This is a genomic window from Loktanella sp. R86503 (assembly GCF_042466455.1).
Classification (GTDB): domain Bacteria; phylum Pseudomonadota; class Alphaproteobacteria; order Rhodobacterales; family Rhodobacteraceae; genus Loktanella.
Map to the genome: position 1 here is coordinate 292,508 of NZ_JAXHCI010000002.1, position 114,175 is coordinate 406,682.

The 114,175-nt window shown below is 58.3% G+C and carries 110 protein-coding genes and 1 tRNA gene (1 of these 111 only partly in view); 57 read left to right on the forward strand and 54 right to left on the reverse strand.

Annotation, left to right across the window (positions count from 1 at the left end):
• The 6 genes from gltB to SJY10_RS02450 all read left to right on the forward strand — a co-directional run.
• On the forward strand, positions 1–3,473 hold the 3' portion of the coding sequence (gene gltB, locus SJY10_RS02425; RefSeq protein ID WP_386679453.1) for a glutamate synthase large subunit. It extends 1,060 nt beyond the left edge of the window; only the last 3,473 of its 4,533 coding nucleotides appear in the window; its start codon lies beyond the left edge, outside the window; it ends in the stop codon at positions 3,471–3,473.
• 105 nt (positions 3,474–3,578) lie between these two features.
• The gene (mtgA, locus tag SJY10_RS02430) at positions 3,579–4,304 is read left to right on the forward strand and encodes a monofunctional biosynthetic peptidoglycan transglycosylase (protein ID WP_386679454.1); all 726 of its coding nucleotides are present in this window, start codon (positions 3,579–3,581) and stop codon (positions 4,302–4,304) included.
• A 52-nt stretch (positions 4,305–4,356) separates the two neighbouring features.
• Positions 4,357–5,022, forward strand: coding sequence for a glutathione S-transferase family protein (locus tag SJY10_RS02435; RefSeq protein ID WP_386679455.1), 666 nt, complete (start codon positions 4,357–4,359; stop codon positions 5,020–5,022).
• 99 nt (positions 5,023–5,121) lie between these two features.
• Positions 5,122–6,198, forward strand: a complete 1,077-nt coding sequence (gene queG / locus SJY10_RS02440) for a tRNA epoxyqueuosine(34) reductase QueG (RefSeq protein ID WP_386679456.1) — start codon at positions 5,122–5,124, stop codon at positions 6,196–6,198.
• On the forward strand, positions 6,159–7,316 hold the full coding sequence (locus SJY10_RS02445; RefSeq protein WP_386679457.1) for a PQQ-dependent sugar dehydrogenase: 1,158 nt from the start codon (positions 6,159–6,161) through the stop codon (positions 7,314–7,316). The genes queG and SJY10_RS02445 overlap by 40 nt, the downstream gene beginning before the upstream one ends.
• A 101-nt stretch (positions 7,317–7,417) precedes the next feature.
• Positions 7,418–8,341 carry a DMT family transporter gene (locus SJY10_RS02450; RefSeq protein WP_386679458.1) on the forward strand — a complete coding sequence of 308 codons (924 nt, stop codon included), beginning with the start codon at positions 7,418–7,420 and terminating at the stop codon, positions 8,339–8,341.
• Here the strand turns inward: SJY10_RS02450 and SJY10_RS02455 are convergent.
• Entirely contained in the window at positions 8,338–9,255 is a 918-nt protein-coding gene (locus SJY10_RS02455) for a formate/nitrite transporter family protein (RefSeq protein ID WP_386679459.1), read from the reverse strand. The two genes, SJY10_RS02450 and SJY10_RS02455, sit on opposite strands and share 4 nt — an antisense overlap.
• A gap of 111 nt (positions 9,256–9,366) precedes the next feature.
• Between SJY10_RS02455 and SJY10_RS02460 the strand changes: the two genes are divergently transcribed.
• Positions 9,367–9,558, forward strand: a complete 192-nt coding sequence (locus SJY10_RS02460) for a hypothetical protein (RefSeq protein ID WP_386679460.1) — start codon at positions 9,367–9,369, stop codon at positions 9,556–9,558.
• Here SJY10_RS02460 and SJY10_RS02465 read toward each other — a convergent pair.
• Positions 9,555–10,424, reverse strand: a complete 870-nt coding sequence (locus SJY10_RS02465; RefSeq protein WP_386679461.1) for a branched-chain amino acid aminotransferase — start codon at positions 10,422–10,424, stop codon at positions 9,555–9,557. The genes SJY10_RS02460 and SJY10_RS02465 overlap by 4 nt on opposite strands.
• Before the next feature lie 152 nt (positions 10,425–10,576).
• On the opposite strand from SJY10_RS02465, the gene SJY10_RS02470 reads away from it, so the two are divergent.
• From SJY10_RS02470 to dxs, 6 genes are all read left to right on the forward strand, one after another.
• Positions 10,577–11,089, forward strand: coding sequence for a MarR family winged helix-turn-helix transcriptional regulator (locus SJY10_RS02470; RefSeq protein WP_386679462.1), 513 nt, complete (start codon positions 10,577–10,579; stop codon positions 11,087–11,089).
• Positions 11,079–11,786, forward strand: a complete 708-nt coding sequence (locus SJY10_RS02475; protein ID WP_386679463.1) for a response regulator — start codon at positions 11,079–11,081, stop codon at positions 11,784–11,786. Before SJY10_RS02470 ends, SJY10_RS02475 begins: the two co-directional genes overlap by 11 nt.
• A 123-nt stretch (positions 11,787–11,909) precedes the next feature.
• On the forward strand, positions 11,910–12,851 hold the full coding sequence (locus SJY10_RS02480) for a histone deacetylase family protein (RefSeq protein WP_386679464.1): 942 nt from the start codon (positions 11,910–11,912) through the stop codon (positions 12,849–12,851).
• Positions 12,832–13,071: an exodeoxyribonuclease VII small subunit gene (locus SJY10_RS02485; protein ID WP_386679465.1), complete on the forward strand. Its 240-nt coding sequence runs from the start codon at positions 12,832–12,834 to the stop codon at positions 13,069–13,071. Before SJY10_RS02480 ends, SJY10_RS02485 begins: the two co-directional genes overlap by 20 nt.
• Positions 13,071–13,934 carry a polyprenyl synthetase family protein gene (locus SJY10_RS02490; RefSeq protein ID WP_386679466.1) on the forward strand — a complete coding sequence of 288 codons (864 nt, stop codon included), beginning with the start codon at positions 13,071–13,073 and terminating at the stop codon, positions 13,932–13,934. Before SJY10_RS02485 ends, SJY10_RS02490 begins: the two co-directional genes overlap by 1 nt.
• A gap of 10 nt (positions 13,935–13,944) precedes the next feature.
• Complete coding sequence (gene dxs, locus SJY10_RS02495) at positions 13,945–15,858, forward strand: 1-deoxy-D-xylulose-5-phosphate synthase (RefSeq protein ID WP_386679467.1); 1,914 nt, start codon at positions 13,945–13,947, stop codon at positions 15,856–15,858.
• A gap of 302 nt (positions 15,859–16,160) precedes the next feature.
• On the opposite strand, the gene SJY10_RS02500 is transcribed toward dxs, so the two are convergent.
• The 3 genes from SJY10_RS02500 to SJY10_RS02510 all read right to left on the reverse strand — a co-directional run bounded on the left by SJY10_RS02500 (position 16,161) and on the right by SJY10_RS02510 (position 18,404).
• Complete coding sequence (locus SJY10_RS02500; RefSeq protein WP_386679468.1) at positions 16,161–16,940, reverse strand: ion transporter; 780 nt, start codon at positions 16,938–16,940, stop codon at positions 16,161–16,163.
• A gap of 114 nt (positions 16,941–17,054) precedes the next feature.
• Positions 17,055–17,912: an SDR family oxidoreductase gene (locus tag SJY10_RS02505; RefSeq protein WP_386679469.1), complete on the reverse strand. Its 858-nt coding sequence runs from the start codon at positions 17,910–17,912 to the stop codon at positions 17,055–17,057.
• 6 nt (positions 17,913–17,918) lie between these two features.
• Complete coding sequence (locus SJY10_RS02510; protein WP_386679470.1) at positions 17,919–18,404, reverse strand: DUF1810 domain-containing protein; 486 nt, start codon at positions 18,402–18,404, stop codon at positions 17,919–17,921.
• A gap of 363 nt (positions 18,405–18,767) precedes the next feature.
• Between SJY10_RS02510 and SJY10_RS02515 the strand changes: the two genes are divergently transcribed.
• The 4 genes from SJY10_RS02515 (at position 18,768) to mnmH (ending at position 23,545) form a co-directional block, all read left to right on the forward strand.
• Positions 18,768–19,907, forward strand: coding sequence for a phosphoserine transaminase (locus tag SJY10_RS02515; RefSeq protein ID WP_386679471.1), 1,140 nt, complete (start codon positions 18,768–18,770; stop codon positions 19,905–19,907).
• 60 nt (positions 19,908–19,967) lie between these two features.
• Positions 19,968–21,563, forward strand: a complete 1,596-nt coding sequence (gene serA / locus SJY10_RS02520; RefSeq protein ID WP_386679472.1) for a phosphoglycerate dehydrogenase — start codon at positions 19,968–19,970, stop codon at positions 21,561–21,563.
• A gap of 133 nt (positions 21,564–21,696) precedes the next feature.
• Positions 21,697–22,488: a metallophosphoesterase gene (locus SJY10_RS02525; RefSeq protein WP_386679473.1), complete on the forward strand. Its 792-nt coding sequence runs from the start codon at positions 21,697–21,699 to the stop codon at positions 22,486–22,488.
• Between the two features lie 4 nt (positions 22,489–22,492).
• Entirely contained in the window at positions 22,493–23,545 is a 1,053-nt protein-coding gene (mnmH, locus tag SJY10_RS02530) for a tRNA 2-selenouridine(34) synthase MnmH (protein WP_386679474.1), read from the forward strand.
• Here the strand turns inward: mnmH and selD are convergent.
• The 5 genes from selD to SJY10_RS02555 are packed head-to-tail and all read right to left on the reverse strand — an operon-like array spanning position 23,542 to position 30,312.
• Positions 23,542–25,704 (reverse strand): selenide, water dikinase SelD, encoded by a 2,163-nt coding sequence (gene selD, locus SJY10_RS02535; protein ID WP_386679475.1) that lies wholly within the window; start codon positions 25,702–25,704, stop codon positions 23,542–23,544. The two genes, mnmH and selD, sit on opposite strands and share 4 nt — an antisense overlap.
• Positions 25,701–26,258 (reverse strand): pyridoxamine 5'-phosphate oxidase family protein, encoded by a 558-nt coding sequence (locus SJY10_RS02540; RefSeq protein WP_386679476.1) that lies wholly within the window; start codon positions 26,256–26,258, stop codon positions 25,701–25,703. Before SJY10_RS02540 ends, selD begins: the two co-directional genes overlap by 4 nt.
• Entirely contained in the window at positions 26,251–27,282 is a 1,032-nt protein-coding gene (locus tag SJY10_RS02545) for a lipocalin-like domain-containing protein (protein WP_386679477.1), read from the reverse strand. The genes SJY10_RS02540 and SJY10_RS02545 overlap by 8 nt, the downstream gene beginning before the upstream one ends.
• Positions 27,272–29,659, reverse strand: a complete 2,388-nt coding sequence (locus SJY10_RS02550; RefSeq protein ID WP_386679478.1) for an FtsX-like permease family protein — start codon at positions 29,657–29,659, stop codon at positions 27,272–27,274. The genes SJY10_RS02545 and SJY10_RS02550 overlap by 11 nt, the downstream gene beginning before the upstream one ends.
• Positions 29,656–30,312, reverse strand: a complete 657-nt coding sequence (locus SJY10_RS02555; protein ID WP_386679479.1) for an ABC transporter ATP-binding protein — start codon at positions 30,310–30,312, stop codon at positions 29,656–29,658. The genes SJY10_RS02550 and SJY10_RS02555 overlap by 4 nt, the downstream gene beginning before the upstream one ends.
• Before the next feature lie 143 nt (positions 30,313–30,455).
• Between SJY10_RS02555 and SJY10_RS02560 the strand changes: the two genes are divergently transcribed.
• Positions 30,456–31,634, forward strand: coding sequence for an acetyl-CoA C-acyltransferase family protein (locus SJY10_RS02560; protein WP_386679480.1), 1,179 nt, complete (start codon positions 30,456–30,458; stop codon positions 31,632–31,634).
• A 78-nt stretch (positions 31,635–31,712) separates the two neighbouring features.
• Here SJY10_RS02560 and SJY10_RS02565 read toward each other — a convergent pair whose 3' ends face one another.
• Positions 31,713–32,000 carry a YggT family protein gene (locus SJY10_RS02565; RefSeq protein WP_386679481.1) on the reverse strand — a complete coding sequence of 96 codons (288 nt, stop codon included), beginning with the start codon at positions 31,998–32,000 and terminating at the stop codon, positions 31,713–31,715.
• Positions 32,001–32,145: 145 nt separating this feature from the next.
• On the opposite strand from SJY10_RS02565, the gene SJY10_RS02570 reads away from it, so the two are divergent.
• From SJY10_RS02570 to arfB, 5 genes are all read left to right on the forward strand, one after another.
• Entirely contained in the window at positions 32,146–33,513 is a 1,368-nt protein-coding gene (locus SJY10_RS02570) for an MFS transporter (protein WP_386679482.1), read from the forward strand.
• Positions 33,510–34,430, forward strand: a complete 921-nt coding sequence (gene mepA / locus SJY10_RS02575; protein ID WP_386679483.1) for a penicillin-insensitive murein endopeptidase — start codon at positions 33,510–33,512, stop codon at positions 34,428–34,430. The genes SJY10_RS02570 and mepA overlap by 4 nt, the downstream gene beginning before the upstream one ends.
• 2 nt (positions 34,431–34,432) lie before the next feature.
• Positions 34,433–35,305, forward strand: coding sequence for an esterase-like activity of phytase family protein (locus tag SJY10_RS02580; protein WP_386679484.1), 873 nt, complete (start codon positions 34,433–34,435; stop codon positions 35,303–35,305).
• A gap of 87 nt (positions 35,306–35,392) precedes the next feature.
• Positions 35,393–36,019, forward strand: a complete 627-nt coding sequence (locus tag SJY10_RS02585; RefSeq protein ID WP_386679485.1) for a queuosine precursor transporter — start codon at positions 35,393–35,395, stop codon at positions 36,017–36,019.
• 377 nt (positions 36,020–36,396) lie between these two features.
• Positions 36,397–36,825: an alternative ribosome rescue aminoacyl-tRNA hydrolase ArfB gene (gene arfB, locus SJY10_RS02590; protein ID WP_386679486.1), complete on the forward strand. Its 429-nt coding sequence runs from the start codon at positions 36,397–36,399 to the stop codon at positions 36,823–36,825.
• Positions 36,826–36,921: 96 nt separating this feature from the next.
• Here the strand turns inward: arfB and pncB are convergent, their stop codons facing one another.
• The 5 genes from pncB to SJY10_RS02615 form a co-directional block, all read right to left on the reverse strand.
• The gene (gene pncB / locus SJY10_RS02595; protein WP_386679487.1) at positions 36,922–38,214 is read right to left on the reverse strand and encodes a nicotinate phosphoribosyltransferase; all 1,293 of its coding nucleotides are present in this window, start codon (positions 38,212–38,214) and stop codon (positions 36,922–36,924) included.
• Positions 38,215–38,280: 66 nt separating this feature from the next.
• Complete coding sequence (locus SJY10_RS02600; protein ID WP_386679488.1) at positions 38,281–38,733, reverse strand: TerB family tellurite resistance protein; 453 nt, start codon at positions 38,731–38,733, stop codon at positions 38,281–38,283.
• A gap of 105 nt (positions 38,734–38,838) precedes the next feature.
• Positions 38,839–39,885, reverse strand: a complete 1,047-nt coding sequence (locus SJY10_RS02605) for an AbrB family transcriptional regulator (protein ID WP_386679489.1) — start codon at positions 39,883–39,885, stop codon at positions 38,839–38,841.
• On the reverse strand, positions 39,882–40,787 hold the full coding sequence (locus SJY10_RS02610; protein WP_386679490.1) for a rhodanese-related sulfurtransferase: 906 nt from the start codon (positions 40,785–40,787) through the stop codon (positions 39,882–39,884). Before SJY10_RS02610 ends, SJY10_RS02605 begins: the two co-directional genes overlap by 4 nt.
• Positions 40,788–40,818: 31 nt before the next feature.
• Positions 40,819–42,045 (reverse strand): Hsp70 family protein, encoded by a 1,227-nt coding sequence (locus SJY10_RS02615; RefSeq protein WP_386679491.1) that lies wholly within the window; start codon positions 42,043–42,045, stop codon positions 40,819–40,821.
• A 125-nt stretch (positions 42,046–42,170) separates the two neighbouring features.
• On the opposite strand from SJY10_RS02615, the gene pncA reads away from it, so the two are divergent.
• The 3 genes from pncA to SJY10_RS02630 all read left to right on the forward strand — a co-directional run bounded on the left by pncA (position 42,171) and on the right by SJY10_RS02630 (position 44,092).
• Positions 42,171–42,776: a bifunctional nicotinamidase/pyrazinamidase gene (pncA, locus tag SJY10_RS02620; protein ID WP_386684457.1), complete on the forward strand. Its 606-nt coding sequence runs from the start codon at positions 42,171–42,173 to the stop codon at positions 42,774–42,776.
• Positions 42,777–42,836: 60 nt separating this feature from the next.
• Positions 42,837–43,496 carry a L,D-transpeptidase gene (locus SJY10_RS02625; protein WP_386679492.1) on the forward strand — a complete coding sequence of 220 codons (660 nt, stop codon included), beginning with the start codon at positions 42,837–42,839 and terminating at the stop codon, positions 43,494–43,496.
• Positions 43,497–43,558: 62 nt separating this feature from the next.
• A complete protein-coding gene (locus tag SJY10_RS02630) occupies positions 43,559–44,092 on the forward strand; it encodes a L,D-transpeptidase (protein WP_386679493.1) in 534 nt (177 codons plus the stop codon).
• A gap of 39 nt (positions 44,093–44,131) precedes the next feature.
• Here SJY10_RS02630 and SJY10_RS02635 read toward each other — a convergent pair whose 3' ends face one another.
• Entirely contained in the window at positions 44,132–44,782 is a 651-nt protein-coding gene (locus SJY10_RS02635) for a peroxiredoxin (RefSeq protein ID WP_386679494.1), read from the reverse strand.
• Between the two features lie 118 nt (positions 44,783–44,900).
• Here SJY10_RS02635 and SJY10_RS02640 point away from each other — a divergent pair, with 118 nt between their 5' ends.
• Positions 44,901–46,340: an aldehyde dehydrogenase family protein gene (locus SJY10_RS02640; protein ID WP_386679495.1), complete on the forward strand. Its 1,440-nt coding sequence runs from the start codon at positions 44,901–44,903 to the stop codon at positions 46,338–46,340.
• Between the two features lie 86 nt (positions 46,341–46,426).
• On the opposite strand, the gene SJY10_RS02645 is transcribed toward SJY10_RS02640, so the two are convergent.
• Positions 46,427–47,074, reverse strand: a complete 648-nt coding sequence (locus tag SJY10_RS02645) for a pseudouridine synthase (protein WP_386679496.1) — start codon at positions 47,072–47,074, stop codon at positions 46,427–46,429.
• A complete protein-coding gene (locus tag SJY10_RS02650; protein ID WP_386679497.1) occupies positions 47,071–47,724 on the reverse strand; it encodes a YggS family pyridoxal phosphate-dependent enzyme in 654 nt (217 codons plus the stop codon). The genes SJY10_RS02645 and SJY10_RS02650 overlap by 4 nt, the downstream gene beginning before the upstream one ends.
• 233 nt (positions 47,725–47,957) lie before the next feature.
• On the opposite strand from SJY10_RS02650, the gene SJY10_RS02655 reads away from it, so the two are divergent.
• From SJY10_RS02655 to holA, 4 genes are all read left to right on the forward strand, one after another.
• Positions 47,958–49,208, forward strand: coding sequence for a porin (locus SJY10_RS02655; protein WP_386679498.1), 1,251 nt, complete (start codon positions 47,958–47,960; stop codon positions 49,206–49,208).
• 284 nt (positions 49,209–49,492) lie between these two features.
• On the forward strand, positions 49,493–52,051 hold the full coding sequence (gene leuS, locus SJY10_RS02660; protein WP_386679499.1) for a leucine--tRNA ligase: 2,559 nt from the start codon (positions 49,493–49,495) through the stop codon (positions 52,049–52,051).
• Positions 52,041–52,526 carry an LPS assembly lipoprotein LptE gene (lptE, locus tag SJY10_RS02665; RefSeq protein WP_386679500.1) on the forward strand — a complete coding sequence of 162 codons (486 nt, stop codon included), beginning with the start codon at positions 52,041–52,043 and terminating at the stop codon, positions 52,524–52,526. Before leuS ends, lptE begins: the two co-directional genes overlap by 11 nt.
• Complete coding sequence (gene holA, locus SJY10_RS02670) at positions 52,523–53,545, forward strand: DNA polymerase III subunit delta (protein WP_386679501.1); 1,023 nt, start codon at positions 52,523–52,525, stop codon at positions 53,543–53,545. The genes lptE and holA overlap by 4 nt, the downstream gene beginning before the upstream one ends.
• A 210-nt stretch (positions 53,546–53,755) precedes the next feature.
• Here the strand turns inward: holA and SJY10_RS02675 are convergent, their stop codons facing one another.
• The 4 genes from SJY10_RS02675 to SJY10_RS02690 all read right to left on the reverse strand — a co-directional run bounded on the left by SJY10_RS02675 (position 53,756) and on the right by SJY10_RS02690 (position 56,986).
• Positions 53,756–53,959 (reverse strand): hypothetical protein, encoded by a 204-nt coding sequence (locus SJY10_RS02675; RefSeq protein WP_090186112.1) that lies wholly within the window; start codon positions 53,957–53,959, stop codon positions 53,756–53,758.
• Positions 53,960–54,465: 506 nt separating this feature from the next.
• Positions 54,466–55,635, reverse strand: a complete 1,170-nt coding sequence (locus SJY10_RS02680) for a TIGR03862 family flavoprotein (protein WP_386679502.1) — start codon at positions 55,633–55,635, stop codon at positions 54,466–54,468.
• Complete coding sequence (locus SJY10_RS02685; protein ID WP_386679503.1) at positions 55,632–56,231, reverse strand: enoyl-CoA hydratase/isomerase family protein; 600 nt, start codon at positions 56,229–56,231, stop codon at positions 55,632–55,634. The genes SJY10_RS02680 and SJY10_RS02685 overlap by 4 nt, the downstream gene beginning before the upstream one ends.
• Positions 56,228–56,986: an SDR family oxidoreductase gene (locus SJY10_RS02690; RefSeq protein ID WP_386679504.1), complete on the reverse strand. Its 759-nt coding sequence runs from the start codon at positions 56,984–56,986 to the stop codon at positions 56,228–56,230. The genes SJY10_RS02685 and SJY10_RS02690 overlap by 4 nt, the downstream gene beginning before the upstream one ends.
• Before the next feature lie 113 nt (positions 56,987–57,099).
• Between SJY10_RS02690 and SJY10_RS02695 the strand changes: the two genes are divergently transcribed.
• The 6 genes from SJY10_RS02695 to lpxK all read left to right on the forward strand — a co-directional run bounded on the left by SJY10_RS02695 (position 57,100) and on the right by lpxK (position 63,201).
• The gene (locus SJY10_RS02695; protein WP_386679505.1) at positions 57,100–58,596 is read left to right on the forward strand and encodes a DUF2125 domain-containing protein; all 1,497 of its coding nucleotides are present in this window, start codon (positions 57,100–57,102) and stop codon (positions 58,594–58,596) included.
• Between the two features lie 79 nt (positions 58,597–58,675).
• Positions 58,676–60,019 carry a TldD/PmbA family protein gene (locus SJY10_RS02700; RefSeq protein ID WP_386679506.1) on the forward strand — a complete coding sequence of 448 codons (1,344 nt, stop codon included), beginning with the start codon at positions 58,676–58,678 and terminating at the stop codon, positions 60,017–60,019.
• Positions 60,006–60,779 (forward strand): inositol monophosphatase family protein, encoded by a 774-nt coding sequence (locus SJY10_RS02705; RefSeq protein WP_386679507.1) that lies wholly within the window; start codon positions 60,006–60,008, stop codon positions 60,777–60,779. The genes SJY10_RS02700 and SJY10_RS02705 overlap by 14 nt, the downstream gene beginning before the upstream one ends.
• 109 nt (positions 60,780–60,888) lie before the next feature.
• Complete coding sequence (locus tag SJY10_RS02710; RefSeq protein ID WP_386679508.1) at positions 60,889–61,134, forward strand: DUF4170 domain-containing protein; 246 nt, start codon at positions 60,889–60,891, stop codon at positions 61,132–61,134.
• A gap of 15 nt (positions 61,135–61,149) precedes the next feature.
• Positions 61,150–62,223, forward strand: a complete 1,074-nt coding sequence (locus SJY10_RS02715; protein ID WP_386679509.1) for a 3-deoxy-D-manno-octulosonic acid transferase — start codon at positions 61,150–61,152, stop codon at positions 62,221–62,223.
• Positions 62,224–63,201, forward strand: a complete 978-nt coding sequence (gene lpxK / locus SJY10_RS02720) for a tetraacyldisaccharide 4'-kinase (RefSeq protein WP_386679510.1) — start codon at positions 62,224–62,226, stop codon at positions 63,199–63,201.
• Positions 63,202–63,272: 71 nt separating this feature from the next.
• Here the strand turns inward: lpxK and SJY10_RS02725 are convergent, their stop codons facing one another.
• The 3 genes from SJY10_RS02725 to SJY10_RS02735 are packed head-to-tail and all read right to left on the reverse strand — an operon-like array spanning position 63,273 to position 65,580.
• A complete protein-coding gene (locus tag SJY10_RS02725; RefSeq protein WP_386684459.1) occupies positions 63,273–64,391 on the reverse strand; it encodes a CaiB/BaiF CoA transferase family protein in 1,119 nt (372 codons plus the stop codon).
• Positions 64,388–65,056 carry a DsbA family protein gene (locus SJY10_RS02730; protein ID WP_386679511.1) on the reverse strand — a complete coding sequence of 223 codons (669 nt, stop codon included), beginning with the start codon at positions 65,054–65,056 and terminating at the stop codon, positions 64,388–64,390. Before SJY10_RS02730 ends, SJY10_RS02725 begins: the two co-directional genes overlap by 4 nt.
• An 8-nt stretch (positions 65,057–65,064) precedes the next feature.
• Positions 65,065–65,580 (reverse strand): DUF721 domain-containing protein, encoded by a 516-nt coding sequence (locus SJY10_RS02735; RefSeq protein WP_386684462.1) that lies wholly within the window; start codon positions 65,578–65,580, stop codon positions 65,065–65,067.
• 57 nt (positions 65,581–65,637) lie between these two features.
• Between SJY10_RS02735 and mutY the strand changes: the two genes are divergently transcribed.
• On the forward strand, positions 65,638–66,690 hold the full coding sequence (gene mutY, locus SJY10_RS02740; RefSeq protein WP_386679512.1) for an A/G-specific adenine glycosylase: 1,053 nt from the start codon (positions 65,638–65,640) through the stop codon (positions 66,688–66,690).
• A gap of 45 nt (positions 66,691–66,735) precedes the next feature.
• Positions 66,736–67,875 carry an alkane 1-monooxygenase gene (locus SJY10_RS02745; RefSeq protein WP_386679513.1) on the forward strand — a complete coding sequence of 380 codons (1,140 nt, stop codon included), beginning with the start codon at positions 66,736–66,738 and terminating at the stop codon, positions 67,873–67,875.
• Between the two features lie 3 nt (positions 67,876–67,878).
• On the opposite strand, the gene SJY10_RS02750 is transcribed toward SJY10_RS02745, so the two are convergent.
• From SJY10_RS02750 to SJY10_RS02770, 5 genes are all read right to left on the reverse strand, one after another.
• The gene (locus SJY10_RS02750) at positions 67,879–68,910 is read right to left on the reverse strand and encodes an NADP-dependent oxidoreductase (RefSeq protein ID WP_386679514.1); all 1,032 of its coding nucleotides are present in this window, start codon (positions 68,908–68,910) and stop codon (positions 67,879–67,881) included.
• Positions 68,911–68,976: 66 nt separating this feature from the next.
• On the reverse strand, positions 68,977–69,747 hold the full coding sequence (locus SJY10_RS02755) for a DUF2189 domain-containing protein (protein ID WP_386679515.1): 771 nt from the start codon (positions 69,745–69,747) through the stop codon (positions 68,977–68,979).
• A 200-nt stretch (positions 69,748–69,947) separates the two neighbouring features.
• Positions 69,948–71,060: a site-specific DNA-methyltransferase gene (locus SJY10_RS02760; RefSeq protein ID WP_386679516.1), complete on the reverse strand. Its 1,113-nt coding sequence runs from the start codon at positions 71,058–71,060 to the stop codon at positions 69,948–69,950.
• 89 nt (positions 71,061–71,149) lie between these two features.
• Positions 71,150–71,788, reverse strand: coding sequence for a ribonuclease HII (locus SJY10_RS02765; protein ID WP_386679517.1), 639 nt, complete (start codon positions 71,786–71,788; stop codon positions 71,150–71,152).
• 57 nt (positions 71,789–71,845) lie between these two features.
• Positions 71,846–72,256 (reverse strand): hypothetical protein, encoded by a 411-nt coding sequence (locus SJY10_RS02770; RefSeq protein ID WP_386679518.1) that lies wholly within the window; start codon positions 72,254–72,256, stop codon positions 71,846–71,848.
• Between the two features lie 158 nt (positions 72,257–72,414).
• On the opposite strand from SJY10_RS02770, the gene SJY10_RS02775 reads away from it, so the two are divergent.
• A complete protein-coding gene (locus SJY10_RS02775; protein ID WP_386684465.1) occupies positions 72,415–72,696 on the forward strand; it encodes a hypothetical protein in 282 nt (93 codons plus the stop codon).
• Positions 72,674–73,372 carry a transcriptional regulator gene (locus tag SJY10_RS02780; RefSeq protein ID WP_386679519.1) on the forward strand — a complete coding sequence of 233 codons (699 nt, stop codon included), beginning with the start codon at positions 72,674–72,676 and terminating at the stop codon, positions 73,370–73,372. The genes SJY10_RS02775 and SJY10_RS02780 overlap by 23 nt, the downstream gene beginning before the upstream one ends.
• Before the next feature lie 36 nt (positions 73,373–73,408).
• Here SJY10_RS02780 and SJY10_RS02785 read toward each other — a convergent pair.
• Positions 73,409–73,485 (reverse strand) — tRNA-Arg (locus tag SJY10_RS02785).
• 105 nt (positions 73,486–73,590) lie between these two features.
• Between SJY10_RS02785 and SJY10_RS02790 the strand changes: the two genes are divergently transcribed.
• Positions 73,591–74,622, forward strand: a complete 1,032-nt coding sequence (locus SJY10_RS02790) for a LacI family DNA-binding transcriptional regulator (RefSeq protein ID WP_386679520.1) — start codon at positions 73,591–73,593, stop codon at positions 74,620–74,622.
• Here SJY10_RS02790 and SJY10_RS02795 read toward each other — a convergent pair.
• From SJY10_RS02795 to SJY10_RS02810, 4 genes are all read right to left on the reverse strand, one after another.
• Positions 74,574–76,724, reverse strand: a complete 2,151-nt coding sequence (locus SJY10_RS02795; RefSeq protein WP_386679521.1) for a putative bifunctional diguanylate cyclase/phosphodiesterase — start codon at positions 76,722–76,724, stop codon at positions 74,574–74,576. The genes SJY10_RS02790 and SJY10_RS02795 overlap by 49 nt on opposite strands.
• 104 nt (positions 76,725–76,828) lie before the next feature.
• Positions 76,829–77,671 carry an HpcH/HpaI aldolase/citrate lyase family protein gene (locus SJY10_RS02800; protein WP_386679522.1) on the reverse strand — a complete coding sequence of 281 codons (843 nt, stop codon included), beginning with the start codon at positions 77,669–77,671 and terminating at the stop codon, positions 76,829–76,831.
• Entirely contained in the window at positions 77,668–78,150 is a 483-nt protein-coding gene (locus SJY10_RS02805) for a MaoC family dehydratase (RefSeq protein ID WP_386679523.1), read from the reverse strand. The genes SJY10_RS02800 and SJY10_RS02805 overlap by 4 nt, the downstream gene beginning before the upstream one ends.
• 36 nt (positions 78,151–78,186) lie before the next feature.
• A complete protein-coding gene (locus SJY10_RS02810; protein ID WP_386679524.1) occupies positions 78,187–79,203 on the reverse strand; it encodes a LacI family transcriptional regulator in 1,017 nt (338 codons plus the stop codon).
• A 166-nt stretch (positions 79,204–79,369) separates the two neighbouring features.
• Between SJY10_RS02810 and SJY10_RS02815 the strand changes: the two genes are divergently transcribed.
• From SJY10_RS02815 to SJY10_RS02875, 13 genes are all read left to right on the forward strand, one after another.
• A complete protein-coding gene (locus tag SJY10_RS02815) occupies positions 79,370–80,599 on the forward strand; it encodes an ABC transporter substrate-binding protein (RefSeq protein ID WP_386679525.1) in 1,230 nt (409 codons plus the stop codon).
• 101 nt (positions 80,600–80,700) lie between these two features.
• Positions 80,701–81,630 (forward strand): carbohydrate ABC transporter permease, encoded by a 930-nt coding sequence (locus SJY10_RS02820; protein WP_386679526.1) that lies wholly within the window; start codon positions 80,701–80,703, stop codon positions 81,628–81,630.
• A gap of 7 nt (positions 81,631–81,637) precedes the next feature.
• Positions 81,638–82,570: a carbohydrate ABC transporter permease gene (locus tag SJY10_RS02825; protein WP_386684468.1), complete on the forward strand. Its 933-nt coding sequence runs from the start codon at positions 81,638–81,640 to the stop codon at positions 82,568–82,570.
• A gap of 4 nt (positions 82,571–82,574) precedes the next feature.
• Complete coding sequence (locus tag SJY10_RS02830) at positions 82,575–83,663, forward strand: ABC transporter ATP-binding protein (RefSeq protein WP_386679527.1); 1,089 nt, start codon at positions 82,575–82,577, stop codon at positions 83,661–83,663.
• Entirely contained in the window at positions 83,660–86,044 is a 2,385-nt protein-coding gene (locus tag SJY10_RS02835) for a glycoside hydrolase family 2 protein (protein ID WP_386679528.1), read from the forward strand. The genes SJY10_RS02830 and SJY10_RS02835 overlap by 4 nt, the downstream gene beginning before the upstream one ends.
• Before the next feature lie 9 nt (positions 86,045–86,053).
• Positions 86,054–86,797 (forward strand): sugar phosphate isomerase/epimerase family protein, encoded by a 744-nt coding sequence (locus SJY10_RS02840; RefSeq protein ID WP_386679529.1) that lies wholly within the window; start codon positions 86,054–86,056, stop codon positions 86,795–86,797.
• A gap of 12 nt (positions 86,798–86,809) precedes the next feature.
• The gene (locus SJY10_RS02845; RefSeq protein ID WP_386679530.1) at positions 86,810–87,952 is read left to right on the forward strand and encodes a Gfo/Idh/MocA family protein; all 1,143 of its coding nucleotides are present in this window, start codon (positions 86,810–86,812) and stop codon (positions 87,950–87,952) included.
• Positions 87,949–88,992: an L-glyceraldehyde 3-phosphate reductase gene (gene mgrA, locus SJY10_RS02850; protein WP_386679531.1), complete on the forward strand. Its 1,044-nt coding sequence runs from the start codon at positions 87,949–87,951 to the stop codon at positions 88,990–88,992. The genes SJY10_RS02845 and mgrA overlap by 4 nt, the downstream gene beginning before the upstream one ends.
• Positions 88,993–88,995: 3 nt before the next feature.
• Complete coding sequence (locus SJY10_RS02855) at positions 88,996–90,597, forward strand: glycoside hydrolase family 43 protein (protein WP_386679532.1); 1,602 nt, start codon at positions 88,996–88,998, stop codon at positions 90,595–90,597.
• Between the two features lie 44 nt (positions 90,598–90,641).
• Positions 90,642–91,667 (forward strand): LacI family DNA-binding transcriptional regulator, encoded by a 1,026-nt coding sequence (locus tag SJY10_RS02860; protein ID WP_386679533.1) that lies wholly within the window; start codon positions 90,642–90,644, stop codon positions 91,665–91,667.
• Positions 91,664–92,959 (forward strand): xylose isomerase, encoded by a 1,296-nt coding sequence (gene xylA, locus SJY10_RS02865; RefSeq protein ID WP_386679534.1) that lies wholly within the window; start codon positions 91,664–91,666, stop codon positions 92,957–92,959. The genes SJY10_RS02860 and xylA overlap by 4 nt, the downstream gene beginning before the upstream one ends.
• An 11-nt stretch (positions 92,960–92,970) precedes the next feature.
• A complete protein-coding gene (locus SJY10_RS02870; protein WP_386679535.1) occupies positions 92,971–94,023 on the forward strand; it encodes a sugar phosphate isomerase/epimerase family protein in 1,053 nt (350 codons plus the stop codon).
• A 120-nt stretch (positions 94,024–94,143) separates the two neighbouring features.
• The gene (locus SJY10_RS02875) at positions 94,144–95,274 is read left to right on the forward strand and encodes a Gfo/Idh/MocA family protein (RefSeq protein WP_386679536.1); all 1,131 of its coding nucleotides are present in this window, start codon (positions 94,144–94,146) and stop codon (positions 95,272–95,274) included.
• Here SJY10_RS02875 and SJY10_RS02880 read toward each other — a convergent pair.
• Together SJY10_RS02880 and SJY10_RS02885 are read right to left on the reverse strand one after the other, a co-directional pair.
• A complete protein-coding gene (locus tag SJY10_RS02880) occupies positions 95,268–95,642 on the reverse strand; it encodes a response regulator (RefSeq protein WP_386679537.1) in 375 nt (124 codons plus the stop codon). The two genes, SJY10_RS02875 and SJY10_RS02880, sit on opposite strands and share 7 nt — an antisense overlap.
• Positions 95,611–99,090, reverse strand: a complete 3,480-nt coding sequence (locus SJY10_RS02885; RefSeq protein WP_386679538.1) for a chemotaxis protein CheB — start codon at positions 99,088–99,090, stop codon at positions 95,611–95,613. Before SJY10_RS02885 ends, SJY10_RS02880 begins: the two co-directional genes overlap by 32 nt.
• 81 nt (positions 99,091–99,171) lie before the next feature.
• Here SJY10_RS02885 and SJY10_RS02890 point away from each other — a divergent pair, with 81 nt between their 5' ends.
• Positions 99,172–99,693, forward strand: a complete 522-nt coding sequence (locus tag SJY10_RS02890) for a PAS domain-containing protein (RefSeq protein WP_386679539.1) — start codon at positions 99,172–99,174, stop codon at positions 99,691–99,693.
• Here the strand turns inward: SJY10_RS02890 and SJY10_RS02895 are convergent.
• The 16 genes from SJY10_RS02895 to SJY10_RS02970 all read right to left on the reverse strand — a co-directional run bounded on the left by SJY10_RS02895 (position 99,690) and on the right by SJY10_RS02970 (position 113,348).
• The gene (locus SJY10_RS02895; protein WP_386679540.1) at positions 99,690–100,421 is read right to left on the reverse strand and encodes a peptidase; all 732 of its coding nucleotides are present in this window, start codon (positions 100,419–100,421) and stop codon (positions 99,690–99,692) included. The genes SJY10_RS02890 and SJY10_RS02895 overlap by 4 nt on opposite strands.
• A gap of 30 nt (positions 100,422–100,451) precedes the next feature.
• Positions 100,452–101,249: a transglutaminase domain-containing protein gene (locus tag SJY10_RS02900; protein ID WP_386679541.1), complete on the reverse strand. Its 798-nt coding sequence runs from the start codon at positions 101,247–101,249 to the stop codon at positions 100,452–100,454.
• 8 nt (positions 101,250–101,257) lie between these two features.
• Positions 101,258–102,199, reverse strand: coding sequence for an alpha-E domain-containing protein (locus SJY10_RS02905; protein ID WP_386679542.1), 942 nt, complete (start codon positions 102,197–102,199; stop codon positions 101,258–101,260).
• A gap of 3 nt (positions 102,200–102,202) precedes the next feature.
• A complete protein-coding gene (locus SJY10_RS02910; RefSeq protein WP_386679543.1) occupies positions 102,203–103,630 on the reverse strand; it encodes a circularly permuted type 2 ATP-grasp protein in 1,428 nt (475 codons plus the stop codon).
• Between the two features lie 62 nt (positions 103,631–103,692).
• Positions 103,693–104,469 (reverse strand): transglutaminase family protein, encoded by a 777-nt coding sequence (locus SJY10_RS02915; protein ID WP_386679544.1) that lies wholly within the window; start codon positions 104,467–104,469, stop codon positions 103,693–103,695.
• Between the two features lie 65 nt (positions 104,470–104,534).
• Positions 104,535–105,155: an urease accessory protein UreG gene (gene ureG / locus SJY10_RS02920; RefSeq protein WP_386679545.1), complete on the reverse strand. Its 621-nt coding sequence runs from the start codon at positions 105,153–105,155 to the stop codon at positions 104,535–104,537.
• The gene (locus tag SJY10_RS02925; protein ID WP_386679546.1) at positions 105,152–105,787 is read right to left on the reverse strand and encodes an urease accessory protein UreF; all 636 of its coding nucleotides are present in this window, start codon (positions 105,785–105,787) and stop codon (positions 105,152–105,154) included. The genes ureG and SJY10_RS02925 overlap by 4 nt, the downstream gene beginning before the upstream one ends.
• Positions 105,777–106,226: an urease accessory protein UreE gene (locus tag SJY10_RS02930; protein WP_386679547.1), complete on the reverse strand. Its 450-nt coding sequence runs from the start codon at positions 106,224–106,226 to the stop codon at positions 105,777–105,779. The genes SJY10_RS02925 and SJY10_RS02930 overlap by 11 nt, the downstream gene beginning before the upstream one ends.
• Positions 106,227–106,254: 28 nt before the next feature.
• Positions 106,255–106,479, reverse strand: a complete 225-nt coding sequence (locus tag SJY10_RS02935) for a hypothetical protein (RefSeq protein ID WP_386679548.1) — start codon at positions 106,477–106,479, stop codon at positions 106,255–106,257.
• Between the two features lie 120 nt (positions 106,480–106,599).
• Complete coding sequence (gene ureC, locus SJY10_RS02940; protein ID WP_386679549.1) at positions 106,600–108,309, reverse strand: urease subunit alpha; 1,710 nt, start codon at positions 108,307–108,309, stop codon at positions 106,600–106,602.
• A 4-nt stretch (positions 108,310–108,313) separates the two neighbouring features.
• The gene (locus SJY10_RS02945; RefSeq protein ID WP_386679550.1) at positions 108,314–108,631 is read right to left on the reverse strand and encodes an antifreeze protein; all 318 of its coding nucleotides are present in this window, start codon (positions 108,629–108,631) and stop codon (positions 108,314–108,316) included.
• Between the two features lies 1 nt (position 108,632).
• Positions 108,633–108,938, reverse strand: coding sequence for an urease subunit beta (locus tag SJY10_RS02950; protein ID WP_386679551.1), 306 nt, complete (start codon positions 108,936–108,938; stop codon positions 108,633–108,635).
• 41 nt (positions 108,939–108,979) lie between these two features.
• The gene (locus SJY10_RS02955; protein ID WP_386679552.1) at positions 108,980–109,282 is read right to left on the reverse strand and encodes an urease subunit gamma; all 303 of its coding nucleotides are present in this window, start codon (positions 109,280–109,282) and stop codon (positions 108,980–108,982) included.
• A 1-nt stretch (position 109,283) separates the two neighbouring features.
• A complete protein-coding gene (locus SJY10_RS02960) occupies positions 109,284–110,108 on the reverse strand; it encodes an urease accessory protein UreD (protein WP_386679553.1) in 825 nt (274 codons plus the stop codon).
• Between the two features lie 83 nt (positions 110,109–110,191).
• Complete coding sequence (locus tag SJY10_RS02965; RefSeq protein ID WP_386679554.1) at positions 110,192–112,282, reverse strand: TRAP transporter permease; 2,091 nt, start codon at positions 112,280–112,282, stop codon at positions 110,192–110,194.
• Between the two features lie 55 nt (positions 112,283–112,337).
• Positions 112,338–113,348 (reverse strand): TAXI family TRAP transporter solute-binding subunit, encoded by a 1,011-nt coding sequence (locus SJY10_RS02970; protein ID WP_386679555.1) that lies wholly within the window; start codon positions 113,346–113,348, stop codon positions 112,338–112,340.
• A 162-nt stretch (positions 113,349–113,510) separates the two neighbouring features.
• Between SJY10_RS02970 and SJY10_RS02975 the strand changes: the two genes are divergently transcribed.
• On the forward strand, positions 113,511–114,017 hold the full coding sequence (locus tag SJY10_RS02975; RefSeq protein WP_386679556.1) for a copper chaperone PCu(A)C: 507 nt from the start codon (positions 113,511–113,513) through the stop codon (positions 114,015–114,017).
• Positions 114,018–114,175 lie beyond the last annotated feature (158 nt).

Sequence of the window (114,175 nt, forward strand, 5' to 3'; positions counted from 1 at the left end):
ACTGTAACGCGGTCATGGAACCGTGGGACGGCCCCGCTGCGCTTGCCATGACCGATGGTCGCTGGGTTTGCGGCGGTCTTGACCGGAACGGCCTGCGCCCGCTGCGTTATGTCGTGACCGGTGATGGCCTGCTGGTTGCAGGGTCCGAAGTTGGCATGGTCCCCGTGGACGAAGCAACGGTCGTCGAAAAGGGCGCGCTTGGTCCGGGGCAGATGATTGCCGTCGATATGGCCGAAGGGCGTTTGTACCACGACACAGAGCTGAAAAATAAGCTCGCCGTCGCCCAGCCCTTTGGGGCCTGGGTGGAAAAGGTCGTGGAGCTGTCTGACCTGCTCAAGAACGTGCCTGAAAGGGCGCTGTTTGATGGCGAAACCCTGCGCCGCCGACAGCGGGCCGCCGGCTACACGATTGAAGAGTTGGAGCAGGTCCTTGCGCCAATGGCCGAGGATGGCAAGGAAATGATCGCGTCCATGGGCGACGATACGCCCTCTGCCGTGCTGTCGACGACCTTCCGGCCGCTATCGCATTTCTTCCGGCAGAACTTCTCTCAGGTCACGAACCCGCCGATCGACAGCCTGCGCGAAAGCCGGGTCATGTCGCTGAAAACGCGGTTCGGGAACCTGAAAAACGTGCTGGACGAGGACAGCAGCCAGACCGAGATTCTGGTGCTGGAAAGCCCCTTTGTCGCAAACGCTGAATTCGACGAGATGATGAAGCATTTTGGCGAAACCGTTTCGATCATTGATTGTACCTTTGAGCCTGGCGATCATGCGTTGGCCCAGGCGCTCGAACGTATCCGATCAGAGGCAGAGGATGCGGTCCGTTCCGGCGCTGGCCATCTGGTCCTGACGGATCAGCACCAGTCCGAATCCCGCGTTGCCATGCCGATGATCCTCGCAACCAGCGCTGTGCATTCCGGTTTGACCCGCAACGGGCTGCGGACGTTCTGCTCTGTCAACGTGCGCTCTGCCGAATGTATCGACCCGCATTACTTTGCCGTCCTGATCGGCTGCGGCGCGACGACAGTGAACGCTTATCTCGCGCAGGACAGCATCGCCGACCGTGTGAACCGCGGCTTGGTGGATGGCACCCTGACCGAAGCTGTTGGCCGCTACCGCGCCGCTATCGACGCCGGTCTGCTTAAGATCATGTCAAAGATGGGCATCTCGGTCCTGTCGTCCTATCGTGGCGGTCTGAATTTCGAGGCAGTGGGCCTGTCCCGCGCCATGGTCGCCGAATATTTCCCCGGCATGCAGTCCCGCATTTCCGGTATCGGCATCAATGGTATCCAGGCCAAGCTGGAAGCCGTGCACGCCCACGGCTGGCGTCAGACCGAACAGGTTCTACCCATCGGCGGCTTCTACAAGGCGCGCCGGTCGGGTGAAAAGCACGCTTGGGAAGCGCAGACCATGCATATGCTGCAAGCGGCCTGTGCCAAGTCGTCCTACGCAATGTGGCAGCAGTTTTCCAAGGCGATGCAATCCAACCCGCCGATCCATCTGCGCGATTTGCTGGCAATCAAGCCACTGGGCAAAGCGATCCCGATCGAGGAAGTCGAAAGCATCACCGCTATCCGCAAGCGGTTCGTAACGCCCGGCATGTCCCTTGGTGCGCTGTCGCCAGAAGCGCACAAGACGCTGAACGTTGCGATGAACCGCATCGGCGCAAAGTCCGACTCCGGTGAGGGCGGTGAAGATCCTGCACACTTCCTGCCAGAGGCGAACGGCGACAATCCGTCCGCTAAGATCAAGCAGGTTGCCTCTGGCCGGTTCGGCGTGACCGCCGAATACCTGAACGCCTGCGAAGAGCTTGAAATTAAGGTCGCTCAGGGTGCAAAGCCCGGCGAGGGTGGTCAGCTGCCTGGTATGAAGGTCACTGACCTGATCGCCCGTCTGCGTCATTCGACCAAAGGCGTCACGCTGATTTCGCCGCCGCCGCACCACGACATCTATTCCATCGAAGACCTTGCGCAGCTGATCTATGACCTTAAGCAGATCAACCCGCGCTGCAAGGTTACGGTGAAACTGGTGGCATCGTCCGGTGTCGGCACGATTGCCGCTGGTGTGGCCAAGGCCAAGGCTGACGTCATCCTGATTTCCGGACACAACGGCGGCACAGGCGCATCCCCTGCGACCTCCATCAAATACGCAGGTCTGCCATGGGAAATGGGCCTGACAGAGGCGCATCAGGTTCTGGCCATGAACAATTTGCGCGAACGGATCACGCTGCGCACGGATGGCGGTCTGCGCACAGGTCGTGACATCGTCATGGCCGCGATGATGGGGGCCGAAGAATACGGCATCGGCACCGCCGCCCTGATCGCGATGGGCTGCATCATGGTGCGCCAGTGTCAGTCGAACACCTGCCCGGTCGGTGTGTGTACCCAAGATCCGGCGCTGCGCGAGAAGTTTGTCGGCAATGCCGACAAGGTCGTGAACCTGATCACCTTCTATGCGACGGAAGTGCGGGAAATCCTTGCCTCTATCGGTGCACGCTCGATTCAAGAGGTGATTGGCCGGGCGGACCTGCTGACGCAGGTGTCGCGTGGCTCTGCCCACCTGGACGATCTGGACCTCAACCCGCTGTTGATCACTGTCGATGGCGCGTCCAAGATCAAATACGACCGGAACCAGCCACGCAACGCTGTGCTGGATACGCTGGATGTCGATATCGTTAAGGACGCAGAGCGGTTCCTGAAGGATGGCGAGAAGATGCAGCTGGAATATGCAGTGCAAAACACACTGCGGACGATCGGCACACGCACGTCCAGCCATATTGTTCAGCGCTTTGGCATGAACAATGACCTGCAGGATGATCACCTGACGGTAAAACTGCGCGGCAGCGCAGGGCAGTCACTGGGTGCCTTCGCGGTGCATGGCCTGAAGCTGGAAGTCAGCGGCGATGCCAACGACTATGTCGGCAAGGGTTTGTCTGGCGGTACCATCGTAGTGCGTCCGCAAATGCAAAGCCCGCTGGTCGCGTCCGAGAACACGATCATCGGTAACACCGTTCTGTATGGCGCAACCAAAGGCTATCTGTTTGCCGCTGGCCGCGCCGGTGAACGCTTCGCGGTCCGCAACTCCGGTGCTCATGTCGTCATCGAGGGTTGCGGTACCAACGGGTGCGAATACATGACCGGCGGTGTGGCGGTGATCCTTGGGTCCATCGGCGCGAACTTCGGTGCTGGTATGACCGGCGGTATGGCTTATCTGTACGATCCGGATGGTGCCTCTGCTGCGTTGATCAACCCTGAAACGCTGGTGACCTGCCCGGTCACTGTCGATCATTGGGAAACGCAACTGAAGTCCCTGATCGAACGTCACGCCCTTGAAACAGGCAGCCGCAAGGCGACGGATATCCTGCAGCACTGGGATATCGAAAAAGGCAACTTCTTGCAGGTTTGCCCCAAGGAAATGTTGGTGCACCTGAAGGCACCGCTAAGCCATGAAGAGCAAGCGATCCCGGCCGAATAATTAAGGTCGCGCGTAAACAGACACCCCGCCCCGCAGATCGCGAGGCGGGGTGTTTTCGTATCGGTAATCTTGACCCCGGGGGGGGCGCCGTGACTTATGGGCACCATGGCAAAAACCCGTAGAGCCCGAAAATCAAAAGATGCGCCTGCGCCCAAGCGGCGTTTGCACGTGCGTGTGCGGCGCGTGTTTGTTCGGCTTTGCCTTGGTGTTGTCGCGGCTGTGGTTCTGTTGACATTGCTTTATAAAGTCGTGAACCCGCCCACCACGCCGTATATGTTCGCTGAAGGCCGCAGGCTGGGCGGTGTCGCCCAGGTCTGGGTTCCGATTGGCGATATTGCGCCGGTAATGGTTCGGTCTGTTGTCGCGGCAGAGGACGCAAACTTTTGCCTTCATTGGGGGCTGGATGTTGCGGCGATAAAGGCTGCCCTTGCTGCCGGAGGCGACAGGGGCGCGTCGACGATTTCCCAGCAAGTCGTCAAGAATGTCTATCTCTGGCAGGGTCGGAACTGGATACGCAAGGCGGTCGAAGCTGTCTGGACACCTTTGACCGAGGCGCTGTGGAGCAAGCGCAGAATCCTTGAACTATACCTGAATGTCGCAGAATTTGGCAGGGGTGTCTTTGGTGTGCAGGCAGCGGCGCAGCACTATTTTGGCGTGGACGCTTCAGACCTGTCTGACGTGCAGGCCGCGCGACTGGCGATGATCTTGCCCGATCCCAAGGGGCGGGACGCCGCAAATCCTACGTCTGCGCAGCGCAGGCGTTCCGCAAGTATCCTTGATGGTGCCGCGACGATCAGGGCTGATGGCCGGGCGGCCTGTTTCCAGAGTTGAATGCGCGCGCAAGGTGCGGCATTGAGGGTGCATTCCTGTTCCCGAGAGCATCATGAACCGTCTTTATCATTTCCCGCTATCTCCATTTTCCCGCAAGGTCCGACTAAGCCTGGCCGAAAAGCGGATCGAGGTCGAACTGGTTGAAGAGCGATACTGGGAACAAGACAGCGATTTTCTGCGACGCAACCCGGCCGGAAAGGTGCCGGTCCTGCGGTTGGGGAACAAGTTACTTAGCGAAAGCGCCGCGATTTGCGAATACCTTGAGGAAACCCACCCGAACCCGCCACTGATGCCACGAGAGGCGGATGCCCGGTTCGAAGTGCGCCGTTTGGTGGGTTGGTTTGACGACAAATTCTATACCGAATGCACGGAAAAGCTGCTCGGAGAGCGGGTTTTTCGCAAGGTTATGGGGACCGGATATCCCGACAGCACCAACGTGAAGGCCGGGAGCCGGGCCATGCGGTTCCATTTGGATTACATGACCCATCTGCTGGAACATCGCCGTTGGCTGGCGGGAAATGAAATGACACTGGCGGATTTCGCAGCAGCGGCCCAGTTGTCTTGCCTTGATTACATCAGCGACGTCGACTGGAACCGGTCTGAGGTGGTGAAGGACTGGTATGCCAAAATCAAATCGCGTCCTGCATTCCGGTCACTGTTGGCCGATCAGGTGCCGGGCTTCTTGCCCCCGTCGCATTATGCGAACCTTGATTTTTAGAAGCGCCGCGCAGGATAAGTCCGATTGTGGCAGCGGTGCAGGGGGCTCTGCCCCCGTCGCTGCCGCGACTCCCCCGACATATTTTTGTTCGGGTGAAGCATGGGGTTGAAGGCCGATCTATGCGCCTTTGCGCGGGAGGCCGGGTTTGCAAAGGTGGGGGTTTGCCGTCCCGATGCGGTGCCTGAAACCGCCGCGCGGCTGGCCGAGTTTGTCGATGCGGGGCGTCACGGGCAGATGGGCTGGATGGCCGAGCGCATGGCTTGGCGCGGCGATCCAACGGCGCTGTGGCCGCAGGCGCGATCTGTTATCATGCTGGCGGAGAACTACGCGCCGGATGTGGATCCGATGGCCGTGCTGGCCCATACAGATCGCGCAGCTGTTTCCGTATATGCACAGGGGCGCGATTATCACGATGTGGTCAAGAAGCGGCTAAAGGTCGTTGGCCGATGGCTGATTGATCAAGTTCCTGGCGCGGAAATTAAGGTCTTTGTCGATACCGCCCCGGTGATGGAAAAGCCGCTGGCGCAGGCGGCGGGTTTGGGGTGGCAGGGGAAACATACCAATCTTCTGGCGCGTGATCTGGGGAACTGGGTGTTCTTGGGCGCTATTTTCACCACCGTGGATCTGGAGCCGGATGCGGCCGAAGTGGGCCACTGCGGCAGTTGCACGGCTTGCCTTGATATTTGTCCAACGCAGGCGTTTCCCGCGCCTTATCAGTTGGATGCGCGGCGGTGTATATCTTATTTGACAATTGAACACAGTGGTCCTGTGGACCTTAATCTACGTGCGAAGTTGGGGAACCGGATCTATGGCTGCGACGATTGTCTGGCGGTCTGTCCCTGGAACAAGTTTGCAGTGCAGGGGCGCGATGCGCGATTGGCCGCGCGGGACGATCTGCGGGCACCGCCCCTGGCGGAGCTGGCTGTGCTGGATGATACGGAATTTCGGCTTCGGTTTTCAGGTAGCCCGATCAAGCGCATTGGTCGCAACCGGTTTGTACGCAATGTGTGCTACGCTATCGGTAACAGCGGGAACCCTGCCTTGGCACACGTGTTGACCCCGTTGATGAGTGACGCCGATGCCACTGTGGCCGATGCTGCATACTGGGCCTTGGCACAGCTAGGACTGGAGCCACCATGCGACTTGCCGCCCTTATCGCCATTATTCCCGCAGTAGCCGCCGCGCAGGTGGCGCAGGGCGATCGAAACGCTGGATTTGCGCCTGCTTTCGAAAACCAGACGCGGGCACCGGCATTAGACGTATCACCGGTACAGGTAACGCCCTTTGCCGACGGATTGGCGAACCCCTGGGGCATTGCAAAGTTGCCGGATGGCAGGTTTCTGGTGACGGAACGGCCAGGGACGCTGCGTTTGGTCGGGGCAGACGGGACCGTGTCGGACCCCATCACGGGCGTGCCCGAAGTTGATGCGCAACAGCAGGGCGGATTGCTTGATGTCGCTATTGCGCCGGACTTCGCGCAAAGCGGCGTTATCTATCTGACTTACGCAAAGGCTGTACCGGGGGGCACTGTCACAGCTGCGGCGCGGGGCGTGTTGCAGGGCACTATGTTAAGCGATGTTCAGGATATCTTTGTGCAGGGGCCGCCATCGGATACCTATGCGCATTATGGCAGCCGGATCGTCCCAACAGAGGATGGCAAGATCTATATTACCACTGGCGAGCATTTTACGCCAGCGAACCGGCAGTTGGCGCAGGATCTGGATACCACCTATGGTAAGGTCGTCCGTCTGAATGCGGACGGATCGGTGCCTTTAAATAACCCGTTTGCAGGTCAGGACGCGGATGAAAGTATCTGGTCCTATGGTCATCGCAATGTGCAAGGCGCAACGCTGGGGCCGGATGGCAGGCTTTGGACGATGGAACATGGCCCCGCCGGAGGTGACGAGTTGAATCAGCCCCAGCCCGGCAAAAACTATGGCTGGCCGGTTATTTCATACGGTGTGAATTATGACGGCAGCCCGATCGGATCCGGGCAGACCGTAATGGACGGGATGGAACAGCCTGTCTATTACTGGGATCCGGTTATCGCACCGGGCGGCATGGCCTTTTACGATGGCAGCTATGCGCCCTGGCAGGGCGATTTGCTGATTGCAGGGCTGAATCCCGGATCACTGACCCGGCTGAGGTTGCAAAATGACCGTGTCGTGGGTGAAGAGCGTCTGTTGCCGGACGTCGGGCGTGTGCGTGATGTTGAAGTGTTAAGCGGCGGCGATCTACTAGTCTTGATCGATGCTGATCCGGGACAGATTTTGCGCGTAACGCCGGGCGGGTGACGGCAATTCGTACGATGCCATAAATTCTGTCCAAGGTTCGTGTCGCGGGGTTTTAACCGGGCGCTTGCGGGCATAGGGTCGCGGCGAAAGGGGTCCTTTTCATGCAACCCTTGCGCGGAATAACCTATAAAATCATCTCGGTCATGGTCTTTGTCGGGATGTCATCACTTATCAAGGCGGCTGCGACAGACATTCCGCCGGGGCAGTCGGTTTTTTTCCGGAGCCTGTTCGCATTGCCGATTATCATCGGCTGGTTGGCCATGCGCCACGAATTGCGCGACGGATGGAAAACAAAACAACCTATGGGGCACGTCTGGCGCGGGTTAGTTGGGACGCTTGCGATGGGTTTTGGTTTTGCCGGTCTTGGTCTGTTGCCGCTGCCAGAGGTGACGGCGATCGGATATGCTGCGCCGCTATTGGTCGTCATCTTTGCGGCCATGTTTCTGAACGAAGAAGTGCGCGCCTTTCGCCTGTCGGCTGTTGCGCTGGGGCTGCTTGGCGTTTTGATCGTGCTTAGCCCGCGGTTTTCCTTGGGGGCATCCGTCAATCACGCCCAGACGCTGGGTGCGATGCTGGTGCTGATGGGGGCCGTATGTGCGGCTTTGGCGCAGGTGTTTGTGCGCAAGCTGGTGTTTACCGAAGACACTGCAGCCATCGTTTTCTGGTTTTCGGTGACAGCGACCTGCCTGTCGTTACTGACCTTGCCTTGGGGTTGGGCGTGGCCAACTGCATCGCAATGGGTAATGTTGATCATGGCGGGCCTGCTGGGCGGCATCGGCCAGATTTTCCTGACTTCGTCCTATCGTTTTGCCGATGCCTCTTTGGTGGCGCCGTTCGATTACACGTCAATGCTGCTTGCGCTGATCGTCGGGTATTTCGTCTTTGACGAAGTGCCGACCGTGACGATGATGATTGGCGCAGCGATCGTAATCGCGGCAGGTTTGATGATCATCCTGCGCGAACGTCATTTGGGGCTGAAGCGGGCCCGGCAACGTAAAGTCACCGGGGCCGTTGGTCATCACTAGTGCGATCTGGCGTCGCTGGCATCGCGCACTTCTTCGCGGACCTGTCCCCAAGTAATCAAGCCGAATACCAAGGTGCCCCCGACGACATTGCCAAGAAAGACAGGGATAAAAAAGCCGAAGATACCGGCAAAGAGCCCCAACTCTCCGGTTAGGATAAGAAAGCCCATTTCCACCGATCCAGCGATGATATGGGTAAAGCCGCCGGCAGCAATCAGCCAGGTCATCAGTATGATGATAAAGAAGTTTTCCTGTTCACCTGCGGCCAGCATCCACACGAGTGCTGCAATCAGCAGGCCAGCGGGGACAGCCTTGGCAAATCCGATCCATGCGCCGTGCTCTGTCGCGTGTTTACTGATTTCAGTGATGCTGGCCAACATCTCTGGCTCGAACGTGGGCATATAGGCGATAAAGGCGGCGGCGATAAAGCAGCCGATCACGTTGGCACCAAGCACGATGCCCCACAATCGCGCAACGCACCACAGATTGTAAAGGCTTGGCCGCGCGAACAACGGCAGCACGGTCGTCAGCGTGTTTTCGGTAAACAGCTGCATCCGGCCGATAATGACGATCAGAAAGCCAAAGGTGTAACCAAGGCTTTCAAGAAGCGGCAGCCATGTCGTGTCCGGCAGGTAGGTTTTGAATAAACCTTCGCCGATGACGGAAAAGCTGATGCAGACACCTGCGGCGATGCCGGACCAGAAAAGGGACGAATTCGGTCTGCGTAGTTCTTCGTCGCCCTCTCGGCGGACGACCTGATACACCAGCTTGGCCGAAAGATGCGATGCTTCACGCACAGCATCTTCTTCCTCGGGCTCGTTCGTTTCGCGTTCGACCTGATCGGATACAGCCTGCTGACGGCGGGCTTCGTTTTCGCTGACAGCGCGGCGAAGGTCCGGTTCATTCTCGTTCATCATGCGCATCCTTGCTCTTTCCAGCAGGAAATGGCGCAGAACACAAAGGCGTCAAGCAACGCGGTTTGGGGAATCGCGGGTTTTGGGTTATGATGCACGCAGGAGGATATGATGATGGCACGACATCCACTAGATCACATCAAGACGCGGAATAGCGGTCAGCGCGTTGCGCGGTTCTTGCATCTGGCGCGCCGCGATTATCGCAACGCCGCAGCCGAAACCTTGCTGCGCAGGCCAAGACCCCGCAACCAGCCAGGCGGCCTGATTGCGGGATGGGCCAAGGCGCGGACGCCCGGGCTGGTTTAGGCGCGAACCAGCTTTTCGTAGTCGGCGGCGATGTCGAGCGTCAGTTTGCCGACTTCGAAGTTGTAGTCACCGATCTGGCCCACGGGGGTCACTTCGGCGGCTGTGCCAGTCAGCCAGCATTGTTGAAAGCTTTCCAGCTCTTCCGGCATGATGTGGCGTTCGTGGACTGTCACACCCTTGTCGCGCAGCATGCCGACGACGGTTTGCCGGGTCAGGCCGTTCAAAAAACAGTCGGGCTTTGGCGTATGCACTTCGCCGTCCTTGACGAAAAAGATGTTTGCGCCCGTCGCTTCTGCGACATAGCCGCGATAATCGAACATCATGGCGTCAGAGCAACCCTTTGCCTCTGCGGCGTGCTTTGACATGGTGCAAATCATGTAAAGACCCGCAGCTTTGGCCTGATGGGGGATGGTTTCCGGGCTGGGGCGCTTCCATTTTGCAATGTCCAGCTTGGCACCTTTGGTCTTTGCCTCGCCGTAATAGTTGCCCCATGACCACACCGCGATGGCCGTTCGCACCGGGTTGCGCGCGGATGCGACACCCATGTCAGGGCCAGCGCCGCGCCATGCAAAGGCGCGCACATAGGCGTCCGTTAGGCCATTGGCCTGCAGCGTTTCCGCCTTGGCAGCAATCAATTCATCCACGGTATACGGGATTTGGAAGTCAAGGCAGTTGGCCGAGAAGTGCAAACGCTCTGCATGTTCGCGGTCTTTGAAAATCTTGCCATTGTAGCAGCGCTCACCCTCGAAAACCGAGGACGCATAATGCAGGGCGTGGGTCAGGACGTGGACTTTCGCATCGCGCCAATCCAGCAATTGGCCATCCATCCAGATTTTACCGTCGCGGTCATCATAGGCGCCATCCATGGCCAAACCCTTTCAAATTTTGCGTTTATATCGCGCAGTTTGCCATTTGAGACATAAAGTTGCGCAATTTGTGTCGCTTCGCTACCAGTTGAGTCTAGTCATGTCAACAAGGCTGACGTATTGTGTAGCCGAAGTTGACCGAAGGCGCGCAGATGAACCAAACTCCACAAGGCACCTCTGGCCAGACGTTGCTGTTCCTGACCGATGAACAGCTGCGCAAAGGGATAGAGGCGATGTTCTTTGCATATCGCGGCTTCACGGCGGATCCCGACCGCATCCTGTCGGATATGGCCTATGGACGTGCGCATCACAGGGCCATTCACTTTATCCATCGTAGCCCGGGAACGACTGTCAACAATTTGCTTGCGATCCTTGGTGTTACGAAACAATCCCTTAATCGTGTGTTGCGTAGCCTTATCGCGGACGGTCTTGTATCGTCTACTGTAGGGAAAAAGGACAAAAGAGAGCGACACTTGCATCTGACAGACAAAGGCGCCGCGTTGGAGCGTAGCCTGTCGGATGCGCAGCGGGACCGGATGCGCAGCGCTTATCGCTCTGCCGGACCTGCTGCGGTGGCCGGCTTTCGCCAAGTCTTGGAGGCGATGATGGACGACGAAATGCGGCACCACTATCTGGCATTGGTGGATAAACCAGATGGGCGTTGATGAACCCCACCTGCTAATTGTCGATGACGATGAACGTATCCGGAGCCTGCTGCGCAAGTTTCTGGTTCGGTCGGGTTTTCTGGTCACCGTGGCGCGGGATGCGGCCCATGCACGGCGGATTTTGGGCGGGCTTGCCTTTGACCTGATCGTACTGGACGTGATGATGCCGGGTGAGGACGGAGTGAGTTTCTGCCGCGACCTGCGACACCGGACCGGCACCCCCGTCATGCTGCTAACCGCAAGAGGAGAGACAGAGGACCGCATCGCCGGGCTGGAGGCAGGGGCTGATGATTACCTTGCCAAACCGTTCGAGCCCAAAGAGCTTTTGTTGCGGATAAATGCGATCCTGCGCCGCGCGCCGCAGGCAGAAGCGCAACCGATTGCCCAGACCGTTTTGCAGCTAGGTCCGGCGCGTTATGACATCACCAAGGGTGAGATGCGGCGCGATGATGGTCTGGTCCGGCTGACAGCAACTGAAAGCCAGCTGATGCGCATCTTTTCCGCCCGCCCGCATGAACCGGTCACACGGCTGGAGTTGGTGGAAGAACTGAGCCGATCAGGCGGACAGACGCAGGAGCGCGCGGTCGATGTGCAGATCACGCGGTTACGTCGCAAAATCGAGGTTGACCCAAAGCAGCCCCGCTATCTGCAAACGGTGCGCGGATCTGGCTATATGCTGGCGCCCGACCAGGGGTGAGGCGGCGTTACGTCTGGATTTTTGGCGCTGCGCCGCGGGAGGGCATTGATGCCTCCGGCGGGAGTTTGTTTGGCCAGATGAATAAGGTTTTGCGCGGGTATTTGGCGTGATTTGGGGAGCGACATGAAGACAGCGTTGATATCCCATACTGACTGTCTGGACCACGTGACTCCGCCCGGCCATCCGGAGCAGGTTGCGCGAATGGATGCCGTGCTTGGTGCACTGAAAGATATGGACCTGCACCGTGTTTCTGCACCGTTGGCTGCAGAAGACGATGTATTGCGGGCACATCCGAGGTCCCACCTTGAAATGCTTCGCCGCGCGGCACCTGCTGAAGGTTGGGTGTCACTGGATGCAGATACACATATGTCGCGGGGCAGTTTGGCTGCTGTCTGGCGCAGCGCCGGCGGTGCGGTGCGGGCTGTTGATCTGGTGCTGGCCGGCGATGTCGCGAATGCTTTTGTTGCGATGCGCCCGCCGGGACATCATGCCGAGCGCATCACCGCGATGGGATTTTGCTTTTTGGGGAACGTCGCGATTGCAGCCAAGCATGCGCTAGATCATCACGGGGTCCGGCGGGTCGCTATTGTCGATTTTGATGTGCATCACGGCAATGGAACGCAGGATTTGGTCGAAGACGATCCGCGTATCTTGTTTTGTTCAGCCCATCAAAGCCCGCTTTATCTAGGCACGGGGGCGGCGGATGAGACTGGCAGTGATGACAACGTCGTCAACGTGCCGCTGGAGGAGGGGACTGACGGCCGTGGATTTCGCAAGGCGATAGAAAGATCTGTGTTGCCGCGGGTTGATGCATTTAAGCCTGATTTGATCATCATCTCGGCGGGGTTTGACGCACATCGTGATGATCCGCTGGCGGGGCTTGCCCTGGTCGAGGATGATTTTACATGGATCACGCGGGCACTTTGTGATCTGGCTGATAAACACTGCGGCGGGCGGGTGGTGTCGTGCCTAGAGGGCGGTTATGACCTGACAGCGCTGGGGGCCTGTGCCGCGGCGCATGTCAAGGTGTTGAGGGAGCGGAGCAATGGCAGAAACGCCGGTTGAAGAAATGACGTTCGAGGATGCAATCCGCGAGCTGGAGCAGGTTGTCGGGAAGCTCGAACGCGGCGATGTCGCGCTGGATGATAGTATTGCGCTTTATGAGCGCGGTGCGGCCCTGAAGAAGCGTTGCGAGGCAAAACTGAGCGAAGCCGAAGAAAAGGTCGCCAAGATTACTGTTGGCCCTGATGGTCAGGCGGCTGGAACGGCACCGCTGGATCCGTGATGTTTACCAATCAGCTGGCGTTGGACGCCACCATGGCGCAGCGGCTGATTGAACTTGCCCTGACGCCAGTGCCGGACGTGCCTTTGCGCGACGCGATGCTGTATGCCGTACGCGGCGGTAAAGGGCTGCGGGCGTTTTTCGTAATGGAAAGTGCACGTTTGTATGATGTCGGCGATCGGGCTGGCCATGCCGCTGCAGCGATAGAGGCGTTGCACGCCTATTCGCTTGTCCACGACGACCTGCCTGCGATGGATGATGACGATCTGCGCCGAGGGCAACCGACTGTGCATCGTAAGTGGGATGAAGCGACGGCCATTCTGGTGGGTGACGCCTTGCAGGCATTGGCATTTGAAATGGTTTGCGCGCCGGGCCTGGGTATACCTGATGCGGCACGGGCAGAGCTTGCGCTGACTTTGGCGCAGGCTGCGGGTGCTGGTGGAATGGTTCTGGGGCAGGCGCTGGATATTGCTGCCGAAACGGGTCCAGCCCTGACGTTGGACCAGATTACCGCATTGCAATCGGGCAAGACAGGCGCGTTGATGACTTGGGCGTGTTGCGCGGGACCGCGTATCGCTCAGGCGGATATTGCGCCGTTAAAGGCCTATGGCGATGCATTGGGGTTGGCGTTTCAGATCGCGGATGACATCCTTGACGAAACCGGGTCTATGGATGCAGTTGGCAAGGCCGTGGGCAAGGATGCTGCTGCCGGCAAGGCAACCTTTGTTTCGCTATTGGGGCTGGATGGCGCACAGCGACGCGCGTCAGATCTGGTGGACACTGCCTGCGACGCACTAGGTTCTTTTGGGAGCCGTGCAGATGCGCTAAAGGATGCTGCCCGCTTTGTCATCGCGCGCGACAAGTAAGGACACGACCATGACCGACCGCCCGAATACGCCGATCCTTGACCGCGTGCATGTCCCCGCGGATATGAAAGGGCTGTCCGACGCGCAGCTGCGCCGACTGGCGGACGAGCTGCGGGCGGAAACAATCGCCACGGTTGCCTCGACGGGCGGGCATCTTGGCGCAGGTCTGGGCGTGGTGGAAATTACCGTTGCGCTGCATGCGGTGTTTGATGCGCCGCGGGACAAGATTATCTGGGACGTGTCCCACCAGTGTTATCCGCACAAGATCCTGACCGGGCGGCGCGACCGTATCCGAACCCTGCGGATGAAGGATGGCTTGTCCGGCTTTACCAAACGAAGCGAAAGCCCGTTCGATCCCTTTGGCGCTGCGCATTCCAGCACCTCGATTAGTGCGGCGCTGGGCTTTGCGGCCGCGCGGGATCTGGGTGGCGACCCTGGCGATGCGATTGCAGTGATTGGCGATGGTGCTCTGTCGGCGGGTATGGCCTATGAGGCGATGAATAACGCTGGCCACCTGGGCAAGCGCCTGATCGTGATCCTGAACGATAACGAAATGTCGATTGCCCCGCCGGTCGGTGCAATGTCGTCTTATTTGTCGCGGCTTTACGCAGAGGGTCCGTTTCAGGATCTGAAAGCTGCTGCCAAGGGTGCTGTATCCTTTTTGCCGCCGCCTTTCCGCGAGGGTGCGAAGCGCGCCAAGGATATGTTCAAGCATATGACCGTCGGCGGCACCTTGTTCGAAGAATTGGGTTTTTCCTATGTCGGCCCCATCGACGGGCACGACATGGACCAGCTGTTGTCCGTGCTGCGCACCGTAAAGGACCGCGCAACCGGCCCGATCCTGATCCATGCGATCACGAAAAAGGGCAAAGGCTTTGCCCCTGCCGAAGGAGCCGCAGACCGTGGCCACGCACGCGGCAAGTTCGATGTCGTGACTGGAGAGCAGCAAAAGGCAATAAGCAATGCACCGTCCTATACTTCGGTATTTGCGGATACGCTTATTGATCTGGCGTCGAAGGACGACAAGATCGTCGCTGTGACTGCTGCCATGCCGGACGGCACCGGACTTGATAAGTTCATGAACCGCTTCGCGAGCCGGTGTTTCGATGTTGGCATCGCGGAACAGCATGCCGTGACGTTTTGCGCCGGACTTGCTGCAGGCGGGATGAAGCCGTTTTGCGCGCTTTATTCCACCTTTCTGCAACGCGGCTACGATCAGGTCGTCCATGATGTGGCGATCCAGCGCCTGCCGGTCCGCTTTGCCATTGATCGGGCTGGTTTGGTCGGGGCCGACGGCGCGACGCATGCGGGGTCATTTGATGTCGCCTTTCTTGCGAACCTGCCGGGCATGGTTGTGATGGCGGCGGCGGACGAAGCGGAGCTTGTCCGCATGGTCGCCACCGCTGCCGCGCATGACGAAGGGCCAATCGCATTCCGGTTTCCGCGCGGAGAAGGCGTGGGTGTCGAGATGCCTGTCGATGCCAAGCCGCTGGACATCGGCAAGGGCCGCATGATCCGCGAAGGCAAGCAAGTTGCGATCCTGTCCTTTGGGACACGGCTGCAAGAGGTTGAACAGGCCTGCGAGGCGCTGCGCGCCAAGGGCATCATGCCGACAATCGCCGATGCCCGCTTCGCTAAGCCGCTGGACCGGGACATGATACTGCAACTGGCAGCAGACCACGATGCCCTGATAACTATTGAAGAGGGTGCGGTCGGCGGTTTTGGCAGCCATGTCGCTCAGTTGCTGGCTGACGAAGCTGTGTTTGATACTGGACTGAAGTTCCGGTCAATGGTTTTGCCCGATACCTTTATCGATCAATCCAGCCCTTCGGATATGTATGCTATGGCCGGGTTGAACGCAGCCGACATTGAGGCAAAGGTTCTGGAGGTTATGGGCGTCGGTGTGATCGGGAAAAGGGCGTAGGCCCGTTTCCCGTCTGTGCGATCGAAATAACCTTAGCCGGCGACGAACAGGACCAGCAAAACGACAACGACAACGATGCCCGTTATGCCAACCCAAGGGCCAAGGTGATGTTTTGTTTTTTTACCTTCAGTGCCGCGTTCTGTCATAGCTTGCATCCTTTGCTGCTGGACATTCAACTGCGCCGGGCGACGTTTGTTCACAGGCAAAATGCAAAGAGTGCAATATTTTTTGCCCTTGCCCTTATTTGGTCAGACGACTTGCGATTTTGTCATGATCGTCACGGTTGAACAACAGGATTGACGCTATTGGTTGCGGCTTTCATCCAGCCACTTTTCGATGGCCGCCAGCTTGGCCAGAACCTCGTCTCGGTATGCATCCGTTGCAGCGTTGCCTTCTTGCGCGTGGGCATCCTGCATGGAGTTCACGATCAGACCGACCAGCAGGTTCACAACGGCGAAGGTTGTCACAAGGATGAACGGAATAAAAAAGGCCCATGCGTATGGAAACGCTTCCATGACAGGGCGAACGATCCCCATGGACCAGCTTTCCAATGTCATGATCTGGAAAAGCGAATAGGCAGAATGGCCAAGGCTTCCAAACCAGTCGGGGAATGCAGCGCCAAACAGCTGTGTCGCCATCACCGCAGCGATGTAAAAGATGATACCCATCAGCACAAAAACCGACGCCATGCCGGGCAGAGCGCTGACAAAGCCTTCGACCACGCGGCGCAGGGTCGGTGCGACAGATATGACCCGCAAGGCCCGTAATACCCGTAGGGCGCGCAGAACGGACAGGCCGTGACCGACAGGGACCAGGGCAATTCCGACGACGATAAAGTCGAAAATATTCCAGCCGTTCCGGAAAAATGCGGCCCTTTGCACGAATAGCTTTGCCGAAATCTCTGCCACAAAGATCGCCAGACAGATCGCATCAAGCAGCAAGATCAGCGGCCCCGCGGACGCCATGATGGTGGCGGAGGTTTCCAGACCCAACAGCGCGGCATTGAAAATGATCACCCCAGTGATGAAGCGAGTAACAGCGGGGCGATCAAGCAAGGTCGCAAGGCTTTGACGCAAAGACATGTTGGCTTTCAATTTTGTGCTGTGGACAAATGTGCGTTCGGCGGCCTGCATGCAAGTCCTATTGGGAGGACAATGATGCCGGTCATGATACGACGGCAAATCGTCAGGCCTGCGTCAGGTATCGCCCTGCCGTAAAAGTGATTTCAGCCCGCTGCGATAATCGGGAAACAGCAGCTTTACCCCTAGATCATTTTTGATCCGGTCGTTTCGCACCTTTTTGCTTTCTGCGTAAAAGCTGCGGGCCATGGGCGACATGTCAGCGTCCTCGAACCGCTCTGCCTTTGGAACCGGTAGATTCAAGAGTGCGGCGGCATAGGCAATGACGTCTTGCGGCGGCGCTGGATCGTCATCGCACACGTTGTAAATGGCACCGGGATCCGGTCGCGCGATAGACGCGGCAAGCACCTGCGCAATATCGTCGACATGCGTGCGGCTAAAGACTTGCCCGTCTTTGATGATCCGCCGTGCCGTACCGTTGCGCACCTTGGCAAAGGGACCGCGGCCGGGCCCATAGATGCCGGCCAAGCGAAAGATATGAAGCGGCAGATCGGGGATGGCTTGCCAGGCAGCCTCTGCCACAACGCGGGCTTGGCCGCGCCGCGTAGCGGGGGTCAGCGGGGCAGTTTCATCCACCCAGTCGCCGCCGTGATCGCCGTAAACGCCGGTGGTTGATAAATAGCCGGCCCATGCGAACTGATCCGCGCGCGCGGCGATCTGATCGTGAAGTGCGGCCAGGACAGGGTCGCTGCCATCATCGGGACTGGCGGATATCAGCAGATGAGAGGCAGCGCTGATCGCCTCTGTGACGTCTGCACCGGGCCAGATCAGTGCCTCCACGCCGCGCGCGCGCATGGCTTCGGCCTTTGCCGCCGATCTTGTGGTGCCGATAATGCACCAACCCTGCGGAAGCAGAAGACGTTCAAGGGCCTGCGCGGAATAGCCGTGGCCAAACGAAAGCAAGGTGCGGGTCACAGGCGGCTATCCAAACAGATCGTCAGCCGGTGGGGTGCGCAGAATACGCTGCGATTTCGTGCAACGCTGACCGCCAAACATCTCGTCCAGAATTGCTGCAAAAACAGGAGTCGTGGGGGCGGCTGCCTCGAACAATGTGGCGCAGGCTCTTAACTTATAGGCGTCGGTTTCACCCATGATGGTAACCGGATCCGCGCCTGTATGCGACCGGACCAGACGCATGCATTCCATCAATCGTTCACCAAGCAGGGGGTGCGACAGATAGGCCTGCGCCTCTGCCGTATCGCGCAGGGAATAGAACATTGCCATGGGCGACTCGCCGATACCCGTCAGAACCGGAAAGATGAACCACATCCAATGGGTTTGCTTTTTGCCTGCGGTCAGTTCTGCAACCACGGTGTTGTAAACCGTATCTTGCGCGCCAACAAAATGATCGAACTCGTCCTCGTCATCTTCGAAAGCGTCGTCATCATAATCAATGGAATCAGTCATGGGCATCTTTCGATAGTCTGCGGTGCGTTCCTGTGGGTTCCGATGCGCGGGCGGGGTCGCCAGACTGATTCGACACTTGAATTTGGGCGACGCCGGGTGCGGCGCGTTGCATCGGTCCGGCCCGGCGCGTCCGGCTTTCATAACTTAACATGTGACAGTCTGCGCGCATATCAATCCCGCCGTTTTATCAAGTCATCAACGGATGTTGCAGTATGCCAAAGCATAAGACCACCGCAAAAGAGCGTGCAGTGACCTTCCTTAAAAGAGTTTGGATTTTGATTGCTTTTTAACCTGCGCAGGACTAGATCCAGCGGCGGGACACCCTTCCCCAACGAAGGGCGATTATCTGTGAGGATACCAGAAATGGTCACGACGACTCCGGCTACGCGGCCGGTTAATCCGCGTTTTTCTTCCGGCCCTAGTGCCAAGCCCCCCGTATGGACACTCGACGCGCTTGCTGACGCCCCTTTGGGCCGGTCGCACCGCGCAGCTATTGGCAAGTCCAAGCTGGCCGAGGCGATTGACCTGACCCGAGAAATTCTTGGCGTGCCTGCCGACTATCGCATTGGCATCGTGCCCGCGTCCGACACCGGCGCGTTTGAAATGGCCATGTGGACCATGTTGGGCGAACGCCCCGCTGAAATGGTCGCATGGGAATCCTTCGGCGCTGGCTGGGTCACCGATGTGGTCAAGCAGCTGAAAATCGAAGCGACTGTACACGAGGCTGGCTACGGCGAGATCGTGGATATGGCCGCGTTGAACTATGACAATGACGTCTGTTTCACATGGAACGGCACGACATCCGGCGTGCGGATGCCCCACGGCGACATGATCCCAGCAGATCGCGCTGGCTTGACGTTGTGCGATGCGACCTCTGCCGCTTTTGCGCAGGATCTGCCGTGGGACAAGCTGGACGTGACCACGTTCAGCTGGCAAAAAGTCATGGGCGGCGAGGCTGCACATGGCATGCTGATCCTGTCCCCCCGCGCTGTCGAACGTCTGGAAAACTACACTCCCGCATGGCCTCTGCCGAAAATCTTTCGCCTGACATCCAAGGGCAAGCTGATCGAGGGCATCTTCAAGGGCGAGACGATCAATACGCCTTCCATGCTCTGTGTCGAAGACTACCTTGTCGCGCTGAAGTGGGGTCAGTCGATTGGCGGTCAGCCAGGCCTGAAGGCGCGCGCTGATGCGAATGCTCAGGTCATTTGGGACTTCTGCGAACAGAACGACTGGATCGCAAACCTGGCTGTTGATCCCGCGACCCGGTCCAACACCAGCGTCTGCGTAAAGTTCACCGACGATCGCATTACCGATGGCGCAGCTTTCGCTAAGGCTGTGGCCAAGCGGCTGGAAGCCGAAGGCGTAGCGCTGGACGTGGGCGCGTATCGCGATGCCCCGGCTGGTCTGCGGATCTGGTGCGGCGCGACGGTCGAAACGTCGGACGTCGAAGCGCTGATGCCGTGGATCGCTTACGCCTTCGAGGCTGAGATCAACGCCTGATTTTTCGGTGGGCCATTGATGGCCCACCCCATCCCCCATTTCGCTTAAGGAGTGCCTGATATGGCCCCCAAGGTTCTGATTTCCGATGCATTGTCGGACGCCGCTGTTCAAATCTTCAAAGATCGCGGTATTGAAGTCGATTTCCAGCCCAAGCTGGGCAAGGACAAGGACGCGCTGGCCGCGATCATTGGCAACTATGACGGTCTGGCAATCCGGTCCGCCACAAAAGCGACCGAAAAGCTGATCCAGGCTGCGACCAACCTCAAGGTTATTGGCCGCGCCGGTATCGGTGTGGACAACGTTGACATTCCGGCTGCATCGAAAAAGGGCATCATTGTGATGAACACGCCCTTTGGCAACTCAATCACTACAGCGGAACATGCGATTTCGCTGATGATGGCTGTTGCACGCCAAATCCCCGAGGCAAACGAATCTACCCATGCCGGCAAGTGGGAAAAGTCCCGCTTTATGGGCGTTGAACTGACCGCCAAGACGCTGGGCGTCATCGGTGCCGGCAATATCGGTTCGATCGTGATCGACCGCGCAAAAGGGCTGCGGATGAAGGTTGTCGCCTATGACCCCTTCCTGTCCGAAGACCGCGCTGTCGAACTGGGCGTCGAAAAGGTCGAACTGGACGAACTGCTGGGCCGCGCTGATTTCATCACCTTCCACGTGCCTCTGACGGACCAGACCCGCAACATTCTGTCCCGCGAAGCCATCGCCAAGCTGAAACCTGGCGTGCGTATCGTGAACTGCGCCCGCGGCGGTCTGGTCGACGAACAGGCTTTGGCCGAGGCGATCAAGGATGGCCGCGTTGCCGGTGCCGCCTTTGACGTCTTTGCCGAAGAGCCAGCCACAAACAGCCCGTTGTTCAACTTGCCCAACGTCGTTGTAACGCCCCACCTTGGCGCTGCCACGACCGAAGCGCAGGAAAACGTCGCCCTGCAAGTGGCAGAGCAGATGTCCGATTATTTGCTGACCGGCGCTGTAACAAATGCGATTAACATGCCGTCGATCACCGCCGACGAATCCAAGATAATGGGCCCCTGGATCACGCTGTCCGGCCACCTTGGCAACTTTATCGGTCAGATGACGGATGAGCCGATCAAGGCGATCAACATCCTGTTCGATGGCGAAGCCGCCGAAATGAACCTCAAGGCGCTGACCGCGTCCACCATCGCTGGCATCATGCGCCGCCGGAACCCGGACGTGAACATGGTGTCTGCCCCTGTTATCGCTAAGGACAACGGCGTGCAGGTCAGCACGACAAAGCAGGACAAGTCCGGTGCCTTTGAAGGTTACATCAAGGTCACGGTTGTCACTGATACCCGCGAACGTTCGGTCGCGGGCACGGTGTTCAGCGACGGCAAGCCGCGCTTCATCCAGATTAAAGGCATCAATGTCGACGCTGAAGTTGGCGAAAACATGCTTTACACAACGAACAAGGACATCCCCGGCATCATTGGCAAGCTGGGCAGCATTCTTGGCGATCACGGTGTGAACATCGCAAACTTCACCCTCGGTCGCTCAGAAGCCAAGGGTGAGGCGATTGCCTTGCTCTATATCGACGAACCGGTCCCCGCTGACGCAGTGAAGGCACTGGAAACATCCGGTCACTTCCAGCAGGTCAAGCCGCTGACCTTTGTGGCTGTCTAAAATTTCATCCCGGCGCAGCAGGTCTGCGCCGGGATTGCTTCATCTGGCTGGATAAACTCCAGCCAGCGGCATCTGCCCTGTCAATCCGTGCTGCGTCTGCTAAGTCTGACTGCAACCAAAGACGGAGTGACACGTGATTTACGCCATCGGTGATATTCATGGCCAAAAGGCGATGCTTGACCATGCGCTTGTTTTGATTTCCGCAGACGGCGGCGCAGCAGAACCCCTTGTTTTTCTTGGTGACTACGCCGACCGTGGCCCGGATAGCTGCGGCGTGATCGACGCGCTGTTGGCAGGTCGCGATACGGGTCTTGATTGGCATTTTATCAAGGGCAACCATGACCGCATGTTTCAGCGTTTTATGGAATCCGGTGATTGTCATGACGTGGCAATCAAGTCTGGCCTGTCCTGGTTGAATTCACGGCTTGGCGGGGACACGACGCTGGCGTCCTATGGTATTATTCCGACTGGTCCTGCCAACTTTGAAAAGGACGATCAGGGCCGCGAGGTTCTGACAACCTACCCCACCACCGAAGGCGATCTGACGCTGACAGAGCTTGTAGCCTTGGCCAGAACGCGCGTGCCGCAGGCGCATCTGGATTTTCTGTCTTCCAACCCCTTGATGCATCAGGCCGAAGGACAACTTTTCGTCCACGCAGGCATTCGCCCCGGTGTTCCGCTTGCTGATCAGGTCGAAGACGACCTGATCTGGATCCGCGACGGCTGGCTGGATAACACCGATGATCATGGCATAATGGTCGTCCACGGGCATACGGCCCTTGATACGCCTGAACATCTGGGTAACCGCATTGATCTGGACGGCGGCGCTGGCTATGGGCGCCCGCTGGTACCGGCTGTGTTCGACAATGGTAAATGGTTTACGCTGACCGATGACGGGCGCAAACCTTTGGTGCCGGCGCACTAAAATCATGCCGCAAACTTTTGATACCTTGGCCAGTTTGATGGCGCATGGCTTTGATACGGTCATCGACGTGCGCAGTCCGGCCGAATTTGCCGAGGATCATATTCCGGGGGCGATCAACCTGCCTGCACTGTCGAATGATCAGCGGGCAGAGGTCGGCACCATTTACAAGCAGGTCAGCGCATTCGATGCGCGAAAAGTCGGCGCGGCGCTTGTCGCTCGCAATGTCGCGGGCCACGTCGAAGGCCCGCTTGCGGAATATGATGGGGCTTGGCGGCCCCTGGTCTATTGCTGGCGCGGCGGGCAGCGGTCTGGCTCTTTTGCGTCGATCCTGCAGCAGATCGGCTGGCGCGCGGATACGATTAAGGGGGGCTATCAGACCTATCGCAGGCTGGTTCATGACGCGATGTATATCGACCCCGTGCCGCACCGTTTGGTGCTGCTTGATGGCTACACCGGAACGGCAAAAACAGCTTTGCTGCATCTGCTGGCAGAGCGTGGCGTGCAGGTTATCGACCTAGAAGGGCTGGCCGCGCATCGCGGTTCGCTTTTAGGCGGCTTGGCTGACGGGCAACCGGCGCAAAAAGGCTTTGAATCGCAACTGGCACAGGCACTTGCAGGGCTGGACCCAACCAAAGTGACCGTGGTCGAAGCGGAAAGCAGCAAGGTCGGTCAGATTGTGCTGCCCAAACAGATCTGGGCCAGCATGTCCGCAGCCCCGCGAATTGAGGTCAAAGCCCCTTTGGCGGCACGCGCCGCGTTCCTGCGCGAGGCTTATGCCGATATCATCGCCAACCCCGCGGTGCTGCGTAAACGGCTGCAACCGCTGCGCAACTTGCGCGGGCATGCGGTTGTCGACGGCTGGGAAACCTTATTGCAGGCAGGCGATTTTACGGCGCTTGCGACTGGCCTTATGGCTGAACACTATGATGCAGCCTACGATAGGTCACGCAAGGTCAATGACCGCACCTGGCTGGGCGAAGTTCATGCCGAAACCTTGGATGCCGCGGGCCGGGCCCGGGCTGCTGACGATCTGGCCCGCCTGATCAACACGCTTTAGGGCAGTGTAATGCCCGGTAGATCGGTGACATAACCGATAATCGACGCGCCGTTGTATCCTGCGCTTTTCAGCTTTTGCAGCAGGTCTGCCGCCTGATCCGGATGAACTGCCGCCAGCAAGCCGCCGGCAGTCTGCGGATCGTAGATCAGATCTGAAATAGGTCCGGCGGGGCCGGTCACGGGGCCGGAACCCGCGATATTGTCCCGAAACAGGGTCGAATGCTGCCCTGCCTTGGCCAAAGCCAAAGCCCCTGCCATGATCGGTATATTTGCCAAGTCCAGCATCGCACCCGTACCTGACGCGTCCCCGATTCCTGACAAATGTCCAGCCAGACCAAAGCCGGTTACGTCAGTCATGGCGTGAGCTTGCGCAAGAATATCGCTTGCCACTGCTTGGGACTGGCACATTAGATCAAGTGCGCCTGCGACGATATCGCCCGACGCGGCACCCGCCATTTCCGCCGCCATGATCACGCCGCTCCCGATAGGTTTTGTCAGGATCAAGGCATCGCCAGGCTGGGCCCCGCGCAACGTGATTGGGGGGCGTGCGCAAATCCCTGTAACAGTCAATCCGATGGTCAGTTCTGCCCCTAGCGATGTATGCCCCCCGACGATGGCGGCCCCGGCAACCGTCAGCGCCTCGTTCGCGGTCTGCATGATTTCCGACAAGGTCCGGGCCTGCAGGTCGGCCGACAGTTTGGGCAGGATTAAATTTACTGTTGCGGCCTGCGGCGCGGCCCCCATTGCCCATATGTCGCCCAGCGCGTGGTTGACAGCGATACGGGTCATCGCAACCGGGTCATCAATGAAAGCGCGCAGGTGGTCGGTGCTGATGACCTGCTGCATGCCGCCCACGGTCAGTAAACCGGCATCATCGCCAGCCACAATTTGTACGTCATCACGCTGCGGCGGTGGCAAGGACTGCAAGGCGCTGCGCAGCGCACCCCGGCCAACCTTTGCCCCGCAGCCCCCACACATCGGCTTATCGCCCAATGCCTCTTTCAGTCCTAGGGCACGGGTCAGGGGCAGGGGGGGCAAGCCCATCGGTACCAGATCTTCAAACTGGCGCATGAATGTTCGGTCAATGCGGTCCTTCCAACGCCACAGCAACGGGCCGGAAAAGGCAGTGCCCATACGTTCCGCCAAAGCGGACTTTTCACCAAGCGAGATAAGTTTGAGGTAATCCTTCTGTGGATGATACGGGCGCAAATCGCCCCCCGACAGTGCGGCGCGCAAGTTATCGAACAGGACCGGTGCCTGCCGCACGGCGTAAACGCCTGCCTTCGGGCGGGGTGCATCGGCAAGGTGGGCACAGTCGCCCACGGCAAAGAGCGATGGATCGGACGACTGCAGCATTTCGTTCACGTTGATGAACCCGTCATGCAGGCTGATCCCGATGTCTTTTTGCCAGTCATGCGGCTTTGCGCCAGCAGCACCGGTCGTGAAATCCGAGGCAATCTCTGTCCCGTCATGCAAGATGACAGCTGTCGCCGTGACGCGGGAAACGCGCGCATCCTCGATCAGCGTCACGCCAAGATCGGCAAGGGCGGCCAGCACCTTGCGCCGCGCCGTTTCCCCCAGCGTATCGACGATTTTACCGCGATCTATCAGATGGGCGACAGGCGCTGATCCATTCGCGCGCAAACTATGTACCATCGCCATTGCCAGCTCTGCCCCGGCGACACCGCCACCTATGATCGCGATGCGTGGCTGCGTCGTAGTGGTGCGAAAGGTATCCCAGCGGCTGGCAAAAGCGCCAAGCGGCTTCGCCGGGATTCCGTAATCGCTGAACCCAGGCAGGTCCGGCATGACCGATGTGATCCCGACATCAACGCTGACGATATCATAGGCGATGGGGGGGCGTCCGGGTACAGTGATTGTCCTTTGCGTTGTATCGATGGCGTTGACCGCACCATTCACCAGCCGCGCGCCGGAAAACCGCGCAAGTTTTACCAAATCGATATCCAGCTCTTCCCTGCTATAGTGGCCTGCGACAAAACCGGGCAGCATGCCGGAATAGGGGGCGGTCGGGCCGGGATTGATGACCGTAACGCGGACGCCGGCCAGCGCCTTCATCCCCCATTTGCGCAGAACTAGCGCGTGTGTGTGCCCCCCGCCAATAAGCACGAGGTCTTTTACCAAAGGAAAATCGCGGTTCATGGTGATACCCACATACCTGACCAGCCGTTGGCGGCCGTAAAGATTGCACGCCGATGGTCCTTGCCCAGATGCACGGCATCGATGTGCACGACAGTCAGTTGCAGCATGCAAAAGCGGCTCTGATCCGGGGTTTTGACATAGTCCAGTGCATCAGAAAGGGCCTGTCCCGGGGGCGGAGCAATGCCATAGGACAAGCGGGCCGCATCCGGCAGGGCATGCCAGTCGTTCGCAACAGAGGTACCTGTGCAGACCGCAACCGTTGCCTGAATACGAACTTGCAAGGCGCGTTCGGCGTCCCAGAAATGCAATGCGGCGCGGGGATGGCTTGCGAGGCTTGCCATCTTGTCTGACCTTACATCGGTGAAGGCATCAAGGCGCGACTTGCTTCGGTCTGCGCTGCGCAGCACCACAGTGCGCGATTCAGGCCAGCCGTCAGGGCTGATGGTGGAAAGTGTTGGCTGCTGCGCTGCAACATTCTTGCGGGCAGCACCCTGCGCCAATTGCTTCCAGACTTCACCGTAAAGCCCCGGCAGGGTTTCGAACCACTCACTCATAACCTGTCATCTCCAGATAGCCGGTGCCGGACTGCGTACCTTTGATGCTGACGGGTCCTTCCCAATAGGGGACAGTTGTCGTCATCCAAGCCTGTGTGTTCAACGCTTCCACGGTAACGTCAACACCCTGCGCAGGCAATTCAAGGCGCCACTGCGTTGGTACGGACCGCCCTTTGACCTGTGACTCCGCAACCGGCGTCGCGGTCAATGCGCCGTTGCCATAGGGCGTTGGTGTGCCATCGGGGGTAATCCAGGTGGCGGAGGTATAATAGGACCCATCCGTTTGGCGCAGTCTGAACCCCATCATCCGCGCGCCATCATCGAAGGAAAGCGAAAACCAATCCCACCCCGTCTGATCGTTTGACAACGGTTGGCTTGACCATTCGCGATCAAGCCAAGCGGTCCCGGTTACAGAGACCTTTCCAGTAGGAAGGACAAGTGTGCCTGCAATGTCGTAGAATGGCTGAGAGTAATAGTAGCTTGCCTGACCGCTGGCGGATTTGACTGAATATCCATCGGCACCCTGCGCAACCAAGGGACCCTTGGCCTCAAGGTCCATATCATAACTGAAATCCGGTCCTGTCGCAGAAAGTTTGCCGTCCTCAATCCCGTAAAACCGCCAGTCATCGATCCAAGCCGTAAATGGGTCGGCCACCACTCCGGCCTGCCCGATTCCGCCCCGCGCAAGGCGTTCTGTGACGAAATGGTCATCCGGCGTGGTGATGGCTGCATGGCCCATCCAAAGCTGTGGATCATCCCAGCTGTCCCGGCTTTGTGGCTTTAGCGCAGAGCGGAACAAGGTCCACTGCAGGCCATACTCGTTGCCATCCACATCCTGGAGGTTGGCGGTCAAATACCACCATTCGATGCGAAAATCCGGGTGCGCGCCGTGGTCAGCGGGAAAGCTGAACTGCGTCTCAGGTTGCGGGATTGCAAACCCGCCCGCATCGCTGCCTAGTCCGGCAAATCCCTGCGCTTGTGCCAAAACAGGCGCAAAGCATAGCAATAGAGCTTTAACGTTCATTCGAAAACACCTTTAGCAGATCGCTTGGCGGTGTGCGGGATAGTCGCCATGCGGGCCAAAATGCCGCCAGAATGGCAGCGATCAGCGCAAAGCCACCCAGCTTAAGGTAATCAAGCGGGAAGACGTACATCGGTAGCCGCCAACCAAAGGCCGCAACATTGACGATCGCCAATAGCGCCCAAGCCAGCGCAAGGCCCAGCGGCAAAGCGATGAGCGCCGTAAGTGCGGCAAGCAATACCGCGCGAACTAACTCTAACCGGCCTAATTCACGCCTAGTGAATCCCATTGCCCATGCCGGTGCCAATTGCGGCACGCGCAGGGCTGCAAGCGTCAGAAGGCTCATCAAAATTGCAAACCCTGCCACAGCAAGCGTCAGAACATTCAGGGCCGTCGTCACCGTAAAAGTGCGGTCAAAAATATCGAGCGAGAGTTGCTTTATCCCTGCTTGATCAATCATGGCGGCGGGAGGAAGATTAAGGTTACGTTCCAGATCCGCAACAAGCGTCGCAACATCACCTGCGGGCAGGCGCAAACCGAACTGAAGCGGCTCTATCTCAGGGAAAAGCGCGGTAAATGCAGGTTCTGAAATGATGGCTTGGCCAATGGGGTTACCGTAGTCGCCGTAGATACCAGCGATCCGGAAATCCTGACCGGCCAGGGAAACCGGATCGCCAATGGATAGGCCGGACCGCCGTGCCAGCTGTTCATTGATAAGCAGGCCGGCCCCGGCGAACACGCCATCCCACGCCCCCTGTGCTGCCTCAAGGAAACGCCAGTTGTCACGATAGGTCGCATCGTTGCGTGCACCGAACACCTCGGCCGGAAGGCCCGCGATTTGCACGGGGGCCGATGCGATTGGCAAAACGGCACGCGTACGCGGTGTGACATAGGCAATGATTTGGTCCGCCTGCGCTGGGCTTTCGGCGGTGACGTACAGCTCTGATGCCAAGCGCTGATCCAGAAAGCCGGTAAAGGTCAAACGGAAGCTGCTAACCATCGTGGACACGCCGACATTTGCGGCCATGGCCAGCAACAGGGCAGCAAGCGCCAGCGACAGTCCGGGCAACTGCTGCCGCGTGTCAGCCCAGAACCATTGCGCCCGCACGCCGTTCGCCATGCGATCAGCAAACGATAGAGCGCGGTCTAGGACAAGGGGCAGTGCCAATGCCGCACCGATCAACATAGTCCCTAATAAGGCAAATCCCGCGATAAGCCCCTGCGCTGTTAGTCCCAGAATTGCTGCCAAAGCCAAAAGCGTCAGTGCAGCCCAACCCTGTATCCGGGCTGATCGTCTGGCAGCCATGCTAAGCGCGCGGGGCGATCCACCGGCCAGCAAAGGCAGCTGCGCAAGCCGCCAGAATGCGGCTGCCGCTGCCATGGCTGTGCCGCCCAGCGCGATGCCGATACCTGACAGCCACCACGACGGACGCAGCTGCAGCGTGCCGGCGACGGTTGCGCCGTATAGACCCTGCAACGTTGCGGCCACATCAGGTAGCAAAAGCGACGCGACGACATAGCCAAGCGCCACACCGATGCCGCCTGCAAGCAAAGCCATGATGGCCAGTTCTGCGGCCATCAAAGCCAGTAACTGTCGCAGTGGTACGCCAAGCGCCCGAAGCGTCCGCATCACGGGCCGTCGCTGTTCGAATGCAAGGCCAATGGCACCGTTGACGATAAAGATGCCGACAGCAAAGGACAGCAGGCCAAAAGCAGTCAGATTTAGGTGGAAACTATCCGTCAAACGCCCAATATCAGAGCCTGATTGAGCGACTTGTCGTGACAAGTCAGGTGCAATGGCATCCAGCGGTTTTTGTCCGATAGGCTGCATTGGTCCGACGATTAACCGGTCAATCTGGCCCGAACGGCCCAGCATCCGCTGGGCCGCGCCGATGTCCATAGCAACTGTCCCTGGTGCGACATCGGAGGAGACTACTTTTGCAATATCCCCAGGCAGCGCTTCTAGCGCATCTTGTTGCCCGAATGCCTGTCCGGGGGCGGTTAGGAATGCTGCGATATCTGCGCCCTCGGCCAGCTGCACCGGACCCAAACCCCCGAATGTTGTCAAGGGATCCAGACCGACGATGCGAACGCCATCCAGCCGCCCTTCAATTACTGGCGATACCAACCAGCCTGCGCGTCGTAGAGCGACGTAGGTGTCTTGCGAAATCGGCTGGCCATCACGGCGCAATAGCTGATCAAATGTGCCTTCGCCCAACGTCGCTGCCGCGGCATCGTAGCTGGCCTTTGCTTCCGAATTGATCGCTTGCACGCCAGACCAAAGCGCCGTTGCCAGCGCAAGCCCAGCGAGCAATGTAAAAAGTTGAAGCGGATTGCGCTTCCAATGCGACAGCAGCGCGGCAAAGACAGCACGCGTCATGCGATCCGGCCTCGCGCCAAATGCAATCGTCGCATCATCTGTCCGGCCAGCCGTTCCGAATGTGTAACCATCAACAGACCTGCACCGGTATCTGCCACAAGTTCCAGCATCAAGGTTAGAACCTGCGCCGCTGTCGCCTCGTCCAGATTGCCGGTCGGTTCGTCAGCTAGCACCAGTTTGGGGCGCGGCGCGAGTGTGCGGGCGATGGCGACGCGCTGCTGCTGCCCGCCGGAAAGCTGTTCGGGGTATTTTCGCAGCTGCGGTGTCAGTCCCATGCGCTCTGCCAGTGTGGCGCACCAGTCAGGGTCGTGCCGTCCGGCAAGTCGTGCCTGAAAGGCAATGTTGTCAGCAATGCGCAGGCTAGGGATTAGGTTGAACTGTTGGAAAACGACGCCAACGCTATTGCGCCTGACGCGCGCACGGCCAACGTCATCCATCGCTGTCAGATCCTCGTCGCCAAGCAGGATCTGGCCGCCGTCTGGCGTATCCAGCCCGCCGATCAGGTGTAGCAAAGTGCTTTTGCCAGACCCGCTTTCCCCGGTAAGAGCCAGCGTCTCGCCCCGGTCCAGGGCCATATCGATACCGCGCAGCACGTCAAACGGACCATCCGCCGTAGCATAGGTTTTGCGCAGGTCAGTCACGGTCAGCAGCATCGGGCCCTCTTTCGTTGAATCATACCTATGGCGGGAATGGGGCATGAACAGTGCAGGTGGTCCCTTTGCCGCAGATGACGACACGTTTTGCTGGCATCGGCCGCCCTTGCTTGTCATCCTGCGGTAAACCGGAAGGAGTTACCATGTCTGACATCGTCATCTTGGGCGGCGCACGCACCGCGATCGGATCATTTGGAGGGGCGCTGGCAGGGACGCCCCCAATCACCTTGGGCGCGACAGTGGCCGAGGCGGCAATGGCCCGTGCAGGCGTTGATCCTGCGCAGATCGGGCAGGTTGCCTTTGGCCACGTCATTAACACAGAACCGCGGGATATGTATCTTTCGCGTGTTGCGGCGATGGATGCGGGTGTGCCAGATACGACGGCGGCGATGAACGTGAACCGTTTGTGCGGGTCCGGCGTGCAGGCTATCATTTCGGTCGTGCAGGCCTTGCAGCTTGGCGATGCGGATTTCGGTCTGGCCGGGGGTGCCGAAAACATGTCGCGGTCCCCGTTCATCGTCAGTGACCAGCGCTGGGGCGCTAAAATGGGCGACATCCAGACCCGCGACATGATGCTGGGCGCGCTGAACTGCCCGTTTGGCACCGGCCATATGGGCATCACTGCGGAAAACGTCAGCGCAGAGCATGATATTAGCCGCGAGGCGCAGGATGCCTTTGCATTGGAAAGTCAGACCCGCGCTGCCAAGGCCATGACAGAAGGCAGGTTCGATAGCCAGATTGTGCCGGTCATGCTGAAAACCCGCCGTGAAACCTTTGAATTCAAGGTCGACGAACATCCCAAGGCGACAACCGCAGAGGCGCTTGCCGGGCTGCGCCCCGCATTTCGAAAAGATGGCAGCGTGACCGCAGGTAACGCATCTGGGCTGAATGACGGGGCTGCTGCAATTACGCTGGCTACTATGGATGCAGCGGAGAAGGCTGGCCTGACGCCGCGTTTCCGCGTGCTGGGCTATGCCCATGCCGGCGTCCGGCCGGAGGTGATGGGCATTGGTCCCGTGCCCGCTGTGCGAAAGCTACTGGAACGCACGGGGCTGAAGGCGGACGATTTTGATGTCATCGAAAGCAATGAAGCCTTTGCCGCGCAGGCGTTGGCTGTCAGCAAGGAATTGGGTTTTGACCCTGCAAAGGTGAACCCGAATGGCGGCGCCGTTGCTTTGGGGCATCCGGTGGGCGCGACAGGCGCGATCATTACCGTGAAAGCGATGTACGAGCTGGACCGGATCGGCGGTAAGCGCGCCTTGATCACAATGTGTATTGGCGGCGGTCAGGGCATCGCCTTAGCGATTGAACGCCTGAGCTGACGCGCGGCGACACCGATTTTTCATCCAAAAATCGGGGCAAGGGGGAAACGTGTCGCGGCGAACGTTTCCCCTAGGCCGTCAATAAAACAGCGCAGCGTTGTTGATCAGCAAGATCCGGATAATTTCAATTCCGATCAATGCGACGATCGGGGACAGATCAATCCCGCCAAGGTTTGGCAGTACACGGCGCAGCGGGCCATAAATAGGTTCCAGAATGCGCTGTAATGTGTACCAGATTTGGCCAACCAGGGGTTGGCGAACATTCAGGACATCAAAGCTAATGAGCCAGCTCATGATGAAGTGGGCAAAGATAAAGAACCGCGCGACACCAAGCAGCAGTAGCAGGATCTGAAACAGGGATGTCATCGGCAGCACTTCCTTATTTTAAGTTGTGTCGCAGGTAAGCGGTCAAAGCGGTTCAAACAACCCCTTTCCTGAGTGTCGCTTTTCATCAACCGCTTGCCAGCCTGCGGTATCCCGGTGTCTAGTCGCCGAAAACAGGGGGCCTGCAATGGCGGTATCGAAAAAGCGGATCTGGGGCTGGATGGCCTTTGATTGGGCGTCGCAGCCATTTTACACGCTGGGACTTACATTTGTCTTCGGCCCCTATTTCGCCCTGGTCGCTACCCAAGCCTTTGTCAGCGATGGTTTGCTGGAAGATGCAGCAAAAGCGCAGGCGCAATCAATCTGGTCGATCGGGCAAACCGTTGCAGGCCTGCTTATTGCGATTTCTGCCCCTTTTCTCGGGGCCTATGCAGATAATTCAGGTCGCAAGATCCCATGGATTGCAGGTTTTTCCATCGTTTTCATCCTGGCCTCCTGGTCGCTGTGGGGGCTGACACCGGATGGCGCGGGTCTGTATGTGATCCTGCTGTTGTTTTATGTTGCATTCTTTGCCAGCGAATCTGCGCTTAATTTTGTGAATGCAATTCTGCCAAGTCTTGGCACTGACAGGGAAATCGGCCGCATTTCTGGGTCCGGTGCGGCTTTTGGGTATTGGGGCGGGGTCACGTCTCTTTTTATCTTGCTGCTGCTGTTCGTCGAAAGCGGCGATACCGGCCTGACCTTGCTTGGCAATCCGCCGCTGTTCGGTCTTGATCCCGCACAGATGGAAGGCACGCGCAGCGTCGGCCCGTTCATAGCACTATGGTATATCATCTTTATGATCCCGTTTTTCGCCTATGTGCGCGACACCCCCGTGCTGCGCACAAGGCGCACGTCGCTGCGCGCCGTCTGGGCCGATCTGATGGCGACGCTGCGCAACGTCCTGCACCGGCGCAGCCTCAAGTACTTTCTACTGTCGTCGATGTTCTATCGCGATGCTTTGAATGCGCTCTACGCCTTTGGCGGTGTCTATGCCCAGCTTGTTTTGGGGTGGAGCGTCGTAAAGATCGGTATCTTCGGTATTCTGGCCGCGATTGCCGCGGCTATTTTCACATGGCTCGGCGGGCTTGCGGATCACAGGTTCGGACCAAAGCCGGTTATTCGGGCATGTATCTGGTTCCTGATCGTCGTCGGGTGCCTGATCGTCGGCATGTCCCGCGACCAGCTGTTTGGCATTCCGCTTGCTGCGGGATCGCGCATTCCGGATCTGGTGTTCTATGGATGCGGCATGGTCATCGGCGGGGCAGGCGGCGCAATCTATGCGGCCAGTCGCACAATGATGGTCCGGCATACTCAGGCGGATCGCCCGGCAGAGGCATTTGGCCTGTTCGCCCTGACTGGAAAGGCAACCGCATTTCTAGCCCCTGCAAGTATTGCCCTGTTCACAATTATGACAGGAAACGTACAACTTGGCTTTCTGCCCGTCATCTTTCTGTTCCTCCTAGGGCTGTTCCTGCTAAGGTGGGTCAACAAAGACGGGGACCGGGCAGCATGATCCGCATTACAGCAACAATCGCACTGATCGCGGGCCTTGCGGCCTGTCAGCAAGAAGCAAAGGTCGCAACGACGGTGCAGCCGGCGATTTCGACACAGAATACGAATGACACACGGATCGCCAAACAAGTGTTCGGCCGTTTGCCAACGGCATCCAATCAGCCTTCTGCACCTGTCGGATTCTATTCAAAAGGATGTCAGGCCGGCGCTGCGGAACTGGCTGAAACAGGGGCAACCTGGCAGGCGATGCGTTTGTCGCGCAATCGCAATTGGGGCCAACCAGAGCTTGTTGACTTTGTACAGGACCTGTCCCGCTTTGCCGCGCAGCAGCCTGGTTGGAATGGCCTTTACCTGGGCGACATGAGCCAGCCACGCGGTGGTCCGATGCTAAGCGGTCACGCCAGCCACCAAATCGGCCTTGACGCGGATATCTGGTTGAAGCCCGCCAACAACCTGTCCTTGTCCCGGACAGATCGCGAAAATATCTCCTCCGACCGGATGGATCGCAACGGCGGTGCCTACGTCAACAGCAGCTGGACCCCCGCGCACGAGGCGATTGTGCGCGCTGCGGCCTCTGACCCGCGTGTGGCCCGGATTTTCATTTTTCCGGGTGCCAAGGTCGAGATGTGTAAAAACGCAACAGGTGACCGCAGCTGGCTGAACAAGGTGCGCCCGTGGTATGGTCATAACTACCACTTTCATGTGCGTCTGAACTGCCCGGCCGGTTCCAGTGTCTGCGCGCCGCAGGATCCCCCGCCGCCCGGTGATGGCTGCGCCGATGCCGCCGCCTGGGTCGACAACATTGTGAATCCCAAGCCTGCGCCACCCGCAGACCCCAACGCGCCGAAACCTGCGCCAAAGCGGGAACTGACAATGGCCAGCTTGCCGGCCCAGTGTGCCGCCGTCGCCGCGAACTGATTATGCGCCGTTTGCTGATTGCCATCGCCCTGCTTGCAGGGTGCAGTCAGGCGTTTGGCCAGACGATGGCAAGCGGCGTCACCCAAGTTGGTCGCTTCATCTGGTTGAACGATGATCCTGCATTTGGCGGCATGTCGGGGATTGAAATCAGCGCGGACGGGTCACGCTTTACCGCGCTGAGCGACCGCAGCACCCTGTGGCAGGGCACTGTTACACGAAAAGGCGGCGTCATAACGGCAATGACGCCGGATCTGGTTACCCCACTGCATATCTCTGACGGAAGCAAAACGACCCATCACAATGGCGATTCCGAAGGCCTGGCCCTTGGCGCTGATGGCACCGTCTATGTCTCGTTCGAGGGACTGGCCCGTGTTGCCGCCTATCCCGATGTGACGGGATCTGCCGTGCGAATTCCCCGGATGGCCGCGTTTGATGCCATGCAATCCAACGCCTCGCTTGAAGCATTGGCGATCTCGGCCGATGGCGCACTATATACCTTGCCAGAGCGGTCTGGCAGCGCTTTGCAGCCGTTTCCGGTCTACCGCTATCAGGACGACCGCTGGACCACCGCGTTCGAGATTTCGCGGACGGGGCCATTCCTGCCTGTTGGTGCGGATATCGGCCCGGACGGGTTGTTTTATTTACTCGAACGCGACTTTACCGGCATCGGCTTTCGCAGCCGGATCAGGCGGTTTGACATGGCGGGTGGCGGGGCTGAAACTTTGCTGGAAACTCGCACAGGTGTGCATGACAACCTTGAAGGTATTTCGGTCTGGCGCGATTCAGCGGGTGCGATCCGGATGACGCTGATTGCGGATGACAACTTCAAGTTCTTTCAAACGACCGAAGTCGTGGAATACCGCGTCGCTGATTGACCTGCTGGGCAAGGCCAGTTAAGCCACGCCGTCCCTGAATGCTTCGGGGGCCAAGTGCCGCACCCTTGCCAAAACGGATCAAATCTTATGCGTATTCTTCCCGGCGTTATCGCCATGGCCGCCATTGTTGTGGCCTCCAACATCCTTGTTCAATTCCTGATACTTGACGGCCTGCTGACCTGGGGCGCGTTCACCTATCCGCTTGCGTTTCTTGTGACGGATTTGATGAACCGTATCTATGGCGTATCTGCTGCGCGCCGTGTTGTCCTGGTCGGCCTTGTTGTCGGCATCGTTTGTTCTGTGATCGGTAGCCAGATCCAGCTGGAATTCGGCCCCGCCGTGCCTGTTCGTGTTGCCATCGCCTCTGCCACCGGTTTTGGTGTCGCGCAGCTGCTGGACATCACTGTATTCAACCGCTTGCGCGGCGGTGTGTGGTGGAAAGCGCCATTGGGGTCGACGCTGGTGTCATCTGTCGTGGATACGGTCATCTTCTTTTCGATCGCTTTCGCGGCCACCTTCAACAGCTTCAGCGCAAGCGCTGCGGATCAGATCATCTGGGCGCAAGATGCGGTGCCATTCCTGAACGCCGGGCCGCTGGTGCCGTTGTGGGTGTCGCTTGCCGTGGCCGACTGGTCGGTCAAAATCCTAGTCGCGGTGCTGGCCCTTGTGCCATTTCGCCTGATTGTTGGGCGGGTCACACAGGCACGCATTTAACCGCGATAGGCGGTGTATTTTAATTTGACATACACGATATGTGTGCCACCTTCGGACATAGGCGAAACTTATGAAAGGAGGTGATCCAGTGCATCATGAAGTTCTGGAGAAGTGTGTCGGGACAGCTTGGGGGGTTCTGATCTAAGGCAGCCCTTAGGTCTGTAACCCTTCAGGTGGGTGGCCCGCTTGCGGTCCCTAACCGACCCACCTCCGATATTCAGGAAAGGGCTATCCCATCGCCGGGGTAGCCCTTTTTTATGTCACGCGGTTCGCGGCCGCTTATGGGCATCGCGGTTGGCGCAACCAGACATGTCCCCGCGCCGGCGCGGGGCGCAGCGGGGGCTGGCAAATCCCGCCCAATCCCCTAGGTGTTTTCCATGGCAGACGATTTACGCATCACCGACACGATCACCCTGCAAGGGTGGGAGCTGACAGAGCAGTTCACCCGCGCGTCCGGCCCTGGCGGGCAGAACGTGAATAAGGTGTCCACCGCCGTTGAACTGCGGTTTGAGGCGGAGCGTTCGCCGTCGATCCCCGACCCGGTAAAGGCGCGGCTAAAGCGGCTGGCAGGCCGCCGCTGGACGCTGGACGGCGCGCTGGTAATCTTTGTGCAAGACACCCGTTCCCAAGCCCGCAACCGCGACCTTGCGAGAGAGCGGCTGGCCGAGCTGATCGTCAAAGCGACCGAGAAGCCCAAACGCCGCGTGGCGACGAAGCCGACCTATGGGTCAGTAAAGCGCCGCCTGAAGGCGAAGAAGGTCAGGGGTGAGGTGAAGGCGCTGAGGGGGACGGTGGAGGGGGAGTAGGCATTGGTTGTACGATTAGCTCAACTGCTCTTTTGCGTCGCTACGAGAAAGATGTTGCTAGAAAAAACCATCGTCTTTGTCTGATGTAATGGCGACCTAAACCACGACCTCCACCCGTTCCTGCGTCCCCACCCCAAACACGCGCTTGTACCGTGCGATCTCTTCCGCTGGTCCCATCGCTTTGTTCGGATTGTCGGACAGCTTGACGGTGGCCCGCCCGTCGGCCTCGACCGCCTTGCAGACCAGCGAAAACGGGGCCAGCGCGTCGTCTGGCACCAGACCGATAAAGTCATTGGTCAGCATCGTGCCCCAGCCAAAGCTGACGCGGACGCGGCCTTGGAATTGGGCGTGCAGTTCCAGAATCTTCTCGACGTTCAGCCCGTCGGAAAAGATGATCAGCTTGCCCCTCGGGTCTTCGCCGCGGGATGTCCACCAGGCGATCGCCTCTTCCGCGCCCTGTGCGGGGTCGCCGCTGTCGATGCGGATGCCGGTCCAGCCGGCCAGCCAGTCGGGCGCGCGGTCAAGGAAGCCCGGCGTGCCAAAGGTGTCGGGCAAAATGATGCGCAGGTTGCCGTCGTGTTCGGCCTGCCAGTCGGCCAGCACGTCATAGGGCGACTGGCGCAGGGCATCGTCGCCGTCTGCCAGCGCGGCATAGACCATGGGCAATTCGTGGGCGTTGGTGCCGATGGCTTCCATATCGCGGTTCTTGGCGATCAGGCAGTTGGATGTACCGGTAAAGGCGTCGCCCAGGCCCTCTTGCAGCGCTTGCACGCACCAGTCCTGCCACAAAAAGCTGTGCCTGCGCCGCGTGCCAAAGTCGGCGATCCGCAGCCCGTCAACGCCGCGCAGGCGTTCGACCTTTTCCCAGACTTTCGTCATGGCGCGGGCATACAGCACCTGCAGTTCAAACCGCCCCATATCCCGCAGCACAGCCCGAGAACGCAGTTCCATCAGGATCGCCAGCGCGGGAATTTCCCACAGCATAACCTCGGGCCAAGAGCCTTCAAACGTCAGCTCGTACTGGCCGTCGCGCTTTTCCAGTTGATATGGCGGCAGGCGCAGGTTTTCGAACCAATCCATGAAATCCGGCGTGAACATCTGGCGTTTGCCGTAAAAGGTGTTGCCGCGCATCCATGTGGATTCGCCGCGCGTCAGGGACAGGGACCGGACGTGATCAAGCTGCTCACGCAGCTCTGCCTCGTCCACCAGATCGGCAAGCCGGATGGTTTTCGTGCGGTTGATCAGGGAAAACTTGACCTGCACATCCCGTTTGTTGCGAAACACCGATTGGCACATCAGCAATTTGTAAAAGTCGGTGTCAATCAGGGACCGGACGATCGGATCGATCTTCCATTTGTGGTTCCAGACACGGGTAGCGATGTCGACCATGGGGTCCTCCGGGCGTTTCACGCGGTTAGACCAAGGCTGGACGGATCTGGCAAGGGCTGTGCAGGTTTACAAATGCTTCGCCTTTGCCACCGCCGAGTCGTGCAGTTCCAGTGCACGTTCGGGGGGCACGCCCAGCGTTGCTTCGATCCGGTGCAGCAGATCGTCTTCTTCTGGTCGTTCCAGCCCGTCAGCCAGCACGACCGACCAAAGTGATTGCACGGCAGCTTCGCGTTCCTGCATGGGGATGGCGTCGTGCAGTACGCGAGCCAGCGTTTCGGTGTCCGGCATCGCGATTTCCAGCTTTTCGCAGCGTGCGCGCATTTTTGCGGATTCGACGGGATTTAGCGCATACATATGCGACAGGACGTGGTCGATCTCCTCGACTTCTTCGAACAGATAGGCGCGGTCGACCTTTGCGGCGCGGACCAATAGCGCACCAAGCGCATGGCGTGCGTCAAGTTCTGGCAAAGTTGTGGCCGGTTTGTCGGCGTGAAACAGTGACATTAGACGTTCAAGCATGGCAGGCCCCGCAGTAGGTTGGTAATATGTAGGTAGCGCCGCTACGGGTGTTGCGCAAAGGCATCGTGAAGGCCAAGGTGCCAGCGCGTCATTGGTGCAACAGGGTCAGCCGCGGCGCAGTACCCAGCGAAAGACGGTAGGAGCAACCGCGATAATTAGCGTAATCCGGATGATATGTGTGACAGAAACATAGGCAAAGTCCTGTCCCAGTGTCAGCGACAGCAGTGACATTTCAGTCAGACCGCCGGGTGAATAGGCAAGGAACGCCTGCGACAGCGGCATCCCGATAACATAGGCAATACCCTCTGCAAAAAGAACGGCAATTGCCAGCATGCCGGCAGTGGCCACGGCTGCTATGCCCAGGTCACGCAGGATCTCTTTTACGGTAGAGCCGACAAAACGTGCGCCAATGATTGTACCGATGACGATTTGGGCTGTGATTATGATGACTGACGGCGGCGCGGTGTGAACCAGACCTGCGACATGTACGATTCCAGACAGGATCATCGGGCCAAAGACAGGCGCAGCAGGCAGATTTAGCCATTTGCCGCCGACAGAGCCCAGCGCAGCGCAAGCGGCAAGGATCGCGTAATCAACAAACGTCAATGCAGACAGGGGAACAAAGCCGCGACCGCCCGCACCGGACCGGACCCCCAGAACGACACCGAAATAGGCCACAACCAGCACGACCACCAAAAATACGCGGGCGGCATGGGCCAGCGCGATCTTCTTTTCATTTCCGCCTGCAGCGCCGCCCAGAAGCAGCATCTCGTTCAGACCGCCGGGCATGGCTGCATAAAAGGCTGTGACCGGATCATAGCCGCCGAGTTTGCGGTAAACTGCATAGGATACCCCCGCCGCCGCACACAAAAACAGCGGCAACAAGATCAACGTCGCGGCCCAGCTGCCCAATTGGCCGAACAAATCAGCCGTGATACCAGACCCAAGCAGCACACCAATAATCGGAATGACGAAGGGGCGCAGCTTGCCCGGGCCGCGCACAGGCAGGCGGGCCATTGCCGCAATCGTGGTGCCGATCATCGGCCCCAACATCCAGGGCAGCGGCATACCGGTAAAGTATCCCAGCAACCCCGAAAGAACACCAATCGTCAGTGCAAGGCCGGTATCGTGATTGCGGCGAAGTGCCCTCACAAGCTGCCGATGTGCCGTTCACCGCGCGCCTTTGCCAAAGTCATCTGGCGTTGACGTTCACGAAAACGGTTCTTGTCGTCTTCTGACGTCTGGTCGGCGCAATGGTGGCAGGCAACGCCGTCTTCGTATTGCGGATGATTGCGGTCTTCGGGCAGCAAAGGGCGGCGGCATGCGTGGCAGAGGATATGCGGGCCTTCGGTCAGGCCGTGTCCGACGCTGACGCGGCCATCAAACACAAAGCATTCGCCCTGCCACGTGCTGTCATCCTGCGGGACTTCTTCCAGATACTTCAGGATGCCGCCCTGCAGGTGATACACCTCTTCCACGCCTTGGCCCCGCAGGTAATTCGTGGACTTCTCGCAGCGGATGCCGCCGGTACAGAACATCGCAATGCGCTTGTTGTGAAAGCGATCTTTGTTCGCCTCCCACCAGGCGGGAAATTCGCCAAAGCTTTTGGTTTGGGGATCAATGGCACCGTCAAAGGTGCCGATCGCGACTTCATAGTCGTTGCGGGTATCGATCACGGCAACATCGGGCGCTGTAATCAGCGCGTTCCAGTCGGCGGGGCCGACGTAGTGTCCCGTGCCCTGCAGCGGATCGACATCGGGCTGGCCCATCGTCACGATCTCGCGCTTCAGGCGCACCTTCATGCGATTGAAGGGCTGCGCGCTTGCTGTGCTTTCCTTGTGGACCAGACCTGCGCAACCGGGCACGGCGCGCAGGTGGGCAAGCACGGCGTCAATGCCGGTGCGCGATCCGGCGATCGTGCCGTTGACGCCTTCGCCAGCCAGCAGCAGCGTGCCGCTGATGCCATGCTGTTGGCACAGGTCAAGCAAGGGCTGCCGCAGGGATGCGGGGTCCGGAAAACGGGCAAAGTGATAGAGCGCTGCAACTGTAAACATGGCTTTGCCATACGCCTGCCGCGCGCCGGCTTCAAGTCAGGCGCGCGGCTGCCATGGCCAAACCGTCTGACACCGCCGTGAACGCCTGAGCGCGCATCTGCTTTGCCTGTGGAAACAGCTCAGTCATCGCGCGCGTCACCGTCCCCATCAGGCTGGATCCGCCGACAAAGACGACGGCTGCGACATCACGCGGCCTAGTATCGCCCAGCGTTTCCCATGCGGCCTCTTTGATCGCGGTGGTCAGGTCGGACAGCGTGTCGCCCAACTGGTCCGCAGACAGCGGAACGGACAGGCCCTTCTCCAGCGTTTTCAGGTCAATAACGCCCAAAGGATGGTCATTCGCTGTGATCTTGCCCGCCTCGACGGCAAAGGCGACATCGTGGCCTAGCTCCATCGCGATGACTTCTTCCAAGCGGCCAAAGGCGGTTTGATCGACGCCCATTTTGACCAGATCCGCCACAAGACGCCGCGTTTCTGCGGTGTACAGAAACGCTATCTTTTCCCATGTCGCAAGGTCGTTGAATATCGCGTTCGGTGCCGTCGTCGTCCCGCTGCCGAAAGCATTGCGCACATCACCGCCGCGCCCCAGCAACGGCATGACATGCGCTAATGACAGCAGACGGTCAAAGTCGGTGCCGCCGATCCGCACGCCGTGACTATTCAGCACGTCAATATGCCCTGTGTTCTGGCGATACAGCGTAAAGTCCGAGGTGCCGCCGCCGATATCGACAATCAGGCCAAGCTGGCCATCGCCCAACGGCCCGGCGGTCAAGGCTGCGGCCTCTGGCTCTGGCAAGAATTTGACGGTTTTGAAGCCTGCCATCCGATAGGCTTCGGCCAGATCAACCTGCGCCTGCGCGTGGCGGGCAGGGTCCGGATGGAAATGCACGGGGCGGCCCGACAGCACAGTGTCGAAATCCAGCCGCGTCGCATCATAGGCGCGGGTGCGCACGGTCGACACAAAGCGGGCGACCGCGTCAAGCAACGTCATCTTTTCATAGCCGATCTGCCGCGGCTCGCGCATCAAGGGCGTGCCGAGCACGGACTTCAGGGCGCGCATAAAGCGCCCCTCGCGGCCCTCGATCAGGGCCGTATTGGCGGCGCTGCCGATCAACGTGCGTTTGCGATCCATGTCAAAGAACAAAGAGGTCGGCAAAGTTTCACGGCCCGGCTCTACCGGGATGCGAAATACGTTTTCCCCTGCCATGACGGCGGCGGCCGTGTTCGATGTGCCGAAATCGATCCCAAGCGTGGCCATGGCTGCTTTCCTTCTGTGCGAAACGCTGCTGCTAGCTCAAAGCGCGGACAGCATCAACCTCCGTGGCGATTGACCTAAGGCAGGCGGGGTTTTACCCAATGGGCATCCGTTTGAAAGGCAACATGATGCAGCCCCTTACCCATGCTTTGATCGTGATCGACATGCAGAACGATTTCTGCCCCGGCGGCGCGCTTGCCGTTGCGGGGGGCGATGACATCGTAGACGGTATCAACGAGCTTATGGCGGACTTCCAAACCGTGATCTTGACGCAGGATTGGCACCCCGTAGGGCATTCATCCTTTGCCAGCAGTCATCCTGATGCTGTGCCAATGGACGTGGTGGATATGCCCTACGGGCCGCAAGTTCTTTGGCCCGATCACTGTATTCAAGGCACAACCGGGGCTGCGTTCCATGAAAGGCTGCGCACGGACGGCGATCTGATTATCCGCAAAGGGTACAATCCGGCGATTGATAGCTATTCAGCATTTTTTGAAAACGATCATGCCACCCCGACTGGGCTGGAAGGGTATTTGCGGACTCGCGGCATCACCAAGCTGACGATGGTTGGCCTCGCGCTTGATTTTTGCGTTAACTATTCAGCGGTAGATGCGGCAAAGCTCGGGTTTGATGTATCGGTACGTACGCTTTTGTCCCGCGCAATCGACGTGGGCGGGTCACTGGAGGCTGCCTTGAACGGTATGCGGGCGGCAGGTGTATCGCTGACCACATAGCTTGGCGGTACCTGTGGCGTGCAGGTGCCACTGTTCGGCTGAATCTTGCGGACCGGAAAAATGCGGGGGACCGAATCGTCCGCTTTTGCTACCAGCGACGGCAATGGCCCGGAAAAATCGGGCAGCAGCAGTCAGGCACTTCAGATGATCAATCGTCGTACATTCGCGGCCAGCGCCGCTATTTGCGTTGCAGGGACCACTGTAAACGCGAACCCGCTTGCACGGATTTTCGGCAAGCCGACAAATCGCGCGTCTCAGTTCTTGCCGCAGGAGGTCGATGTCAGCCCTGATCTGCCTGCTGGTCAAATCCATGTCGTGAAAGAGGATTTCTTTTTGTACTGGACGCTTGGGAACGGGCGTGCGCGGCGCTATGGCGTGGCGCTGGGGGCCGAGGGGCGCAACTATACCGGCGTTTTAACGATCAAGCGCAAGCGTGAATGGCCAAGCTGGGTCCCAACACCAGAGATGGTGCGCCTGGAGCCAGAAATTTACGGGCCGTTTCGCAAAGGCTTGCCCGGCGGCCACCCCCAGAACGCACTGGGCGCGCGCGCGTTGTATTTGTATGATGGCAATGTCGATACCTATTACCGCATCCACGGTACGCCCCAGCCGGAAACGATCGGCACCGCCTTTTCGTCCGGTTGCGTCCGGCTGACCAATGAACATGTTTCGGAACTGTACGATCTGGTGCCGGTCGGCACACAGGTTTTCCTGTTCTAGGCAACGCTGCATTAACCTGATTGACGCAAATTGTCCCCGAATCCACAGGTGAAGGATGGGGCATGAAGCGGCGACATTTTTTAGCGGGGGTGGGGGCTGCGATGTTGTCCACCCCGGCCATTGCATCAAATATCTGGCAGCGACATCTGGTTACGATGGCCAGGCCTTTGGCGGCCGGTCAAATCCACGTCGATACCGATCAGCGCTTTTTGTATCTTACGCTCGGCGGGCATCAGGCGCTGCGTTATGGCGTATCAGTCGGTGCAGAAGGGCGGCAGTTCTACGGCACGGCCGTCATTGCCCGCAAAGCGATCAAACCGTCCTGGGTGCCGACCCGCAACATGATTCGTATGGAACCGTCCGTCTATGGCCCGTTTGCCGGCGGTTTGCCGGGCGGGCATCCACATAACCCCTTGGGGGCTGCGGCGCTTTATCTGCATCGGAACGGACGTGATACACTGTATCGCATCCACGGCACCCAGCAACCGGATCGCATCGGGCAGGCGTTTTCGTCGGGCTGCGTACGTCTGGCAAATGCCGATATGCTGGACCTATATGCGCGGGTATCCGTCGGTACTGTGGTCCAGGCGACATAGCGACCGGGGCGGGTAGATCCCCCCCGGCCGGCCATTTGCTTACTTCAGCTTGGTCATCCGCAGATAAGGCAGGACCGTTTTGAAATCACCGAACTTTTCCTTGGCGTCGGCGTCCGATACAGCGGTCGGGATTACCACGTCATCGCCGACATTCCAGTTCGCAGGTGTCGCAACGCCGCGTCCAGCCGCAGTCTGCAGGCCATCCAGCGCGCGCAATACTTCTGCGAAGTTACGGCCAACGTTCATCGGATAGACCATCGACAATTTCAGTTTCTTGTCCGGGCCGATAATGAACACGGCGCGCACCGTCGCGGTGTCATTGGGGGTGCGGCCATCAGGCAGGTATGCCTCTGCCGGCAGCATGTCGAAGGCTTTGGAAATCGCCAGATCCTGATCTGCCGCAATTGGAAAGCCGGGCTTGGCACCGCCAGCGGTTTCGATGTCGACCTTCCATTTTTTGTGCTCTTCGACACCGTCAACGGAAACGCCTAACACCTTGGTCCCGCGCTTATCCCATTCGTCGGCCAGCTGGGCCACCGCACCGAATTCAGTCGTGCAGACAGGCGTAAAATCCTTGGGGTGCGAAAAAATGATCGCCCAGGAATCGCCGATCCAGTCATGTAGCTTGATCTCTCCGTGGTCGGTCATGATCGTCAGATTGGGGACTTCGTCGTTGATGCGCAGTGCCATGGGTTGCTCCCTTTTCAATGGATAGCCCTTACATAGTCATTCGGCGTGACGATGCCACTGCTTGTGCAAGCAGCGCGGCGCTGTCACTCTGCGGCAAAATACGCACAAGGACCGTATCATGATCGAAAAACGCGATTTTTATATCAACGGCACTTGGGTCGCCCCGGCGCAACCCCGTGACTGCCAAGTGATTGACCCTGCCACAGAAGAGGCTGTCGCCGTTATTTCGCTTGGAGCGGAGGCGGATACGAATGCCGCTGTTGCAGCGGCAAAGGCCGCCTTTCCCGCGTGGGCCGCACTGGCACCTCAGAAGCGGGCGGAATATTGCGCCGGGATACTGGAACAATACCGCAAACGCGAAGACGAGATGGCAGAGGCGATCCGCGCAGAAATGGGCGCACCGATCAAGCTCGCCCGCGAAAGCCAGGCGCCGTGTTTGCCATGGCACCTGGAAAACTTTCTGACCGCTGTGGAGCAGATTGAGTGGATCAAGCCGCTTGGCGATCACGCGCCCAATGACCGGATCGCACTGGAGCCGATCGGCGTCGTCGGTCTGATCACGCCGTGGAACTGGCCGATGAATCAAGTCACGCTCAAGGTGATTCCAGCTTTGCTGGCCGGCTGCACAATTGTAATGAAGCCAAGCGAAGAAGCACCGTTGTCGTCCTTGCTTTTTGCCGAATTCGTTCATGATGCGGGTGTGCCGGCTGGGGTGTTCAACCTTGTGAATGGCGATGGTCTGGGGGTCGGCTCTCAACTCTCGGCGCATCCGGATGTTGCAATGATCTCGTTCACGGGTTCAACCCGTGCCGGTATTGCGATTTCCAAGACTGCGGCAGACACGCTGAAGCGTGTTACGTTGGAACTCGGCGGGAAGGGTGCCAATGTAATTTTCGCAGATGCCGACGAAAAGGCGGTCAAACGCGGTGTTCTGAACTGCATGCAAAATACCGGCCAATCCTGCAACGCGCCAACGCGGATGCTTGTGGAACGCTCTGTCTATGACCGTGTCGTCACCGAAGCGGCAGAGGTTGCCTCTGCCATTGCAGTCGGTCCGACAACGCAGGAAGGGCGGCACATTGGTCCGGTGGTTAACAAAAGCCAGTGGACGCAGATCCAGAAGATGATCGAAACGGGTATCAACGAAGGTGCGCGCCTTGTTGCTGGCGGGCTAGGCCTGCCAGAGGGCGTGAACCGGGGTTACTATGTACGGCCCACGGTTTTTGCTGATGTCACCAACGATATGGCGATTGCGCAGCAGGAAATCTTTGGCCCTGTGCTGTCGATCATTCCGTTCGAGGATGAGGCTGACGCCGTACGCATCGCCAATGATACGCCTTACGGCTTGACGAACTATGTCCAAACGCAAGACGGCGCAAAGCGCAATCGTATGGCGCTGGCGCTAAAATCAGGCATGGTTGAAATGAATGGTCAAAGCCGCGGGGCGGGCAGCCCTTTTGGCGGGATGAAAATGTCCGGCCGCGCCCGTGAGGGCGGCGTCTGGGGCATCGAAGAGTTCCTTGAAAGCAAAGCAATCAGCGGCTGGTCCAACGACTGATCCTGCGGGGGTAAAACTTTTCATCCGAAAAGTTTTACCCCATCCAATCTTTCATCGAGACATGGTCATCCTGACGGCAGCGCGTTTCAAAACGGTGCTTTGCAGGTGATTTTGGTCGGTGCGCCGCCGTCCGGGTGGCGGAACTGCAGCGATTCGGAATGCAACATCATGCGTGGGAAATCGCGCGCTGCGCCTGTCGCATAGAATGGATCGCCAAGAATCGGGTGCCCCAAGGCCAGCATGTGAACGCGCAATTGATGCGATCTGCCAGTTTGCGGCATCAGGCGCATGCGGGTTTCCGTTTCTGACCGCTTTAACCTGCGCCAATCCGTCACCGCGGTGCGGCCATTTTCATGATCCACCATTTGCAGCGGGCGATTTGGCCAGTCGACGATCAGCGGCAAATCGATCGTGCCTTTCGCCTCTTCGACATTGCCCCAAACGCGGGCAACGTAGGTTTTTTTCGTATACCGCTTTTCGAATTGCAGCCCCAAATGGCGCTGGGCATGTGGTGTAAGCGCAAAGATCATGACGCCGGATGTGTCGCGGTCCAACCTGTGCACCAGAAGTGCCGTCGGAAAAACGGCCTGCACCCGTGTGATCAGGCAGTCCGCCAGATGCTCGCCTTTGCCCGGTACTGATAGCAAGCCTGCCGGTTTGTCGACCAGAACGACTTGATGGTCGTCGTGCAGAACGACAAGAGGTTCAGCCGGAGGATTGTAATCATCGCTCATGCCGGGACCCGATCGCCAAAAATTGCAGAGCCGACGCGGATATGCGTTGCGCCATGCGCGATGGCTGTTTCGAAATCGCCGCTCATGCCCATCGACAGCCCACTAAGTCCATTGCGGTGCGCAATTTGGCGCAGCATGTCAAAGTGCGGGGCCGGGTCAAAATCGGCGGGCGGGATGCACATCAGGCCAACAACCGGCAGATCGCCGTCCTGTGCAGCGCGGATCAGGGAATCGGCATCTTGCGGTAAGACGCCCGCCTTTTGCGGCTCTGCCCCTGTGTTGATCTGGATAAACAGCTGCGGGCAGCTGCCTATATCCTGCGCTAGGCGGATCAGGGTATTGACGAGTTTGGGTCGATCCACCGTATGGATCGTATTAAAGAGCTCCATCGCGCTTCGTGCCTTGTTGGTTTGCAAGGGTCCGATCAGATGCAAATCGACTGCGCCAAAGGTTTCGCGAAAGCCGGGCCATTTGCCCTGCGCCTCTTGCACCTTGTTTTCGCCAAAGATTCGCTGACCTTCTGTCAGAACGGATCGGATTCGGTCCAGCGGCTGAACCTTTGACACCGCAATTAGCGTCACGTCGCCCGGATTGCGCCCGGCTTGCCGCGCGGCCTGCGCTGCACGGGCCTTGATTGTATCAAGTGTCATCGCCGTTTTCCCAAGTCCTTCAGATCGCTTGTCCGGTGGGACATAAGGCGAAAAACGCCCCGAGTCATGACAAGTTGTTGCCGAAATCGTGTGTGTCTCTGATGCATCATTTTTTTGCGACCGGGGCTTGCCAAAGCCAATTCTCTTGAGTGAGCAGCCGTTCAGGCGCAATTACTGCCCCAATGCCGGAGCAACTGGCATATCTTGGAATGCAAAACACGAGGGAATTATCCATGAAAAGCATCCTTCTTACCTCGACCGCGCTGGTTGCCTTTGCTGGTGCTGCAGTGGCAGAGAGCCACGAGTCCGCCGACATGATGGGCCCGCAGGGCGTTGTCTGGGGCGCTGACGGCGAGTTCGGTTACAACGAAGAAGTCGAAGGCGGCTTCTACTTCGACGGTGGCCTGGCGATTTCGACAACCGCTGGCATGAACATGGGTCTGACCGCCGGTCTGACACTGGACGTCGATCTGGGCTTCAACGAAGCAACACCGGGCGAAACCGGTCTGGTTTCTGACTCCTCCGGCGACGGCGCATTCGACAACATCTCTATCGACGGTTCCGACTTCGTCGTGTTCGTCGAAGGTCAGGGCGCTGCTCTGTACATCGGTGACACCGCAACTGCGTCCGAAAAGACCTGGTCCGGCACCACCAACATGGAAACCGACGGCTTCCTGGAAGTCGACGACGTGAACGACGGCGCTGACAACGGCGACTTCGTTGATGGCGTGATCCGCGGCGATCTGGCCTACGGTCCTGTGACGGCATCGCTGTCCTTCCTGATGGCTGACGGCGAAGCAACCAACGACGACTTCGACGGTCTTGACGGTCTGCAGGTCGGCGCAGTGTCCACCTTCGGTGCGTTCACACTGGGTGTGACATACCAGCAGGGCGTTGATGCGATGCTGGTGGATGCGTCTGATGACGAAGTTGGCACCGACGGCGTTGTCGGCACGAACGACGACGTTGCTGGCGATGACGGTTCCGTTGACGAAATCATCGGTCTGTTCGCTTCGACCACATTCTCCGGCGCAAACGTCAAGGCTGCATACTCGCAGAACCTGGACACCGAAGAAGACTCCATCGGTCTGCAGCTGGACTACCCCTTCGGTCCGGTCACCGCGACTGTGTTCTACTCCTTCGAGTCTGACACCGACGACAACTACGGTGTGGCTGTTGCCTACGCTAACGGTCCTGTCGCAGCGACTGCTTACTACCACGATGGTACCGACCAGGAAATCGGCCTGGAAGGCTCCTATGACTTCGGCATGGGCCTTGCCATGTACGCTGGCTACATCCAGAACGACGACGACAGCGATGCATACGAAGCATACGTCGCTGCCGAGTACGACCTGGGTGGCGGTGCTAGCCTGATCGCAGCTTACGGCGACTCCGGCGACACCTACACCGGTGACAACGACGAAATCGGTAACGCCTACGAAGTTAACGAGGGCACAACTGTTGCCGTCTCCTTCACGTTCTAATCGAACCTGAAGACTTCAAGATTGGGGCGGTCCTTCGGGGCCGCCCTTTTTCGTTTGCGCGGGCGCTCGGGCATGTCCCGGTCTATCGGACTTGTGACGGCCCGCTTGCTTCGCTACATCTTTTGACGAAACACCCGTCGGTGCGGCGGCGCGCGATCTTACGGATAAACCGGACGCTTGGCTGATCTAGCCAAAGCCGGCCGGCCCAATCCGATCCGCTTCCCCGCCCCGTTAGCTGCCACTGCCGTTATCGATCCGGCCTGCCCGAAGAAAGCCATCACCAGATGACCACCTATTCCCCCGCTGAAATTGAAGCCCGCTGGCAGGCCGCATGGTCCGCGGCTGATGTGTTCAAGGCGGTGCGCAGCGATGACAAGCCAAAGTATTACGTGTTGGAAATGTTCCCTTATCCGTCGGGTCGCATCCACATCGGGCACGTGCGCAACTATACCATGGGGGATGTCATCGCGCGGTATAAGATGTCTACCGGGCATAACGTGCTGCACCCGATGGGATGGGATGCCTTTGGGATGCCGGCCGAAAACGCGGCGATGGCCAGCGGCGGCCATCCCAAGGACTGGACCTATCAAAACATCGCGGACATGCGCGATCAGATGAAACCGCTGGGCCTGTCGATTGACTGGTCCCGCGAACTGGCAACCTGCGATCCGGAATATTACGGCCAGCAGCAGGCGCTGTTCCTCGATTTTCTGGAAAAGGGCCTGATTTATCGTAAAAAGGCGATCGTGAACTGGGATCCGGTCGATATGACCGTTCTGGCGAACGAGCAGGTCGAAGACGGCAAGGGCTGGCGTTCTGGCGCAGAGGTTGAGCGCCGCGAGCTGACGCAGTGGTTCTTTAAAATCTCGGATTATTCCGAAGAACTGCTTGAAGGTCTTGATGGGCTGGATGACTGGCCTGCCAAGGTCAAGCTGATGCAATCCAACTGGATCGGCAAATCCCGTGGCTTGCAGTTCAGCTTTGGCCTGACCGACGCCCCCGACGGACACGACCGGGTAGAGGTTTACACGACCCGCCCCGACACCCTGATGGGCGCGTCTTTTGTCGGCATCTCGCCCGATCATCCTTTGGCGAAATCGCTGGAACGTCACGACCCCGCGGTCGCAGCATTCTGCGCCGACGTGCGCAAAGGCGGCACCACCGAAGAGGCATTGGAAAAGGCCGAGAAGCGCGGCTATGACACCGGGCTGAAAGTGCGCCACCCCTTTGACACCTCGTGGGAATTGCCGGTTTATATCGCAAACTTTGTTTTGATGGACTACGGCACTGGCGCGATCTTTGGTTGCCCTGCACATGACCCGCGCGACTTTGAATTTGCGACGAAGTATGATTTGCCCATCACGGCGACCTTCCTTCCGTCCGAAGACGCGGACCAGATGCTGACAGAGGCTTATACGCCAGCGAAAACCGAAAAGGTGTTCTACGTCAAAGGTTTCGCTGGCGAAGATTGGCAGACTGGCACTGATGCCGTGGATGCCGCGATCGCGTTCTGCGAAGCGAACGGCGTGGGCCATGGCGTCACCAAGTTCCGTCTGCGTGATTGGGGTCTGTCCCGCCAGCGCTATTGGGGGTGTCCGATCCCGATCATCCACTGCGACACCTGCGGCGTGGTGCCAGAGGCAAAGGAAAACCTCCCCGTCGAACTGCCCTATGACGTCACCTTTGACGTCCCCGGCAACCCGCTCGACCGGCACCCGACGTGGCGCAACTGCGCTTGCCCGAAATGCGGTGCGGATGCGCGGCGCGAGACGGATACGATGGACACCTTTGTGGATTCGTCGTGGTATTATGCCCGCTTTACGGCGCCGCGGGCCGATACGCCGACAGTCCAGGACGACGCCGCCTATTGGATGAACGTCGACCAATACATCGGCGGTATCGAACATGCGATTTTACACCTGCTGTATTCCCGCTTTTTCGCCCGCGCGATGCACATGACCGGCCACCTGCCCAGCACGGCCGCCGAGCCGTTTAACGCCTTGTTCACCCAAGGTATGGTCACCCATGCGATTTATCAGACCAAGCGTCCCGATGGCCGTCCCGTTTACCACTATCCCGAAGAGGTCACGCTGCGCGACGGCGGTGCCTTCCTTCAGGACGGCACACAGGTCGAGGTGATCCCTTCTGCCAAGATGTCGAAGTCCAAGAATAACGTGGTCGATCCGGTCAACATCGTGCGTCAGTACGGGGCCGATACCGCCCGCTGGTTCGTGCTGTCCGACAGCCCGCCGGAACGGGATGTCGAATGGACAGCCTCTGGCGCAGAGGCGACGTACAAGCATCTGGGCCGCGTCTGGCGTGTCGCGAATGACATTGCGCAAAGTGCCCAAGACGGTACGGCCGACGATGATCAGGCCCTGCTGAAAGAGATGCACCGCGCCGTCCGTGATGTGACCCTTGGTGTCGAGTCCTTTGGTTTTAACGCTGCAATTGCCCGGCTTTATGCTTTCACAAACGCGCTGTCCAAATCCAAGGCGAGCACGTCCGTCCGCCGCCAGGTCGCGATGACGTTGGCCCAGTTGATGGCTCCGATGACGCCGCACCTGGCCGAAGATGTCTGGTCGATGCTGGGCGGAGAAGGTTTGATCCTTCACGCCCCATGGCCGCAGCCGGACGAGGCCATGTTGGTCGATGCCGAGGTCACGCTGCCAATTCAGATTAACGGCAAGCGTAAATCGGAAATCACCGTCGCAGCTGATGCGGACGCGGCAACGGTCGAAAAACTGGTGCTGGCGCAGGACGCGGTGCAGCGGAATCTGGATGGCGCAACGCCGAAAAAGATCATCGTTGTGCCCGGCCGGATCGTGAACATTGTCGTATAAGCGCCCCCCCCGCCGCGTCGCGCTGTTAGCGCTGTTGGCAGTCGGGGCCTGCGGGTTCACGCCCGCGCTGGCACCGGGCGGCGACATGCTCAAACTGCGCAATACGGTCGAGGTTAGTGCGCCGGACACCATCGCCGGGTTTGCCATCCGCAGCCGGCTGATTGACCGGCTGGGGCGGGCGACCGCCCCGATCGCGACGCTGAGCGTGAACGTCGAAGAGGCACTGGACGTAGCCGCGCAATCGCAAAGCGGCGCAACCCTGCGGTATAACGTGGTCGGGGCTGCAGGCTGGCAGTTAACCGCGGCTGACGGAACCATCTGGGGCAGCGGACAGGTCGACGGGTTTACCAGCTATGCCGCGACGGGCTCTACTGTGGCAACGCAATCAGCTGCGACGGATGCAGTGGGGCGGTTGATGATCATATTGGGCGACAAGATCGTCGCACAGCTGATGCTGCTGGACCTGCCACAGTGAAGCTGGCGGGGCGCAATGCTGCGGATTTTATTCGCAAGCCGCAAGCGACCCGTGCGGGTATCCTGATCTTTGGCGCAGATCCGATGCGCGTGGCGACAGCCCGCGGGCAGATCGTGAATGCGCTGGTCGGACCCCAAGGCGAATCCGAAATGCGTCTGACGCGCATCGCCGCCAGCGATCTGCGCAAAGACCCCGCGCTTGTGAATGATGCAGTCAAGGCACAAGGCTTTTTTCCCGGCCCCCGGGTTGCATTGGTCGAGGACGCGACAGACGGTTTGTCGAAACTGATGACCACCGTGCTAGAGGACTGGCGCGAAGGAGATGCGCAGGTGGTCGTAACGGCAGGTCAGCTGACGGCCAAATCGGCGCTGCGTAAAGTGTTCGAAGGACATAGCAACAGCGTTGCTATCGGGCTTTATGACGACCCGCCCAACGCCGAAGATGTGCAGATTTTGCTGGACGCGGCCAAGCTGGCCATCCCGAATCGCGACGTGATGGATGCCATCATGGCAATTGCGCATAGCCTGACCCCCGGCGATTTCCGGCAGACGATCGAAAAACTGGGCCTTTACAAGCTGGGCGATCCAGAACCGCTAAGTGTTGCCGATGTCGCGCTTTTGGCCCCGCAGTCGGCTGACGTGGATGTCGACGACATTCTGGTCGTCGTGGCCGAAGGCAATTCCCAAATGATCGGGCCGGTGCTGCGTGACCTTTATGCGCAGGGCGTGTTGCCGATTACTCTGTGCATTGGCGCGATGCGCCATTTCAGGCAGTTGCACGTTGTCGCCTCTGATCCGGGTGGCCCTGGACAAGGGATTGGCCGGCTGCGGCCGCCTGTCTTTGGACCTCGCCGTGATCGGTTGGTGCGGCAGGCGTCGCAATGGGGGCGTGATCGGCTGGAACGCGCAATTGCAGCACTGACGGACACCGATCTGACAATGCGTTCTGCCAGCCATGCACCACAGCAGGCGCTGATGGAACGGACGTTGATCCGGCTGGCTATGATGGCCCGCCATTGATCTACAAATCTAATTCTTTAGCTAAAGGCGACGATTGCTGCTGTGACCGGTCGATTGGCATTAGCCGAATCGCTGGGTCGCATAGGACGCGCAGTGGCGCTTAACGATGGTTCGAAAAGCCCATCAAAACGGGCAGGGCAACGGCCAGCGCAATAAAAAAGGGCTGGCAAATTGCCAGCCCTTTCAAATCTTTTCTAATCCGATGAGGGATTAGTAGGAGCCGGAAGCGGCAACCAGAGCGGCCAGCAGGCCCAGAACGATGTAGCCGGAGTTCACGGAACCGGTAGGTGCCATCGGTGTGTCGACTACGACAACCGGAGCTTCCATAACTTCAGGGGCCAAGCCGCCAGCGGAAGCTGCGGCACCGGTCACTGCGATTGCTGCAGCGGCTGCGAGGGTAGTGGTGATGCGCATTGTGGGTACTCCAATTAGATGCACGTTGTGGACGATCACAAGTTGTCTATCCACGTTTTATGGGCAAAACAAGATACTTGTGAAAATCGGACAACAGTGTTGCCGCATCTGCACGGCCAGTATTCAGCAGAGCTTTGCCGATCACCACAGCGCATGATCGCTTTTTCCTTTTTTAAAAACGTTCGCAAGGCTTAAGTTGTTGTTTGCAATATACAAAATATAAATCATTAGGGCGTGATTTTTGTCGGCTTATCCGGACGCATCCCTCGCTATGTTAAACTCGCCGCCGGAATGCGATGCGACCTTGCAACAGTTCCCTGCAATGTAAGGAGGCAAAATGCAGGTTTTCCTACCGAAAACGGGGCTACTTACCTGGCGAACTAGACAGATGTCAGATTGACCAAGGATACTTGCATTTTAAGGTTTTATTAGCTTTCGGTGCGTGCGGGCCGAATAAGGTACACCTTATAACCTGCTCTTATCGCAACCGAATCAGTCGAATCGTATTAACCTTCAACAAAGCGTAGCGCTGCGGTCGCAGCGGCCTTGCCTGTCGCAAGACAGGCCGTAATTAAATAGCCGCCCGTCGGTGCTTCCCAATCTAGCATCTCTCCCGCAACAAATGTGCCTGGCCTGCTCTGTAACATCAGCCCGTGAAGTTGCGCGAAGGGTAGCCCGCCAGCGGTCGATATTGCCTGATCCAGCGGGGCGGGGCCGTTATGGACGATAGGCAGGGCTTTAAGTAGCGTGGCGGTAGGGCGGGCCGGTTTAGTGCGGCGCGACATTTCGTTGAACAATGCGATTTTGACGGGCGGCAGGCGCAGCGTCGATTTCAGAACTTTGCCAAGGCTCGATTTCATACGCGCCGCGTCCAGTTTCACTTGCAATGCCGTAGCATCGTGATCCGGCATCAGATCGACAAAAAGGGGCGCGCCGTCGCGCACGGCAGCAGACAGGGCATAAATTCCGCCGCCTTCGATGCCATTTTTCGTAATAACCCATTCACCCCGCGATATCGCAGTGCCAGCTTGCAGGCTTGTCGCCTTGATTGGCTGACCGAAATAGGGCCCCATATGGTCTGACCAGTCCACGCGAAAGCCGCAGTTCGCCGGTTTGAATGGGGCGATGTCGCTGAAATGTCTGGCCCATTCCCCGTCAGAGCCGAGCCTGCGCCAGCTTGCGCCGCCGCAGGCCAAAATTGTGATGTCTGCGCTGCGCGTGACGGGCCCGTCGGGGGTGTCAAAGCGCAGATCATTGCCGTCCCAGCCCGTCCACGTCCAGCGCGTCAAAAGAGTGACGCCTTGTTGCGTCAGCCTGTGCAGCCACGCCCGCAAAAGTGGCGAGGCCTTCATCGCGACGGGAAACACCCGACCGGTTGACCCTGTAAAGACAGGCTGCCCCAGACCTTCGGCCCAGGCGGTCACCTGTTCAGGGCCAAAGTGGGCCAAGGTATCGCGTAGGGCAGGGGGCATATCGCCAAAGGCTGCGTCGAAGTCTGCCGGATTTTCGATCTTGGTTAGGTTGAGTCCCGATTTACCGGCCATCAGAAATTTGCGCCCGACGGATGGCATCTGGTCCATGACGGTAACAGCCATGCCTGCGGCGGACAGAACGTCGGCGGCCATCAGCCCGGCTGGACCTGCACCAACGATGATCGCCGTCCTATGATCGGTCACTGCAGCATTTCCTTGATTGCGCGGATGTGGACCAGATCGGCCGCCAGCGCATCACTGCACAGGGCTTTCGCTGCGGCGACCGGGTCATCGGCAATCTGGTCGACCAAGCCGCACGCCAAAGCGTCCTGCGCTGTCAGTTTGGCGCCTGCCAAAAGGATCAATTTTGCCCGTGACAAGCCTGCCAGCGCAATGAGGCGCGCGGGATCACTGGGTTGCGGCAGCACGCCAAGTTTCATGACAGGATAAAAAACCCTGGCCCCCGGCGCGGCGATGCGCAGATCACAGGCAAGCGCCATCCCGCAAGCCCCGCCCGCCAATGTGCCATTTAGCGCAGCGACAGTCAGTCCGGGCAGCGCGGCGATTGCGGCCGACAGTTCCTCCCATAAGGGCGAGGTTTTCAGCTTTGCTACATCAGCCAGATCCGCACCGGCGCTGAATACAGGCCCGGTACCGGTCAGGATCAACGCCTTTGCGGCATCCGCTGCGCATACGGCGTCGATCAGGTCGCGCAGCATCCCGGCAGTCAGGGCGTTGGCTTTGTCCGGGCGATCCAGCGTTATAATTGCCAGATCGCCATCACGCGCCGTCTTGATCACGCGAGGCCGACTTTTTTGCGGATGTCGTCGTCCCGCAGGGATACGTCCTTGCCCAGCCACGGGTCAGCCTCTGGCGTGCACATCCAGACCAATGCCTGCGCGGCCCATTCGGGCGGGATATGCGCCGACCAATCCAGTTGAGCCACGGGCCCGACGCCGGATTGCTTGATTTCGCGTTGCATGTCGGTGGCGACGGTGCCGGGCGACAGGCCAAGGATCCGCAGGCCTTTGCCGCGGTTTTCGCGGTCGGCCACTTGTGTCAGCATATACGCGCCCGCCTTGCTGGCGCAGTAGGCGGACCAGCCTTCCAATGGGTTATGGGCGGCACCCGACGATACAGTGATAATAGTGCCTGACCCTTGGGAAATCATCGGGCCGATCGCGGCCCGCATGCCATGCATGACACCCTTAAGGTTAATGTCGATCGCCTTGCCCCATGCCTCTGGGTCGACCTGGCTTAACGCGCCAATCGGGTCGATGACGCCGGCGTTATTGATGACAACATCAATCCTGCCAAAAGTCTGGATGGCGGCGCTGACGGCTTGCTCTGCCTCCCAATAACGGGACACGTCACAGGGGATTGCCAGGGCATTCTTGCCGATCTGCCCGGCAAGTTCGGTGATCTGTTCACGGGACCGCGCAACCAAGGCGACATTGGCCCCGGCCGCAGCAAAAGCCTGCGCTGCCGCGGCCCCGATGCCACGGCTTGCACCTGTGATCAGAACGGTTTTACCGGTCATGTCAAAGTTTTTCATCGCACTCCCTTTCGGTCCGTTGCAGGACACTTTAGCGTTGCATCAAAATTCCCCACTTGGACCGGAACGGCAAGGGTGCCGCGCCGCAGTTCAGTCCTACAAGGATCAGTCCTATGATGACATCTAAAGCACTACGTGCAAGCGCTTGCCTGACGGCAGTCATGCTTGCCCCCGCGGCACATGCGGATGTAACCGCCCAACAGGTCTGGGATGCTTGGCAGGCCAGCATGACTGACTACGCGGCAACTGCGCAGATCACGACCGGCGCCGTCGATGCATCCGGTGATACTGTTACAGTTACCGATTTTGCGCTGAACAGCGATATCGAGGGCGATACGGTCAACATGACAATCCCGCAGATTGTTTTCACCGACGCGGGCGATGGCACTGTCGATATTACCCTGTCCGACACGATTCCTGTCACGTTCACCACCGGAACGGACGTCGATGTTGAAATGAGCATCAGGCAAACCGGCACTGTCATCAAAGCCAGTGGCACGCCAGAGGCGCTGAACTACGATGTCGCGGCAGACCAGTATGTCATTTCGGTGGACAAGCTGACCGGCACCGAAGGCACGATTGACGGTGAAATGCGTGTTGCCCTGAATGGCGTTAAAGGCACATCGACGATGGTGACCGGTGATCTGCAGGAAAGCAGCTATGATCTGGCGGCAAGCACTGTCGATCTGCTGATCGACATTACGGCACCGGATGCGACCTCTGTCATGATTTCCGGCAAGGTTGACGGCATTGCCAGCGCGGGAACCAGCAGTGCGCCGGCAGACCTTGATTTCACGGACCCTGCCGCGATGTTTGGCGGCGCTTATGTCGCCAAGGGTAGCTATACCAGCGGACCTTCGGCCTACATCATCGCAGTTGACGGGACCACGACAGTCAATGGCACCGCAACCAGCGGACCAGGCACAATGTCCTATTCCGTCGGACCAGAAGGGCTGGCCTATGATATCACGACCAGTGATGTGGCTGCTGACCTGACCAGCAGCGAAATGCCGTTCCCGTTCAAGCTGGCGGCTTCGTCTTACGGTTTTGCCATGACAATGCCGGTTGCGCCGACAGATGCGCCCGTGCCGTTCAAACTGGCGCTGGATTTGTCCGGCGTTACCGTGAACGAGGAAATTTGGGCAATGGTCGATCCGTTGGCTGCCCTGCCGCATGACCCGGCGACGATCAAGCTGGATATCACCGGTGCGGCGCAACTGGACGTGCCGCTGATGGACGCAGAGCAGGCGCAGGCGCTTGCGATGGAGCCTGGCTTCCCCGGCAAGATCGAAAGCTTGTCACTGAATACCCTGACTGTGGATGCGGTCGGTCTGAACGTAAACGGGACCGGTGAGTTCACCTTTGATAATGCTGACACGACGACCTTTCCGGGCATGCCGCGCCCTGATGGGACAATTACGATCGACGTGGCCGGTGCAAATGCGCTGATCGACAGCCTGATTACCATGGGTTTGATCCCGGCAGATCAGGCAATGATGCCGCGCATGATGCTGGGCATGTTCGCCAAACCCGTTGGTGAAGATGCGGTCCAATCAGTGATCGAGGTGAAAGACGGTCAGGTCATGGCCAACGGCCAGCGGATTCGCTGACCTTTGCGCGCAGCCCGTCACCTTGCGGTGCGCGGCTGCGCGGACTACCTGAATGGGCGACATAAAGGAAACCGCCCCCATGACCGATCTTGCTGCGCTGACCCAACAGATCCTTGATGCCGCCCGCCGGGCAGGTGCCGATGATGCCGACGCCATTGCGGTGCAGGGCACGTCGATTGCGATCGATGTGCGCCAAGGCGCGCTGGAAAAGGCAGAGAGGTCCGAAGGTGTCGATATCGGTCTGCGCGTTCTGTTGGGGCAACGGCAGGCCTGTGTGTCCACCTCTGACAGCCGGCCAGCTGCAATTGGGGCGATGGCCGAGCGTGCCGTCGCCATGGCAAAAGAAGCGCCAGAGGATCCGACCGTGGGTCTGGCCGATCCAAGCCAGCTGACCGCGCAGACGGATAGCGCCTATCTGGAGCTATGTGACGATTCGCCCGAACCCGACCCGCAAACCCTGCAGGACTACGCCTTGCGCGCAGAGGCGGCGGCGCAGGAAAATGCTGGCATCTCTCAGGTGTCGGAAACCAGCGCTGGATATTCGCGCCGCCAGATTCACGCAGCAGCCACCAATGGCTTTTCCGGCGGCTACGCGCGGTCCGACATTGGCCTGTCTTGCGTCGCGATCAGCGGCACCGGCACGGGGATGGAACGTGACTATGACTACGACACGCGCATCTTTCAGTCCGATATGCGCGAGCCGGAGGATATTGGCCGCACCGCAGCCGCCCGCGCGGTAGAGCGTGCAGGTTCGCGTCGCCCCAAGACTGGTGCCTATCCGGTGCTTTTCGACGAAAGGGTCGCATCATCACTGATCGGTCATCTTATTCAGGCCATCAATGGCAGCGCAATCGCACGTGGCGCGTCGTTTCTGCGCGATGCGCTGGGCGAGCAAGTTTTGCCAGACGGCATGAGCCTGATTGAAGATCCGCATCGCCCCCGCGCCTTTGCATCCAAGGTATTCGATGCCGAAGGTCTGGCCACGCAGCGCCGCGCCCTGATCGACAACGGCACGTTGACGGGATGGACGCTGGACCTTGCCACCGGGCGAAAACTGGGTCTGCCATCGACCGCCAATGCTGGCCGCGGCACCTCTGCGCCGCCATCGCCTTCTGTCACCAACCTTGCTTTGACGCAGGGCAATGTTAGTCGGGATGAGCTGATCGCACAGATGGGAACAGGGCTGCTTGTCACGTCGATGATCGGATCGACGATCAATCCGAACACCGGTGACTATTCGCGCGGGGCAGCAGGGTTCTGGGTGCAGAACGGCGAAATCACCCACCCCGTCAACGAATGCACGATTGCAGGGAACCTGCGCGACATGTGGCGCACCATGATCGCGGCCAATGATGCCCGTGCGCATCTTAGCCGGGTTGTGCCGTCGCTTCTGGTATCGGGGTTGACCCTTGCCGGCGACTGACCTGCCCTTATTGCTGGACGCTGCAGCCGCTGCCGGCGACATCGCTTTGCGTTTCTTCAAGTCTGCCCCGCAGGTTTGGGACAAGGATGGGGGGCAAGGCCCGGTGACAGAGGCTGACCTGGCGGTCAACGACATGCTGACCGCACGTTTGCGTAGCGCCCGGCCCGACTATGGCTGGTTGTCAGAGGAAACGCCCGATGACACCGCCCGCCTGACGACACCGCGCCAGTTCGTTATCGACCCGATTGATGGCACGCGCGCCTTTATCAACCAAAGTCTTGACTGGGCCCATGCCCTTGCGGTGGTCGAAAATGGGCGCGTCATTTCCGGCGTTGTAACACTTCCCGCGCGCGGCCTGACGTTTGCCGCTACGCTGGGCGGCGGGGCCACCGTGAACGGTAAGCCGCTGCAAGTGACCCAAGTGACAGACCTTGCCGCGGCAAATGTGCTGACGACCAAACCGAACCTTGCACCGCAGTTCTGGCAGGGCGGTGCGGTGCCGCCCTTTTCCAAAGGCTTTCGTTCTTCGCTTGCCTACCGCCTTTGTCTTGTTGCGCAGGGAAAATTCGACGCGATGCTGACGCTGCGCCCGTCGTGGGAATGGGATATCGCTGCCGGCAGCCTGATCGTGTCAGAGGCACAGGGCACAGCAACGGACCGTCGCGGCGCACCGCTTGTCTTTAACAATCCCTACCCACAGGTTGACGGTGTGCTTGCCGCAGGTGCGGTTCATAGTGCATTGCGCGCAGCCCTGGTCTGAACCTGACCTTAACGTGTCATCTTGGATAAGGTCGCAGGGCCCCGTTGTAACACTGGCCCGCCCTGCGTAAGTTGCACTGCAACAGCACCCTGATTAAAGGACTCTTTTCATGACCCAGCGCCTGCATCTTGTCTTTGGCGGCGAACTGATCGATCCGACCAAGAACGCGTTCAAGGATGTTGAAAACATCCACATCGTCGGCATGTTCCCGGATTATGCCACCGCCTATAACGCATGGAAGGCCAACGCACAGCGCACCGTTGACGACGCGCATACACGCTACTTCATCGCGCATATCCACCGTCTGCGGGACGAAGAGGTGGCGGCCTCTCCGACCGAAGAGCTCGGTCTGTAAGTCAGGGCTGCGGGGGTGGAGGCCGTCGTCTGGGCGCGTTGCGCCACCCCTGCGGATGCCGCCGTCATCGCGGCCCTTGATGCGCGTCTAAAAGCGACAGGCGAAGACGTCGGTTTTGCCATTACAACGCAGGACCACCCCGAAGGTCGCCGCGCTGTTCGGGCCCATTTGGCCAAGTTAAAGCCGATGCTGCTACTGTGGATCGGCGGTCCGCTCGATACCACTACCCTAAGCGAGGCCAAGGAGGCTGGCGTGCCAATCGTCGTCATCGATTTGGATGAAACGGCGCTGGATGGCATCGTCAGCCGTTGGTTTCCGTCTCGCAGCCGAGGGATATTGTCGCAGCTGCATACCGTCTATACCCGCGAGCAAGCCTGCGCAGATGCGTTCATAGCAGCGGGTGCCCCGGCCGACAGAACCTTTGCTGTGGGCCTGCTCGAAGATCCGCCTGCCGTTTTGCCTTATATAGAATCGGATCGCCGTGATCTGGCCGAATCCTTGCGCAACCGGCCAATCTGGTTAGCCACGCAGACTGAAGCTGCCGATGTTACTGCACTCGCAGCAGCCCAGCGCCTTGCAGCGCGGCGTTCTCACCGACTGATGCTTGTCGCTGTTGCTGCCCGTGCAGAAGATGGCCCAGCCTTAGCTAGCCAGTTCGAGGCGCAGGGCCTGCCCGCTAGCCTGCGGTCCCTGACCAGCGAGCCGGAAGAGGCGACGCAGGTCCACGTCGTTGATACCCCCGCCGAATTAGGTCTGTGGTTGCGCCTTGCAACCGTCGCCTTTGCAGGGGGCACCCTGACACAACGCGCAGCGCAAGACCCGTTCGAGGCCGCAGCGCTCGGTTCTGTTTTGATTCATGGACAACGCACAGCCCCTTATACGGCCCGGTACGATCGTCTGGCACGGGCGGGTGCCACGCTTCAGGTCGATGGCGAAGCAGGCTTGGGCCGGGCGGTAGAGGCATTGTTGTCGGCCGACCGCGTGGCGGCGATGGCCATGGCTGGCTGGGATGTCACGTCTCGCGGGGCAGAGGCGACGGACCGCATTGTCACATTGATCCGCAACCGTCTGGACGAGGCAGGTTTGTAAATGGGTGCTCCGAAGTTCTGGTTTACGTCGCCCGATGCACCTGATCTGCGTGCACGCCTTCTTGCACCGCTTGGCTGGATCTATGGCGCTGCTACAGCGCGCAGACTGCGCCAGTCCGGTTATAATGCAAAAGTCCCGGTCATCTGTATCGGCAACATCAATGTTGGCGGTACAGGTAAAACGCCGACGGCGATGGCGATGGCGCAGATCCTGACAGGTCGCGATCAGGCACCGCATATCGTCACCCGCGGCTTTGGCGGCACCCTCAAAGGCCCGACCCGCGTTGACGAGCGTGTACATACCGCCGCACAAACCGGCGACGAGCCATTGCTGCTGTCCTCTTTTGCCCCGACCTGGGTCGCGCGTGACCGGGCCGCCGGCGTTCAAGCAGCAGAAGCTGCGGGGGCCACGGTCATTCTGCTGGACGATGGTTTCCAAAACCCTTCCGTGGACAAAGATTTGTCGATCGTTGTCGTCGATGCCCTGCGCGGGTTTGGCAACGGCCGCGTCCTGCCCGCAGGGCCATTGCGGGAACCTGTTGCCGCCGGCCTTGCCCGCGCAGATATGTTGCTGTCAATCGGCACCCCCGCAGCCCAGGCGGCATTCGCCGCCGGCCCGCACAGCCCCAGCCTGACAGGAGAGCTGGTGCCACTGATTACAGGTATGCCTTGGCAAAGTCTGCGGTTGCTGGCCTTTGCCGGTATCGGCCATCCTGAAAAATTCTTTGCCACCCTGCGCGCCATGGGGGCAGATGTCATCCGGGCCGAGCCATTGGAAGATCATCAACCGCTGACAGAAGCCCTGATGACAAGGCTGGAATTGGAAGCGAAGGCGCGCAACGCCCAGTTGGTAACGACCGAAAAGGACGCCGTCCGCCTCCCGCATAGCTTCCGTGCCAAAGTGCTGACCCTGCCCGTGCGCTTGAAGCTTGACGATACAGGACCGCTTGATCACGCCCTAACCGCGCTGGGCCTTTGACCTTCTTCTGGTTCTAAATATCCCGGGGGAGTCCCGTAGGGACGGGGGCTGGCCCCCATCAACCTGTCGTTTCAGTCAGACGCCTTGTTTTGCATACGCGGTGCGGGGCCGCGCGGACTGGTATCGCCGTCAGACATCCGGATCGGCGTCCTCATCCCGGGAACTCCGTCCATATTGACCTGTATTGCGCGATGAACAATGTGCGGGTCTGCAAAAACCTCTGCCAGGTTCATGATCGGCCCCGCAGGCACACCCTGTGCTTCGCATTGTGTCAATAGCGTTTCGCAGCTGTGCTGTCGGGTTGCGTCGCCCAACAACAAAGCCAGCTCGACACTGTTTGCTAACCGGTCGGCGTTGGTCGCAAAGCGGGCATCCGAAGCTAATGCCTGCACATCCAATAGATCACACAGGCGCTGATACTGCGCATCATTGCCCGTTGCGATAATCACATGACCGTCCGCACAGTCGAAGACCTGATAGGGCATCAAATTCGGATGAGCGTTCCCAACGCGCGCAGGCGGGGTGCCGGTCGTAAGATAGTTCATCGCCTGATTGGCCATGATCGCCACAGCGACATCATACAACGCAAGGTCAATATGTTGGCCCTTGCCCGTCGTATGCCGCTGGTGGATTGCAGCTAGAATGGCGGTGCTGGCATACATGCCCGTAAACAGATCAACAACGGGTACTCCAACCCGCTGCGGCTGTCCGTCCGCCTGACCGGTGACGGACATCAGGCCGGACATGCCTTGAATGATGTAGTCATAGCCCGCCCTATGTGCATAGGGCCCAGTCTGGCCAAAACCTGTAATCGAACAGTAGATCAGGCGAGGATTGATTGCCGAAAGGCTGGTATAATCCAGGCCGTACTTCGCCAATCCGCCGACCTTGAAATTCTCGATGACGATATCAGCGTCGGCGATCAGGGCTTTGACGTGCTCCTGCCCTTCCACCGTACGGAAGTCGGCGGTTACTGACGATTTGCCCCGGTTGGTGCCGTGAAAATAGGCAGCGGCGCGTTCGCCGTCATGATCGACCCAAGGTGGCCCCCAACGGCGCGTATCGTCGCCGTCGGGGGATTCAACCTTGATCACATCAGCCCCCAGGTCGGCCAGTGTCTGGCCGGCCCAAGGGCCCGCCAGAATGCGTGCCAGTTCAATGACACGCAGGCCGTCCAGTGGCCGCATCAGCCGGCGATCGCGTCGTCGATGGTCTTGGCCATATCCTCAAAGGACATGTTGGAATACTTCTCACCGTCGATGATGAACGATGGGGTCGAAGTGACGTTGTCCTCATCGGCATTCGCTTCATACCACGCCACGAGGTTTTGCGCGTTTTCAGCGTCATTCATGCAGGCGTCCAGCATGTCATCCGTCAAGCCTGCTGTCTTGCCCAGGTTGCGAAGGTCTTGTGCAATCGTTGCCGGATCGCCGCTGGCCGTCCAGGCACGCTGCTTGTCGTAAAGCAGTTCGGTAATACCGAAAAAGCGCATTTCTCCACCGCAGCGGGCGATCATGGAGGCCCAAAGGCCGAAGCGATCGAAATACACCTCGCGGTAGGTGAACTGCACCTTTCCGGTATCGATGTATTCCGCCTTCAGTCGAGGCCAGACAGTTGCGTGGAAATTGGCGCAATGCGGACAGGTAAAGCTGGCGTATTCAGTCATTTTAACCGGAGCATCATCCGCACCGATGACCATATCCGCAATTGCAGTCGGATCGGGCGTTGCGCCTTCGGTCTGCGCGTTTGCCATGCCTACCAGCAGGCTGCTTTGCGGGCTGTTCAGGTTCAGGGCGAAAGCACCGCCCACAAGGACGGCGGCGCCGCCAGTGGTAAGCAAGGTTCTGCGTTTCATGGTCTACCTCAGGTTCTGTTTTTCGGTTTTGACAGGACGTTGGTGGCCAAAGCCTCCAATGCTGTTCTCAGGTCGTCATTTGTCACACCGTTTGCAACCGCGCGGGCGCGGTTCTGCACGGCGGGGTCTGGTGCGGCGGGTGCCTTGGGGGCAGGGGCAAAGGCCACGCGGCCTTCGGCAAAGCCAGTGGGTGCGGTTTGTGTAATACGCACCCGCGCGATGGCGCGGTAACCGTAGCAGGCGTTCACTGTTTCAAGGATCTGCACCTTTTGCATTTCCAGCATGGGCGCGTTGGCGCCTGTTGTCAGCACCGTTAGGGTCGCACCTAGCGCGCCGCGGCCATAGCTGACGCTCACAGGTGTTGCTACGCTGGCTACCTGTTCACCGACAAATTCAGCCCAATGTGTCAGCAGGCGCGTTTCCGCAAAGCCGCGGCCTTCACTGCCAGCGCGGATGCGCGATTGCATCAGTGTGACGGCCCGGGAAAAGCCATGCGTAGAAGACGTGCGGTAAGGTTGTTTCATCATCACGGTTTAGTCTATGTCACCCTGCACGCCAAGTCAGTGCAGGGGGCATGAACAATGCGTGAGCGATCTTTGCAACTACTCGACTGGTACGATGTGCACGCCCGGTCCATGCCGTGGCGTGTGCCCCCTGCGGACCGCAAGGCAGGCAAACTGCCGGACCCCTATGGCATCTGGTTGTCAGAAGTCATGCTCCAGCAGACCACTGTCGCGGCCGTGCGTGAATATTGGCGCAAGTTCATTGCGTTATGGCCCACTGTTGGTGATCTGGCTGCGGCAGACGATGCAGATGTCATGGCGGCCTGGGCGGGTTTGGGGTACTATGCCCGCGCCCGCAACTTGCTGAAATGTGCGCGGGCTGTCGTGGCCGATCATGGCGGCGTCTTTCCGCCCGATTATGACACGCTGCTGACCCTGCCGGGAATTGGCCCCTATACCGCTGCCGCCGTGGCCGCGATTGCCTTTGATCAAGCGGAAACGGTTCTTGATGGCAATGTCGAACGGGTCATGGCGCGGCTATACGACGTACACACGCCGCTGCCTGCTGCCAAGCCAGAGCTGATGGCGTTAGCAAAGGCGTTAACACCGCAGGAACGCCCCGGCGACTATGCGCAGGCGGTCATGGATTTGGGGGCCACAATCTGCACGCCGAAATCGCCAGCTTGCGGCATTTGTCCGCTGCGTGATGATTGCATGGCCCGCATTTCGGGGACGGCTGCGGAATTGCCTAAAAAGACCCTTAAAAAGCCTGTACCATTGCGGCGCGGCATTGCTTACGTTGTGCGCCGCGAGGACGGTGCCTGGTTGCTTGAAACGCGCGACCCAAAGGGGTTGCTGGGCGGGATGCTTGGCTTTGCAGGATCGGATTGGTCGGATGATCCGCAACCTGCGCCACCGGTTGACGCAGATTGGCAGCAGCTGGATGCGACGGCCCGGCATACTTTCACCCATTTTCATCTGGAATTGACGATCTTGTGGGCGCGCGTGCCAAATAACGCGCGGCCCTCACGGGGGCAATTTATGCCGCATGCTGACTTTTCCCCAACGGCACTTCCGACTGTGATGCGAAAGGTCTTTGATCTGGTCGCGGATTCTTTACCATCTGGCTGATAAATCGCCGCGATTATAGGGTAGAAGGACGCGAAAGAGGATTGAATGACCGCCACCGCATCACCCCCAATCGCCCGATTGTCTGCCGCGCTGCCGTTCTGGCTGTCGCTGCTGTTGATCCCCATTGCGTGGATTAGTGCCGTTTGGGGCGGCTGGGCCGTTTTTCTGTTGCCGCTGTGTACATGGTATCTGTTTGGCATCATCGATATTTTCGCGGGTCTGAACGAGGCGAATGCCGATACGTCTACCCCTGACGATCAGCTATGGTGGTATCGCCTGATTACGATCATCTGGGCTCCGCTGCAGGCTGCGACACTGTTTGGCGTCATGTATTATGCCACACGCGCTGATCATCTGGGCGGGTGGGAACTGGTCGGTCTGTTCTTTGGCATGGGGGTGATTACGGGCACCATCGGCATCAATTACAGTCATGAACTGATGCACCAAAAACCCCGCATCGAACGCAACATGGCCGATATACTGCTGGCGATGGCGCTGTATTCGCATTTCCGGTCAGAACATTTGCTGGTCCATCACCGCTACGTCGCCACCCCGCGCGATCCTGTGACCGCCCGCTATAACGAAGGGTTCCACCGCTTTTTCCCGCGCGTGCTGCGGCAGTGCTATGTTTCTGCCTTCAAGGCGGAACAGGCAATGCTGGCGCGCAAAGGTCTGCCTTGGTCGGACCGGCGCAATCCATTCTGGCGTTATTGGGCGCTGCAGGCCGGGTTTGTGGCGCTGTCACTGATTATCGGTGGCTGGCTTGGGCTTGCGCTGTTCTTGTGGCAGGCCTTTGTCGCGGCATGGCATTTGGAACTTGTGAATTACATTGAACACTACGGTCTGACGCGCGAACATTTGGGCGATGGCAAATACGAATATGTCAAACCGCACCATTCGTGGAATTCCGCACAAAAGGTGTCGAATTGGTTGCTGATCAACCTACAGCGCCATTCCGACCACCACTACAAGCCCGACCGCCGGTTTCCGCTGCTGCAAACATATGACGCCAGCGATGCGCCGCAGCTGCCCTATGGATATTCTGTCATGGGGTTTGTTGCGATGGTGCCGCCGCTGTGGCGACGCAGCATGAACCCGAGGGTGCGTGCCTGGCGCCGCCAGTACTATCCGCACATCACAGATTGGTCCGCCTATAAGGCCGCAACCAATCCGTGGCCGCGTTAGGGCCTAGGCCGGATCGTCACCGACGCGGACCATTTGTTTACCAAAGTTGCCGCCACCCAGCATGTCTAGGAACGCCTGCGGTGCGTTTTCAAGGCCTTCGGCGATGTCTTCTTTGAAGGTGATACGCCCGTCGCCCACCATCGGGCCGACTTGGGCCATAAAGTCCGGAAACTTATCGAAGTGATCAAAGATGATGAAGCCTTCGACCAGCAGGCGGCGTGTCAGGATGTTGCGCCAGACGGCGGGCAGGGGCTGCGCCTCTGCAATGCCTTGGCCCGAATACCAGGAAATCATGCCGCAGACTGCAATGCGGCCAAAAGTGTTCATGTTTGGCAGCACGGCCTCTAGCGTCTTGCCGCCAACGCTTTCAAAATAGACGTCGACGCCGTTCGGCGCGGCGTCCGCGATCGCTTGGGTCAATGCCTCGGCGTCCAATGCACGGTGGTCAAGACAGACGTCATAGCCAAGCTCTTTGACTGCGTAGTCACATTTGTCCGCGCCGCCTGCGACGCCGATAACGCGCATATTCTTGGTCTTTGCCAGCTGCCCCACCATACCGCCTACGGCGCCTGTTGCGGCAGAGACTACGATGGTTTCGCCGTCCTTAGCGCGGCCGATATCATTCAAGCCAACCCAGGCCGTGATTCCCGGCATGCCCAAAACGCCCTGAGCTGTGGAGATTGGCGCAATGTCCGGATCGACGATACGCACCCCTTCACCGTTGCTGATGGCGTGGCTGGTCCAGCCAAAGGCACCGGCGACAATCTTGCCAGCGGGAAAGCCTTTGTGTTTGCTTTCCATCACCTTGGCCACCGTTCCGCCTTCCATGACGCCGCCAATTTCGACTGCTTTGGCATAGGATTTGGCGTCGTCCATGCGGCCGCGCATATAGGGGTCCAGCGAAAGCCAGATGACGCGCACAAGAAACTCTCCGTCCTTGATGGCAGGCAGGGGCGTAGTTTCGGTGCGGAAGTTTTTCAGCGTCGGCGACCCATTGGGGCGACTGGCCAGAACGATTTGTGTGGCGGTGGTCATTGGGGAATTCCTTTCGTGTGCGTCACGCACAAACTAGCGTGCGCCGCAGGCCAGGAAAGGCCTTCGTCAGGAGGACAGGGCGCGGCGATACAGGTGCCAGCTGGCGTGCCCCAGCACAGGCAGCACGGCAAGTAGACCAAGTAGCCAAGGGGTGAGGGCCGCAAGTGTCAGGATTGCGATGATCGTGGCCCAGACCCACATGACAAAAAGGTTTTCGCGGGTGACCTTAAGGCTGATCAGCATGGCTGTGACGAAATCAAGCTCTCGGTCCAGCAAAAGGGGCAGGCTGATCGCGGTGAGGCTGAACAGTAAAAAGGCAGCTATGGCACCGACTGCCAGTTCGACCGCGATCATCGTCAGGCCAGTGGCATTAAGATAGCTTTGCAGATCGTCCGGCGGGCCCAGCAGCACGGATGGCCCCATGAACAGGGCGAAAAGCATGTGTGCCAGAAATGTCCAGAACAGAAAAAACGTCACAATGATGACGCCTGCCCATGGGACTTGGCGGGTGCGCTCTTGCCAGATGATTGGCAAAACTTGCGAAAAGCGGGGCACTTCACCGCGTTCCAACCGGCGGCTGACATCATAAAGGCCAACGGCAAGGATCGGTGCGATCAGCGGAAAGCCAAGCGACAGGATCAGCGTCCATGTGAAAAACCCTGCGCCCAGCTGAAATAAGGCGTTACCGATCACAACGTAAATCGCGCTGAAGAATAGCCCGAACAGCGGTGCGGCGCGGTAATCGGCCCAGCCTGCACGCAGGCAATCCATAACATCCGCCAGCTGCAGGCGCATTACCTTCGGCGTGGGGGCATGCTGCGGCGCTGGGGCGGTCATGGATAGGCTCCATTCGGTTGTGAATGCGCTAAGCGTAAGGGTGTGATCCGGCGCGGGCTTTGATCTGTATCATGCACGTCGCCCGGACCCAGAACAAAAAAACCCCGTCCTTCCAAAGAAGAGACGGGGCAAAGGTAGTGCCCGCGTGAAAGCCCATGTGGGGCTATCACGTCAAAGGCACCGGCGGTAACTGTTGAAATCTATGCGTGTTTTGCCATTTCGGCGCGGACCTGCTGGCGCAAAAGATCGATAGGCACACGTTGCCCTTCGCGCTTGAACTGCCAATATGTCCAGCCATTACAGCTTGGCGCGCCTTCAAGTTGCGCACCCACCTGGTGGATAGAGCCTTTGATGTCGTCGCTACTAAGCGTGCCATCGGCGCGCACTTTCACGGTGTGGCGGCCATTGAGCGAGTAAAGCTCTTCGCCGGGACGCAGCATGCCCCGTTCGACCAGCACGCCAAAGGCGACGCGCGGCTCTGCCCGCTTGGATGTGCTGACCTGCAGCGCTTCGTTGTCGAATTTGCGCACGTTGGCGATGCGCTTGGTTGCAACCTTGCGGTACGCCTCCTCACGCTCGATCCCGATGAAATCACGGCCCAACATTTTCGCTACGGCACCTGTGGTGCCTGTGCCAAAGAAGGGGTCCAGCACGACATCGCCGGGATTGGTGGTGCCCAGCAGGACGCGGTGCAACAGGCTTTCCGGCTTCTGCGTCGGATGTGCCTTGTCGCCGTTTTCATCCTTGATCCGCTCGTGACCTGTGCAGATCGGGAGCATCCAGTCACTGCGCATCTGGACGCCTTCGTTCAACGCTTTCAGCGCTTCGTAGTTAAAGGTGTACTTGCTGTGCTCGGACTTGCCGGCCCAGATCAATGTTTCATGGGCGTTGGTCAGTCGCTTGCCGCGAAAGTTCGGCATCGGGTTCGACTTACGCCAGACGACGTCATTCAGAATCCAGAAACCCTGGTTCTGCAGCTCTGCGCCCATACGGAACACGTTATGATAGCTGCCAATAACCCAGATCGCGCCATTGGGTTTCAGCAGACGGCGAGCCGCTTTCAGCCAATCGCGGGTAAACTTGTCATAAACCGCAAAGCTGTCGAACTGGTCCCAATGATCATCGACGGCGTCGACTTTGGAATTGTCCGGGCGATGAAGATCGCCGCGCAACTGCAGGTTATAGGGTGGGTCTGCAAAGATCAGATCAACTGACTCTTCTGGCAAACTGTTCATTAGCTCGATGCAATCGCCATCCAAAATTTGGTTAAGCGGTAGCGTTAGGCCCTTTTGGGCCTTTGTTTTTATTGTCATGCTCTGCCTCTATCCCGGTGGATTTTTCCACTCGTTGATTGAGGTTAAGATGACCTTTTGCGCCTTTCAGAGGCAATCGATAAATTACCTTAGTCGTCGCGAATTTTATCTTGCCACAACATCTTGTGCACCGGGCCGAAAGTGCGGCGATGATGTAGAGTGACACCGTGACATTTCAGTCCCTCTATGTGCTCGGCCGTTGGATATCCGGCATTTCTGTCCCATCCGTACCCGGGATGCTGTTGCGCCAATCCCACCATCACACGGTCGCGCCACACTTTGGCCATAATTGAGGCCGCAGCGATCGACAAAGATTTGGCATCGCCTTTGACGATGGTCTGGCCGGGGCAGGGCATGCCGGGGGGCATACGATTGCCATCTATCAGAGCAAAATCGGGGGGTTGCGCCAAATCGGCAAGGGCACGGGTCATGGCCAGCTGGCTGGCAGCCAGAATGTTCAGCTGCTCGATTTCCGCGACAGTGGCGCTTCCGAATCCCACAATTGCCATGTTTGGAATCAGATCAAACAAGACATCACGCCGCTTGGCGCTGATTGTTTTACTGTCGCCTAGGCCGGGGGGGATCCGTTTGGGGTCCAGAATCACGGCGCATGCCATAACAGGGCCAGCAAGGGGGCCGCGCCCCACTTCGTCCACGCCGGCAATATGAGTGTATCCGGCGGAACGGGCTGTGTTTTCAAACTGAAGGTCAGGGGAGATGCGTGTCATATCCCCTTAATGCCGCAGAGGCGGGGCTTGGAAAAGCCCCGCCTGATCCGCCGCGTATCAGCGGCGATGGTAGCCTGCATCTGCGAGGCATTGTGCATCATAGCCGTTGCGCACGCCGCCCCATGTCGCCAACTGCACATTGCAGACGCGCGGCAGGGTACGGGTGTCGGTGCCCCAGTCAGCAAGGCAACCCCGGTCATAAATGCGATGCCAGCCGTTTCGTGTTTCGATTCGGGTTAGGCAGGCGGCGGGCAAAGTCCGGTAAGTACGACTGTTGCCAAATGACGGGGCAATGATCACAGGCGGCGCGACCTGGGGTGGGCCAGCCCTGCCGTGATTGTTCCCTGGTAGATAGCCTTGCTCTGTCACCCGTTCCCGCCAGCTTTTGCCATTAGGGCGCTGGTCCGCGCCAACAGGCAGGGCCAGGCTGATTACCGCGAAAGCCACGATCAATGTCCTGAACATCATGTTCCCCTTTGCTAAAGCGCCGGTCGCGCCATTGGTCGAAAAAGGGTGGCCAAACTGACCTGTGACAAGCGATATCATCCACTGGCAATATCGCGCTGCCCGCGATAGCATCGCGCGATATTGCATAACACGACGGATCCACGTCAGATCGCATGATGATGAAAAAGCTCTTTCCCCTTATTCTGGCCTGTATGGTCGGCGCAACTGCCGCACAGGCTGATTGCTACGCTGACTACAAGGCCAAGCAAGACAATCCCCTGCGCCTTCACTACGGCGTTGCGCAGGTGTCCGGGGACTGCACAAAGCCTAACGCACAAGCGGCGATTGCGCCGCGGCTTGCGGCGGAAGGCTGGGCTCTGCTGACGATCGTGGGCGTGTTCGATGCAAACGGTTTAGATAGCAGAAAGGGTGCCGCTGGTGAGTACTTCCTCCGCTACTGAGGCGCGAGAGATCGGCAACCGGATTATCGTTGGCGGAATCGTCGGCATTTTTGTGATCCTTGCCGCAGCTGCCGTATTGTTGTTCGTCAACTTACCGGATGCGAATGCATTCAATGCCCGCGTTGAGCAACTGTTCATCGCAAACGATAACCTGACCACGAATGCAGAGATAAAGCTGCTGGAAATCCTTGCCGGTTCGGGTACCGCGTTTTCCGATACGCTGTCGTCCTACCGGTTCGTCATCTTTGTCTTGCTCGTTTTTTCGACAGCGCTGCTTGTGGCGGCGATTGCGTTTCTGGTCATGTTGATCGGATTGACACGTCGCATGGGGCATATTGAACGCAAAGGGATCGAAGTGAACTCGCTTTTGATCAGCCGAGATCAAGGGTCGGTTTACCTCAATAACTTCGAATTCAAGCTGACCGCCGCTGCAATCGAAACGCTATCGGTTTTGGCAGAGGCGCGTATGGACGATGAGGTGCTGTCCGGTGCGGAAATTGAAGGTGTCATTTCAGGCCGGGACGCATCGGAATGCGATGAAGCTGCAGGTGCTACCCGCATCAAACGTCTGCGTGATACCCTTGGTAACCAGATGGTCAGCGAACTGCTCGTGAAAAACATTGCACGCAAAGGCTATATGCTGGCCATTGATAAGGATGTGATCCGCATGGTTTGACGCCGGTCGGTATCAAATTGCGAAGCAAAGGCGCAGTGGTGATCCCGACTGGGTTCGAACCAGTAACCTGCCCCTTAGGAGGGGGCTGCTCTATCCAATTGAGCCACGGGACCACAGTGCCTCATTGCCTTGAAATACGCGATTGGTCAACGTGGGTGGCGGCAGGCTTGGACAAGCTGGTGGTGGCGGGATATTAGTTTGTTGAACGCAGTGACAGGATGAATCCCGTGAACAAGCCGCCTCGCCGACCTATGACACTTCGTGACGTATCAGAAGCATCTGGTGTCAGCGAAATGACGGTTAGCCGGGTGCTGCGCAACAAAGGCGACGTCAGCGCGGCGACGCGTATCAAGGTGCAGGATGCGGCAAAGCGCCTTGGTTATGTGCCGAACCGGATTGCCGGATCGCTTGCATCTAGTCACGTCAATCTGGTCGCAGTAATTATTCCGTCGTTAAAGAACATGGTATTTCCAGAGGTGTTATCTGGTATTTCTGAATCACTGGACGGAACAGCGCTACAGCCCGTGTTTGGTGTGACAGAGTACCGTCCCGAAAAGGAAGAAAAGGTGCTGTTCGAGATGCTGTCCTGGCGACCGGCGGGCATCATTATCGCCGGGCTGGAGCATTCGGATGCATCCCGCGCCATGTTGGCGCAAGCTGGTATTCCGGTTGTCGAAATCATGGATACTGACGGCGAAGCCATTGATGCCTGTGTTGGCATCTCTCATCGCCGGGCCGGGCGGGAAATGGCAGAGGCGATTCTTGCCGCCGGCTATCGCAAGATCGGCTTCATGGGGACCCAAATGCCATTGGATCACCGGGCGCGTAAGCGCTTTGAAGGGTTTACCCGCACTCTGGCAAAGTCGGGGGTCGAGATTACGGATCATGAGTTTTACGCCGGTGGATCCGCTTTGACAAAGGGACGAGAGATGACGCAGGCCATGCTGGCGCGACATCCGGATCTGGATTTCCTTTATTATTCCAATGACATGATCGGTGCGGGCGGTCTGATGTATCTTCTGGATCAAAAGATCGACGTTCCGGGACAGATTGGCCTTGCCGGTTTTAACGGTGTAGAGTTGCTTGCAGGATTGCCGCGAAGGCTGGCAACGATGGATGCCTGCCGTTTCGAAGTTGGCGCCTGTGCGGCAAATATTATCGCCAAACGCGTCGCAGGAGAGGATCCGGGTCCGGATATGGTTCAGCTGACACCGCGAATAGAGTTCGGGGACACGTTGTTGCGAAAGTAAGCTGGTACTGGATAACGGACCAAGAAGTCCTTTATTTGCGTCAGTGGCATGGCTTTTCCATAGTACCACCCCTGGGCCAGTCTGCACCCCATGTCGATAAGCCTTGTCTGTTCCTCTATCGTTTCGACACCTTCGGCCAGAACGCTGATGTCCAGGCTGTGCGCAAGGCCGATAATGGCGGCGGTCAGCTTCTGCAGGTCGACATCGGTGTCGATATTTCTAACAAAGCTGCGGTCGATCTTAATTTGCGATACGTGAAATTTTCGGAGCGCAGCAATTGCCGCGTGGCCTGTGCCGAAATCATCAAGCTCTACGACATATCCAGCTTTTACCAAAGCGTTCACATTCGTCAAAAAGTGCGTTGTCCTTTCATCGAGAAGTGTGGATTCGAGCAGTTCAATGCGCAGCAGATGTCGGGCAATATCAAACTTGACGACAGCAGACTCTAGTCGGGACAGCATGCGAGGGTCGGAAAGTTGGGCGGTCGACATATTGATGCTGACGCTTGTCTGCGGCATGCCCTGATCCGACAGCCATCTTAGTGCATGGCAGGCGGCTTCTGTCATTAAGGAATCAAGCGCGTCTGTCAGCCCTGCACGCTGGGCAACGTCAAGAAATTGGCCGGCATTCATCACACCGCGTCGCGGATGGCTCCAACGCAAAAGAGCTTCGAATCCGATACATTCGCCGGCAACAGCGTCAACCTGTGGCTGAAAGTAGGCTTCAAACTCGTTACGCTCCAAGCCGATCTGTAATTCCCGTGCCAAAGCATTGGCGGATAAAACTTGATCCCGCATCGAAGGTTCAAAGAACAGCGCGACACCGCCGATTTTCTTGGCCTCATAAAGGGCCAGATCTGCTGCTGTTAGAACCGTGCCGCGGGCCGCCATACCCGAACCAAGTTCCAGCAAGGCAATACCAATTGACACACCGATATGCATAAGCTGACCGGCATAGCCTAATGGTCGCATCATGCGGTCGATAATCTGGTCGGCAAATGCTGCGATTGCATCCCTATCATTGGGCATACGGCGCACGATGATAAATTCGTCACCGCCAACACGGGCGGCAAATTCACCGGGGGCGACAGCGCTTTCTAAGATTGCAGCACAATGCTTTAGGACGTGATCGCCGGCCTCGTGACCGTATACGTCGTTGATGGCTTTGAATTTATCCAGATCAAGGTGATAGACAACAACGGTTTCACGGGCACCAAGCTTGTCAGCCAACTGCGCGATATCTTCTAAAAGGTTGCGTCTGTTTCGCAGTCCGGTCAGTTCGTCCGTTATGGCAAGTCGCCGCAATGCATGCTGTTGTTCTTTCAATTGCGTGACATCGACACGCAGGCCAACCCGGCCACCGTCAGCCGTCACCCGTTCCATGATCCGCAGCCAGCGACCATTCGACAGCTTTTGCTCGATCACGCCATGAGGAGAGCGATGTTGCTTTAGCCTTGTCGCAAGCCATTCTTCCTCTCGACCGATGCCGTCTGCATACTGGCCGTTTTTCAATCCGACCCGCAGAATGTTTTCAAAGGTATTTCCCGGCTCCATCGCGGCAGCGCTTTCGAGATAGAACGTGCGATAGGTCTGATTGCAAATGACCAACCGATCGTCTGCATCGTACAATACGAATCCGTCAGAAAGTGCGTCGATGGCCGTCGCCATCTGGCTTTCGGCCTTGGCTGCTATGCGCAGCGCGCGCACAGTCAATGTCACATCCTGCGCAATGACGACGACTGATTTTAGCGGGCCGGGCACCCGGATGATATCAACGTCATAGATCGTTTCCTTATCCCCGTTTATGCACACGCGCGCGCGAACGCTCCGCCGCCTGACCCGGATAAACTGGCGAATAAACTGGGCGACCCTGTCTTCTGGCAGGTTCGGAAGTGTTTCCATCAGGGTCAGCCGCTGCAGTGTGCGCATGCCCTGGTTCAAAATTGTCCGGGCAAGCCTGTTCGCCGCAACGACAAGCAAGTCGTCGCTGTTCAGCACGACAATCGCCTGACCAGAATTTTCGAACAGAGGAAGCAGGATATTTCTGCTGATAACCTGCTGGATTGCCGAAATTTCTGCGTTTTGATCGATATCTACCTGCATCACACTCTCGCTGGGCGTCCCCTAGCCATAGGCGAGAGGCGTGAAGCAAGGTTTAATTATTCTGCAGTGATATGACTTTCCGCATTAAACAAACGAAAAAGCCGTTATTCGCGGGACCCAAGGTCCAAAATCCGCTTTGCTTGCAACAGGTGTGGCTGATCCAGCATCTGGCCATCCAGCGCGGCGACGCCGCTTTGCGCCATCGCATCAACAACACGCTTGGCATAATCAATCTGATCGAGACTCGGCATAAAGGCTGCGTTGATAATGGGAACCTGCGCCGGGTGAATGGCAAGCTTGCCGTCAAACCCTTCGGCAAAAGCGGCACGCGCTTCATGGTTCAGGCCCTGCGTGTCCTTCAGGGCGGTATATGGGCCATCTATCGCAGCAACTCCTGCATCTTTGGCCGCAAGAAATGCGCAAGCTCGGGCCATGGCAAAGGATGCCCGCCACGTCCCGTCGTCGCAGCGGTTGGACAAGGCGCCAAGGTCGGCAGCCAGATCCTCTGCCCCCCAGGCCATGCCGCCAAGGGCCGGATGGGACCAGTCGCTGCGCATCAGCTGGCGCACCGCACGCACGGTTTCTGTGGCAATGATCAGAATCGGGGCCTGTGATCCCGCTTTGGCAATCAAGGCTGCGGTTTCGGCGATATCGGCAAGGCTTTCACACTTTGGCAAAACATAGCCGTCAGGCTGGCCGGGGGCCGTGGCGGCAATATCCTCGGCCGTGCGGCCCGTGGATAACGCATTGACCCGCACGAAGCGTGCCATGACTGTAGGGGTTTGTAGCCAGTCCAAAGTCAGTTGCCGCGCCGCGTCCTTCGATGCGGCGGCAACGGAATCTTCCAGATCCAGAATAACTGCATCGGCACCGGTGCTATTGGCTTTTTCCTGCTTGCGCGCACTATCGCCGGGCACGAACAGATAGGACCTGTGTCTAAACTTCATGCCGGTCGGCCCTTCATAAGCGCGGCGCGGTCACATACCGCGCAAAGGGTGTTATCCTGATTGTAGCAGCGGTGGCGGAACGTGACGATGCCTTGCCCCGGCCGGGAAGCACTGGGGCGTAGGGCGATGACCTCTGTCGTGACATGGATTGTATCACCTTCGAACAAAGGCGCGGGAAAGCTGACGTCGGTCATGCCAAGATTCGCGACGGTCGTCCCAAGCGTCGTATCGTTCACCGTCATGCCCACAAGGCATCCTAGCGTGAACAGCGAATTGACGATGGGCCGCCCAAATTCGGTCTGGGCGGCGGCGTGGGCATCAATGTGCAGCGGCTGCGGGTTCATCGTCAAAAGCGAAAACCAGCGGTTGTCAGTTTCTGTGATTGTGCGGGTCCAGGGGTGGTCAAATGTCATGCCAACACTGAATTCGTCGAACCATAGACCTGCCATTGCCGTATCCTCCCCAAGATGTACCGACATACTGCCCTTATCCTAGCATGTGTGCCAGTGCGTAGATCAGGGCAAGGTTTCTGGCGGCACGTCCAGATGCTGCAGCGGCCGTGCGCCGGGGGTGCGGACCAGTGACATGGCTGCGCGCGCCAGAAAATCACCTGCAGCTGCGACGTCTTCGTGGATGGACAGGATCCGCGGCCGCAACCGGCGTAGGAATGTGATCGCCTCCTTGGCGAAGACATCGGCATCCTCGCCCAGCTCGCGCCCGCACAATTCGATTGCAGCGACGGCAGCTAGCGCGGAATTAGTCGATCCACCAATGATGCCGTCGGTTTTATCGCCGCTACGCAGCAATGCGATCATGCTTGCTTCAATTGCGTCTACGGGCGAATCGCTGTTCAGCGTAGGCATGACCGCAAGGGATACGCCCGCAAGCTGCGCAGCACGCGTTGCGCCGGCGATCATCGCGGCGCCATAGGACTGATCAATAGGCGGCGCGATCAGCATGATATGCTTGCGACCGCGCGCGGCCAGTGTCCGAACACCAAGTGCGCCATATGTCTCGTTGTCAAAATCGAACCAGGCATGCTGGTCCGACCAGTCGCTGCGTCCATGGGTGGCAAAAGGGAACTTGCGATCCAGCAAGTATTTTACACGCGGATCCTGGCCTTTGATCTGATTGAAAATAACCGCGTCGGCCGATCCCGATTCCACGATATACCGGATTGGCTTCATCGGATCTTCGTCAGCGAAATAGGGCGTAATATTCAAATGAAACGGGGTGTTACGCAGCCCCCCGGCGACGGATGAAATCAACTTTGCCGTGTGGTTCATCACGTCATGCTCGGTCGACATGACCAGTGAGATGACGTTGGTGCGCCCCGTGCGTAAACGAACCCCCGCGCGGTTCGGGACATAGCCAATTTCATCGGCAACAGCGCGTACGCGGGCGCGGGTGTCGATATTGATATCCTCTGCGCCCGACAATGCGCGCGACACGGTTGGGACAGCCAGGCCAGTAAGCTTGGCAATGGTTTTCAGTGTCGGTTTCGGTGTGTTGCCGCGTGCTGCGTTATCCAACCAAACATCCTTTACTACTGTATCAATTGATACTCTTCACCGCCTTATTTTCCAGCAGTCCCAACTGCAAACCTTAATTTTGAAACAGCACAAAAAATAGTCTTGTTTGTGAAAACAACTTCGGAGTAGCCTTTCTATAACGATTTAGATCAGGGAGGTTAGAATCGTGAAGCTCAGCACAAAACTACTTTCGGGGGCGGCAATCTGTGCGGCGACAAGCGCAGGGGCTGTCGATCTGGAGGTGATGCATTGGTGGACATCCGGAGGGGAGGCCAATGCCGTTTCGAAGCTTGCAGAGGCGTGGAATGCGACTGGCAACGCTTGGGTCGACGGGGCAATCGCTGGCGGTGGTGATACCGCCCGGCCGATCATGGTCAGCCGGATTATCGGCGGTGATCCACCCGCAGCGTTTCAGTTCAACCATGGCCGCCAGGCCGAGGAACTGATCGACGCCGGACTGTTGGTTGACCTGACCGATGTGGCCGAGGCAAACAACTGGAAGGAGATCATAAATCCGCCAAGCCTTCTTGATGCCTGCACCATTGACGGCAAAATCTATTGCGCGCCGGTAAACATTCATTCCTGGCAGTGGATGTGGTTGTCGAATGCAGCTTACGAAAAGGCTGGCGTTCCCGTTCCGACAAATTGGTCGGAGTTCATGGACACTGCGCCAAAGCTGCAAGAGGCCGGGATTACGCCGCTTGCGATGGGCGGACAGTCTTGGCAGCAAAACGGTGCATTCGGTGTGATGGCGGTTGCGCTGGGCGGTGTTGATGCCTGGACCAAGGTGAATGCGGACAAGGATGCCGATACGGTCATGGGACCGGAATACACCAAGGTATTCGAGGCTTACGGTGCTGCGCGCGCGCTGGCTGCAGGTCTGAACGTTCAGGACTGGAACCAGGCGACGTCTGCCGTGATTGAAGGCACGGCTGGTGCGCAGATCATGGGTGACTGGGCGCAGGGCGAATTCGCGCTGGCGGGCAAGGTTGCCGGTATGGATTACGACTGCCTGCCGGGACTTGGTGAAACCGGTGTTTTGTCCACGGGCGGGGATGCGTTTTATTTCCCGGTCAATAGCGACGCCGACATCACCGCCGGACAAAAAGAGCTGGCAGCTCTTTTAGTGTCGCCAGAGGTTCAGGTAGCTTTCAACTCTGCCAAGGGATCGTTGCCGATCCGGGGCGACGTTGACCTGACCACCGTCAACACATGCACCCAAAAGGGTCTTGATCTGCTGAAGGATGGCAAGACCATTCCTGACGCGGCGACCCTGCTTTCCCCGGATACCACGACGCAGCTAAATGATCTGCTGACGGAATTCTGGAACACACCGGCCATGACACCGGCAGAAGTGCAGCAGCAATACGCTGACATTATCGCATCCGCTGACTAATCGGTCTGGTTTGCCAATCGGCGGGCCCCTGTCCGGGGCCCGTTCTGCCCACTGCGCATACCTTTGGCGCAGTGCGGCATTGTGCGGGGGAAGGGGAGCCCATGACGATGACTGATACTGGCCCGAACACCGGGCCTCGGGAAACTGCGCGCCGTCCGTCGCGGTTTTTGCGCAACCTGTCGCCAAAGATTGCGATGTTGCCGCTGATATTTACGGCTTGTGTTGTCTTTCTGGGCGGCACCCTTTGGACCGTTGTGTATTCCTTTACCAAATCCGGTTTGCTGCCGCGGTTGTCTTGGGTCGGGCTTGATCAGTACGAACGCCTTTGGTCGTCGCGCAAGTGGATCGTTTCGATCGAAAATCTGGCTGTTTATGGTATATGCAGTCTGATTGGTACGCTGGTCATCGGTTTTACGCTGGCCGCCCTACTTGATCGCAAGATCCGAGGCGAGGCGGTGTTTCGATCCATCTTTCTTTATCCTTTTGCATTGTCGTTCATCGTGACCGGCCTTGTCTGGCAGTGGATTCTGAACCCCGAACTCGGCCTGCAAAACGTCATGCGTGAATGGGGCTGGACGTCCTTTACATTCGATCCGTTGAACAACCCTGAAATTGTAATGTTCGGCCTGCTGATTGCCGGGCTATGGCAAGGTACGGGGCTGATCATGTGCATTATGCTGGCCGGTCTGCGTGGCATTGACGAGGACATCTGGAAGGCTGCCCGTGTCGACGGCATCGGTACGGTCAAAACCTATATTCGCGTGATTATTCCGATGATGCGGCCTGTTTTTGTCACGTCTTTGGTGCTGATAGCAGCGGGCATCGTAAAGCTTTACGATCTGGTCGTTGCCCAGACATCCGGTGGCCCCGGGATTAGTTCCGAAGTGCCCGCCAAATACGTCATGACCTCCATGTTTGGTGGGCAGAACCTTGGCCAAGGATTTGCGGCATCTTCGATGATGTTGCTGATGGTTGTAATCATTCTGATCCCGTGGGCTTACCTGGAATTCGGAGGCAAGAAACATGGCTGATACCGGCATGTTAAACGCGGCCGCCGCCGTCACGCAGCCCTTGCGCGGCACGCTCGCTGCCGGACCGCGGGGTCCGAAACCAAAGAACAAGTTCAGCCGCAGCAACATCATCATCTACGGCACGCTGTTCGTCGTCGCGCTGTATTACGCGCTGCCGCTTTATGTGATGATCGTCACTTCCTTGAAAGGGTTGCCCGAAATCCGCATGGGCAACATCTTTGCCCCGCCGCTGGAAGTCACGTTCGAGCCTTGGGTGAAAGCGTGGAAAGAGGCCTGCACGGGTATCAACTGCGATGGCCTGTCGCGCGGGTTTTGGAATTCTGTCCGTATCCTGATCCCGTCGGTGATCCTGTCTGTCGCGATTGCGTCCATAAACGGTTACGCCCTGTCGATGTGGAAGTTCAAAGGGTCAGAGGTGTTCTTTACCATCCTGATGATCGGCGCATTCATTCCCTATCAGGTAATGCTTTACCCCATCGTGATTTTGCTGCGCGAGGCAGGGCTTTATGGATCTTTGTCTGGTCTGGTGCTGGTCCACGTCGCCTTTGGCATGCCGATCAACACCCTGCTGTTCCGCAACTATTTCGCGTCCATCCCAGAGGAACTGTTTAAGGCCGCCCGCGTCGATGGGGCAGGCTTTTGGGCTATCTTTTTCAAGATCATCCTGCCGATGTCGCTGCCAATCTGCGTTGTGGCCTTCATCATTCAGGTCACGGGCATCTGGAACGATTTCCTGTTTGGCGTGACCTATATTTCCTCCCCTGACCGCTACCCGATGACGGTGCAGCTGAACAACATCGTCAACTCTGTGCAGGGGGTGAAGGAATACAACGTCAACATGGCGGCGACGCTTTTGACCGGCCTTGTGCCTCTCGTCATTTACTTTGCCTCGGGCAAGCTCTTCGTCCGCGGGATCGCCGCCGGTGCGGTAAAAGGATAAGCTAGTGACCATTCAAAACGCTTCTGTTTCGATCAAGAACCTCGATCTGTCGTTTGGTGCCGTAAAGGTGCTGCAAAACCTGAACCTTGATATTGGCGACGGTGAATTTCTTGTGCTGCTGGGGTCGTCCGGCTGCGGAAAATCGACCCTACTCAATGTAATTGCGGGATTGCTTGAACCCACGGACGGGCAAATCTGGATCAAGGACAAGAACGTCACCTGGGCAGAGCCGTCAGAGCGGGGCATCGGTATGGTGTTCCAAAGCTATGCGCTTTACCCCCAGATGACGGTCGAGGGGAACCTGACCTTCGGTCTGAAAAACGCAAAGGTGCCGAAGGCTGAAATCGCCAAACGGGTCGCCCGCGCTGCGGAAATCCTGCAGATCGAGCCGCTGCTGAAACGCAAACCCGGTGCCTTGTCCGGCGGCCAACGCCAGCGTGTTGCCATCGGCCGTGCGCTTGTGCGCGACGTCGAGGTGTTCTTGTTCGACGAACCTTTGTCGAACCTAGACGCCAAGCTGCGCGCCGATCTGCGGGTAGAACTGAAGCGCCTGCACAACAACCTGAAAAACACGATGATTTATGTGACCCACGATCAGGTCGAGGCGATGACCCTTGCCGACCGGATCGCGATCATGAAGGGCGGCAAGATCATGCAGCTTGGCACCCCGGCCGAAATTTATGGCAAGCCGCAAAATCTCTATGTCGCTGACTTCATCGGTTCACCTTCGATGACGTTTTTTGACGGGACGGTTGACGGTGACGTTATGCGTATACCGGGCCACGACCTACCCTTGGACCAGTATGCGTTCAGCTCTAAACCTGTGCCGGGCACAGCGGCAATCATCGGTATCCGGCCAGAGCATGTGATGACCGGCGATAACCTGCGCTCTGCGCCTTATACGACGGTCGTTGAAGTCGACTTGGTCGAACCTATGGGGTCGGACACGCTGGTTTATTGCAAATTCGGCGGGCAGACGATGCGTGTCCGTATGGACGGACAAGCGCAGGTCGCTGTTGGTGACGGCCTGACCATCGGTATTGATCCAGCCGCGGCATCCCTGTTTGACAAGACAACAGAGGTGCGTTTGTGACACCTTACGACCTTCGGGGCGGCTGGACGCTTGAATCCGCCTCTGGCGCGATGCGTGCTGCAATGACCTTTCCCGGCGATGTCATATCCACGCTGCATGCGGCTGCGCTAATTCCTGACCCTTACGCTGGGAAGAACGAATACGATCTGCGCTGGATCTGCCAGGAAGATTGGACCGTTTCCAGGACCTTTGATCTGGCGGATGCCAATGTGGATTTAGTAATCTCGGAACTCGACACCGTGGCTACGGTGCGGGTGAACGGCACGGCGGTCCTGCATGCGGCGAACGCGTTCCGCAGCTACCGCGTGCCTTTAAGCGCTGCGGCGAAGGTGGGCGCAAATGACATTGCAATCACCTTTCATTCGCCAGTGGTGGCTGGCAAGGCGCTGGCAGATGCCTATCAGTTCGAGGTTCCGTGGTCCAAGAATTGCCCGATCCCTTATGGAAATTTCCTGCGCAAACCGGCCTGCGATTTCGGCTGGGACTGGAATATCGCGCTGGCCACATCCGGCATCTATGGTGCCCTACATCTGGAGCCATCGAAGGCCGCGCGGATTGACCGGCTGGCGATTAGTCAGGATCACAGCGATGGCGTCAGCGTCACGGTCGCTGTCCACACCAGTCATTACGATGGCCCCGTGACTGTCGCACTGCGCGATCAAGTGGTCACGGCCGACAGCGCCGGCGGCATGTGTCAGGTGACAATCCCTGTTCCGGACCCCCAGCTTTGGTGGCCCGCTGAATTGGGTCATCAGCACCTATACGATCTGAAGGTGACCGCTGGCACCGCAACCGCCGCGCGCCGTATTGGTCTGCGACAGATGGAACTGGTGGCAGAACCTGACGCCGCTGGCCTTGGCTTTAAGGTCAGGGTCAACGGGCACGATGTGTTCTGCAAAGGGGCCAACTGGATTCCTGCTGACGCTTTGCCGGGGCGCATCACGGACGAAAAGACGCGTGCCCTGCTGCAATCAGCAGCCTGTGCCAACATGAACATGGTGCGCGTCTGGGGCGGCGGGCGCTACGAGCCTGACAGCTTTTACGACGCCTGCGACGAACTGGGCCTGCTGGTCTGGCAGGATTTCATGTTCGCGTGCAATCTTTACCCATCAGACCCCGCCTATTTGGCCGAGGTCCGGGCAGAGGTGCATGACAACGTCGCCCGCATGCATCATCACGCCTGCCTTGCCCTGTGGTGCGGCGACAATGAACTGGTCGGCGCGTTAACGTGGTATGACGTCAGCATCAACGACCGGGACCGCTACTTGGTCAACTACGACCGCCTGAACCGCTGTGTCGAAGACGCCCTGCGCGAGACCGACCCGGCCGCCAATTGGTGGCCATCGAGCCCATCAACCGGGCCGCTGTCCTTTGGTGATGCATGGCATGATGATAGCAGCGGCGACATGCACTTTTGGTCCGTCTGGCACGAAGGACGCGACTTTGACCACTACCGCGATGTCGCACCCCGCTTTTGTTCGGAATTCGGCTTTCAAAGCTATCCGTCGATGGACATCATCCGCCAGTTCGCGGACCCCAAGGATTTCAACATCGCCGCCCCGGTGATGGAAAGCCATCAAAAGAACAAGGGCGGCAACGCGCGCATTGCCGAAACCATGTTTCGCTATTTCCGTTTTCCGGTCAATTTCGAAAACTTCGTGTATGTAAGCCAAGTTCAACAAGCTCTGGCGATCAAGACGGCCGTGACGCAATGGCGCGGGCTAAAGCCGCACTGCATGGGTACGCTTGTCTGGCAGTTGAATGACACTTGGCCAGTGTGTTCTTGGGCCTCTCTCGACTATGGCGGGGGCTGGAAGGTGCTGCATCATCTAGCGCAGGATTTTTATGCGCCTGTGACGGTAGTCGTGATGCCTGATGGCGACGATCTGGTGCTGCGCGGCATCAATGACCTGCGCGAGGCCGCCCGCATCGATGTCACCGCCTATGCCTGTGCGATGGACGGCACGGCCCGCGCAGTAGGGCAGGGTGAAGGCACCGTCACTGACCGCGCGGTTGAGTTGCTGCGCATCAAGCGGACCGATCTGGACGCACAGGAAATGCTGAGTTTTGGCTGGACGGCCAGTAATGGCAGCAAGGGCGGGGATGTTTTCGCGCCGCGTCCGTATAAGGCTTACGACTTGTTGCCGCCGCGACTGACCTGCCGAACAGAGGCAAAGGCAGGCAAACACACCCTGCATATTACCGCGCAGGCCATGGCATTCTATGTCACTGCCGAAGCATCCGTACCGGGCCGGTTTGATCGCAACGCGGTCCACCTGGGGCCGGGGCATACGGCGGTGCTGACATTCACGCCTGCCGATCCTGTTGCCACCCCAACCTTTACGCTGCGCGATCTGCATAGCGCGACTTACAACGATTAAGGACACCCGATGACCGATTTCTCCTATCAGCTTTACAGCTCTCGTGACTTTGGACCGATGCTGAACACCTTCCGCATGCTGGCCGTACTGGGTTATGCCCATGTCGAAGGTTACGGTCCGGTTTACGAAGATCTGGACGCCACCAAAAAGGCGCTGGATGACACGGGCCTGACGATGCCCTCCGGTCATTTTGCAATGGACTTGGTTGAAACCAACCCAAATCGCGTCATTGAAATTGCCAAAGCGCTGGGCATGCGCAAGATTATTGTGCCCTATTTGATGCCGGATGATCGCCCCACTGACGCCGCGGGCTGGACTGTGTTTGGCCAGCGACTGGCCGCAGCAGGCAAGCCGCTGCAGGATGCAGGTTTCCAATTCGGCTGGCACAACCATGACTTTGAATTCATCGCCCTGCCCACAGGTGAGCTGCCGATCGACCTGATCCTTGCGCACGAAAGCATTGGCTTCGAGTTTGACGTTGCTTGGGCCGCTGTGGCGGGCATAAATCCGGCAGAGGTTATCGCTCAATACGGCGACCGTATAATCGCCGCCCACGTCAAGGATCGCGCACCGGATGGCCAGAACGTTGACGAGGATGGTTGGGCGGATGCAGGTCACGGCACACTGGACTGGCCGGGCCATTTCAGCGCATTGAAGGCGGCTGGCTGCGATCTGTTCATCATGGAACACGATAAGCCTGCGGACGACAACCGCTTTGCCAGCCGCGCGCTGGCTTACATGACCTCTCTTTAAGGACGGCGATCCATGACTATTCTGAACGTGGGCCTGATCGGCTGCGGCAACATCTCGACCGCTTATCTGACGCTGGCCCCGACCTTTAAAAATATCCGTTTTGTCGCCGTGTCCGACATGAACGAAGATGCCGCGCTGGCGCGGGGCAAGGAATTCGGCATCAAGGCGCGGACCGTCAGCGATCTGCTGGCGTCTGACGATATCGACATTGTCGTAAACCTGACGATCCCCGATGCGCATTACGATGTGACCCGGCGCATTCTGGATTCAGGCAAACACGCTTATACAGAAAAGCCGCTGGTTCTGACGCTGAAGCAGGCCAAGTCGCTGGCCGATCTGGCGGCCAGCAAAGGGCTGCGCATCGGCTCTGCTCCTGACACTTTTCTGGGCGGTGCCCACCAGCAGGCCCGTCAGATTATCGACGCTGGCGGTATTGGCACCGTGACATCCGGCACGGCGCATTTCATGGGGCCGGGCATGGAAATGTGGCACCCGAATCCCGACTTCTTTTTCAATCCAGGCGGTGGTCCGGTGCTGGATATGGGGCCGTATTACATTACGAACCTTGTCCAGCTGATTGGTCCGGTCAAACGGGTCGCGGCGCTTAGCTCGTCTGCGCAAAAGCAGCGGACAATCACGTCAGAGCCGCGTGCAGGCGAAGTGATCCCCGTGCGTACCCCGACAAACATCCATGCGCTGCTGGCGTTCGAAAACGGTGCGACAATCACCCTGTCCACAAGCTGGGACGTCAAGGCACATCGCCATGCCAATATGGAACTATACGGCACGGCGGGGACCTTGTTTATGCCTGACCCCAACCACTTTGGCGGCGCGCTTGAACAGGCCGATGCGGCCGGCGATGTCACGCAGGTCCCCGTCTGGGATCACCCTTTCGGGCAGATGAACTGGGATCTGGACAAGGACACGCCGCGCGCAAATTACCGGACCGCGGGCCTTGCAGATATGGCCGCCGGCATCGTCGACGGCCGGCCTCACCGTTGCGGGTTGGAATTGGCCGTCCATGTGACCGATGTGATGACGAGCATCTTGAAATCCGGCGAGACGGGCCAGTTTGTCGACATGACGACAACCTGCGACCGCCCCGAGGCACTTGGCCCCGATGCGGCGCGTGCTTTGCTGAAGGAAGACGCATGACCTATCGCCCTGCCGAAGACCGTTATGAAAAGATGACCTACCGCCGTTGTGGCGCGTCGGGCGTCAAACTGCCTGCCGTGTCGCTAGGCCTGTGGCACAATTTCGGCGGTGACAGCCCGCATGAAAACAAGCGTGACATGTGCCGCACGGCGTTTGATCACGGCATCACGCATTTCGATTTGGCCAACAACTATGGCCCGCCCCCGGGCAGCGCCGAGGAAGCCTTTGGCGAAATCCTGAAAACCGATTTCGCAGGCTACCGCGACGAGCTGATCATCAGCTCCAAAGCCGGTTATCGTATGTGGCCCGGCCCCTATGGCGAATTCGGCAGCCGCAAATATCTGATGGCGTCCTGCGATGCCTCGCTCAAGCGGATGGGGCTCGATTATGTGGATATTTTCTATTCCCACCGCTTTGACCCGGAAACGCCGCTTGAGGAGACGATGGGTGCGCTGGCCGATATCGTGACGTCTGGAAAGGCGCTGTATGCTGGTATTTCCAGCTACAATACCGAAAAAACCCGCGAAGCTGTCGCGATTCTGGACGAAATGGGCGTGCCCATGCTGATCCACCAGCCTAGCTACAACATGTTCAATCGTTGGGTTGAAACTGACGGGCTAAAGGACGCGCTTGCCGATCTGGGTGTCGGATCCATCGCCTTCACGCCGCTGGCACAGGGTATGCTGACCAAAAAATACCTTGGCGGTATTCCCGCAGACAGCCGCGCCGCGCAGGGGAAATCACTGGCGCAGAGCCTGATCACTGAGGAAGCGTTGAATTCTGTCCGTGCCCTGAACGATATCGCAGAAGCGCGCGGCCAGACGCTGGCGCAGATGGCGATTGCCTGGGTGCTGCGTGATGGCGGCATCACCACCGCGCTGATCGGCGCAAGTAAATCCAGCCAGATCGTCGATTGTGTGGGCGCCGTCAGCAACCTTGAATTCACCGCCGACGAACTTGCCCAGATCGACAAGCACGCAGGCGATCAGGCGATCAACCTGTGGGCCAAATCCAGCCTGTCTGACAACGCACCGGAGTAATCGATGATTCGTAATCCCATCCTGCCCGGCTTTAATCCTGATCCTTCGATCTGCAGGGTGGGACGGGATTACTACATCGCGACCTCGACTTTTGAGTGGTACCCCGGCGTTCAGATTCACCACAGCACGGATCTGGTGAATTGGACACTTGTCGCGCGGCCCCTGAACCGGGCCGCGCTGCTGGATATGCGCGGAAATCCCGACAGCTGCGGGGTTTGGGCCCCCTGTTTGTCCCATGGGGACGGCAAGTTCTGGTTGGTTTATACCGACGTGAAGCGGCTAGAGGGCGACTGGAAAGACGCCCATAATTACATCACCACTTGCGAGACGATTGACGGCGACTGGACTGACCCGTGGTATGTAAACTCCAGCGGTTTTGATCCGTCGCTGTTCCACGATGACGACGGCCGCAAATGGTTCATGAACATGCAGTGGAACCACCGCGCCGCGGGCACGGGGATCAACCCTGCGCATGACCGCTTTGATGGTATTATCCTGCAGGAATGGTCACCAGATCGCGGTTTGTTCGGGCCGGTCACAAATATCTACGCCGGCACCGATCGCGGCCTGACAGAAGCGCCGCACATCTTTCGTCGCAACGGCTGGTATTATCTGACAACGGCCGAAGGCGGCACCGGTTATGATCACGCGGTGACGCTGGCGCGGTCGCGGCACATCGACGGCCCCTACGAGACGCACCCCGATAAACACGTCATGTCAACGCAGGGCGCACCGGATCATCCCGTGCAGCGCACCGGTCACGGGCAATATGTCGAAGCACCGGACGGTAGTGCGTGGCATACCTATCTGATGGGCCGCCCGTTAATGCATGACGGCAAACCCTTCTGCGCCACAGGAAGAGAGACCGGCATCGCGCGCTGCGTCTGGCGCGATGACTGGTTGTATCTGGAGGAGGGAGGCCTGCTGCCGCCTCAGACGGTCAACGTCCCCGCCGATACCGCGCCGCGTGGCCCTGTAGTGCATACGCGCTTTGACAAACTGCCGCCCGAATTTCAGTGGCTACGCACCCCTTACCCGGACCGTCTGTTCACGATCGAAGACGGCGCACTGGTTCTGACAGGACGAGAGAGTATCGGTAGCTGGTTTGAACAGTCCCTTGTCGCACGGCGCCAGGAAGATGCAGCATATGATGCCAGCACGACCGTTGATTTTGTACCTGATTGCTACCAGCAAGGTGCAGGGCTGATCACCTATTACAATCGCCACAAATTTCACGGGGCCTTTGTGACGTTTGATAACGGTCAGCGTTGTCTGACCTTGATGTCATGCAACGGTGATTGGCCGCAGGGCCGACTTGACCATCCGATCGCGCCAGTTCCGATCCCGGATGGTCCGATTGGTCTGCGGGTAGAAGTGCGCGGTGCATCACAGCAATTTTTCTGGTCCAGCGATGGAGAGGAGCGCCCGCTGGGCCCGGCGCGGGACGCTTATCATGTTTCTGACGAAGGCGCGCAGGGCGAGCATGCATCCTTTACCGGTGCATTTGTTGGTCTGGCAGCATTTGACATTACAGGGCGGGGCGCAAGCGCACGCTTCTCCGACTTCACCTACGCGCCGACTGCAAATAAATCAAAAAAAGATTGACGTTCATCATTTTGGTGTCTTAAGCATTTCGGCAGGAGGAGCCGATGGATAGACCGACGATTCATGACGTCGCCCGCGAGGCGCGTGTCAGTCTTGCGACTGTCGATCGCGTTTTGAACGAACGCGGCGGGGTGGCGGCTAAATCCATTGAAAAAGTGCACCAAGCGGTGAAAATAACAGGCTATGTGCGCGACCAGTTCGCCGCAAACCTGTCGCGGGGGCGGGGTTATCAATTTGTATTTCTGCTTCCCGCTGGTCAGTCCTCTTTCGTCCGGTCGCTGATCGCGGCTATCGATCAAGAATCTTCTCGGCATCGCAAAGATCGCATTAATATTGATGTGCGTTCATCAAAAACCTTCGACCCCGCAGCGCAAGTCGCGGCTTTGCGGCGCATAGACCCGGAAACAACGGATTGCGCTGCAGTTATGGTGTCGGATGTGCCAGAGGTGCGCCGCGAGCTGACCAAATTACGCGACGCGGGCGTGCGCATTTTGTCATTGGTGTCGGACGTCGCACCGTCAGGGCGGGATATTTATGTCGGTGCCGACAATGAAGTCGCTGGCCGCATGGCGGGCAGTTTCATGGGCCGTTTCATGCGCAATCCGGTCGGGCCCGTCCTTGTAATTGCCGGTTCCTTGGCTGCGCGGGACCATGCGCAGCGCCTGCTAGGATTCCGGCAAGTGATTGCGTCTGATTTTCCCGGGCTAACCGTTTTGCCTGTGACAGAAGGCTTTGATGATGCAAGCCGCGTTGCTGCCATTGCGCAGCAGGCGATGACTGACGCACCTTTGATGGGTATCTATGCCATTGGTGCCGGTAATGCCGGACTGCTTCGCGCTATGAGGGATGTAAACAGTGCGTTTCGTCCGGTCACGGTTTTACACGAACTGACCGATTCAGCCCGGCAGGGGTTGCGGTCTGATCTATTTGATCTGGTTATCGATCAAGATCCGGCCCGCGCGGTGACGCGGGCGATGTCCATCATGCGCGACCTTGCGGATGGCGGAACAGCCGACGCGGGGCGCGGCGATATCCCCCTTAACATCTTTATCAAAGAGAACGTCCAATGACTGAATACTTCAAGAACATCGCCCCGATCAAATACGAGGGCGAAAGCAGCACAAACCCGATGGCGTTTCGCCATTACAATCCGGACGAAGTTGTTATGGGAAAGCGGATGGAAGACCATCTGCGCTTTGCTGTAGCCTATTGGCACAGTTTCGTTTGGGAGGGCGGCGATCCCTTTGGCGGTCAGACTTTTGATCGTCCTTGGTTTCCGGCTGACACGATGGACCTGGCCAAACAGCGCGCCGACGCGGCCTTTGATATGTTTCGCATTCTTGGTGTGCCATATTTCTGCTTTCACGACCACGACGTCCGGCCCGAGGGCGCGACACTGGCGGAAAGCCGGGACCGTCTGAACCAGATCGCAGATGTGTTCGAGGCAAAGATGGCTGACGGCGGCCCCAAACTGCTTTGGGGTACAGCAAATATGTTCAGCAACCGTCGCTACATGAGCGGCGCAAGCACGAACCCCGATCCCGATGTCTTTGCCTATTGCGCGGCCACGGTGAAGGCTTGCATGGATGTGACCCAGCGCTTGGGCGGCGAGAACTATGTCCTGTGGGGCGGCCGCGAGGGATACGAGACACTGCTGAACACCGATCTGGACCGGGAATTGCAGCAGATGGGCCGCTTTTTGCAGATGGTCGTCGAGTACAAGCACAAGATTGGTTTCAAGGGTGCAATCCTGATCGAACCCAAGCCGCAAGAGCCGACAAAGCACCAGTATGACTATGATGTCGCCACGGTTTACGGCTTCCTCAAGCGGTTCGGGCTGGAAGATGAGGTGAAGGTCAATATCGAGCAGGGGCACGCCATTTTGGCCGGCCATTCGTTCGAGCATGAGCTTGCGATGGCCCGCACGCTTGGCATTTTCGGCTCTATCGACATGAACCGCAACGATTATCAATCTGGCTGGGATACCGACCAATTCCCGAATAACGCGCCAGAAGCTGCGCTGGCCTATTACGAAGTGCTAAAGGCAGGTGGCTTTACCACGGGCGGCACGAACTTTGACAGCAAGCTGCGGCGTCAGTCGCTGGATGCGGAAGATCTGATTGCCGCGCATATTGGCGGGATGGACATTTGCGCTCGCGGACTGAAAGCTGCAGCCAAAATGCTGGACGATGACGCACTAGAGGCACCGCGCCGTGCCCGCTACGCTAAGTGGGACAGCGTCGATTACCTGGCCGAAGGCGCGACGCTGGACGGCATCGCCGCCCGCGCCGAAGGGCTTGATCCGCAGCCCGTATCCGGCCGTCAGGAAATACTGGAAAACATCGTCAATCGTTACGTCTGAGGGAGGATATTATGAAAACTATCAAAGGACCGGCACTGTTTCTGGCGCAATTTGCAGGGGACAGCGCCCCCTTTGATACGTGGGACGGCATTACCAAATGGGCCAAAGAGATGGGCTATGACGGTGTGCAGGTGCCCAGCTGGGATGCACGTCTGTTCGATCTGGACAAGGCTGCAAGCAGCAAGACTTATTGCGATGAATGGAAAGGGCAGGCGGCCGACAACGGAATTACCGTGACAGAGCTGTCTACCCACCTTCAGGGGCAATTGGTGGCTGTGCACCCTGCCTATGATCTGGCGTTTGACGGTTTCGCAGCGCCATCGGTGCACGGCGATCCGAAGGCGCGTCAGATCTGGGCGGTGGAACAGGTCAAAAAGGCGCTTGATGCCTCTGCCCACCTTGGGCTGACCGCGCAGGCGACGTTTTCCGGCGCACTGGCGTGGCCGTACGTGTATCCGTGGCCGCAACGCCCCGCCGGTTTGGTTGAGGCAGCTTTTGACGAGCTTGCAAAACGGTGGCGGCCGATTCTGGATCACGCAGAGGATCGCGGCGTTGATTTGTGCTATGAAATCCACCCCGGCGAAGACCTGCACGACGGCGTCACGTTCGAGATGTTTCTGGAACGTGTCGGCAACCATAAGCGCGCCAAGATGCTGTACGATCCTTCGCATTATGTGCTGCAATGCCTAGATTATCTGGACAATATCGACATCTATAAAGATGTGATCGGCATGTTCCACGTCAAAGACGCCGAGTTCAATCCGACGGGGCGTCAGGGCGTTTACGGCGGCTATCAGCCTTGGGTTGAACGCGCCGGTCGTTTCCGGTCGCTTGGGGATGGTCAGGTCGATTTTGGCGCTATCTTTTCCAAAATGGCGGCCAATAATTTTGACGGCTGGGCTGTCGTCGAATGGGAATGTGCGCTGAAACATCCAGAAGACGGCGCGCGGGAAGGGGCGCAGTTCGTGCGAGACCATATTATTCGCGTCACACCGCATGCATTTGACGATTTTGCAGCGGGCGGGACGGATGATGCGATGAATCGCAAGATGCTGGGGCTTTAATTTCTGGCAGCGTCGGGCGGAGGGCTCTGCCGTCGCCCATTGGGCTTGAGCCAATGGCACACCAAAAGGCGACCCTTGGAATATTATTGACCAGAAAAATTCGGACGCGGGAGAGATGTGATGAGAAGAATTAGACTTGGTATGGTCGGCGGCGGCAAGGACGCCTTTATCGGGGCAGTGCATCGCTATGCTTCGCGGCTGGATGATCGGTTTGTATTGGTCGCGGGGGCATTGTCGTCCACACCTGAAAAATCATTAGAGTCCGGGCGTGCTTTGGGGTTGCCCGAAGATCGAATCTACCCCGATTTTGATAGCATGGCAGCTGCAGAGGCAGCCCGAGATGACGGGGTGGAGGCAGTTGCTATTGTGACACCGAACCACATGCACGCGCCCGCGGCAAAGGCGTTCCTGTCACGCGGCATTCATGTGATCTGCGACAAACCTCTGACGGCCACGCTGGATGAGGCGAGGGAATTGGTGGCTGTTGCCAAATCATCGGATGCGCTGTTCGTTTTGACCCACAATTACACGGGCTATCCGCTGATGCGTCATGCCCGCCAGATGGTTGCGGACGGCAAGCTGGGCAATATTCGGGTCGTACAGGTCGAATATGCGCAGGACTGGCTGACCGAAGAAGCGGGCGGTGAAAACAAGCAGGCTGACTGGCGGACTGACCCTGCGCGATCCGGTGTCGGTGGATCAACCGGCGATATCGGCACCCATGCTTATAACCTGGCCTGCTTTGTATCGGGGCTTTCGCTAGATAGTCTGGCGGCAGATTTGCAAAGCTTTGTGCCGGGACGGCGTGTTGATGACAACGGGCATGTTTTGCTGCGGTTTAAGGGCGGCGCGCGGGGGATGTTATGGTGCTCTCAGGTTGCGCCGGGCAACGAAAACCGTCTAACGCTGCGGGTCTATGGTGACAAAGGCGGCCTGTCCTGGGGGCAAGAAAACCCCAATGTCATGGAATACACGCCATTCGGCGAACCTACTCAGCTGTTGACCCGCAACGGAGCGTCAGGAGCGCAAGATGGCGTGCGTATTCCGGGCGGTCACCCGGAGGGGTATCTGGAAGGTTTTGCAAACATTTATGTTGCGGCCGCTGACGCAATCGAGGCTGCCCGTTCAGGTCAAATCAGCCATGCGGCTTATCCAACCATAAACGATGGATTGGCAGGCGTTATTTTTGTCGACGCCTGTGTCAGGTCATCTGCAAATAATGCGTCCTGGGTCAGCGTCGCCGATCAGTGATGCGTTTTTTCAGCCGCGAAAGCGGCTGAAATATCGGACAATTGAAACGGTTTTTCGATCAGCTGGAACGAGTCGATCTTGGATATTTCGTGCCGGTTATAGCCGGATGCAAAAACCACATGTGTGCCGCGTTCTGCCAGCATAAGCCCAAGCGCCAGACTATTTTCACCATTACCCAGATTCATATCCAGCAGCGCAAAATCGAAATTTGTATTTTCACACTTTGCCATGGCGACGGCAAGGTTATGCGCCATGTGCACCTCGAACCCAAGCTCATGCTCTAGCCCATCTGACACATCCAGCGCGACGATCACCTCATCCTCGACATATAGCAGTTTAGATTTCGAGGGCGTTGAACAGTGATTCATGTGGGATCTCAATTAGCGCATTTACCGGTATCCTGATAACGCACTGAAGTCCCTCTGGTTCCCAATGAAATTCAACATTTCCATTCAGGCTTCCGGTGATAGTCGATTTGATCAACATCGTGCCAAACCCGTTGTCACCGCTGATCGCCGGGGCGGGGCCACCTGTTTCCGTCCAGGTGAAAATGTATGTGTCGGACTCGCCATCGTCCTGACGCACCCAGTTCAGCCGGACCCGACCCTGCGGATTTGAAAATGCGCCATATTTCGCGGCATTTGTCGCCAATTCGTGAATTGCCATGCCAAGCGACAATGTCGCACGGGCATTCACCGTAATTTCTGGCCCCTTCAGTTCAACACGGTCCGCGCCGTAAACTGCGGTCAACTCCGGGGCAAGGATCTGGTTCAAGCTTGCCGAGGCCCAGTTGGATTGGGTCAGAAGTTTGTGGGTCTGCGCAAGCGCCTGAATCCGGCGGGCAAGGGCGGTGAATACGTCGCGATCAACAGTGGCATCGCGACTGGCACGGGACACAAGTGCCAGTACATTTGCAAGCATATTTTTAACGCGGTGCTGTAATTCCTGCATCACGCGGCGCAGTTCAAATTGAAGCTGAACCTGTTCAGTAATATCACGAACATTCAGGCCGACACCGGTTAACCCGCCGTCGTGAAATACAGGATACCAATCCGTTTCCCAGATCCGTTCTTCGCCGGGGTTATTTGCCGTGCCGCCACGCAGCTGCTTGTTTTCGATGCGGGTGCCCGTATCAAGAACTTCGCGTGCGATGGGCTCGATAATCTCTTTCAGCGCGGGTGACATGGACCCCAATTTTTTACCGATGAGATCGTCGACCTGAAATCCCGCAATATTTGCAAGCCGCTCGTTTGCGCGCATGTAAACAAGATCATGACTTAGCATACCCATCGCGAGGGGGCTGCCGTTATACAAGTCTTCAATTTCGGCTAGCCGCTCTATGGATAACCCGCGCTGATGATCAGCTTCCTTCGCGAGGCTACGCAATTCGGTCACGTCAAACAGTGACATGACGATACCGCCTTGGGTCGCGCGGTTTGATTCAAACGGCACAATTCGCGCCCGAAAGGCTTGGCCCGTGCGGCTTTCGTAGTTCGTTTCGATCATGGTTTCAGTATCAAGCACCTTGCGACAATCATCAAGAATCGCAAATACGTCGAGGTCGGACCCGATATCGTCCAATGGGCGCCCCACATCGCCCGAGACAAAGCGGAATTGGTTGCGCGCTTCTGGCGTAAACCGGCGTAACCGCAAGTCTTTGTCAAGAAAGATGGTGCTGATCTTACTGCTGGCGATAAAGTTTGCCATATCCGCATGAGCATCACGAATTTCGGCCATCTTGGCGTTCAATTCGTCATTTGTTGTCGTCAACTCTTCATTCGCCGACTGAAGCTCTTCGTTCATCGACATCATTTCCTCGTTAGAGCTTTTCAGCTCTTCATTCGAGGTCTCGAGCTTTTCAGTTGCCGTCGCCAAATGCCTTCGTACGTCATCCAGTTCTGCCTCAAGCTGACGCAGATAGTCATCGTTGTCCGTACCTAGGATCTGACTGCCAGCTGCATCGGCAGTGCCGTCGTCGCCATGTAGTTCGAAAACCACCAGAATTTGACGGTTGTCCGTCTTTCGACCTGTAATACGCAAATTTACGGTTTTTTCGTCAATTTTGCCGCTGAACAAGATCGACTGATTTCGATCAAGCTTTTGCTCCAGACGCAAAAGCCGGGCAAGCGTGGTATGCAATTCAGGCCGAATTAATTTCAAGATCGACAATTGCGGGCGGCCAGCGCCAACCTGAAGGTAGGCGCTGGCCTTTTCAGAAGTATAAAGCAGATCGCCTTGCATCGTTAGGACCATGTAGGGCGGTGCAAAATGCTGCATGATTTCCGGAACGCAGGGCGTCGTTTCAGACAAGGCGACGGTCCCGGAATTTCTAGTGTTGGTTTTGTCGTGTGCGTAATCGGTAGCCCGTAATTCCAGCCGTGATGGCGGGCCGGGGACACGGCGAAAGATGTGGTGATTGCGCGATATATCTTCGAACAAGTCATGGACGCGAGGGATGCTTTCGCTATTTCCCAGAACCAAAATCCCGTTCTCTCGGAGGCTGTAATGAAATGCTTTCGTAACAGAATCCTGAAGTGACGTCTGAAAATAGATCATCACATTTCGGCACGACAGCAGGTCGATTTGCGAAAAAGGCGGATCTTTAATCAGGCTTTGTGTGGAAAACCGAACAATGTTGCGTAGTCGCTCATTAACTAAGTAGCCGTTTGTATGCGCTTGGAAATACTTGTGCACCAAATCGGGCTGCACATGGGCCAGTTGCTCTGTTCCGTAATGGCCTGCGCGGGCAATCCGAAGTGCATGCTCGTCGATATCGGTGCCAAAGATTGACAGGGATGGCCAAATGTTCAATCGCTCCATCGCCTCGAACAGGGCAATGCCGTAACTATACGCCTCTTCACCGGTTGCGCAGCCTGCGACCCAGATACGCAAATCGCCGTCATTGCCTGCACGCGTGATCAGATCCGGAAGCGTATTGTCGCGCAATTCGCGGAACGTGTCGTCGTCGCGGAAAAAGCTGGTGACGTTGATCAATATGCTGTCGAACAGCAGATCGGCTTCTTTTGGGTCATCTATAAGATATCGCAGATATTCAGATGCACGTTCCTGACCAAGGATCGACATGCGCACTGCAATCCGGCGCAATAGCGTCCCGGGTTTATATTCCGTGAAATCGTGGCCTACGCGATGGCGCAGGTGACGCATAACACGTTGGATAAAGTCGCTATCTGATGGCTCTTCGCTCTCGAATATCTCTAGGCGATCAAAGAATTCTCCCAGAACGGGCGCAATTTCCGCGACAGGCAGAACCAGATCACAAGCGCCGGTTGCAATTGCGCTACGTGGCATGCCGTCATATTTCGCCTCTTCCGGACGTTGAACCAACACCAGGCCGCCGTTATTCTTGATATCGCGAATCCCGGCGCTACCATCGCTGCCGGTGCCTGACAGAATAATCCCGACGGCATTTAAACCAGAGTTTCGTGCGAGCGAAATCAGGAAATCGTCGATAGGGCGCCTTACACCGCGTGGTTCCATAAATTTTGTGGTATGAAAATGGTTGTCCGAAATCGTCAGAATATCTCCTGGGGCAATCAGATAGATATGTCCTTCTGACACCGGACAACCTTCATAGGCTGTCACGACCGGGCTTTTGGTTTTGCGACTTAGCAATTCCTGCATCAAGCTGTCATGATGCGGATCCAGATGCTGAACGATGACAATCGCCATGCGATGTTGATCGGGTAGCTCTTTCAGCAGACTCTCGATGGCCTCTAATCCGCCAGCCGATGCGCCGATACCTGCAATGATCAAGCCGTCGCTGCTCGTGGTTGTTTGGTCAATCGGGGATGGCATGTCTGGTTCCGGGCGCGTGTATTCGTTAAGGTGACTACATAGACCATCACGTCGTTCGGTCTAGTGGCTGCAGGGGGCAACATGGCACAGTTGAACATGACCGAAGTTGCAAAGCGTCTGGATGGTGCCAACATACCGCTGACGATTGCGGACGCCAGACATTCTGACATGCCGCTGTGTTACGTGAACCCCGCGTTTTGCAGCACGACAGGTTATGCGGCAGATCAAGTGATCGGAAAAAATTGCCGGTTTCTGCAGGGCGATCTGGAGAATGACACAGCCCGACTGAAAATGCGGCGCGGTCTGGCGCAAAAGACCGGCTTTCAAGTGATCTTTCGCAACAAACGCGCTGACGGCAGTATCTTTGACAATCTCGTCATTATAGAGCCGCTGACCGATCATGACGGCGAATTGCTTTACGTTGTCGGCTCTCAGTTCGTGTTGAAGGACGGCATCAAGACTGACCATGCGGCCACCGCAGGCGAAGGTATCGTGCGTGAAATCGACAAGCTGTTGCAGCTGAACGAACGCCTGCGCGCGACGTCGCGGCAGGCACTTGCGCGTTCTATGGCTGCATCCGTAAAGCTGTGGCTGGAACGCTAAAGTTTATAGGTCGGTAGCGATACGAAAGCTTCTTTCAGCGCGTCGCCCCAGCCGCTAGAGATTTGCTGATAGACCGCGTCGTCAGGTTCAACCCGGGCGCGTTTGTGGATTTCAAAGGAATCCTTTTCGTACAGCACGATGTCAAACGGCAGGCCGACAGACAAATTTGATTTAACGGTCGAATCGAACGACACCAGAAGCAGTTTGACGGTATCCTCGAATGTCATGTCGGGATCATAGGCGCGTACCAGAATTGGCTTGCCGTATTTCGTTTCGCCGATCTGGAAAAACGGCGTTTCATCCGTGACTTCGACAAAGTTGCCTTCCGGATAGACCATAAAGACAGTGGGCACGCCGCCCTTGATCTGGCCACCAACGATGACGGTTGCGCGAAAATTGCTGCCGGATGTATCGCCCGTGGGGGATGAATAGGCGATGACCTCTTGCAAGGTCGCGCCGACCAGACGGGCGACCTGAAACATGGTCGGTTCGCGCATAATGCTGGGGTCACGTTCGGCCGCCGACTTGGAACGCTCTTCCAGCAAGGAAATCAGGGATTGCGTCGTGGCAAGATTGCCGGCGGTCATGATCGTGATGACCCGTTCGCCCGGTGCTTCCCAGGTGAACATTTTGCGTGTCATGGAAAAGTTGTCGACACCGGCATTGGTGCGGGTATCGGACATGAAGACTAGGCCGCGGTTCAGACGCAGGCCGACGCAATAGGTCATGGGAATTCTCTGATTTAGGTTAGCTTGCTTCTACTGCTGGACCTGAAGCGTGACAATCAGCGATTCATCCCCATCGCCAATGCGCATCCCTTTGACCGGGGCCGCGTCATTTGCGTCGCAGCCAATGGCCAGCCTTGCATAGCGTTCATCCGGGCTGATGCCGTTCGACACGTCAAATCCGACCCAGCCCAGCGCCGGCAGATGCACTTCTGCCCAAGCGTGGCTTGCGTCCTGATCGATCCTGTCGTCCAGTTTCAGATAGCCCGAGACGTAGCGTGCCGGAAAGCCGGCATGGCGTGCGGCGGCGATCATGATATGCGCATGATCCTGACATACCCCCGCACCGCCCGCCAGCGCCTGATCGGCAGTGGTGTTCGAATAGGTTTGCCCGGTCAGATACGGCACAGCGGACAGGATCTGGGCTGACAGGGTGTGACATGCCCCCAGTGGATCGCTGCCGGATTTCAGCTGACGGGCAAGCGCCCTGATGTCCTTGCCGGGTTTCGTCAGCGCTGTGTCCTGCATAAAATGCCACAACGGAGCCGCGCCATAGACTTTGCCCAGAACACCCGCGCAGTCGTCGGTGCGCACGGTGCCCGTTGCGGTCACCGTCAATTCGGTGGCACCGCGGTCTGTATTGACCAGATCGATGATATTGCCGTGGTGATCTTCGCAGGTCAGTTCGATCACGCCACCATCGACGGTAACAGTCCAGTCCAAGACGGTCTGCAAGGCACTGGGCTGGGGCCGCAGATGCAACCGCTGCAATGCATAGCTGACAGGCCTGTCATAGGCATAGCGGGTCGTGTGGGAAATATGCAGGTCCAAAGGGTATCCTAACCGTAGAACTTGTAGTCACTCTCGATCATCTGGCCGAGGGTATAGTTGTTCTGAATGAAATTTGTGATGAATTCATGCAGCCCTTCGTCAAAGATCGAGGTGATATCCCGCTCTTTCAGCTTTTTCAGCATCTGTTCGGCATGATCATGACAGGCATGACGTTCGCCATATTCTTCAGCTAGATAATTCAGATTCTCGACCGTTGTTTCCATTGAAAACACCAGCGACCGGGGCAAGCGGCGATCCAGAATCAGAAACCGCGCGACACCTGTTGCCGACATTTCGTCCTCGTCCAGCCAGCGAAAGGACCGGTGTGCGGACACGGATCGCAGAATGGTTTCCCACTGGACGTTATCCAAGGATGAACCGACGAAGCTGCTGGATGGCAGCAAGGTGTAATACTTGACGTCGATAATCCGCGCGGTGTTATCCGCCCGTTCGATAAAGGTACCAATGCGCGCAAAGTCATAAATGTCGTTGCGCAGCATCGTACCATGCAGCGCGCCGCGCACGATGGCGGATTGCTGGCGAATACTATCCAGAACGCGCGGCAATTCGGTTTCTTTAACTGGACGCTTCAGCAGGTCCTGAATCGTCATCCAGCTATCATTAACGGCGGTCCAGACTTCCGACGTCAGCGCGGTGCGCACCAGCCGCGCGTTGTCGCGGGCCGATTTCGTCACCGAATAGACCGAAGACATATTGCTTTTATCGCGCAGCAGGTAGTCGATCACGTCGGTTGCGTTAAAGGTGTCGTATTTTTCGCGGTAACGGCTGGCAACGCCTGCCGTGGTAGCAACAGATTCCCATTCGGAACTGGCATCCGTGGACCGGGTCAGCGCGATGCGAAAGCCAGCCTCGACCAGGCGTGCGGTATTTTCAGCGCGTTCCAGAAAACGAAACATCCAGAACAGGCCGCCTGCGGTTTTTCCCAGCATAGTTCAGTCCTCCAGCACCCAAGTGTCTTTGGTGCCGCCTCCTTGGCTGGAATTGACGACAAGCGATCCTTCGGTCAGCGCCACGCGTGTCAAGCCGCCGGGCGTGATGTCGACCCCATCGGGGGACACCAGTACATAGGGGCGCAGGTCAACGTGGCGCGGTGCAAGGCCTTTTTTCACCATGATTGGCACAGTCGACAGCGACAGGGTCGGCTGGGCGATATAATTGCTGGGCCGGGCGCGCAGCTTGTCCGCGAAGTCAGACAGTTCCTTCTTGCTGGCGGCGGGGCCGACCAACATACCGTAACCGCCAGATCCATGAACCTCTTTCACGACCAGCTCTGCCAGATTGTCCAGCACGTATTTCAGGCTGTCCGGTTCGCCGCAGCGATAGGTTTCGACATTTTTCAGGATCGCTTTCTCGCCGGTATAAAACTCGACGATATCGGGCATGTAGCTGTAAATTGCCTTGTCGTCGGCGACCCCGGTGCCCGGAGCGTTGGCGATGGTGATGTTTCCCGCACGGTAGACATCCATAATGCCCGGCACGCCAAGCATGGATTTCGGGTTGAATGTCAAAGGATCCAGATATTCATCATCGACGCGGCGATACAGCACGTCGATCTGTTTGTAACCGCGCGTCGTGCGCATGGCGATATGACCATCCACAACCCGCAAATCGTGTCCTTCGACAAGCTCTGCGCCCATTTGGTCTGCAAGGAACGAGTGTTCATAATAGGCCGAGTTGTAAATACCCGGCGTAAGTACGGCGATGACGGGCTTGCCGCCGCAAGACTTGGGCGCGGATGCCGCCAGTGATCGGCGCAAATTCTTGGGGTAATCGCTGACGGGCCGCACCTTGATGCGGCTGAACAGTTCCGGGAACATTTGCAGCATCGTCTCGCGGTTTTCCAGCATATAGCTGACACCGGACGGTGTGCGGGCGTTGTCTTCCAGAACAAAAAAGTCGTCTTCGCCGGTGCGGACAATATCAGTGCCGACAATATGCGTATAAACGCCGCCCGGGGGCGAAAAGCCCATCATTTGCGGCAGGAAGGCTTCATTCCTGGCGATCAGATCGATCGGAATGCGGCCCGCCCGCAGAATTTCCTGACGGTTATAGATGTCATGCAGGAAAGCATTGATGGCGCGCACACGCTGTTCGATGCCGCGCGACAGCTTTGTCCACTCGCGCCCCGAAATGATGCGCGGCACCAGATCGAAAGGGATCAGCCGCTCTTCTGCGGCCATCTGCCCATAGACGTTAAAGGTAATGCCGGTGCGCCGGAAAAAAGCTTCGGCCTCTTTCGACTTTTTGGCAAGACGACCGGGGTCCTGGTCGTCGAACCATGATTTGTAATTTGCATAGGGCGGGCGCACCTGATCGTCGCCTATCCGCATTTCGTCAAAGTGATTTGGCTTTGTATTCATGTGATCGAAGCTAACGCTTTCCTAAGATACTGCAAATTATTCAGGCAGGTTCCGCGAAAAGGTCAACAGGTCACGACGGAAACTGTCTGCTCATTCAAGGTTGCCGCGCCAAAAGCGGTTAAAAAAGCGACATCCGCAGCATCCCGTCCGACGCCTGCGATCACCATTCGGTCCGGTGTCGTCATACCGGTCGGGTCAATCAAGTGCCACCCGCCGTTCAGGTAAACTTCTGCAACGGCATGAAAATCCGGCGGGGTGACGTCCGGGCTGTAGACACTGGCGATACGCGCTGGAATTGCACTGGACCGGCACATAGCGATTAAAAGATGGGCATAATCGCGGCAAACACCGCGCCGGGCATCGAATGTGTCTTGTGCGGTCGTGTCCGCATCGCTGCTTTCGCCGTCATAGGTCAGATTTTCAGTGATCCACCGCGACATCGCCAGCACCCGTTCGCCGCCGCGCAGGTCGCCGAACTCATCGGCCATAAAATCGCCGAAGCTGTCAGCGGTGCAGTAACGAGAGGCCATCAGAAACTTTACCGTCGGCGTATTCAGTTGGTGAAGCGGCGTTTCCCGCAGGGATTTCATCTTGGCGACAGGGCGGTTCACGGTGACCTGCGCCGAATATGTCAGCAGCAAATCGCCATTTGTTTCCAGCCAGATCCGATTACCGATGCCTTCTTCGGCGGGCATGTCGCGAAAGGACTTATAGGCCGCGATCTCTGTGTTTTCCCACGTGACCGTCTGATTGAAATCCGTCATCGCGCGGATTTGCAATAGCAGCGTGCAAGGCCGGGGGATGCCATAATTCAGGCGCACAGTGATCTGGCTGTCCAAGTAAATAATCCTGTCTCGGGGTGTTGTTGCAAACCCGCCGTGATGCGGATTAGTTCCGTCCTATGTCATACCAATGACAACCCGCCAAGGGCCGCAATGCGGGCGATGATGGGATCAATTCCCTGATCCTGGCGCAGGGCCGTAAAGCATACTGTACCGTCGCCACGCATGCGCGCCGCGTCACGTGCCATCACGTCCAGCGATGCGCCGACATGCGGGGCCAGGTCGGTTTTGTTGATCACCAGAATGTCGGACCGCGTGATGGCAGGGCCACCTTTGCGCGGAATCTCCTCTCCTGCCGCGACGTCGATGACATAGATCGTCAGATCGGCAAGTTCGGGGCTGAAGGTCGCAGAAAGGTTGTCGCCGCCGCTTTCAATCAGGACGACGTCCAGATCGGGATGGCGGCTGCGCATTTCAGCGACAGCGGCCAGATTGATACTGGCATCCTCGCGGATGGCGGTATGCGGGCAGCCACCGGTTTCCACGCCGATGATCCTGTCCATGGGCAGAATTTGCATCCGCATCAGCGCCTCGGCGTCTTCTTGCGTATAGATATCGTTGGTGATGACGCCGATGGACAATTGGTCCTTCAGCCGCACTGCCAGCTTGGCTGTCAGTGTCGTTTTACCAGCGCCAACAGGTCCGCCGATACCAATGCGCAATGGCCCATGAGGAGAGGTCATGACCGAAATATCCTTGGTTGAAGTGTCTCGTGCTGCATAGCCGCAATATCCGCAAGAAACGCGCTGCTGCCCAAATCATCAATGCCTTGCGTCAGTGCCGCCTGTGCCAGCGCCAGGCATAGCGGCGTCTGGTCCGCAACGATCCGCTGCGCCTGTGTCTGTCCCAGTGGCATGCAGCGCTGTGCTGCTGAAATCAGCCCGGCAGTCAAGGCATGCAGATACGCCGACAGCGAGACGTCAAGCGCGATCCCCTGCATCTGCGCCGCCCGGCCGACAGCAACGGGTAGGCACATGGGGGGCAGGTCCAGCCCCCAGACTGCATTCACCGTGGTGCAAAACGCCTCACCTTGCGCGGTCGTTTCAAGCAGCCGTTCGCGGGATGGGGCAAGGGCGCGGGCAAGCGCGTCAATATGTTGTGCATCGTCGCTGCGATACGCCTCTGCCAGCAGGATGGCATCATTACGCCCCGCGCCATGTGACAGCACGGTAGCAATCCAGTCCTGCAGGGCCGTTGCATCGCGCAATCTTCCGTCCGCGACCGCCATTTCCAAACCGTGCGAATAGCTGAATGTGCCCAGCGGGAAGCCGGGTGATAACCATTGCATCAGCGTCAGCAGTCCCTCAGTGGGCATGCGGCATCGTCCGTCCGTGGCCATAAGCCCCGCCTTCGGGCGTAAAGGGGGCGTCAATTTCCGCAACATCCGCGCTTAGATGATCGCGCAACATATGACCAATCACCGGATCACGCAGGATCAGTAGATGGTCGCTTCCAAACTGACAGGGCATGTGGCGATTGCCGATATGCCAAGCGAGGCGGACCAGATCGCCGGAAACGCGATACAAAGGCTCCGCGGCCGCAATAACGCGAATAAAACGACCGTCAGTCAGTTCCAAAAGGTCGCCATCGTTCAACGACGTGGTGTGTTCCAGATCCACCAAAACCGATGCGCCGCCATCGCAGGTCAGCACCTTGCGCCGCATCAGGCGGGCATCGTAGGTCAGCGCGCAGGTGTCGAACACCTGCGCGCTGTAATTGTCTGTGACGATGTTATGAACGATCAACTGCGTCATGCGCAGCCTCCGCTCGACGTGCTGAAAATCAGACGTAGAACAGGTCGCGGAAAACGTGCTGCACGATCCGGTCGCGCTGAATACCAAGCTTTGCCAGCTCGGCGTCTGATTTCGCTTCCAGATGGTTGATCTGGTCCATCCGCGAACGGCGCTCCATATAGGCATTCATGCCCTGGCCGATCGTGGCAAAGAAGGCGTCCACTTTTTCGCGAATTGCGGTGGCGCGTGGTGCGTTGAGTGTCTGCGTAGCCATTGGAAACCTTGTCTGCGGCAGTTGCCGCCAAATTATGAATCAGGTCTCCTCCCTTGCCCAACAACATAGGGATGCTGCGGCGCAGCACAATTGCGTTTTCTGCAACCCCGATGCCCACCATCAGAATAGAAAATAACGCTGGGCCATCGGCAGAACCTCGGCAGGTTGGCATGTCAGTAACTCTCCGTCGGCGCGGACCTCGTATGTTTCCGGGTCAACATCGATCTGGGGCAAGGCGTCGTTCAAAAGCAGATCGCGCTTGCCGATGTCGCGGGTATTGCGCACAGCAATTGTCTGCTTGGATAGGCCAAGGCTGTCCCGAATGCCTGCATCCTGCGCCGCCGCGCTGACAAAACTGACGCTGCCATGGCGAAGCGATCCACCGTAGGCCCCGAACATTGGCCGCGAATAAACAGGCTGCGGCGTCGGGATGCTGGCATTGGGATCACCCATCTGCGCCACGACGATCGTGCCGCCCAGCAGCACCATTTCTGGCTTTACGCCAAAGAAAGCGGGATTCCACAGCACCAGATCGGCACGCTTGCCCTCGGCAATTGATCCGACCTCGTGGCTGACGCCATGGGCAATTGCGGGGTTGATGGTGTATTTCGCGATATAACGACGGACACGGAAATTATCGTTATCGCCGGTTTCTTCGGCCAAACGCCCGCGCTGTTTCTTCATCTTGTCGGCGGTCTGCCATGTCCGGATAAGAACCTCTCCAACACGGCCCATCGCCTGACTGTCAGAGGCGATGATCGAAAACGCGCCCATATCGTGCAGGATATCCTCTGCAGCAATCGTCTCGCGCCGGATGCGAGATTCGGCAAAGGCGACGTCTTCGGGGATCGATTTGTCCAGATGGTGGCACACCATCAGCATATCAAGGTGCTCTTCGATGGTGTTCACGGTAAAGGGCCGCGTCGGGTTGGTGGACGACGGCAGCACAAATTCTTCACCGCAAATCTTGATGATATCCGGCGCATGACCGCCGCCAGCGCCTTCAGTGTGGAAGGCGTGGATCGTGCGGCCTTTCATGGCCTTCACTGTATGTTCCACAAAGCCGCTTTCGTTCAACGTGTCGGTGTGGATCATCACCTGAACGTCCATGTCGTCCGCAACCGACAAACAGCAATCAATGGCTGCGGGGGTGGTGCCCCAATCTTCATGCAGCTTCAGACTGCAGGCACCAGCCTTGACCATCTCGATCAAGGCATCCGGCTGGCTGGCGTTGCCCTTGCCTGCAAGGCCGATATTCATCGGGATGCCGTCAAAGGCCTGCAACATCCGCCCGATATGCCAGGGCCCCGGCGTGCAGGTCGTGGCCAACGTGCCATGGGCAGGCCCGGTGCCGCCGCCAAAACAGGTAGTGACGCCTGAATGAAGCGAATCCTCCATCTGTTGCGGTGCAATGAAATGGATGTGCGAATCGAACCCGCCAGCAGTCAGAATGCGACCTTCTCCGGCGATAATCTCTGTGCCTGGTCCGATAATAATATCAACACCGCTCTGGGTGTCCGGATTGCCTGCCTTGCCGATCTTGTGAATGCGGCCATCCTTCAGCGCAACATCCGCCTTCCAGATCCCGGCATGATCCACGATCAGCGCATTGGTGATTACCGTATCCACAGCTCCGCCCGCTCGCGTGACTTGGGACTGCCCCATCCCGTCGCGGATCACCTTGCCGCCACCGAACTTCACCTCTTCGCCATAGGTGGTCAGATCGCGTTCGACTTCGATGATCAGATCAGTGTCGGCCAGACGCACCTTGTCGCCTGTCGTCGGACCAAAGGTGGCGGCATAATTCGCGCGGGAAATCAGGGCTGGCATAGGCTCACTTCATCAACGTTGGGCCGCGCTTGCCAAGGCGTTTGACGTTGGCGCGGGTTTTCTGGCGCAGGGGCTTTACGGCAGCATTCATGATTTCGTCCGGACGCTTGCCCGACATCGCGGCCAGGGCCGCCCCTTGCATCGACATCATGATTGCCTCGGACTTCTCTGACACCATGCGGTCGTTCTCGCTGGTCGTGACGGACCAAAGCCCGCCCCATCCCATCATGCGCATGGCAATGACGCTCTGCGCTTCGGCCAGCATCATGCCGACCTCCATCTGTGTCTTGAACAGGTCCAGCGGGGTTACAGTCCGGGCCATGTTACAACTGTCCCATGATGGCTGCATTAAACCCATAGATATGCCGCCGCCCGCCAATTGCGATCAGGTTCACTTCGCGCCGCTGACCCGGCTCAAACCGCACGGCAGAGCCGGGCGGGATATCCAGCCGCATCCCGCGCGCCGCAGCCCGGTCAAAATCCAGACCCGGATTCGTCTCTGCAAAATGGTAGTGGCTGCCAACCTGGACAGGACGATCTCCCGTATTCGCCACCATCAAGGTCACGGTTGCGGCGCCTGCGTTCAGTTCAATATCGCCGTCTGCCGTTAAGACTTCGCCTGGGATCATCGTGCAAATCCTTCATTCATCTGGCCAAATAAACTCAAAATTCAACGGATCGGTTCGTGGACCGTCACAAGCTTGGTGCCATCCAGAAAGGTCGCCTCGACCTGCACCTCTGGCAGCATCTCCGCGATGCCTTCCATGCACTGATCGCGGGTAAGGACCTGCGCGCCGGCCTCCATCATATCGGCAACGGACCGCCCGTCGCGGGCACCTTCGACGACAGCATCTGTAATCAGGGCAATCGCTTCGGGGTAATTCAGCTTGACCCCCCGCGATAGCCGCTTGCGTGCGACTTCGGCCGCCATAGCGATCAGCAGTTTGTCTTTTTCACGAGGTGTCAGTTGCATATCAAAGCGTCCAGGTCGGGGGCAGGGGGCCGCGAAGAGCGGTCAAAACGGGGATTAGCGCGCGGCGTAGGTCGTGGCTATCTGCGGCCAGGACGCGCGCGAACAAAACGCCGTCCCGGATCAGACTGACGCCAGCGGTGGCGGGCAGCAATGCACGCAGGATATTTAACCGCGCTTCGGCATCGGGGGCCACATAGGTCACGCTGGCTAGGCAATTCGCCGAGCCGCCGCGCCAAGCCGCAGCCATCTGGTCAGAAATCGCGCCGTCCAGCGCGATGGCATCGGCAAAGACCAAATCGTCGCCGCGAGTGATGCGGACGTCGTCCTTTATAAAACCTGTCTTGATCCGCTCGCCCATCAGCGCGCGGCCAAGCACAAGGGTTTCGACACCCAGAAATACAGCGTCACTGGCCATGTTGACCGTCAGCCTGCGCCGCAGGCGGCAGCGATCAAACAGGATGGTTTCCTGCGGCAGCCAGTCCAGCCGTGCGCCGGGGGCAAGGACCGCTTCCGTCGTCATGCGGGCGGTCTGGCCGGGCTGGGCTTTGTAAATCCGCTCTGCCGTTTGGGTGGTCAGAGTCAGGTGACTACCCTGCGCGACCTGCGCGGCAATGGAAAATCGGTCACCGCCTGTCACACCGCCTGCGGTATTCAGCGTTACGGCCAACAGATCGTCACCAGCATGGCGGGGAAATAGCGCTTTGGACGCGCCGGATTGGCGCAGCGTGTCCAGCCGGTTGCCGGCCTTCGCGCTGATGCGCAGCACCCCCTGCGCGCGAGGCGTCAGGTGATGCGGGTCATCATGCAGGGGCGCGGCAAGTGTCATGGCCCAACCCTGTGCAAATTTTTCAGGCAGAGGCAACAGAACACCCCGTCATGACGGGCCATTCGTGTGCGATTGCCTGAAAATTAAGCGATAATTGTGCGGCGCACCTTGCGCATGTTCAACGCAAGCAGGCCGACCACGACAGCCAATCCAATCAGATTAACTGGTAGATGGTGCGGCCAAAGGCAGGCGACACCCGCCGCCAACGCAGCTATCCGCAGCGGCCATGTCAGGGGCCGTTCCATGCAGCCCTGCAGCGCCGCTGCGACGGCGTAAATGCCAAACACTGCAAAACCAAACACCGTTACGACCGCCCCCCAGTCGCGGGACAGCAAGGGCGTATAGGCGAAGAGGACCGGTACGATGTACAGGCCCTTGGCAAGCTTCCAGCTGGCAAATCCTGTCGCCATCGCCGGTGCCTTGGCAATCGCAGCGGCTGTGAACGCTGCAAGGGCAACAGGTGGCGTCACGTTGCTGTCTTGGGATAGCCAAAAGATAATCATATGGGCGGACAGCAGGGCCAGCGTCGCAGCCTCTGCTGGGACCGTCAGGTCGCGCAGGGGGCTTGCGACCTCTAGGGGCAAGGACGCGACCAGCGCCGCAGCCTCGGGCCGCGCCATGGGGGCCATGATCGCCTGCATCGCCTCTGGTGCGCCCAGCATCAGGACGGCGCGGGCGGTGTCGGGCAATTGGCCCAGGACCAGCGCGTCCACGACAAAGCGGTCCGCAATCATACCTGCCAATGCGGGGGCCGACAGCGTCGCCAGCACGATATAGGCCGCCGTCACCGGCAGACCCATACCAAGGATCAAAGACGCCAGCGCGATCAGAACGATAGCCAGCAGAATGTTGCCGCCAGCCCAATCCGAGATCATCAGGCTGAAGGTGTTGCCGATCCCCGCCGTCGCGATCACGTTCACGATCAGGCCAACAGCGCAGAGCAGCACAGCGGTTAGGATCATGCCCTTTGCACCCATTGAAAGTGCCTCGATCACGGCTTTTGGTCCCATAGGATTGCGCGTCAGCCAGCTGGATGCGATGACCGCGATAATGCCGTAAACGGCGGCATAGGTTGGCGTATAGCCCGCCACTAGCATCCCGATCAGCAGACCGATGGGCAGGACGAAACTCGCGCCGCCGTTACGGAATGCGGAACCAAGGGTCTGGCCGGTGTTTTCCATCGGCGGCAGGTTTTGACGCTTCGCCTCTATCCGCACAAAGAACGCGACTGATAGGAAATACAGCAGGGCGGGCAGGGCCGCGGCCGCGACGATACGTTCGTAAGGGATCTGGGTGAAGGCAGCCATGACAAAGGCACCGGCCCCCATGATGGGCGGCATCAACTGACCGCCCGTGCTGGCGGCGGCCTCGACTCCTCCCGCGAATTTGGGGCTGAAGCCTGCCCTTTTCATCAGGGGAATCGTAATGACGCCGGTGCTGGCCGTGTTGGCCACGGCAGAGCCACTGATGGTGCCAGTCAGCCCGCTGGCGATGACCGCGACAATGCCCGGCCCGCCGACCATCTTGCCTGCGACTGCGCGCGCTAGATCGATAACGAAATCGCCCGCACCCGACCGTAGCAGGAAGGCCCCGAAGATGATGAACAAAAACACATAGGTCGACGAAATCCGCGCAATCGACCCGAACATCGCGTCATCGCCATAGATGGACCGAAAGGCAACCGTCTCTACACTTAGTCCCGGAAACCGGAAAATGCCGCCGACGAATTGGCCCCACCATGCGACATAGCTCAGGGCCAGAATGATCAGAACGGGGATGATCCAGCCGGTCAGCCGCCGCGTCAGCTCTATCGCGCCGCCGACGCAGATAGCAATTGCGATCCAGTCGGGCGTCGACAGCTTTACCCCGCGATCATAAATCGCGTTTTCGGCCGTGGCGAGCCAGATAGCAGAGGCGGCAACAGCCAGCCCGAGGAACAGATCAAAGACCCGCACCAACCGGCTGTCGCGCGCTGTGCCCGCAAAGGGGTAATAGATGCAGGCCAGCAGGGCAAAGACCGCAAAGTGCAGCGCGTTACGCGTCAATTCTGACACCACCGGAAAAAGGGCTATATAAAGGTGGGCGACTGATATGGCCGCACAAAACACGGTCAGCCCGCGCGCCCATGCGCCATCAATGCGCCGCAGTGCGGCGTTTTCGGTATCGTCCGACATGCAAATTCCCCTTTGCGCAGTGTCCCCGGCCCGGAGAAGGGCCGGGTTCGTAGTGCTATTTCGCGATCAGGCGGTCAGGGACGTTGACCCCGGCCTCTTGGAAATAACGCAGCGCACCGGCGTGCAGTGGCAGGGGCAGGCCGGCAATGGCGGCTTCCAGGCTCATGGCCTGCGTGGCGGGGTGGATGGCCTGCAGGAAGGGCAGGTTTTCATAGATCGCCTTGGTGATCTGATAGACGTTTTCTTCAGAAACGCTGGCGTCCACAGCCAAAAAGTTCGGCTGTGCGACGGTCGTTACGTCCTCTGACTGGCCGGAATAGGTGTTGGCCGGCACGGTATAGGCGGTCCAGAGCTCGCGTCCGGCGTCAGCCGCCGCACGCTCTTCGTCGGTAAAGGACAGCAGGCGCACGCTGTCACCGGCGGATGCGAAAAGCTGGCTTAGCGCGCCAACGGGCACGCCGGCAGGGGTGCTGATGCCTTTGACCTGACCGTTCTGCAACGCTTCCGCTGCGGGACCATAACCGCCGTAAACAAGTGTGTAATCGGTTTCAGCATTCACGCCGAGCCCGTTTAGAAGGGCGGTATTCGACCCCAAGGTGCCAGAGTTCTGCGCCCCAAGGGCGACGCTTTCACCCTTAAGCGCCACGAAATCCGCCATGGTGCCGGTGGCCGCTGCATCAGCGCTGACGACGAAATGTTCCACGTTCTGCCACAGCATCGATACGGATCGCAGGTTGTCTTGCGGCCCGACCTCGGCCAGCGGGCCGGTGCCGGATGCGGCATAGTAACCGTATAGACCTTGCAAAATGCCGAACTGGGCTTCTCCCTCGCGCAGCAGGCGGATGTTTTCACCTGACCCGGCGCTGCTGATGGCAGACATGCCGATGCCTTGGCTTGGCTGCAACTTTACCTTAACCAATGTCGAAAGCGCCACGCCGACGGGGTAATAGGTGCCGCCAGTGGATGCTGTGGCCAGAATGTAATCCGCCTCTTGCGCGTGCAGCGGTGCGGTTGCCGACAGACCTAATGCCAAGGCGATCAGTGCGGTACGTCCAGTATAATTCATGTTTTCCTCCCGGTTTTCGTCCGTTCTGCCCGGTCTGTGCCGGGCTAGGGGGGAACTATGGCAGACCAAAATCGATACGCCTACGGCAAATTTCCGCATAAGGCATAAAGCTGTGGCGTTTCGCCCCTTTCAAGCAGCCTGCAGACTGCATAGGTCAAAGCCATGACTGACACGAAGGATCCCGCCATGACGTCTTTGACCCGCCTGATGTTTGCGCTGTCCGTGGCTATTTTGCCCGGCTTTGCGATGGGCCACGATTACAAGGTCGGCGATTTGCATGTCGAACACCCCTTTGCCCGCGCGACCCCGACGACGGCAATGACCGGTGCTGGCTACCTGACGATCCTGAATTCCGGTGCCGAAGACGACACACTTGTCGCGATCGAGGCGGATTTCCCCCGCGTGATGATGCACGACAGTGCCACTGTTGATGGCATCGCGACGATGACCCACGTGGACGCCGTCACAATTCCGGCCGGCGAAAGCGTCAGCTTTGAACCCGGTGGGATGCATGTAATGTTCATGGGGCTGAACGGTGATCCGCTGGAAGTTGGCGAAAACGTGCCAGCGACGCTGGTTTTTGAAAAGGCAGGTCGCCTTGATGTCGTATTCAATGTCGAAGAGGCAAGCACCGACGCGGCCGGACACGACGCGCACACCAACCACTAAGGCGTCATGTCGCAGACGCGCGACCAAAGGCGCAGTTGTGCAGCAAGGCAGCCTGAGGCAAAGTTCGCAGCATAATAAGTGCCGAAATACGTCTTTGCGGACGAATGATCTGGACGCGACAGCGCAGCAGGCTAAATCAGATACAAATCCGCGCAGAC

Bases quoted from the DNA above. Each gene is read 5' to 3' on its own strand.
- SJY10_RS02690 (WP_386679504.1), bottom strand. From the start codon at position 56,986: ATGAAAAACTTTGACATGACCGGTAAAACCGTTCTGATCACAGGTGCA.
- SJY10_RS02735 (WP_386684462.1), bottom strand. From the start codon at position 65,580: ATGAAACAACCTTACCGCACGTCTTCTACGCATGGCTTTTCCCGGGCC.
- SJY10_RS02875 (WP_386679536.1), top strand. From the start codon at position 94,144: ATGAGAAGAATTAGACTTGGTATGGTCGGCGGCGGCAAGGACGCCTTT.
- SJY10_RS02490 (WP_386679466.1), top strand. From the start codon at position 13,071: ATGTTTACCAATCAGCTGGCGTTGGACGCCACCATGGCGCAGCGGCTG.
- SJY10_RS02540 (WP_386679476.1), bottom strand. From the start codon at position 26,258: ATGAGTGAGTGGTTCGAAACCCTGCCGGGGCTTTACGGTGAAGTCTGG.
- SJY10_RS02885 (WP_386679538.1), bottom strand. From the start codon at position 99,090: ATGCCATCCCCGATTGACCAAACAACCACGAGCAGCGACGGCTTGATC.
- SJY10_RS02895 (WP_386679540.1), bottom strand. From the start codon at position 100,421: ATGACCTATTGCGTCGGCCTGCGTCTGAACCGCGGCCTAGTCTTCATG.
- SJY10_RS02905 (WP_386679542.1), bottom strand. From the start codon at position 102,199: ATGCTGGGAAAAACCGCAGGCGGCCTGTTCTGGATGTTTCGTTTTCTG.
- SJY10_RS02455 (WP_386679459.1), bottom strand. From the start codon at position 9,255: ATGATGAACGAGAATGAACCGGACCTTCGCCGCGCTGTCAGCGAAAAC.
- SJY10_RS02760 (WP_386679516.1), bottom strand. From the start codon at position 71,060: ATGACAATAAAAACAAAGGCCCAAAAGGGCCTAACGCTACCGCTTAAC.
- SJY10_RS02460 (WP_386679460.1), top strand. From the start codon at position 9,367: ATGGCACGACATCCACTAGATCACATCAAGACGCGGAATAGCGGTCAG.
- mepA (WP_386679483.1), top strand. From the start codon at position 33,510: ATGATCCGCATTACAGCAACAATCGCACTGATCGCGGGCCTTGCGGCC.
- SJY10_RS02645 (WP_386679496.1), bottom strand. From the start codon at position 47,074: ATGAGCGATGATTACAATCCTCCGGCTGAACCTCTTGTCGTTCTGCAC.
- SJY10_RS02500 (WP_386679468.1), bottom strand. From the start codon at position 16,940: ATGTCTTTGCGTCAAAGCCTTGCGACCTTGCTTGATCGCCCCGCTGTT.
- SJY10_RS02465 (WP_386679461.1), bottom strand. From the start codon at position 10,424: ATGGATGGCGCCTATGATGACCGCGACGGTAAAATCTGGATGGATGGC.
- SJY10_RS02640 (WP_386679495.1), top strand. From the start codon at position 44,901: ATGATCGAAAAACGCGATTTTTATATCAACGGCACTTGGGTCGCCCCG.
- SJY10_RS02570 (WP_386679482.1), top strand. From the start codon at position 32,146: ATGGCGGTATCGAAAAAGCGGATCTGGGGCTGGATGGCCTTTGATTGG.
- SJY10_RS02585 (WP_386679485.1), top strand. From the start codon at position 35,393: ATGCGTATTCTTCCCGGCGTTATCGCCATGGCCGCCATTGTTGTGGCC.
- SJY10_RS02565 (WP_386679481.1), bottom strand. From the start codon at position 32,000: ATGACATCCCTGTTTCAGATCCTGCTACTGCTGCTTGGTGTCGCGCGG.
- SJY10_RS02840 (WP_386679529.1), top strand. From the start codon at position 86,054: ATGACCGATTTCTCCTATCAGCTTTACAGCTCTCGTGACTTTGGACCG.
- SJY10_RS02910 (WP_386679543.1), bottom strand. From the start codon at position 103,630: ATGAATACAAAGCCAAATCACTTTGACGAAATGCGGATAGGCGACGAT.
- SJY10_RS02955 (WP_386679552.1), bottom strand. From the start codon at position 109,282: ATGCAACTGACACCTCGTGAAAAAGACAAACTGCTGATCGCTATGGCG.
- SJY10_RS02625 (WP_386679492.1), top strand. From the start codon at position 42,837: ATGCGGGGGACCGAATCGTCCGCTTTTGCTACCAGCGACGGCAATGGC.
- SJY10_RS02755 (WP_386679515.1), bottom strand. From the start codon at position 69,747: ATGACCGCCCCAGCGCCGCAGCATGCCCCCACGCCGAAGGTAATGCGC.
- selD (WP_386679475.1), bottom strand. From the start codon at position 25,704: ATGAACCGCGATTTTCCTTTGGTAAAAGACCTCGTGCTTATTGGCGGG.
- SJY10_RS02435 (WP_386679455.1), top strand. From the start codon at position 4,357: ATGAACCGTCTTTATCATTTCCCGCTATCTCCATTTTCCCGCAAGGTC.
- SJY10_RS02950 (WP_386679551.1), bottom strand. From the start codon at position 108,938: ATGATCCCAGGCGAAGTCTTAACGGCAGACGGCGATATTGAACTGAAC.
- pncA (WP_386684457.1), top strand. From the start codon at position 42,171: ATGCAGCCCCTTACCCATGCTTTGATCGTGATCGACATGCAGAACGAT.
- SJY10_RS02695 (WP_386679505.1), top strand. From the start codon at position 57,100: ATGATGACATCTAAAGCACTACGTGCAAGCGCTTGCCTGACGGCAGTC.
- SJY10_RS02795 (WP_386679521.1), bottom strand. From the start codon at position 76,724: ATGCAGGTAGATATCGATCAAAACGCAGAAATTTCGGCAATCCAGCAG.
- SJY10_RS02485 (WP_386679465.1), top strand. From the start codon at position 12,832: ATGGCAGAAACGCCGGTTGAAGAAATGACGTTCGAGGATGCAATCCGC.
- SJY10_RS02745 (WP_386679513.1), top strand. From the start codon at position 66,736: ATGACCGCCACCGCATCACCCCCAATCGCCCGATTGTCTGCCGCGCTG.
- mgrA (WP_386679531.1), top strand. From the start codon at position 87,949: ATGACCTATCGCCCTGCCGAAGACCGTTATGAAAAGATGACCTACCGC.
- ureG (WP_386679545.1), bottom strand. From the start codon at position 105,155: ATGACCTCTCCTCATGGGCCATTGCGCATTGGTATCGGCGGACCTGTT.
- SJY10_RS02480 (WP_386679464.1), top strand. From the start codon at position 11,910: ATGAAGACAGCGTTGATATCCCATACTGACTGTCTGGACCACGTGACT.
- mnmH (WP_386679474.1), top strand. From the start codon at position 22,493: ATGCCGCAAACTTTTGATACCTTGGCCAGTTTGATGGCGCATGGCTTT.
- SJY10_RS02965 (WP_386679554.1), bottom strand. From the start codon at position 112,282: ATGTCGGACGATACCGAAAACGCCGCACTGCGGCGCATTGATGGCGCA.
- SJY10_RS02630 (WP_386679493.1), top strand. From the start codon at position 43,559: ATGAAGCGGCGACATTTTTTAGCGGGGGTGGGGGCTGCGATGTTGTCC.
- SJY10_RS02675 (WP_090186112.1), bottom strand. From the start codon at position 53,959: ATGCGCATCACCACTACCCTCGCAGCCGCTGCAGCAATCGCAGTGACC.
- SJY10_RS02515 (WP_386679471.1), top strand. From the start codon at position 18,768: ATGGTCACGACGACTCCGGCTACGCGGCCGGTTAATCCGCGTTTTTCT.
- SJY10_RS02845 (WP_386679530.1), top strand. From the start codon at position 86,810: ATGACTATTCTGAACGTGGGCCTGATCGGCTGCGGCAACATCTCGACC.
- SJY10_RS02510 (WP_386679470.1), bottom strand. From the start codon at position 18,404: ATGACTGATTCCATTGATTATGATGACGACGCTTTCGAAGATGACGAG.
- SJY10_RS02555 (WP_386679479.1), bottom strand. From the start codon at position 30,312: ATGCTGCTGACCGTGACTGACCTGCGCAAAACCTATGCTACGGCGGAT.
- SJY10_RS02610 (WP_386679490.1), bottom strand. From the start codon at position 40,787: ATGTTTACAGTTGCAGCGCTCTATCACTTTGCCCGTTTTCCGGACCCC.
- SJY10_RS02960 (WP_386679553.1), bottom strand. From the start codon at position 110,108: ATGACACTTGCCGCGCCCCTGCATGATGACCCGCATCACCTGACGCCT.
- SJY10_RS02825 (WP_386684468.1), top strand. From the start codon at position 81,638: ATGTTAAACGCGGCCGCCGCCGTCACGCAGCCCTTGCGCGGCACGCTC.
- SJY10_RS02445 (WP_386679457.1), top strand. From the start codon at position 6,159: ATGCGACTTGCCGCCCTTATCGCCATTATTCCCGCAGTAGCCGCCGCG.
- mutY (WP_386679512.1), top strand. From the start codon at position 65,638: ATGCGTGAGCGATCTTTGCAACTACTCGACTGGTACGATGTGCACGCC.
- SJY10_RS02970 (WP_386679555.1), bottom strand. From the start codon at position 113,348: ATGAATTATACTGGACGTACCGCACTGATCGCCTTGGCATTAGGTCTG.
- SJY10_RS02860 (WP_386679533.1), top strand. From the start codon at position 90,642: ATGGATAGACCGACGATTCATGACGTCGCCCGCGAGGCGCGTGTCAGT.
- SJY10_RS02820 (WP_386679526.1), top strand. From the start codon at position 80,701: ATGACGATGACTGATACTGGCCCGAACACCGGGCCTCGGGAAACTGCG.
- ureC (WP_386679549.1), bottom strand. From the start codon at position 108,309: ATGCCAGCCCTGATTTCCCGCGCGAATTATGCCGCCACCTTTGGTCCG.
- SJY10_RS02765 (WP_386679517.1), bottom strand. From the start codon at position 71,788: ATGACACGCATCTCCCCTGACCTTCAGTTTGAAAACACAGCCCGTTCC.
- SJY10_RS02890 (WP_386679539.1), top strand. From the start codon at position 99,172: ATGGCACAGTTGAACATGACCGAAGTTGCAAAGCGTCTGGATGGTGCC.
- SJY10_RS02790 (WP_386679520.1), top strand. From the start codon at position 73,591: ATGAATCCCGTGAACAAGCCGCCTCGCCGACCTATGACACTTCGTGAC.
- SJY10_RS02580 (WP_386679484.1), top strand. From the start codon at position 34,433: ATGCGCCGTTTGCTGATTGCCATCGCCCTGCTTGCAGGGTGCAGTCAG.
- SJY10_RS02880 (WP_386679537.1), bottom strand. From the start codon at position 95,642: ATGAATCACTGTTCAACGCCCTCGAAATCTAAACTGCTATATGTCGAG.
- SJY10_RS02710 (WP_386679508.1), top strand. From the start codon at position 60,889: ATGACCCAGCGCCTGCATCTTGTCTTTGGCGGCGAACTGATCGATCCG.
- SJY10_RS02750 (WP_386679514.1), bottom strand. From the start codon at position 68,910: ATGACCACCGCCACACAAATCGTTCTGGCCAGTCGCCCCAATGGGTCG.
- SJY10_RS02935 (WP_386679548.1), bottom strand. From the start codon at position 106,479: ATGGCTACGCAGACACTCAACGCACCACGCGCCACCGCAATTCGCGAA.
- lpxK (WP_386679510.1), top strand. From the start codon at position 62,224: ATGGGTGCTCCGAAGTTCTGGTTTACGTCGCCCGATGCACCTGATCTG.
- SJY10_RS02770 (WP_386679518.1), bottom strand. From the start codon at position 72,256: ATGATGTTCAGGACATTGATCGTGGCTTTCGCGGTAATCAGCCTGGCC.
- serA (WP_386679472.1), top strand. From the start codon at position 19,968: ATGGCCCCCAAGGTTCTGATTTCCGATGCATTGTCGGACGCCGCTGTT.
- SJY10_RS02475 (WP_386679463.1), top strand. From the start codon at position 11,079: ATGGGCGTTGATGAACCCCACCTGCTAATTGTCGATGACGATGAACGT.
- SJY10_RS02600 (WP_386679488.1), bottom strand. From the start codon at position 38,733: ATGCTTGAACGTCTAATGTCACTGTTTCACGCCGACAAACCGGCCACA.
- SJY10_RS02550 (WP_386679478.1), bottom strand. From the start codon at position 29,659: ATGACGCGTGCTGTCTTTGCCGCGCTGCTGTCGCATTGGAAGCGCAAT.
- pncB (WP_386679487.1), bottom strand. From the start codon at position 38,214: ATGGTCGACATCGCTACCCGTGTCTGGAACCACAAATGGAAGATCGAT.
- SJY10_RS02945 (WP_386679550.1), bottom strand. From the start codon at position 108,631: ATGGCCCGGACTGTAACCCCGCTGGACCTGTTCAAGACACAGATGGAG.
- dxs (WP_386679467.1), top strand. From the start codon at position 13,945: ATGACCGACCGCCCGAATACGCCGATCCTTGACCGCGTGCATGTCCCC.
- SJY10_RS02800 (WP_386679522.1), bottom strand. From the start codon at position 77,671: ATGAAGTTTAGACACAGGTCCTATCTGTTCGTGCCCGGCGATAGTGCG.
- SJY10_RS02450 (WP_386679458.1), top strand. From the start codon at position 7,418: ATGCAACCCTTGCGCGGAATAACCTATAAAATCATCTCGGTCATGGTC.
- leuS (WP_386679499.1), top strand. From the start codon at position 49,493: ATGACCACCTATTCCCCCGCTGAAATTGAAGCCCGCTGGCAGGCCGCA.
- queG (WP_386679456.1), top strand. From the start codon at position 5,122: ATGGGGTTGAAGGCCGATCTATGCGCCTTTGCGCGGGAGGCCGGGTTT.
- SJY10_RS02545 (WP_386679477.1), bottom strand. From the start codon at position 27,282: ATGAACGTTAAAGCTCTATTGCTATGCTTTGCGCCTGTTTTGGCACAA.
- mtgA (WP_386679454.1), top strand. From the start codon at position 3,579: ATGGCAAAAACCCGTAGAGCCCGAAAATCAAAAGATGCGCCTGCGCCC.
- SJY10_RS02655 (WP_386679498.1), top strand. From the start codon at position 47,958: ATGAAAAGCATCCTTCTTACCTCGACCGCGCTGGTTGCCTTTGCTGGT.
- SJY10_RS02925 (WP_386679546.1), bottom strand. From the start codon at position 105,787: ATGCCCACTGAGGGACTGCTGACGCTGATGCAATGGTTATCACCCGGC.
- SJY10_RS02730 (WP_386679511.1), bottom strand. From the start codon at position 65,056: ATGAAACGCAGAACCTTGCTTACCACTGGCGGCGCCGCCGTCCTTGTG.
- SJY10_RS02650 (WP_386679497.1), bottom strand. From the start codon at position 47,724: ATGACACTTGATACAATCAAGGCCCGTGCAGCGCAGGCCGCGCGGCAA.
- SJY10_RS02855 (WP_386679532.1), top strand. From the start codon at position 88,996: ATGATTCGTAATCCCATCCTGCCCGGCTTTAATCCTGATCCTTCGATC.
- SJY10_RS02470 (WP_386679462.1), top strand. From the start codon at position 10,577: ATGAACCAAACTCCACAAGGCACCTCTGGCCAGACGTTGCTGTTCCTG.
- SJY10_RS02635 (WP_386679494.1), bottom strand. From the start codon at position 44,782: ATGGCACTGCGCATCAACGACGAAGTCCCCAATCTGACGATCATGACC.
- SJY10_RS02930 (WP_386679547.1), bottom strand. From the start codon at position 106,226: ATGACGCAGTTGATCGTTCATAACATCGTCACAGACAATTACAGCGCG.
- SJY10_RS02870 (WP_386679535.1), top strand. From the start codon at position 92,971: ATGAAAACTATCAAAGGACCGGCACTGTTTCTGGCGCAATTTGCAGGG.
- SJY10_RS02805 (WP_386679523.1), bottom strand. From the start codon at position 78,150: ATGTCGGTACATCTTGGGGAGGATACGGCAATGGCAGGTCTATGGTTC.
- SJY10_RS02560 (WP_386679480.1), top strand. From the start codon at position 30,456: ATGTCTGACATCGTCATCTTGGGCGGCGCACGCACCGCGATCGGATCA.
- SJY10_RS02700 (WP_386679506.1), top strand. From the start codon at position 58,676: ATGACCGATCTTGCTGCGCTGACCCAACAGATCCTTGATGCCGCCCGC.
- SJY10_RS02615 (WP_386679491.1), bottom strand. From the start codon at position 42,045: ATGGCCACGCTTGGGATCGATTTCGGCACATCGAACACGGCCGCCGCC.
- SJY10_RS02775 (WP_386684465.1), top strand. From the start codon at position 72,415: ATGAAAAAGCTCTTTCCCCTTATTCTGGCCTGTATGGTCGGCGCAACT.
- xylA (WP_386679534.1), top strand. From the start codon at position 91,664: ATGACTGAATACTTCAAGAACATCGCCCCGATCAAATACGAGGGCGAA.
- SJY10_RS02975 (WP_386679556.1), top strand. From the start codon at position 113,511: ATGACTGACACGAAGGATCCCGCCATGACGTCTTTGACCCGCCTGATG.
- arfB (WP_386679486.1), top strand. From the start codon at position 36,397: ATGGCAGACGATTTACGCATCACCGACACGATCACCCTGCAAGGGTGG.